At 67.8% G+C, this 114,117-nt stretch carries 101 protein-coding genes, 1 tRNA gene, 1 pseudogene and 2 riboswitches (2 of these 105 cut by a window edge); of the genes and pseudogenes, 77 read left to right on the top strand and 26 right to left on the bottom strand.

Annotated elements, in window-relative coordinates:
* From HTY53_RS08300 to HTY53_RS08280, 5 genes are all read left to right on the top strand, one after another.
* A protein-coding gene (locus tag HTY53_RS08300) for an alpha-2-macroglobulin family protein (RefSeq protein WP_174106106.1) crosses the window boundary here: on the top strand, window positions 1–2,395 show its end. The gene continues 3,773 nt to the left of window position 1, outside the view; the window shows 2,395 of its 6,168 coding nt (coding positions 3,774–6,168); its start codon lies beyond the left edge, outside the window; the stop codon is at window positions 2,393–2,395.
* Between the two features lie 29 nt (window positions 2,396–2,424).
* Entirely contained in the window at window positions 2,425–3,105 is a 681-nt protein-coding gene (locus HTY53_RS08295) for a lysoplasmalogenase (RefSeq protein ID WP_174106105.1), read from the top strand.
* Between the two features lie 110 nt (window positions 3,106–3,215).
* The gene (pbpC, locus tag HTY53_RS08290; protein WP_217435548.1) at window positions 3,216–5,489 is read left to right on the top strand and encodes a penicillin-binding protein 1C; all 2,274 of its coding nucleotides are present in this window, start codon (window positions 3,216–3,218) and stop codon (window positions 5,487–5,489) included.
* A 105-nt stretch (window positions 5,490–5,594) separates the two neighbouring features.
* Window positions 5,595–6,569, top strand: a complete 975-nt coding sequence (locus HTY53_RS08285) for a delta(1)-pyrroline-2-carboxylate reductase family protein (protein WP_174106104.1) — start codon at window positions 5,595–5,597, stop codon at window positions 6,567–6,569.
* A 215-nt stretch (window positions 6,570–6,784) separates the two neighbouring features.
* Complete coding sequence (locus HTY53_RS08280; protein WP_174106017.1) at window positions 6,785–7,513, top strand: OmpW/AlkL family protein; 729 nt, start codon at window positions 6,785–6,787, stop codon at window positions 7,511–7,513.
* A gap of 67 nt (window positions 7,514–7,580) precedes the next feature.
* On the opposite strand, the gene HTY53_RS08275 is transcribed toward HTY53_RS08280, so the two are convergent.
* Window positions 7,581–7,775 carry a heavy-metal-associated domain-containing protein gene (locus HTY53_RS08275; protein ID WP_174106016.1) on the bottom strand — a complete coding sequence of 65 codons (195 nt, stop codon included), beginning with the start codon at window positions 7,773–7,775 and terminating at the stop codon, window positions 7,581–7,583.
* Window positions 7,776–7,945: 170 nt separating this feature from the next.
* Here HTY53_RS08275 and HTY53_RS08270 point away from each other — a divergent pair, with 170 nt between their 5' ends.
* The 15 genes from HTY53_RS08270 to HTY53_RS08200 all read left to right on the top strand — a co-directional run bounded on the left by HTY53_RS08270 (window position 7,946) and on the right by HTY53_RS08200 (window position 26,093).
* Entirely contained in the window at window positions 7,946–10,510 is a 2,565-nt protein-coding gene (locus tag HTY53_RS08270; protein WP_302480472.1) for a heavy metal translocating P-type ATPase, read from the top strand.
* 20 nt (window positions 10,511–10,530) lie between these two features.
* Window positions 10,531–11,025: a Cu(I)-responsive transcriptional regulator gene (cueR, locus tag HTY53_RS08265; protein WP_174106014.1), complete on the top strand. Its 495-nt coding sequence runs from the start codon at window positions 10,531–10,533 to the stop codon at window positions 11,023–11,025.
* A 50-nt stretch (window positions 11,026–11,075) separates the two neighbouring features.
* Window positions 11,076–11,972 (top strand): alpha/beta hydrolase, encoded by an 897-nt coding sequence (locus HTY53_RS08260; RefSeq protein ID WP_174106013.1) that lies wholly within the window; start codon window positions 11,076–11,078, stop codon window positions 11,970–11,972.
* Window positions 11,973–12,116: 144 nt separating this feature from the next.
* Entirely contained in the window at window positions 12,117–13,736 is a 1,620-nt protein-coding gene (locus HTY53_RS08255; protein ID WP_174106012.1) for a GMC family oxidoreductase, read from the top strand.
* A gap of 400 nt (window positions 13,737–14,136) precedes the next feature.
* Entirely contained in the window at window positions 14,137–14,913 is a 777-nt protein-coding gene (locus HTY53_RS08250; protein ID WP_174106011.1) for an ABC transporter ATP-binding protein, read from the top strand.
* An 18-nt stretch (window positions 14,914–14,931) separates the two neighbouring features.
* Window positions 14,932–15,657: an ABC transporter ATP-binding protein gene (locus tag HTY53_RS08245; RefSeq protein WP_174106010.1), complete on the top strand. Its 726-nt coding sequence runs from the start codon at window positions 14,932–14,934 to the stop codon at window positions 15,655–15,657.
* Between the two features lie 84 nt (window positions 15,658–15,741).
* Window positions 15,742–16,950, top strand: coding sequence for an ABC transporter substrate-binding protein (locus HTY53_RS08240; RefSeq protein WP_174106009.1), 1,209 nt, complete (start codon window positions 15,742–15,744; stop codon window positions 16,948–16,950).
* A 156-nt stretch (window positions 16,951–17,106) separates the two neighbouring features.
* Window positions 17,107–17,991 (top strand): branched-chain amino acid ABC transporter permease, encoded by an 885-nt coding sequence (locus HTY53_RS08235; RefSeq protein WP_006577643.1) that lies wholly within the window; start codon window positions 17,107–17,109, stop codon window positions 17,989–17,991.
* Between the two features lie 149 nt (window positions 17,992–18,140).
* Window positions 18,141–19,058, top strand: a complete 918-nt coding sequence (locus HTY53_RS08230; protein WP_238510001.1) for a branched-chain amino acid ABC transporter permease — start codon at window positions 18,141–18,143, stop codon at window positions 19,056–19,058.
* Window positions 19,059–19,456: 398 nt separating this feature from the next.
* Window positions 19,457–19,900 (top strand): hypothetical protein, encoded by a 444-nt coding sequence (locus HTY53_RS08225; protein ID WP_174106008.1) that lies wholly within the window; start codon window positions 19,457–19,459, stop codon window positions 19,898–19,900.
* 91 nt (window positions 19,901–19,991) lie between these two features.
* Window positions 19,992–20,750, top strand: a complete 759-nt coding sequence (locus HTY53_RS08220) for a TSUP family transporter (RefSeq protein ID WP_174106007.1) — start codon at window positions 19,992–19,994, stop codon at window positions 20,748–20,750.
* A gap of 342 nt (window positions 20,751–21,092) precedes the next feature.
* Window positions 21,093–22,241 carry an ABC transporter substrate-binding protein gene (locus HTY53_RS08215; RefSeq protein ID WP_174106006.1) on the top strand — a complete coding sequence of 383 codons (1,149 nt, stop codon included), beginning with the start codon at window positions 21,093–21,095 and terminating at the stop codon, window positions 22,239–22,241.
* A 158-nt stretch (window positions 22,242–22,399) separates the two neighbouring features.
* On the top strand, window positions 22,400–23,452 hold the full coding sequence (locus HTY53_RS08210; RefSeq protein WP_174106005.1) for a branched-chain amino acid ABC transporter permease: 1,053 nt from the start codon (window positions 22,400–22,402) through the stop codon (window positions 23,450–23,452).
* Window positions 23,452–25,332: a branched-chain amino acid ABC transporter ATP-binding protein/permease gene (locus HTY53_RS08205; protein WP_254599869.1), complete on the top strand. Its 1,881-nt coding sequence runs from the start codon at window positions 23,452–23,454 to the stop codon at window positions 25,330–25,332. Before HTY53_RS08210 ends, HTY53_RS08205 begins: the two co-directional genes overlap by 1 nt.
* 17 nt (window positions 25,333–25,349) lie before the next feature.
* Complete coding sequence (locus HTY53_RS08200) at window positions 25,350–26,093, top strand: ABC transporter ATP-binding protein (protein ID WP_174106004.1); 744 nt, start codon at window positions 25,350–25,352, stop codon at window positions 26,091–26,093.
* A gap of 123 nt (window positions 26,094–26,216) precedes the next feature.
* Here the strand turns inward: HTY53_RS08200 and HTY53_RS08195 are convergent, their stop codons facing one another.
* On the bottom strand, window positions 26,217–27,161 hold the full coding sequence (locus tag HTY53_RS08195; RefSeq protein WP_174106003.1) for a LysR substrate-binding domain-containing protein: 945 nt from the start codon (window positions 27,159–27,161) through the stop codon (window positions 26,217–26,219).
* Between the two features lie 204 nt (window positions 27,162–27,365).
* On the opposite strand from HTY53_RS08195, the gene HTY53_RS08190 reads away from it, so the two are divergent.
* From HTY53_RS08190 to HTY53_RS08075, 24 genes are all read left to right on the top strand, one after another.
* Window positions 27,366–28,370: a tripartite tricarboxylate transporter substrate binding protein BugE gene (locus HTY53_RS08190; protein WP_174106002.1), complete on the top strand. Its 1,005-nt coding sequence runs from the start codon at window positions 27,366–27,368 to the stop codon at window positions 28,368–28,370.
* Window positions 28,370–29,224, top strand: a complete 855-nt coding sequence (locus HTY53_RS08185; RefSeq protein WP_174106001.1) for an N-formylglutamate amidohydrolase — start codon at window positions 28,370–28,372, stop codon at window positions 29,222–29,224. Before HTY53_RS08190 ends, HTY53_RS08185 begins: the two co-directional genes overlap by 1 nt.
* A gap of 293 nt (window positions 29,225–29,517) precedes the next feature.
* Window positions 29,518–31,461, top strand: a complete 1,944-nt coding sequence (gene mnmG, locus HTY53_RS08180) for a tRNA uridine-5-carboxymethylaminomethyl(34) synthesis enzyme MnmG (RefSeq protein ID WP_174106000.1) — start codon at window positions 29,518–29,520, stop codon at window positions 31,459–31,461.
* Window positions 31,462–32,214 (top strand): 16S rRNA (guanine(527)-N(7))-methyltransferase RsmG, encoded by a 753-nt coding sequence (gene rsmG / locus HTY53_RS08175; RefSeq protein ID WP_174105999.1) that lies wholly within the window; start codon window positions 31,462–31,464, stop codon window positions 32,212–32,214.
* Window positions 32,215–32,239: 25 nt separating this feature from the next.
* A complete protein-coding gene (locus tag HTY53_RS08170) occupies window positions 32,240–33,022 on the top strand; it encodes a ParA family protein (protein WP_174105998.1) in 783 nt (260 codons plus the stop codon).
* A 34-nt stretch (window positions 33,023–33,056) separates the two neighbouring features.
* Window positions 33,057–33,959: a ParB/RepB/Spo0J family partition protein gene (locus tag HTY53_RS08165; protein ID WP_174105997.1), complete on the top strand. Its 903-nt coding sequence runs from the start codon at window positions 33,057–33,059 to the stop codon at window positions 33,957–33,959.
* Window positions 33,960–34,250: 291 nt separating this feature from the next.
* On the top strand, window positions 34,251–34,808 hold the full coding sequence (locus HTY53_RS08160) for an ATP synthase subunit I (RefSeq protein WP_174105996.1): 558 nt from the start codon (window positions 34,251–34,253) through the stop codon (window positions 34,806–34,808).
* Window positions 34,809–35,071: 263 nt separating this feature from the next.
* Window positions 35,072–35,935 carry a F0F1 ATP synthase subunit A gene (atpB, locus tag HTY53_RS08155; RefSeq protein ID WP_174105995.1) on the top strand — a complete coding sequence of 288 codons (864 nt, stop codon included), beginning with the start codon at window positions 35,072–35,074 and terminating at the stop codon, window positions 35,933–35,935.
* A 64-nt stretch (window positions 35,936–35,999) separates the two neighbouring features.
* Complete coding sequence (atpE, locus tag HTY53_RS08150) at window positions 36,000–36,266, top strand: F0F1 ATP synthase subunit C (protein ID WP_006579745.1); 267 nt, start codon at window positions 36,000–36,002, stop codon at window positions 36,264–36,266.
* 98 nt (window positions 36,267–36,364) lie between these two features.
* Window positions 36,365–36,835: a F0F1 ATP synthase subunit B gene (locus tag HTY53_RS08145; protein WP_149317479.1), complete on the top strand. Its 471-nt coding sequence runs from the start codon at window positions 36,365–36,367 to the stop codon at window positions 36,833–36,835.
* A 2-nt stretch (window positions 36,836–36,837) separates the two neighbouring features.
* On the top strand, window positions 36,838–37,380 hold the full coding sequence (locus HTY53_RS08140; RefSeq protein ID WP_053822841.1) for a F0F1 ATP synthase subunit delta: 543 nt from the start codon (window positions 36,838–36,840) through the stop codon (window positions 37,378–37,380).
* 40 nt (window positions 37,381–37,420) lie between these two features.
* Window positions 37,421–38,962 carry a F0F1 ATP synthase subunit alpha gene (gene atpA / locus HTY53_RS08135; protein WP_174105994.1) on the top strand — a complete coding sequence of 514 codons (1,542 nt, stop codon included), beginning with the start codon at window positions 37,421–37,423 and terminating at the stop codon, window positions 38,960–38,962.
* Between the two features lie 82 nt (window positions 38,963–39,044).
* Window positions 39,045–39,920, top strand: a complete 876-nt coding sequence (atpG, locus tag HTY53_RS08130; RefSeq protein WP_174105993.1) for a F0F1 ATP synthase subunit gamma — start codon at window positions 39,045–39,047, stop codon at window positions 39,918–39,920.
* Between the two features lie 45 nt (window positions 39,921–39,965).
* Complete coding sequence (gene atpD, locus HTY53_RS08125) at window positions 39,966–41,369, top strand: F0F1 ATP synthase subunit beta (protein ID WP_174105992.1); 1,404 nt, start codon at window positions 39,966–39,968, stop codon at window positions 41,367–41,369.
* 87 nt (window positions 41,370–41,456) lie between these two features.
* On the top strand, window positions 41,457–41,873 hold the full coding sequence (locus HTY53_RS08120) for a F0F1 ATP synthase subunit epsilon (RefSeq protein WP_174105991.1): 417 nt from the start codon (window positions 41,457–41,459) through the stop codon (window positions 41,871–41,873).
* Between the two features lie 693 nt (window positions 41,874–42,566).
* Complete coding sequence (locus HTY53_RS08115) at window positions 42,567–42,992, top strand: CoA-binding protein (RefSeq protein ID WP_174105990.1); 426 nt, start codon at window positions 42,567–42,569, stop codon at window positions 42,990–42,992.
* A gap of 76 nt (window positions 42,993–43,068) precedes the next feature.
* A complete protein-coding gene (locus HTY53_RS08110) occupies window positions 43,069–44,031 on the top strand; it encodes an alpha/beta hydrolase (RefSeq protein WP_174105989.1) in 963 nt (320 codons plus the stop codon).
* 126 nt (window positions 44,032–44,157) lie between these two features.
* A complete protein-coding gene (gene hemE, locus HTY53_RS08105; RefSeq protein ID WP_174105988.1) occupies window positions 44,158–45,258 on the top strand; it encodes a uroporphyrinogen decarboxylase in 1,101 nt (366 codons plus the stop codon).
* A 617-nt stretch (window positions 45,259–45,875) separates the two neighbouring features.
* Window positions 45,876–48,221 carry a primosomal protein N' gene (locus tag HTY53_RS08100; RefSeq protein WP_254599868.1) on the top strand — a complete coding sequence of 782 codons (2,346 nt, stop codon included), beginning with the start codon at window positions 45,876–45,878 and terminating at the stop codon, window positions 48,219–48,221.
* 245 nt (window positions 48,222–48,466) lie between these two features.
* Entirely contained in the window at window positions 48,467–52,462 is a 3,996-nt protein-coding gene (gene putA, locus HTY53_RS08095) for a trifunctional transcriptional regulator/proline dehydrogenase/L-glutamate gamma-semialdehyde dehydrogenase (RefSeq protein ID WP_174105986.1), read from the top strand.
* 158 nt (window positions 52,463–52,620) lie between these two features.
* Window positions 52,621–53,772, top strand: coding sequence for a branched-chain amino acid ABC transporter substrate-binding protein (locus HTY53_RS08090; protein ID WP_174105985.1), 1,152 nt, complete (start codon window positions 52,621–52,623; stop codon window positions 53,770–53,772).
* 229 nt (window positions 53,773–54,001) lie between these two features.
* On the top strand, window positions 54,002–55,930 hold the full coding sequence (locus tag HTY53_RS08085; protein WP_174105984.1) for a tetratricopeptide repeat protein: 1,929 nt from the start codon (window positions 54,002–54,004) through the stop codon (window positions 55,928–55,930).
* 101 nt (window positions 55,931–56,031) lie between these two features.
* Window positions 56,032–57,255, top strand: a complete 1,224-nt coding sequence (locus HTY53_RS08080; RefSeq protein WP_174105983.1) for a cation:proton antiporter — start codon at window positions 56,032–56,034, stop codon at window positions 57,253–57,255.
* Window positions 57,255–58,370 carry a YbdK family carboxylate-amine ligase gene (locus tag HTY53_RS08075; RefSeq protein ID WP_174105982.1) on the top strand — a complete coding sequence of 372 codons (1,116 nt, stop codon included), beginning with the start codon at window positions 57,255–57,257 and terminating at the stop codon, window positions 58,368–58,370. Before HTY53_RS08080 ends, HTY53_RS08075 begins: the two co-directional genes overlap by 1 nt.
* A 53-nt stretch (window positions 58,371–58,423) precedes the next feature.
* Here the strand turns inward: HTY53_RS08075 and HTY53_RS08070 are convergent, their stop codons facing one another.
* From HTY53_RS08070 to gcvT, 7 genes are all read right to left on the bottom strand, one after another.
* Entirely contained in the window at window positions 58,424–59,164 is a 741-nt protein-coding gene (locus HTY53_RS08070; RefSeq protein ID WP_174105981.1) for an MBL fold metallo-hydrolase, read from the bottom strand.
* Window positions 59,165–59,197: 33 nt separating this feature from the next.
* A complete protein-coding gene (locus tag HTY53_RS08065; RefSeq protein ID WP_174105980.1) occupies window positions 59,198–60,154 on the bottom strand; it encodes an Rpn family recombination-promoting nuclease/putative transposase in 957 nt (318 codons plus the stop codon).
* Window positions 60,155–60,262: 108 nt separating this feature from the next.
* Window positions 60,263–61,639: an L-serine ammonia-lyase gene (locus HTY53_RS08060; RefSeq protein ID WP_174105979.1), complete on the bottom strand. Its 1,377-nt coding sequence runs from the start codon at window positions 61,637–61,639 to the stop codon at window positions 60,263–60,265.
* A gap of 95 nt (window positions 61,640–61,734) precedes the next feature.
* Complete coding sequence (locus tag HTY53_RS08055) at window positions 61,735–62,268, bottom strand: DUF421 domain-containing protein (protein WP_174105978.1); 534 nt, start codon at window positions 62,266–62,268, stop codon at window positions 61,735–61,737.
* A gap of 124 nt (window positions 62,269–62,392) precedes the next feature.
* The gene (gcvP, locus tag HTY53_RS08050; protein WP_174105977.1) at window positions 62,393–65,311 is read right to left on the bottom strand and encodes an aminomethyl-transferring glycine dehydrogenase; all 2,919 of its coding nucleotides are present in this window, start codon (window positions 65,309–65,311) and stop codon (window positions 62,393–62,395) included.
* An 89-nt stretch (window positions 65,312–65,400) separates the two neighbouring features.
* Window positions 65,401–65,781, bottom strand: a complete 381-nt coding sequence (gcvH, locus tag HTY53_RS08045) for a glycine cleavage system protein GcvH (RefSeq protein WP_006576219.1) — start codon at window positions 65,779–65,781, stop codon at window positions 65,401–65,403.
* A 119-nt stretch (window positions 65,782–65,900) separates the two neighbouring features.
* The gene (gcvT, locus tag HTY53_RS08040; RefSeq protein WP_174105976.1) at window positions 65,901–67,028 is read right to left on the bottom strand and encodes a glycine cleavage system aminomethyltransferase GcvT; all 1,128 of its coding nucleotides are present in this window, start codon (window positions 67,026–67,028) and stop codon (window positions 65,901–65,903) included.
* Window positions 67,029–67,126: 98 nt separating this feature from the next.
* Window positions 67,127–67,271, bottom strand: a riboswitch (glycine riboswitch).
* 21 nt (window positions 67,272–67,292) lie between these two features.
* Window positions 67,293–67,403: riboswitch (glycine riboswitch) on the bottom strand.
* A 237-nt stretch (window positions 67,404–67,640) separates the two neighbouring features.
* Here gcvT and HTY53_RS08035 point away from each other — a divergent pair.
* Window positions 67,641–69,725 (top strand): UvrD-helicase domain-containing protein, encoded by a 2,085-nt coding sequence (locus HTY53_RS08035; RefSeq protein ID WP_174105975.1) that lies wholly within the window; start codon window positions 67,641–67,643, stop codon window positions 69,723–69,725.
* 114 nt (window positions 69,726–69,839) lie between these two features.
* Window positions 69,840–71,411, top strand: coding sequence for an oxygen-independent coproporphyrinogen III oxidase (gene hemN, locus HTY53_RS08030; protein WP_174105974.1), 1,572 nt, complete (start codon window positions 69,840–69,842; stop codon window positions 71,409–71,411).
* Window positions 71,412–71,501: 90 nt separating this feature from the next.
* On the opposite strand, the gene HTY53_RS08025 is transcribed toward hemN, so the two are convergent.
* Window positions 71,502–72,425, bottom strand: coding sequence for a c-type cytochrome (locus HTY53_RS08025; protein ID WP_174105973.1), 924 nt, complete (start codon window positions 72,423–72,425; stop codon window positions 71,502–71,504).
* Window positions 72,426–72,789: 364 nt separating this feature from the next.
* Here HTY53_RS08025 and HTY53_RS08020 point away from each other — a divergent pair.
* Window positions 72,790–72,865, top strand: a tRNA-Arg gene (locus tag HTY53_RS08020).
* Between the two features lie 60 nt (window positions 72,866–72,925).
* On the opposite strand, the gene HTY53_RS08015 is transcribed toward HTY53_RS08020, so the two are convergent.
* Window positions 72,926–73,966, bottom strand: a complete 1,041-nt coding sequence (locus HTY53_RS08015) for an STAS-like domain-containing protein (RefSeq protein WP_174105972.1) — start codon at window positions 73,964–73,966, stop codon at window positions 72,926–72,928.
* Between the two features lie 239 nt (window positions 73,967–74,205).
* Here HTY53_RS08015 and HTY53_RS08010 point away from each other — a divergent pair, with 239 nt between their 5' ends.
* The 6 genes from HTY53_RS08010 (at window position 74,206) to HTY53_RS07985 (ending at window position 79,246) form a co-directional block, all read left to right on the top strand.
* Window positions 74,206–74,580, top strand: coding sequence for a VOC family protein (locus HTY53_RS08010; RefSeq protein ID WP_174105971.1), 375 nt, complete (start codon window positions 74,206–74,208; stop codon window positions 74,578–74,580).
* A gap of 45 nt (window positions 74,581–74,625) precedes the next feature.
* Window positions 74,626–75,315, top strand: a complete 690-nt coding sequence (locus HTY53_RS08005) for a helix-turn-helix transcriptional regulator (RefSeq protein ID WP_174105970.1) — start codon at window positions 74,626–74,628, stop codon at window positions 75,313–75,315.
* 207 nt (window positions 75,316–75,522) lie between these two features.
* Window positions 75,523–76,218, top strand: coding sequence for an MOSC domain-containing protein (locus tag HTY53_RS08000; RefSeq protein WP_368040944.1), 696 nt, complete (start codon window positions 75,523–75,525; stop codon window positions 76,216–76,218).
* 103 nt (window positions 76,219–76,321) lie between these two features.
* Window positions 76,322–76,720: an alternative ribosome rescue aminoacyl-tRNA hydrolase ArfB gene (gene arfB, locus HTY53_RS07995; protein WP_174105968.1), complete on the top strand. Its 399-nt coding sequence runs from the start codon at window positions 76,322–76,324 to the stop codon at window positions 76,718–76,720.
* A 202-nt stretch (window positions 76,721–76,922) separates the two neighbouring features.
* On the top strand, window positions 76,923–78,125 hold the full coding sequence (locus HTY53_RS07990) for an MFS transporter (RefSeq protein WP_174105967.1): 1,203 nt from the start codon (window positions 76,923–76,925) through the stop codon (window positions 78,123–78,125).
* Between the two features lie 56 nt (window positions 78,126–78,181).
* Complete coding sequence (locus HTY53_RS07985; protein WP_174105966.1) at window positions 78,182–79,246, top strand: GlxA family transcriptional regulator; 1,065 nt, start codon at window positions 78,182–78,184, stop codon at window positions 79,244–79,246.
* A gap of 34 nt (window positions 79,247–79,280) precedes the next feature.
* Here the strand turns inward: HTY53_RS07985 and htpX are convergent, their stop codons facing one another.
* A complete protein-coding gene (htpX, locus tag HTY53_RS07980; RefSeq protein ID WP_174105965.1) occupies window positions 79,281–80,159 on the bottom strand; it encodes a protease HtpX in 879 nt (292 codons plus the stop codon).
* 100 nt (window positions 80,160–80,259) lie between these two features.
* A complete protein-coding gene (locus HTY53_RS07975; RefSeq protein WP_368040943.1) occupies window positions 80,260–80,706 on the bottom strand; it encodes a hypothetical protein in 447 nt (148 codons plus the stop codon).
* A gap of 250 nt (window positions 80,707–80,956) precedes the next feature.
* Here HTY53_RS07975 and HTY53_RS07970 point away from each other — a divergent pair, with 250 nt between their 5' ends.
* From HTY53_RS07970 to HTY53_RS07960, 3 genes are all read left to right on the top strand, one after another.
* Complete coding sequence (locus tag HTY53_RS07970) at window positions 80,957–81,418, top strand: Cd(II)/Pb(II)-responsive transcriptional regulator (protein ID WP_174105964.1); 462 nt, start codon at window positions 80,957–80,959, stop codon at window positions 81,416–81,418.
* 589 nt (window positions 81,419–82,007) lie between these two features.
* A complete protein-coding gene (gene rnk / locus HTY53_RS07965) occupies window positions 82,008–82,427 on the top strand; it encodes a nucleoside diphosphate kinase regulator (RefSeq protein WP_174105963.1) in 420 nt (139 codons plus the stop codon).
* A gap of 228 nt (window positions 82,428–82,655) precedes the next feature.
* Entirely contained in the window at window positions 82,656–83,009 is a 354-nt protein-coding gene (locus tag HTY53_RS07960; protein WP_053822808.1) for a hypothetical protein, read from the top strand.
* A gap of 173 nt (window positions 83,010–83,182) precedes the next feature.
* On the opposite strand, the gene ypfJ is transcribed toward HTY53_RS07960, so the two are convergent.
* The 6 genes from ypfJ to gcl form a co-directional block, all read right to left on the bottom strand.
* The gene (gene ypfJ / locus HTY53_RS07955) at window positions 83,183–84,052 is read right to left on the bottom strand and encodes a KPN_02809 family neutral zinc metallopeptidase (protein WP_174105962.1); all 870 of its coding nucleotides are present in this window, start codon (window positions 84,050–84,052) and stop codon (window positions 83,183–83,185) included.
* A 132-nt stretch (window positions 84,053–84,184) separates the two neighbouring features.
* Entirely contained in the window at window positions 84,185–85,654 is a 1,470-nt protein-coding gene (gene pyk, locus HTY53_RS07950) for a pyruvate kinase (RefSeq protein WP_174105961.1), read from the bottom strand.
* Window positions 85,655–85,815: 161 nt separating this feature from the next.
* Window positions 85,816–87,126 carry a glycerate kinase type-2 family protein gene (locus HTY53_RS07945; RefSeq protein ID WP_174105960.1) on the bottom strand — a complete coding sequence of 437 codons (1,311 nt, stop codon included), beginning with the start codon at window positions 87,124–87,126 and terminating at the stop codon, window positions 85,816–85,818.
* A 153-nt stretch (window positions 87,127–87,279) separates the two neighbouring features.
* Window positions 87,280–88,194 (bottom strand): 2-hydroxy-3-oxopropionate reductase, encoded by a 915-nt coding sequence (gene glxR / locus HTY53_RS07940; protein ID WP_149317512.1) that lies wholly within the window; start codon window positions 88,192–88,194, stop codon window positions 87,280–87,282.
* 69 nt (window positions 88,195–88,263) lie between these two features.
* A complete protein-coding gene (gene hyi, locus HTY53_RS07935; protein WP_174105959.1) occupies window positions 88,264–89,046 on the bottom strand; it encodes a hydroxypyruvate isomerase in 783 nt (260 codons plus the stop codon).
* Window positions 89,047–89,140: 94 nt separating this feature from the next.
* Complete coding sequence (gene gcl / locus HTY53_RS07930; RefSeq protein ID WP_174105958.1) at window positions 89,141–90,931, bottom strand: glyoxylate carboligase; 1,791 nt, start codon at window positions 90,929–90,931, stop codon at window positions 89,141–89,143.
* Window positions 90,932–91,176: 245 nt separating this feature from the next.
* Between gcl and HTY53_RS07925 the strand changes: the two genes are divergently transcribed.
* Together HTY53_RS07925 and HTY53_RS07920 are read left to right on the top strand one after the other, a co-directional pair.
* Entirely contained in the window at window positions 91,177–92,097 is a 921-nt protein-coding gene (locus HTY53_RS07925) for a LysR family transcriptional regulator (RefSeq protein ID WP_174105957.1), read from the top strand.
* Window positions 92,098–92,131: 34 nt separating this feature from the next.
* The gene (locus HTY53_RS07920; protein ID WP_174105956.1) at window positions 92,132–92,497 is read left to right on the top strand and encodes a DUF2784 domain-containing protein; all 366 of its coding nucleotides are present in this window, start codon (window positions 92,132–92,134) and stop codon (window positions 92,495–92,497) included.
* Between the two features lie 24 nt (window positions 92,498–92,521).
* Here the strand turns inward: HTY53_RS07920 and HTY53_RS07915 are convergent, their stop codons facing one another.
* Both HTY53_RS07915 and HTY53_RS07910 read right to left on the bottom strand, forming a co-directional pair.
* Complete coding sequence (locus HTY53_RS07915; RefSeq protein ID WP_174105955.1) at window positions 92,522–93,211, bottom strand: GntR family transcriptional regulator; 690 nt, start codon at window positions 93,209–93,211, stop codon at window positions 92,522–92,524.
* A 42-nt stretch (window positions 93,212–93,253) separates the two neighbouring features.
* Window positions 93,254–94,708, bottom strand: a complete 1,455-nt coding sequence (locus HTY53_RS07910) for a C4-dicarboxylate transporter DctA (protein ID WP_174105954.1) — start codon at window positions 94,706–94,708, stop codon at window positions 93,254–93,256.
* A gap of 472 nt (window positions 94,709–95,180) precedes the next feature.
* Here HTY53_RS07910 and HTY53_RS07905 point away from each other — a divergent pair, with 472 nt between their 5' ends.
* Both HTY53_RS07905 and HTY53_RS07900 read left to right on the top strand, forming a co-directional pair.
* Window positions 95,181–96,446, top strand: coding sequence for an allantoate amidohydrolase (locus tag HTY53_RS07905; RefSeq protein WP_174105953.1), 1,266 nt, complete (start codon window positions 95,181–95,183; stop codon window positions 96,444–96,446).
* Window positions 96,447–96,513: 67 nt separating this feature from the next.
* The gene (locus tag HTY53_RS07900; protein WP_174105952.1) at window positions 96,514–97,782 is read left to right on the top strand and encodes a M20/M25/M40 family metallo-hydrolase; all 1,269 of its coding nucleotides are present in this window, start codon (window positions 96,514–96,516) and stop codon (window positions 97,780–97,782) included.
* Between the two features lie 82 nt (window positions 97,783–97,864).
* On the opposite strand, the gene HTY53_RS07895 is transcribed toward HTY53_RS07900, so the two are convergent.
* On the bottom strand, window positions 97,865–98,449 hold the full coding sequence (locus HTY53_RS07895; protein WP_174105951.1) for a GNAT family N-acetyltransferase: 585 nt from the start codon (window positions 98,447–98,449) through the stop codon (window positions 97,865–97,867).
* Window positions 98,450–98,563: 114 nt separating this feature from the next.
* On the opposite strand from HTY53_RS07895, the gene arsC reads away from it, so the two are divergent.
* Complete coding sequence (gene arsC / locus HTY53_RS07890) at window positions 98,564–98,923, top strand: arsenate reductase (glutaredoxin) (protein ID WP_149317522.1); 360 nt, start codon at window positions 98,564–98,566, stop codon at window positions 98,921–98,923.
* Window positions 98,924–99,082: 159 nt separating this feature from the next.
* On the opposite strand, the gene HTY53_RS07885 is transcribed toward arsC, so the two are convergent.
* From HTY53_RS07885 to HTY53_RS07875, 3 genes and pseudogenes are all read right to left on the bottom strand, one after another.
* Window positions 99,083–99,301, bottom strand: a complete 219-nt coding sequence (locus tag HTY53_RS07885; RefSeq protein ID WP_149317523.1) for a hypothetical protein — start codon at window positions 99,299–99,301, stop codon at window positions 99,083–99,085.
* Between the two features lie 180 nt (window positions 99,302–99,481).
* Window positions 99,482–100,158, bottom strand: a pseudogene (locus tag HTY53_RS07880) (exonuclease).
* A gap of 15 nt (window positions 100,159–100,173) precedes the next feature.
* Window positions 100,174–100,824: an MBL fold metallo-hydrolase gene (locus HTY53_RS07875; RefSeq protein WP_174105950.1), complete on the bottom strand. Its 651-nt coding sequence runs from the start codon at window positions 100,822–100,824 to the stop codon at window positions 100,174–100,176.
* A 371-nt stretch (window positions 100,825–101,195) separates the two neighbouring features.
* Between HTY53_RS07875 and HTY53_RS07870 the strand changes: the two genes are divergently transcribed.
* Window positions 101,196–101,966, top strand: a complete 771-nt coding sequence (locus HTY53_RS07870; RefSeq protein ID WP_174105949.1) for a septal ring lytic transglycosylase RlpA family protein — start codon at window positions 101,196–101,198, stop codon at window positions 101,964–101,966.
* Between the two features lie 199 nt (window positions 101,967–102,165).
* Here HTY53_RS07870 and rsmI read toward each other — a convergent pair whose 3' ends face one another.
* Entirely contained in the window at window positions 102,166–103,065 is a 900-nt protein-coding gene (gene rsmI, locus HTY53_RS07865; RefSeq protein ID WP_174105948.1) for a 16S rRNA (cytidine(1402)-2'-O)-methyltransferase, read from the bottom strand.
* 18 nt (window positions 103,066–103,083) lie between these two features.
* On the opposite strand from rsmI, the gene HTY53_RS07860 reads away from it, so the two are divergent.
* From HTY53_RS07860 to soxB, 15 genes are all read left to right on the top strand, one after another.
* Window positions 103,084–103,503 carry a YraN family protein gene (locus tag HTY53_RS07860; RefSeq protein ID WP_174105947.1) on the top strand — a complete coding sequence of 140 codons (420 nt, stop codon included), beginning with the start codon at window positions 103,084–103,086 and terminating at the stop codon, window positions 103,501–103,503.
* Window positions 103,504–103,627: 124 nt separating this feature from the next.
* Window positions 103,628–104,542 carry a BON domain-containing protein gene (locus tag HTY53_RS07855; RefSeq protein WP_174105946.1) on the top strand — a complete coding sequence of 305 codons (915 nt, stop codon included), beginning with the start codon at window positions 103,628–103,630 and terminating at the stop codon, window positions 104,540–104,542.
* A gap of 293 nt (window positions 104,543–104,835) precedes the next feature.
* Window positions 104,836–105,165 (top strand): c-type cytochrome, encoded by a 330-nt coding sequence (locus tag HTY53_RS07850; protein WP_174105945.1) that lies wholly within the window; start codon window positions 104,836–104,838, stop codon window positions 105,163–105,165.
* A gap of 28 nt (window positions 105,166–105,193) precedes the next feature.
* Window positions 105,194–106,483, top strand: a complete 1,290-nt coding sequence (locus HTY53_RS07845) for an NAD(P)/FAD-dependent oxidoreductase (protein WP_174105944.1) — start codon at window positions 105,194–105,196, stop codon at window positions 106,481–106,483.
* A gap of 229 nt (window positions 106,484–106,712) precedes the next feature.
* Entirely contained in the window at window positions 106,713–107,111 is a 399-nt protein-coding gene (locus HTY53_RS07840) for an ArsR/SmtB family transcription factor (RefSeq protein ID WP_254599860.1), read from the top strand.
* A gap of 123 nt (window positions 107,112–107,234) precedes the next feature.
* Complete coding sequence (gene soxC / locus HTY53_RS07835) at window positions 107,235–108,629, top strand: sulfite dehydrogenase (protein ID WP_174106100.1); 1,395 nt, start codon at window positions 107,235–107,237, stop codon at window positions 108,627–108,629.
* Window positions 108,613–109,737: a c-type cytochrome gene (locus tag HTY53_RS07830; RefSeq protein ID WP_174105942.1), complete on the top strand. Its 1,125-nt coding sequence runs from the start codon at window positions 108,613–108,615 to the stop codon at window positions 109,735–109,737. Before soxC ends, HTY53_RS07830 begins: the two co-directional genes overlap by 17 nt.
* Window positions 109,738–109,866: 129 nt before the next feature.
* Entirely contained in the window at window positions 109,867–110,196 is a 330-nt protein-coding gene (locus HTY53_RS07825) for a c-type cytochrome (RefSeq protein ID WP_174105941.1), read from the top strand.
* A gap of 196 nt (window positions 110,197–110,392) precedes the next feature.
* Window positions 110,393–110,848 (top strand): thiosulfate oxidation carrier protein SoxY, encoded by a 456-nt coding sequence (gene soxY, locus HTY53_RS07820; RefSeq protein WP_053823237.1) that lies wholly within the window; start codon window positions 110,393–110,395, stop codon window positions 110,846–110,848.
* Between the two features lie 55 nt (window positions 110,849–110,903).
* Entirely contained in the window at window positions 110,904–111,215 is a 312-nt protein-coding gene (soxZ, locus tag HTY53_RS07815; protein ID WP_006577471.1) for a thiosulfate oxidation carrier complex protein SoxZ, read from the top strand.
* A 105-nt stretch (window positions 111,216–111,320) separates the two neighbouring features.
* On the top strand, window positions 111,321–111,779 hold the full coding sequence (locus tag HTY53_RS07810) for a DsrE family protein (protein WP_053822785.1): 459 nt from the start codon (window positions 111,321–111,323) through the stop codon (window positions 111,777–111,779).
* A gap of 99 nt (window positions 111,780–111,878) precedes the next feature.
* Entirely contained in the window at window positions 111,879–112,712 is an 834-nt protein-coding gene (gene soxA, locus HTY53_RS07805; protein ID WP_174105940.1) for a sulfur oxidation c-type cytochrome SoxA, read from the top strand.
* Between the two features lie 18 nt (window positions 112,713–112,730).
* Window positions 112,731–113,438 (top strand): sulfur oxidation c-type cytochrome SoxX, encoded by a 708-nt coding sequence (gene soxX / locus HTY53_RS07800; protein ID WP_438820936.1) that lies wholly within the window; start codon window positions 112,731–112,733, stop codon window positions 113,436–113,438.
* A 76-nt stretch (window positions 113,439–113,514) separates the two neighbouring features.
* The gene (locus HTY53_RS07795) at window positions 113,515–114,012 is read left to right on the top strand and encodes a TlpA disulfide reductase family protein (RefSeq protein WP_174106098.1); all 498 of its coding nucleotides are present in this window, start codon (window positions 113,515–113,517) and stop codon (window positions 114,010–114,012) included.
* Window positions 114,013–114,082: 70 nt separating this feature from the next.
* Window positions 114,083–114,117, top strand: partial view of a thiosulfohydrolase SoxB gene (gene soxB / locus HTY53_RS07790; RefSeq protein ID WP_174105939.1) — the beginning only. The gene runs 1,687 nt beyond the window's last position; the window shows 35 of its 1,722 coding nt (coding positions 1–35); the start codon lies at window positions 114,083–114,085; its stop codon lies off the right edge, out of view.

The following is a 114,117-nucleotide window of genomic DNA, read 5'->3' as shown; positions in this document are numbered from 1 at the left end:
GGTCGAGACCGCGACCGCGCAGATGGAGATCGTCGGGCGGCGTCACTACGGGCGCAAGGCGGTGCCGGCCGGTGGCGGCGGCGGCAAGAATCCGACCCGCGAACTGTTCGACACGCTGCTGCTGTGGAATCCGCGCGTGCAGCTCGACGCGGCCGGCAAGGCCGCGCTGACGGTGCCGCTGAACGATTCGCTGACGCGCTTTCGCATCGTCGCCATCGCCGATCTTGGCGTGGCCCGCTTCGGCACCGGCAGCGCGACCGTGGCGGCGACGCAGGATCTGCAGCTGATCTCGGGTTTGCCGCCGCTGGTGCGCGAGGGCGACCGCTACCGCGCGATGTTTACGCTGCGCAATACCACCTCACGGGCGATGACGGTCGAGGTCATCGCGCGCAGTGTGCCGGCCGGCACGGGTGCCGGAGGTGGCGCTGCCGCTGGGGCTGCCACTGGCGCCGCCGCCAGTGCTGCCACCGGCGCCGCGTCTTCCAATCCGGCCGCCGACCCCGGTACCGCAGCGCTGCCCACGCAGACCGTATCGATTCCGCCGGGACACGCGCGCGAGATCGGCTGGGACGTGGTCGCGCCGTTGATTGCGCAGGCGAGCGGGCAGACCACGGCCACCGAGAGCGAGCTGCAGTGGGAGATCGCGGCGGCCGAAACGGGCAAGGGCGGCGGCACGGGTGGCACGGGAGGTACGGGTATCGACGACGGCCCCGCGTCGGACCGCATCCGCATCGTCCAGCGGCTGGCCGCGGCGGTACCGCTGACGGTGCAGCAGGGCACGCTGGCCCAGCTGGCCCCGTCGCTGTCGGTGCCGGTGCGGGCGCCCGCGACCGCACTGCGCGATCCCTCCGGCACGCCGCGCGGCGGTCTGCAGATCGGCTTGCAGTCGTCGCTGGCCGGCGGGCTGCCCGGCGTGCGCGACTGGTTCACGCGCTATCCGTATACCTGCCTGGAGCAGCGCGCGTCGAAGGCCGTGGGCCTGGGCGATGCCGCGCTCTGGCAGGCGCTGATGGCGCAGCTGCCGGCCTATCAGGACGACGACGGGCTGGTGGCCTATTTCCCGATGCAGGGCGAGGCGGCGCGCGACGGCGGCAGCGAGGTGCTGACCGCCTACCTGCTGGCGCTGACCGACGAGGCGAATCGTGCCGGGCTGCCGCTCCCGCTGCCGGCGCAGGCGCGCGAGCGGATGGAGCAGGCGCTGGCCGCCTTCGTCGAGGGCCGGCTGCAGCGTCGCCCGTGGGCGCCGACCGCGGACCTGGAGGTCCGCAAGCTGGCCGCGCTGGAGGCGCTGTCGCGCAGTGGCAAGGCGCAGGCCCGCATGCTGGGATCGATCCAGATCGCGCCGCAGCAGTGGCCCACCTCGGCGCTGCTCGACTGGACCGCGCTGCTGCAACGCCTGCCCGATGTGCCGCAGCGCGAGGCGCGGCTGGCCGAGGCGCAGCGGCTGCTGCGCGCGCGGCTCGATCTGCAGGGCACCCGGCTGGCGTTCTCGACCGAGCGCGACGACCACTGGTGGTGGCTGATGGCGGGCGGCGACATCAACGCCGCCCGGCTGCTGACGCTGGCGCTGGAACTGCCGGACTGGCGCGAGGACGCGCCGCGGCTGGCCAGCGGTCTGCTGGGCCGCCAGTCCGCCGGCGCCTGGAGCACCACCAATGCCAATGCCTGGGGCGTGCTGGCGGTGCGCCGCTTTGCGCAGGCCTTCGAGCGCGAGCCGGTCGCTGGCGCCACGCGCGTGACGCTGGGCGACGCCTCGCGCAGCTTCGAATGGCGCACGGCCGCGGCGGGCAAGGACGGCGTGGCGGCGGGCGCGCTGATGCTGCCGTGGCCCGTGCAGCCTCCACAGTCGCCTCAGCCGAGCCCGTCCGCCGCGCCCGCTACGCTGCAGCTGCAGCACGAAGGCGCCGGCCGGCCGTGGGCGACGGTACGCGCGCTGGCCGCGGTGCCGCTGGCCGAGCCGATCGCCGCCGGCTACCGCATCCGCCGCAGCGTCAGCGCGGTCGAGCAGGCCACGCCGGGACGCTGGACGCGCGGCGACATCTATCGCGTCAGGCTGGAGATCGACGCGCAGGCCGACATGACCTGGGTAGTGGTCAGCGACCCGGTGCCGGCGGGCGCCACGATCCTCGGCAGCGGCCTGGGCCGCGATTCGCAGATCGCCACCCGCGGCGAGCGCCGCACCGGCGCCTGGCCGGCCTTCAGCGAACGCACGCCGCAGGCCTATCGCGAGTACTACGCCCACCTGCCCAAGGGCACGGCGACCGTCGAGTACACGGTGCGGCTCAACAACGCGGGCGAGTTCGCGCTGCCGCCGACGCGGGTCGAGGCGATGTACGCGCCCGAGGTATTCGGCGCGGCGCCCAATGCGCGCCTGACCGTGGGGCCGCGTCCGTGAGCGATGTCCTCGAACGGCGCGGCTGGACGATGCCGCCGCGGGTACGCGAATGGTGGATGGCCGGCGCCGTCGCCGGCACCATCTACGGCACGCTGCTGGTCAGCGCCGCGCTGGAGCTGCCGCCCGGCACGCCGCTGGCGGGCAGCTTCGCCTGGCAGCCGGCGTGGAAGACCGCGATGGCGCTGCTGCTGGCGCGCGCGGCGTGGTTCCATCCGGTGCGGCGCGAGCGCCGCTGGCTGATCGCCGCGCTGCTGTTCTCGGCGATGGGCGATCTGCTGCTGGCGGTGCCGTGGCTGCCGTTCTCCTTTGTCGGCGGGCTCGGTTTCTTCCTGCTGGCGCATCTGGCCTATCTCGCGCTGCTGCTGCCGCTGCTCGGCGACGACCGGCCGCACCGGCTGCTCGCCTGCGGCGCGGTGATCGGCGCGGCCGGCACGCTGCTGGGACGCTTCTGGCCCAACCTGGGCGCACTGACGGTCGAGGTCTGCGCCTATGTCGTTGCGCTGACCGCGATGGCCTGCGCGGCGCTGCTGGCGCGGCTGCCGACCCCGCTGGCGGCGCTGGGCGCGCTGTGCTTCGTCGTGTCCGATGCGCTGATCGGCATCGCGCGCTTCCTGTCGCCGTTCGATCGCTTCGAACTGGGCATCTGGTGGACCTATGCCGCGGCGCAGGTGCTGCTGGTCGCCGGCATCGTCGCGGGGCGGCGGCCATGAGACAAGGGATGGGACCGCCCGGCTTGCTGCGCACGGCGAGGGCCGCGGCACTGCCGTGCGCGCTGCCGTGGGCACGGCTGTTCGCGTTGCTGTTCGCGCTGCTGGTTGCGATGCTCATCGCGATCCCGTCGGCGCCGGCGTCCGCCGAGGTGCTGCCCGGCTTCGAGCAGGTGCGCGAGCGCTACCGCAGTGCCGACGTGGTCGTGCGCGACCGTCACGGCGAGCCGGTCGCCACGGTGCGGACCGATTTCAGCGCGCGGCGCGGGGCATGGGTGTCGCTCGACGAGATCTCGCCCGCGGTGCGCACCGCTATCTTGCTGTCGGAGGACCGGCGCTTCTACCAGCACAGCGGCGTCGACTGGCAAGGCGTCGCCGGCGCGGCGTGGGCCAATCTGTGGAACACGCGCACGCGCGGCGCGTCGACGTTGACCATGCAGCTGGCGGCGCTGCTCGATGACGATCTGCGCCGCGGCGCGGGCGGGCGCAGCGCGGCGCAGAAGATGAGCCAGGCCTGGCGCGCGGCGCGGCTCGAACACGGCTGGAGCAAGAGCCAGATCCTCGAGGCCTATCTGAATCTGGTGCCGCTGCGCGGCGAACTGGTGGGGCTGTCGGCGCTGTCGCAGGCACTGTTCGGCAAGCTGCCGAGCGGGCTCGATGCGCGCGAGGCGGCGCTCGCCGTCGCGCTGGTGCGCGCCCCCAATGCCGCGCCGGCACGCGTGACGCAGCGCGCCTGCCAGATCCTGAGGGAGATGGCGCAGCCGCAAGGCTGCACCGGACTGGACGGCTTCACCGAACTGGCGCTGGCGCGCGCCGCCATGCCGCCCAGCGGCCCGGGCCGCGCGCAACTGGCGCCGCACCTTGGCCGCCTGCTGGTCGAGCGGACTGCGCAAGGCGCGGCAACGATGCCGGCAGCGATCGATTCGACCCTGGACGCCGGTGTGCAGCGCCTGGCGGCGGCCAGCCTGCAGCGACATCTGCGCGAACTGGCCGGACGGCATGTCGAGGATGGCGCAGTGGTGGTGCTCGACAACGCCAGCGGCGACGTGCTGGCCTATGTCGGCTCGTCCGGCGCGCTGTCGGGCGCGGCGCAGGTCGATCACGCGGCCGCGCTGCGCCAGGCCGGCTCGACGCTCAAGCCCTTCCTCTATGCGCAGGCGCTGGAAGAGCGGCGCCTGACCGCGGCCTCGCTGCTCGACGACCGCCCGGTCAATCTGCCGACCGGCGGCGGCCTCTACATCCCCCGCAACTACGACGGCCGCTATGGCGGCTGGGTCAGCATGCGCGCGGCGCTGGCCGGCTCGCTCAATGTGCCGGCGGTGCGCACGCTGGTGATGGTGACCCCGCACCGGTTTCATCGGCGGCTGGTGGCGCTTGGGCTGCCGCTGACCGAGGCCGGCGACTACTACGGCTACAGCCTGGCGCTGGGCAGCGCCGACGTGTCGCTGCTGACGCTGACCAATGCCTATCGGACGCTGGCCAACCAGGGCCGGCAGGCGCCGGTGAGGATGCGGCTGGCCGAGCCGGCGCCCCGGCCGGCGGCGGTGATGTCGGCCGCGGCCAGCCATGTGATCGGCGACGTGCTGTCGGACCGGCATGCGCGTGCCCGGACCTTCGGTCTCGACAGCCCGCTGACCACGCGGTTCTGGACCGCGGTCAAGACCGGCACCAGCAAGGACATGCGCGACAACTGGTGTATCGGCTGGTCGCAGCACTACACCGTGGGCGTCTGGGTCGGCAACGCCAGCGGCGCGGCGATGCGCGATGTGTCCGGCGTGTCCGGCGCGGCGCCGATCTGGCACGACGTGATGGCCTTCCTGCATCGCGACCGGGCCAGCCGGCAGCCGGCGCCGCCCGCGGGCGTCGAGCGCGTGGCGGTGCGGTTTGAGGGCGTACCCGAGCCTGCGCGGGACGAGGTGTTCCTGGCCGGCACCGCGGTGCCGGTCGTCGCCGTCGGCAGCCATCACGAGGGCATGGCGGCGGCCCGGACGGCGGTGTCCGGCCGCGGCGCGGCGATCGCCAGTCCGGCCGACGGCACCGTGTTCGCACTCGATCCCGACATTCCGCCGCAGGCGCAGCGCGTCTGGCTGCATGCCGAGGATGTCGCGGGCCGCACCGCCAGCGCGGTCGCCTGGCGGCTCGATGGCAAGCGGCTCGGCCACGGCGGCAAGCTGGCGTGGCAGCCCTGGCCGGGACGGCATCGTCTGGAACTGGTCGATGCAAAAGGCACGGTGCTCGATACGGTCCACATCGAGGTGAGGGGTGCGACCGTGCGCGAGACCGGCGCCCGCCCGGCGGTATCGCCGGGCAGGGCCGCGGCGGACCGGGGTAAGCTGACCCGGGACATCGGCACCCGGGACAGCGGGACCTGGGACAGCGGGACCTGAGACAGCGGGACCTGAGACAGCGATCGGGGATAATCGCCGCTGTCTTGCGCAAGCCGCCCATTCTCAGGAGCCCAAGCCGTGCCGACCGATTCGATTGCCTCGCCGATGCTGCTCGATGCCGCCCAGACCGCGGCGCGCTTGCCGTATCCCGAACTGGCCGTTGCCATTGCCGACATGCTGGGCGAACTGCGTGCCGGCACCGCGATGGCGCCGCCGCGGCTGGCGCTGCCGGTCGGCGACGTGACCGCCGCCGCGCCCGGCGGCGAAGGGACGCTGCTGGTCATGCCGGCGCGCAATGCCGACCTGGTGATGACCAAGAACATCACGGTCCATCCCGGCAACCCGGCGCGCGGCCTGCCCAATATCCTCGGCGAAGTGGTGGTGGCCGACGCGCATACCGGCGTGCGGCTGGCGCTGCTCGACGGTCCGACGGTGACCGGGCGCCGCACCGCGGCGGTGTCGCTGCTGGCGGCACAGCGTTTTGCCGCGCGGCCCGACGGCGAGCTGCTGATCGTCGGCGCCGGCGTGCAGGCCGTCACCCACCTCGAGGCCTTCGCCGCAGGGCTGCCGCTGCGGCGCGTCTGGCTGCATTCGCGCACGGCGGACAAGGCCCATGCGCTGGCCGCGCATGCAAAGACGCTGGGCCTGGAGGCCGAGGTGCTCGAATCCGCGCCAGACATCGAAGCGGTGCTTGCGCGCGTGTCGATGGTCGTCACGGTGACGTCGAGCCGCACGCCGGTGCTGCCGGACCTCGACGCCCGCTGCTGGCGCGACGACCACTTCATCGCCGCGGTCGGTGCGTTCCGCCCGGACATGTGCGAACTGCCGCCGGCGCTGTGCCGCGGCGCCGCGAAGGCGGGGCGGCTGCTGGCCGATACGCTGTTCGGCATCGAGGACGAGGCCGGCGACCTGCTGCAGGCCGGCATCGACTGGGCCATGGTGCAGCCGTTCGAGACCGCGATCCTCGCCGCCGATGCGATTCGCGCGCGCACCGGCAGTCCGCTGGTGTTCAAGAGCGTCGGTTATGCGCTGTGGGATCTGGCCGCCTGCGCGCTGGCAGTGCGAAACGCCGACGCATGACGCCGCCGACGGCATCGGGCCACGACCCGGTGTCACATTCCTGAGACACTTCTGCCGCCTCTCTTCCCGTTGTGGTGGACCTTCGGATACCGCGGATTGCGGTAAACCCTCAATTTAGTGGCGCTCCTCTACAAAATGTCTCTAGATTGAAACGATCACGGCATCGGCAGCGGGATAATGCTGCCCTTGCAGTTGAAAACCACGAAGGAGAGAGGATGTCGCACAAGAAAAAAATCCTGGTGGCTGTCGCGGCCATGGCGGTGGGCGGGGTCGCCCAGGCACAATCGGCCGGCAGCACCGTCGTCAGCGCGGGCTGGTTCCGCGTGATGCCCAACAGCTCGGCCGATCCGCTGACCATCGACAGCGTCGGCGGCCGCCCGGTCGGCATGCAGCGGCCCAACACCGGCGCCGACATCAAGGCCGCCAATACGCTGGGCCTGTCGATCGACCACTTCGTCACCGACCACATCTCGGCCGAGTTCGTCGTCGGTATCCCCCCGGAGCACGATGTCGAGGGTGACAAGGGCTACGGCCGGTACGGCAAGCTTGGCACGGTGCGCCAGTGGAGCCCGGCGGTGCTGGTCAAGTACCACTTCCTCGAGCCGGCCTCGCGCTTGCGCCCCTATGTGGGCCTGGGCGTCAACTACACCTGGTTTACCGACGAGACCATCACCAACCAGCAGTTCGTGCGCCAGGAGTTCGGCCCGAACGCCACCATGACGGCCAGCGCCAAGTCGTCGTGGAATCCGGTCTTCAACATCGGCGCCAACTACAAGATCAACGAGCGCTGGCATGTCGGCCTGTCGGTGTCCTACCTGCCGCTCGATACGCGCGCGACCTTCGTCACGCGCAATTCCGCGCAGGGCGGCGCCACCGTGGTGTCGCACACCAAGATCAAGATCGATCCGATCGTGACCTTCCTGAACGTCGGCTACCGCTTCTGAGCGTCGCCGGCCGTCGCCGGCCGGCCGCGTCCGCTACTCCCCGGAGCGCGGACGCGGTTCCTTCCCGTCAGCCCTTGACCGGATAGCCGGCCGATTCGATGGCCTGCCGCACTTCCTGTGCATCGGCGTCCGATTCGACGCTGACTGCCTGCGCCGCGATATCGGCCGAGACGCGCGCGTCGGGATCGATCTGCTGCACCGCACGCGTGATCGCGCCGACGCAGTGGCCGCAGGACATGCCTTCCACTTGAAACTGCATCATCGTTGAACTCCTGGAATGGTTGGTGAACGCCGCCATTGTGAACCTTCCCATCATGTCAAGCGCAAGCGCCGCAGCTGGCGGCCGAAAATTGGCGCACCGGCCTTGACCTTCCTAGCATGGTAAGGTCCAACATCCAGTGACAGGCTATGTCAATGAGGATGTCAACCGCCATGTCCACTTCTTCACTTCCGCTGTCTCCGGCCCAGGCCGGTGCGAACGCCGCGCCCGAGTGGCGCCTGCCGATCGAAGGGATGACCTGCGCCTCCTGCGTGCGCCGGGTCGAGAACGCACTGGCCAAGGTGCCGGGCGTGCGTTCGGTGGCCGTCAACCTGGCCACCGAGGAGGCCACCGTGCAGGCCGACAGCGCCGCCGTGCTGCCGGCGGCGGCCGACGCCGTCGTCGCCGCGGGCTATGCGGTGCCGCGCACCGAGCTCGAGTTGACGGTGCGCGAGATGACCTGCGCCTCCTGCGTCGGCCGCGTCGAACGCGCGCTGCGCGCCGTGCCCGGTGTGGTCGACGCCCAGGTCAATCTGGCCACCGAGCGTGCCCATGTGACGCTGGTCGGGGCGAGCGCGGCCGATATGCTGCCGGCGCTGACCGAGGCCGTCTCCCGTGCCGGCTATGCCGCCGAACCGGTGGGCGATACCGCGACCGCGACCGAAGCCGCGTCCGCGCGCACCGACTTCTGGTCCGGCCCGTGGTCCGTGGCGATTCCGGCGGCGCTGTCGCTGCCGCTGGTCGCGCCGATGGTGCTGGGCTGGTTCGGCATCGCGTGGAATGTGCCCGCGCTGTGGCAATGGCTGCTGGCGACGCCGGTGCAGTTCGTGTTCGGCTGGCGCTTCTATCGCGCCGGCTGGAAGGCGCTGCGTGCCGGCGCCGGCAATATGGATCTGCTGGTCGCGCTCGGCACCTCGGCCGCCTACGGGCTGTCGCTGTGGCTGATCTGGCGCGGCGCCGGCGGCCATGGCGACGCGCATGCCCATCTGTATTTCGAGAGCGCGGCGGTAGTGATCACGCTGGTGCGGCTTGGCAAATGGCTCGAGGTCCGCGCCAAGCGGCAGACCGCCGACGCGATCCGCGCGCTGGCCGCGCTGCGGCCCGATAGCGCGCGGGTGCGCCGCAACGGGGTCGAAACCACGGTGCCGCTGGCACAGGTACGCGTCGGCGACGAGGTCGTGGTGCTGCCGGGGGAACGCATTCCGGTCGACGGCATCGTGATCGACGGCGACAGCCATGCCGACGAATCGATGCTGACCGGCGAGAGCCTGCCGGTGCCCAAGCAGGTCGACGACCGCGTGACCGGCGGCGCCATCAATGGCGAAGGCCGGCTGGTGCTGCGCACCGCCGCGGTCGGCGCGGAGACGGTGCTGGCCCGCATCATCCGCATGGTCGAACACGCGCAGGCGGCCAAGGCGCCGATCCAGCGGCTGGTCGACCGCGTCAGCGCGGTGTTCGTGCCGGTGGTGCTGGCGATCGCGCTGGTCACGTTGCTCGGCTGGGGACTGGCGCTGGGCGACTGGCAGTCGGCGCTGCTCAATGCGGTGGCGGTGCTGGTGATCGCGTGCCCGTGCGCGCTGGGCCTGGCCACGCCGACCGCGATCATCGCCGGCACCGGTGCGGGCGCGCGTGCCGGCATCCTGGTCAAGGACGCCGAGGCGCTGGAGACCGCGCACCGCGTCAATGTGGTCGCGTTCGACAAGACCGGCACGCTGACCGTGGGACAGCCGGAGGTGGTGGCGCTGGTGTCGGCAGACGGAATGGCCGACGGTGACGATCGGGGCAATCCGGGCGATCGAGCCTCGTCTGCGCTGCTGTCGCGCCTGGCCGCGCTGCAGGCCGGCAGCGAACATCCGCTGGCCCGTGCGGTGCTGCATGCCGCCGAGCAGCGCGCGCTGGCGGTGTCCGTGGCGAGCGAGCTGCGCGCGCTGCCGGGCCGCGGCATCAGCGGACGCATCGACGGCGTCGCCTGGGCGCTGGGCAGCGAGCGCCTGCGCAAGGAACTGGGCGCCGAACTCGACGAGCGTTCCGAACTGGCGCGCCAGGCCGATGCGCTGCGCCAGGCCGGCCGCACCGTGTCGTGGCTGATCGAGATCGACGCGCGCCGCGTGGCCGGTCTGGTCGCGTTCGGCGATGCGATCAAGCCGGGCGCGCGTGAAGCGGTGGCGCGCCTGCATGCGGCCGGTGTGCGCACCGTGATGCTGTCCGGCGACAGCCACGGCGCGGCGGCGCAGGTTGCCGACGCGCTCGGCATCGACGACGTGCAGGCCGAGGTGCTGCCCGAAGACAAGGCGGCCCGCGTGGCGGCGCTCAAGCGCGGCGGCGCGGTGGTGGCCATGGTCGGTGACGGCGTCAACGATGCGCCGGCGCTGGCTGCGGCCGACGTCGGCATCGCGATGTCCACCGGCACCGACGTGGCGATGCACGCGGCCGGCATCACGCTGATGCGCGGCGATCCCGGCCTGGTCGCCGATGCGCTGACGATGTCGCACCGGACCGTGCGCAAGATCCGGCAGAACCTGTTCTGGGCCTTCGTCTACAACGTGATCGGCATCCCGCTGGCGGCGGCCGGACTGCTCAGCCCGGTGGTGGCCGGCGCGGCGATGGCGTTCTCGAGCGTCAGCGTGGTCGGCAACGCGCTGCTGCTGCGGCGCTGGCGGCCCGAAGCCGGCGCGCAGTCAGTCGGCACGCAGGCAGTGGGCATGCAGGCCGCAGACAAGCCCGCAGTGCAGCGCTGAAACATGGAGGAAGCAAGGCGATGAATATCGGCGAAGCGGCGGCTGCCTCGGGCGTGTCCGCCAAGATGATCCGGCACTACGAATCGATCGGGCTGCTGCCCGAACCGCCGCGCAGCGAAGGCGGCTACCGCCGCTACGACGAGCGCGCGCTGCATACCTTGCGCTTCGTGCGGCGCGCCCGTAATCTCGGGTTCTCGCTGGACGAGATCCGCAACCTGCTGCTGTTGTGGCAGGACCGCGGGCGCGCCAGCGCCGACGTCAAGGCGCTGACGCTGCGCCATGTCGCCGAACTGGAAACGCGCATCGCGGAACTGGCGGCGATGCGCGACACGCTGCGCGCGCTGGCCGAGGCGTGCAGCGGCGACGAGCGGCCGGATTGCCCGATCCTCGCCGACTTTGCCGAGCCGCGACGCGCACCGCCGGCCAGCGCCGCGCCCGACCGCAATGCGCCGGACGGCAATGCGCCCGACGGCAATGCGCCCGACGGCAATGCGCATCACGCCTGCCACTCTTGAACGCTGACCGACGTGCGGCCGCGCCGCGCGCCGACGAGGAGAGCGATCGCATGGATGCATCCCAGAGCGCTGCCATCGCGCCGACCGAAAGCCGGCAGCGCATGCGCGACGGCACCGAGCTGCTGCTGCGCACCTGGCTGCCCGACCCGCAGCTGTGGCCGGAACCGACGGGCACGCTGCTGCTGGTACACGGGCTGGCCGAGCACTGCGGGCGCTATGCCCACGTGGCGCAGCGCCTGTGCGCGCTGGGGCTGCGCGTGGTCGCCTACGACCAGCGCGGCCACGGTGCCAGCGGCGGCGCGCGCATGGTGGCCGAGCGGCCCGACGTCTTCCTCGACGATCTGGTCGAACTCTACGACCGCGTGGTGCAGCGCTGGCCGGAACTGCCGATCGTGCTGGGCCACAGCATGGGCGGGCTGGTGGCGGCGCGGCTGGCGACCTCGCGGGTGCGGCCGGTGCGCGCGCTGGTGCTGTCCTCGCCCGCGCTGGCACTGCGTCTGAGCGGCGCGATGCTGACGATGCATCGGATGCTGCTGACGCTGGCGCCGAACCTGCGTGTCCCCAGTCCGATCCGTCCGGCCGATCTCAGTCACGACTACGCCGAAGTGTCGCGCTATCGTGCCGATCCGCTGGTGCAGCGCACGCTGACCGCGGGCATCCTGCAGAGCATGATGCTCGGCATCGAACGCGCGCAGGCCGATGCGCCGCTGCTCGAAGCGCCGACGCTGCTGCTGGTCGCGGGTGCGGACCGCGTGGTCGATCCGGCGGGCAGCCGGCGCTTCTGCGACAATGCGCCGGCCGACCTGCGCGAATGCATCTGGTTCGAGCACGCCTACCACGAGATCTTCAACGAGCAGGCGGCGCTGCGGGCCCAGGTGCTGGACGCGCTGAGCGACTGGCTGCGCCGCCATCTGCAGCCGGTGACGGACACCGACACGGACCGCTGAAGCACGACGGCACGCAGGCCGATTCGGTTGCACCCGTTCTAGCCGATTGCCGATATCGACGCCGAGCTTGACGCCTGACCCTCGTCGGCCGTCCCCCGCGGCGGATGGCCGCACCCCGATCGACTACCCAACCAGAAAAAAAGCATGGAGACCTACGACTACATCATCGTCGGCGGCGGCACCGCGGGCTGCGTGCTGGCCAATCGGCTGACGCAGGACGCCGACGTCAGCGTGCTGCTGCTCGAGGCCGGCGGCAAGGACGACTACCACTGGATCCATATTCCGGTGGGCTATCTGTACTGCATCGGCAATCCGCGCACCGACTGGATGTACCGCACCGTCGCCGAGCCGGGCCTGAACGGGCGCTCGCTGATCTATCCGCGCGGACGCGTGCTGGGCGGCTGCTCGTCGATCAACGGCATGATCTACATGCGCGGCCAGCGCGAGGACTACGACGAGTGGGCGCGCATCACCGGCGACGACGGCTGGCGGTGGGACAACGTGCTGCCGCTGTTCAAGCGCAGCGAGGACCATCATCGCGGTGCCAACGACTATCACGGCGCCGGCGGCGAATGGCGCGTCGAGCCGCAGCGGCTCAAGTGGGACATCCTCGAGCGCTTCATCGACGCGGCCGAGCAGACCGGCATTCCGCGCACCGACGACTTCAACCGCGGCGACAACTTCGGCGTCGGCTACTTCGAGGTCAACCAGCGCCGCGGCATTCGCTGGAATACGTCGAAGGCCTTCCTGCGGCGCGCGTCCGAACGGCCGAACCTGACCATCGTCACCGGCGCGCAGGTCAGCGAGCTGACCTTCGATGGGCGCCGCTGCAGCGGGCTGCATTACGTCGGCGGCGGCCAGACCCATACGGTGGCGGCGCGGCGCGAGGTGATCCTCGCCGCGGGCGCGGTCAACACGCCGCAACTGCTCGAGCTGTCGGGCATCGGCCAGCCTGAACGGCTGCAGGCGCTCGGCATCCCGGTGCGGCAGGCGCTGCCCGGCGTGGGGGAAAACCTGCAGGACCATCTGCAGCTGAGGATGATCGTCAAGGTCGAGGGCGTGCGCACGCTCAATACGCGGGTCGGCAACTGGTGGGGCAAGCTCGGCATCGGGCTGCAGTACGCGTGGAACCAGAGCGGGCCGATGAGCATGGCGCCGTCGCAGCTCGGCGCGTTCGCGCGTTCGGATCCGAGCCAGGCCCGGCCCAACGTCGAATACCACGTGCAGCCGCTGTCGCTGGACAAGTTCGGCGAGCCGCTGCATCGCTTCAACGCCTTTACCGCCAGCGTCTGCAATCTGCGCCCGACCTCGCGCGGCAGCGTCCATATCGACAGCCCGGACTTCCGCCAGGCGCCGGTGATTGCGCCGAACTACCTGTCGACCGACGAGGACCGCAAGGTCGCGGCGGATTCGCTTCGTCTGACCCGCCGCATCGTTGCCGCGCCCGCGCTGGCACCGTATCGGCCGCAGGAATGGCTGCCGGGTCCGCATGTCGAGGACGACGAATCGCTGGCGCGCGCGGCCGGCGATATCGGCACCACGATCTTCCATCCGGTGGGCACCTGCCGCATGGGCAAGGCCGACGATCCGCAGGCGGTGGTCGACCAGCGCCTGCGCGTGATCGGCGTGCAGGGCCTGCGCGTGGTCGATGCCTCGGTGATGCCGCTGATCACCTCCGGCAATACCAACTCGCCGACCATCATGATCGCCGAGCGCGCCAGCGACATGATCCGCGAGGACTGGCGCAGCGGCGCGCGCGGCTGAACTTCCCGACGCAGCCAACGAGCCGGCGCCGCCCCCGTGCGGCGCCGCACGGCCGCAGCGCGAGCTGCCTTGCGACCGCCCGCGCGCTGCCTGACAAACATGACAGCTGGTTCATGTTTCAGGCTCAGTGCAAACCCGGATGTTTTGCGACGCAACAGGTGCCCACAATAGACGCCGGACAGTCGTGATGTCGCGCTCACATCCGTACTTGCATGCGCGCCGACATCCGGCCACGCCGCCGCTGCCACCCAGCGCGCTGCCACACTACCAATAAGACATTGCAGACAAGGCGATCCCCATTTGAGCGTGCCATCGCGCATGCCGGCAGGGATCGCGGGTCGAATCCGGGCACGACGGGCCAGAAGCCATGCGTCGCGCCGAACGAGGACGGGCAGGAGACATGAACCAGCAGGAAACCATCCTGGAGACGCGCAACCTCACCAAGGAGTTCAAGGGGTTTACCGCGGTCAGCGACGTCAATCTGCGGGTCAGGCGCGGATCCATCCATGCGCTGATCGGCCCGAACGGAGCGGGCAAGACCACCTGCTTCAATCTGCTGACGAAATTCCTGGTGCCGACCACCGGCACCATTCTGTTCAACGGCATCGACATCACCGGCGAGAAGCCCGCGCAGATTGCGCGCCGCGGCGTGATTCGCTCGTTCCAGATTTCGGCGGTGTTTCCGCACCTGACCGTGCGCGAGAACGTGCGCATCGGGCTGCAGCGCAAGCTCGGCACGCACTTCCACTTCTGGCGCAGCGAACGCACGCTGTCGGTGCTCGACGACGAGGCGATGGCGCTGCTCGAGCAGGTGGGCCTGACCGAGTTCGCCGACACCGTGACGGTCAACCTGCCGTACGGCCGCAAGCGCGCGCTGGAGATCGCCACCACGCTGGCGATGGAGCCCGAACTGATGCTGCTCGACGAGCCGACCCAGGGCATGGGACACGAGGACGTGGACCGCGTCACGCAACTGATCAAGAAGGTATCGGCCGGCCGCACCATCCTGATGGTCGAACACAACATGAACGTGGTGTCGTCGATCGCGGACACCATCACCGTGCTGCAGCGGGGCGCGATCCTGGCCGAAGGGCCGTACGAGCAGGTCTCGAAGGACCCGCGCGTGATGGAAGCCTATATGGGCACGGCCGAGGCCGAGCTGCAGGGCGCGCACTGAGCATAGCGGAGCGACGACATGACGACAGAGAACACGCCCGCCCTCGAGATCCGCGGCCTGCAGGCCTGGTACGGCGAATCGCACATCCTGCACGGGGTCGATCTGACCGTGAACCGCGGCGAGGTGGTCACGCTGCTGGGCCGCAACGGCGCCGGCCGCACCACCACACTGCGCGCGATCATGGGGCTGACCGGCACGCGCAAGGGCTCGATCAAGATCGACGGCCACGAGACCATCCATCTGCCGACGCACAAGATCGCGCACTACGGCATCGGCTACTGCCCGGAAGAACGCGGCATCTTCGCCAGCCTGTCGTGCGAGGAGAACCTGCTGCTGCCGCCGCAGCTGAAGGGCAACGGCGCCAAGCAGGGCATGAGCGAGGCCGAGATCTACGAGATGTTCCCGAATCTGGCCGAACGCCGGCAGAGCCAGGGCACGCGGCTGTCGGGCGGCGAGCAGCAGATGCTGGCGGTCGGCCGCATCCTGCGCACCGGCGCCAATCTGCTGCTGCTCGACGAGATTTCGGAGGGACTGGCACCGGTCATCGTACAGGCACTGGCACGCATGATCCGGATGCTGAAGCAGAAGGGGTACACGGTGGTGATGGTGGAGCAGAACTTCCGCTTCGCCGCGCCGCTCGCGGACCGCTTCTATGTGATGGAGCACGGCACCATCGTCGAGCGCTTCGGCGCCGGCGAGCTGGAACAGAAGATGCCGGTTCTGCATGAACTGCTTGGGGTCTGATCCTTCGGGGTCGCAGGCATGGTCGCCGGCAAGGCGACAGGAATGGGGCGGCATGCAAGTCCGCCGAAACACAGGAGACAAGCAATGAAGATCAAACGGCTCGCAGCCGCGATGGCGGCCTTGGTGACGGGCATGGCGGCCGGTGCGGCCTCCGCGCAGGTATCGGGTGACTCGGTCAAGATCGGCTTCATCACCGACATGTCCAGCTTGTACGCGGACATCGACGGCAAGTCGGGCGTCGAGGCGGTCAAGATGGCGATCGAGGACGCCGGCGGCAAGGTGCTCGGCAAGCCGATCGAACTGCTGTCGGCCGACCACCAGAACAAGGCCGACATCGCCGCGTCGAAGGCGCGCGAATGGATGGACCAGCAGGGCCTGGACATGCTGCTGGGCGGCACCAATTCCGGTACCGCGCTGGCGATGAACAAGGTCGCGCAGGAAAAGAAGAAGGTCTACATCAACATCGGCGCAGGCACGGCCCGCCTGACCAACGAAGAGTGCTCGCCGTACACGGTGCACTACGCCTACGACACGGTCGCGCTGGCCAAGGGCACCGGCAGCGCGGTGGTCAAGCAGGGCGGCAAGTCGTGGTTCTTCCTGACCGCCGACTACGCGTTCGGCCACTCGCTGGAGAACGATACCTCGGCGGTGGTCAAGGCCAACGGCGGCACGGTGGTCGGCTCGGTGCGCCATCCGCTGTCGGCGTCGGACTTCTCGTCGTTCCTGCTGCAGGCGCAGGCGTCGAAGGCGCAGATCCTGGGCCTGGCCAATGCCGGTGGCGACACCATCAACTCGATCAAGGCGGCCAAGGAATTCGGCATCACGAAGAACATGAAGATCGCCGGCCTGCTGATGTTCATCAACGACGTGCACAGCCTCGGACTGAAGAACACCGAAGGGCTGCTGATGACCGACAGCTGGTACTGGGACATGAACGACGAGACCCGCAAGTTCGCCAACCGCTTCTTCGCCAAGAACAAGAAGATGCCGAGCAGCCTGCAGGCGGCCGACTACTCGGCGGTGCGCACCTACCTGAAGGCAGTCGAGGCGGCCAAGACCGACGATGCGGACAAGGTGATGGCCGAGCTGAAGAAGATGAAGATCGACGACTTCTACACCAAGGGCTATATCCGCGGCGACGGTCGTGCCATTCATGACATGTACCTGATGCAGGTCAAGAGCCCGGCCGAGTCGAAGAAGCCGTGGGACTACCTGAAGGTCGTGGCCACGATCCCGGGCGACCAGGCCTTCACGACGCCCGCCGAGTCGAAGTGCGCGCTGCTGAAGAAGTAAGCGATGGCGGCCGCGCGGTGCGCGTTGCGCGCATCGCTGCGGCCCGATGAACGACCGGCGCCGCGGGCGCGTTCGCTGCTGCCGGCCCATGCCTCCTTCGATGGATGGCGGGCCGGTGCGGAACGGGCCTGCGGCGCCGCATAGCTGACGCCTGCGATGGACATCTTCGGTATTCCCTTGCCCGCCATGTTGTCCCAGCTGTTGCTCGGGCTGGTCAACGGGGCCTTCTATGCGATGTTGAGTCTTGGCCTGGCGGTGATCTTCGGCCTGCTCAACGTCATCAATTTCGCGCACGGCGCGCTGTTCATGCTCGGCGCGGTACTGGCCTGGATGGGCATGGAGTACGCCGGGCTCAACTACTGGGTGATGCTGCTGCTCGCCCCGGTGGTGGTCGGCGTGCTCGGCGTGGTCATCGAGAAGACCATGCTGCGCTGGATCTACAAGCTCGACCATATCTACGGCCTGCTGCTGACGCTGGGCATCACGCTGGTGATCGAGGGCGTGTTCCGCTCGATCTACGGCGTGTCGGGCCTGCCGTATTCGACGCCGGAGCTGCTGTCGGGCGCGACCGATCTGGGCTTCATGATCCTGCCCAACTACCGCGCCTGGGTGGTGGTCGCTTCGCTGGCGGTGTGCCTGGCGACCTGGTACATGATCGAGAAGACCAAGCTGGGCGCCTATCTGCGCGCCGGCACCGAGAACCCGAAGCTGGTCGAGGCCTTCGGCGTCAACGTGCCGCTGATGGTCACGCTGACCTACGGCTTCGGTGTCGCGCTGGCCGCCTTCGCCGGCGTGCTGGCCGCGCCGGTGATTCAGATTTCGCCGCTGATGGGGCAGAACCTGATCATCGTGGTGTTCGCGGTGGTGGTGATCGGCGGCATGGGCTCGATCCTGGGCTCGATCGTCACCGGTCTCGGACTCGGCGTGATCGAGGGCCTGACCAAGGTGTTCTATCCGGAAGCGTCGTCGACCGTGGTGTTCCTGATCATGGTGATCGTATTGCTGCTGCGGCCGGCCGGGCTGTTCGGGAGGGAGAAGTGATGGACGGACAAAGCGCATCGCGCGCACAGGGACCTCAGGGGACGCAGGCTTCCGCACCGGCAGATGCAGGCACCGCGCGACGCGGCGTGCCGCGCACCGTGCCGCTGGTGTTCTACGGGCTGCTGCTGCTCGCGCTGATCGCCGCGCCGATGGCCGGCGCCTATCCGGTCTTCGTGCTGAAAGTGCTGTGCTTCGCGCTGTTCGCCTGCGCGTTCAATCTGCTGATCGGCTATACCGGCCTGCTGTCGTTCGGCCACGCGGCCTTCTTCGGCGGCGCAGGCTACGTCGCCGGGCATGCGATGAAGGTATGGGGCGTGACGCCGGAGGTCGGACTGGTGCTCGGCACGCTGGCCGGGGCGGCGATCGGCTATGTGGTCGGCGCGCTGGCGATCCGGCGGCAGGGCATCTATTTCTCGATGATCACGCTGGCGCTGGCGCAGATGCTGTTCTTCTTCTGCCTGCAGGCGCCGTTCACCGGCGGCGAGGACGGCCTGCAGGGCATTCCGCGCGGCAAGCTGTTCGGCGTGCTGTCGCTGTCGGACGACCTGACGCTGTACTACGTCGCGCTGGCGATCATCGTGCTGGCCTTCGCGGTGATCGTCCGCACGGTGCATTCGCCGTTCGGACAGATCCTGAAGGCGATCAAGGAGAACGAGCCGCGCGCGATCTCGCTGGGCTACGACACCGACCGCTTCAAGCTGATGGCTTTCGTGCTGTCGGCCGCGCTGTCGGGGCTGGCCGGCGCGATCAAGGCGCTGGTGCTGGGCTTCGAGACGCTGACCGACGTGCACTGGTCGATGTCCGGCACGGTGATCCTGATGACGCTGGTCGGCGGCCTCGGTACGCTGTCCGGTCCGATCGTCGGCGCCTTCGTGATCGTCGCGCTGGAGAACAAGCTGGGCGATATCGGCAGCTTCCTGGCCTCCGCCACCGGCGTCGAGTGGTTCAATTCGCTGGGCGAATCGGTAACGATGGTGACCGGCGTGATCTTCGTGATCTGCGTGCTGCTGTTCCGCCGCGGCATCATGGGCGAGCTGCAGGCGCTGTTCGGCCGCGGCCGGCATTAGCGGATTGACGCGGCCTCCCGTGCGTCCCGGCGGCCGCGGCGATCCTCGCCGTGGAGTGGCCGCCGGGATACATGCCCGTTTTTAGGGCTAGGGTTTTTTCTAGCTTGTTGGATACGCACCGCTTCGTTACATTGCAGTCACGGTTTTCGCAGGTTAAATGGAGGCGGAAGCGAGGAGACGACAGGCGCGCACCCACGATGAGCATTCCGTGAGGAAGCAGCGTTAAATAAGGAAAGGGCGTTGACGGGTGATCCTCGGCAACGCCCTTTTTAATTTGTGCCGTTCTCCGTGAGACAATGCGCGCCTTGCCCGCGACCGCCATGCCGTCTCCCTCCGACCCCACCCTCCCAGCTGTCCCAGCTTCTGCCGGCAGCTCCGCGCCAACTCCCAACTATCTGATGCGACAGGCTTTTCCGGTCGACCAGCCGATGCTGGCGGACTGGCTGCAGGCGTGCGCGCCGGCGCCGCTGCTGCTGCAGCGCGGCCGCGCCGCGATGCTCGAACGGCTGCTGCAGCGTCCCGAACTCGGACTGTGCCTGCTGGCGCAGCAACAGGGCACGCTGGTCGGCTGCGCCCCGGTCCAGCTGATGGCGCGCCTCGATCTGGGCGGGCTGGCCGCGATGGTCGGCGAAGCCTGGTGCTTGCCCGGAACGCACGAAAGTGGTGCAATCCTCGCTTCTTGCCGCGACTGGCTCGCCGATTGGTGCCGGGCGCATGGCGTGCGCCATCTGCTGTGGGCGCCGGGGCTGCCTGGCGCCGGCGAGCCGGACAGCGGCCTGAGCCGGCTGCCGTGCGGGCTGTGGCATCGCGACCTGGCCCCGGCCGTCAAGCAGCTCGCCTGATTCCCAGGAGTCCTCGCCCCGTCCTGTCCGCCACCGGCCCGGTTGGCCGTGCCGGCAGCGGCTTCCCGTGCCCGTTTTCCCGGATGTTCGAATGGAGTTCGCTTTCCTCTTTGCCGCCGCCTTGCTGGCCGGTCTGATCGACGCGGTCGCCGGCGGCGGCGGCCTGATCCAGATTCCCGCCATCTTCAGCGCGTACCCGAACCATGCGCCTGCGACGCTGATCGGTACCACCAAGGTCGCCTCGATGGCCGGCACCTTCAACGCCGCGGTGCGCTACGCGCGCAGCGTGCGGATCTACTGGGGTGCCACCGGGCCCGCCGTGGCGGCGGCCTTCCTCTGCTCGATGGCCGGTGCCTACACGCTGACGCTGGTCCCGGCCGAGCCCCTGCGCAAGCTGCTGCCCTTCGTGCTGGCGATCCTGCTGATCTATACGCTGGCCAGGAAGGATCTCGGTGCCGAACATGCGCCGACGCTGTCGGGCGCGCGCGAGCGCTGGGTCGCGCTGCTGGGCGGCGCGGCGATCGGCTTCTACGACGGGATCTTCGGACCGGGCACCGGCAGCTTCCTGATGATCATGTTCGTGCGGCTGTTCGGCTACGACTTCCTGCACGCGGCCGCGTCGACCAAGCTGGTCAATCTGGCCACCAATGTCGCCGCGCTGATGCTGCTCGGTTTCAAGGGCCATGTCTGGTGGGAACTGGGCCTGGTGATGGCGGTGGGCAACGTCATCGGCAGCCAGCTTGGCAGTCGGCTTGCGCTGAAGCACGGCAGCGGTTTCGTGCGCAAGGTCTTCCTGCTGGTGGTGACCGCGCTGATCCTGAAAACGGCCTGGGACGCCTTCGTCGGCTGACCGCTGCGCACGCGCGGCGCGTCTCGGAAAGGCGCGCCGCTGCTGGCGATGCGGGTTAATCCTGCCTTGGCGGCAAGGGGCGCTGTGTTAGACTCGGTGCGAATTCCCGACCGCTCGGTCGGCGAATGAAATCCGGCGTCGGCCCACCTCGTCGCAATCGCATTGCTACCGCGGAGGAGCGGCCGCGACCTTTCAACAAGGAAGGCACGCGCGGACGGGATCGGGCACGACGGGGGAGAGCCGCGCAGGCAGCGCGGCACGATCCGTCGGAACAACAAGCCAGGCGCGGATCGGTGGCAAGCCGGTTCGATGCATGCCGGTTTGAGAGAAGAAGGAGACACGATGAATTTCAAGCGCGCCAGCATGCTGGCCATCGCCGCCGCCTGTCTGTGCGCCGGCGCTGCCCAGGCCCAGATCAAGGTCGGGGTCACGGTATCGGCGACGGGTCCCGCCGCTTCGCTGGGCATCCCCGAGAAGAACACCTTCACGCTGCTGCCCAAGGAGATCGCCGGCAAGAAGGTCGAATACATCGTGCTCGACGATGCCTCGGACAGCACCACCGCCGTCAAGAACACCCGCAAGCTGATCAGCGAGGACAAGGTCGACGCCGTGGTCGGCTCGACCGTGACGCCGAACTCGCTGGCGATGGTCGACGTGGTCGCCGAGAGCGGCACGCCGATGATCACGATGGCGGCGTCGGCGCGCATCATCGAACCGATGGACGCCAAGCGCGCCTGGGTCTTCAAGACCCCGCAGAACGACTCGCACATGGCGACCGCGATCTCCGAGCACATGAGCAACAACAACGTGAAGACGGTGGCGTTCATCGGCTTCGCGGATGCCTACGGCGAAAGCTGGTCGCAGGAGTTCGCCAAGGTCGCGGACATCCGCAAGATCAAGGTGGTGGCCAACGAGCGCTTCGCCCGCACCGACACCTCGGTCACCGGCCAGATCCTGAAGATCATGGCGGCCAACGCCGATGCGGTGCTGATCGCCGGCTCGGGCACGCCGGCCGCGCTGCCGGCCAAGGCGCTGAAGGAGCGCGGCTACAAGGGCAAGATCTACCAGACGCACGGCGTCGCCAACCCCGACTTCCTGCGCGTCTGCGGCAAGGATTGCGAAGGCACGCTGCTGCCGGCCGGTCCGCTGCTGGTCGCCGAGCAGTTGCCCGACAGCAATCCGGTCAAGAAGCCGGCACTGACCTACAAGACCGCCTACGAGAAGGCCTTCGGCGGCCAGGTCTCGACCTTCGGCGGTCACGCCTGGGACGCCGGCCTGCTGCTCGAGCGCGCGATTCCCGTCGCGCTGAAGAAGGCGCAGCCGGGCACGCCGGAATTCCGCAAGGCGCTGCGCGATGCGCTGGAGCAGACGAAGGAGCTGCCGGTCTCGCACGGCATCATGACGATGAGCCCGACCGACCATCTGGGCCTGGACCAGCGCTCGCGCGTGATGGTGCAGATCGTCGACGGCAAGTGGAAGCTGCAGAAGTAGGCACGCTGCGCAGACTCGCCGCGCGGCAGGGCGCATGGACGCACCATGCGCCTTTTTTGTTTTAAGGCCCGGCGCTAGGGTTCGCGCGGATTTCCTCGTAGCGTAAGACCTTTACTATTTCGTAATTCGCTGCATCGCGGCAACTCCTCGAGGAGATCATGGACCTCTCGATTGCGGCCATCCTGGCTCAGGACGGCATCACCTCCGGCGCGATCTACGCGCTGTTGGCGCTGGCCCTGGTGCTGGTGTTTTCGGTGACCCGCGTCATCTTCATCCCGCAAGGGGAGTTCGTCGCCTACGGCGCGCTGACGCTGGCGGTGATGCAGGCCGGCCATGCACCGCAGACCTCGTGGCTGCTGGTGGCGATGGGCGTGCTGACCTTCGTCTACGAGGGCGCCACCGTGCTGCGCAGCGCCGAACTGCGCCGCAGCGCCGGCCGCCGGCTGGCGGTGCTGGCCGGCAAGTACCTGGTCTTTCCGTTCGCGGTGCACTGGCTGACGCAGGCCTACGGCGCGCAGCCGCTGCCGATGCTGGCGCAGATCGCGCTGACGCTGCTGATCGTGGTGCCGATGGGCCCGATGCTGTATCGCATCGCCTACCAGCCGCTGGCCGAGGCGAGCACGCTGGTGCTGCTGATCGTCTCGGTCGGCGTGCACTTCGCGCTGGTCGGCCTGGGGCTGGTGATGTTCGGCGCCGAAGGTTCGCGCACCACCGCATTCTCCGACGCGCGCTTCGACGTCGGCGCGCTGTCGGTATCGGGCCAGAGCCTGTGGGTGATCGGCGTCTCCGCGCTGCTGATCGCCGCGCTGTACTTCTATTTCGACCGCACGCTGACCGGCAAGGCGCTGCGCGCGACCGCGGTCAACCGGCTGGGCGCGCGCCTGGTCGGCATCGGCACCACGCAGGCGGGCCGGCTGTCGTTCACGCTGGCCGCCGCGATGGGCGCGCTGTGCGGCATCCTGATCGCCCCGCTGACCACCGTCTATTACGAGTCCGGCTTCCTGATCGGCCTGAAGGGCTTCGTCGGCGCGATCGTCGGCGGGCTGGTCAGCTATCCGGTGGCGGCCGCCGGCGCGCTGCTGGTGGGCCTGCTCGAATCCTATTCGTCCTTCTGGGCCAGTGCGTTCAAGGAGGTCATCGTGTTCACGCTGATCATTCCGGTGCTGCTGTGGCGCTCGCTGACCAGCAAACATGTGGAAGACGAGGAATGATGCAACGGCAAGCCACACGCACAACAGGGACGCAGCAGGCGTCCGACACGGCGGCGGCAACGCAGCCCATCCCGGCGGCGGCTCCGGCCTCCGGCAGCGCCAACCTGCGCAACCGGCTGCTGCTGATCGCGTTCGCGGCGATCCTGGCGCTGCTGCCGGTGCTGCCGACGCCGGAGTTCTGGATCACGCTCGGCAACTACATCGGCCTGTACAGCATCGTCGCGATCGGCCTGGTGCTGCTGACCGGCGTCGGCGGCATGACCTCGTTCGGGCAGGCGGCCTTCGTCGGGCTCGGCGCCTACAGCACCGCCTACCTGACCACGCAATACGGGCTGTCGCCGTGGTTCGGCCTGCTGGTCGGCCTGGTGATCACGATGGCGTCGGCCTATGTGATCGGGCTGATCACGATGCGAATGTCCGGGCATTACCTGCCGCTGGCAACGATCGCATGGGGACTGTCGCTGTTCTTCCTGTTCGGCAATCTGGAATTCCTCGGCAAATACGACGGTCTGAACGGCATCCCGGTGCTGTCGCTGCTGGGCTTCGAGCTGCAGTCCGGCCGCTCGATGTTCTATCTGATCTGGGTGGTGGTGCTGCTCGCGGTGCTGGCGATGCAGAACCTGCTCGATTCGCGTCCCGGCCGCGCCATTCGTGCGCTCAAGGGCGGCGGCGTGATGGCCGAGGCGATGGGCGTCAATACCGCGTGGATGAAGGTGGTGGTGTTCGTCGTCGCCGCGGTGCTGGCCTGCATCTCGGGCTTTCTGTACGCGCATCTGCAGCGCGCGGTGAACCCGACGCCGTTCGGCCTGAACTACGGCATCGAATATCTGTTCATGGCGGTGGTCGGCGGCGTCGGTCACGTCTGGGGCGCAGTGCTCGGCGCCGGCATCCTGACCATCCTGAAGGACATGCTGCAGGGCGTGCTCCCCAAGCTGCTCGGCGCCAACGGCAACTTCGAGATCATCGTGTTCGGCGTGCTGCTGGTATTGCTGCTGCAGTACGCGCGCGACGGACTGTGGCCCTTCCTGCGCAAGGCGTGGCCCAGCGGGCCGCCGGTACGTGCGCCGGAGCAGGCCGCCGCGCTGCCGGTGCGGCAGAAACCGCAGACCGGCGAGTTGATCCTCGACGTGCGCGCCGCGCGCAAGGAGTTCGGCGGGCTGGTGGCGGTCAATGACGTCAGCTTCCAGGTGCGCGCCGGCGAGATCGTCGGCCTGATCGGGCCCAACGGCGCGGGCAAGTCGACCACCTTCAACCTGGTCACCGGCGTGCTGCCGGTGACCCGCGGCGAGGTCCTCTATCGCGGCGAGGCGATCACCAATCTGCCGTCGCGCGAGATCGTCAAGCGCGGCATCGGCCGCACCTTCCAGCACGTGCATCTGCTGCCGACCATGACGGTGCTGGAGAACGTCGCGATCGGCGCGCATCTGCGCGGCGACTACCGGCCCCAGGGCGGCGTATCGGCGGCGATCCTGCGGATGAACCGCGGCGAGGAGGCCAAGCTGTTGTTCGAGGCCAGGCGCCAGCTCGAGCGCGTGGGCCTGGCCGACTGCATGTACATGGAAGCGGGCAGCCTGGCACTCGGCCAGCAACGCATTCTCGAGATCGCTCGCGCGTTGTGCTGCGATCCCGCGCTGCTGCTGCTGGATGAGCCGGCCGCGGGCCTGCGATACAAGGAAAAGCAGGCGCTGGCCGAACTGCTGCGCAAGCTCAAGGGCGAGGGCATGAGCGTGCTGCTGGTCGAACACGACATGGACTTCGTGATGAATCTGACCGACCGGCTGGTGGTGATGGAATTCGGCACGCGCATCGCCGAGGGCGTGCCGGAGGACGTGCAGAAGAACCCCGCGGTGCTCGAGGCCTATCTGGGCGGCGTGGAATAAGAATCGGGGAGCGATCGGTGAGCGTGATTCTGGAAGTGAAGGACCTGCATGTCCGCTATGGCAAGGTCGAGGCGGTGCACGGCGCCAGCCTGTCGGTCGAGGCGGGCAAGATCGTCACGGTGATCGGCCCCAATGGCGCCGGCAAGTCCACCATGCTGAACGCGATCATGGGGGCGCTGCCGCCGACCGGCTCGTCCACGGGCACGGTCTCCTATCTGGGCCACGACATGGCGGGCATTCCGGTCGAGGGCCGGGTCGCGCGCGGCATGTGCCTGGTGCCGGAAAAGCGCGAGCTGTTCGGCTCGATGAGCGTCGAGGACAATCTGCGTCTCGGCGCCTTCCGCCGCAAGCGCGCCGGCGAGAAGAACTTCCTGGACCAGATGGACGTGGTCTACCAGCTGTTCCCGCGGCTGCGCGAGCGCGCGCGCCAGGACGCCGGCACGCTGTCCGGCGGCGAGCGCCAGATGCTGGCGGTCGGCCGCGCGCTGATGGCCAAGCCCGAGCTGCTGATGCTGGACGAGCCCAGCCTTGGCCTCGCGCCGCTGATCGTCAAGGAGATCTTTCACATCATCAACGACCTGCGCCGCACGGGCGTGGCGACGCTGCTGATCGAGCAGAACGCGCGCGCGGCGTTGCAGGTGGCCGACTACGGCTATGTGATCGAGACGGGAGAGATTGCGATGGCCGGGCCTGCCGACGAGTTGGCCGCCGATCCGCGTGTCATCGAGACCTATCTAGGGTTGGCGAAGAAGGCGGCCTGATCGGCGCCTCCATTTGTGCGATGAATAACGGCGCGCTTCGGCGCGCCGTTGTCATTCAAGGGCGCGATGCGTCGGTGAATTAAATTATCGCTATTGATGGTTGGCCGTTGATATTTGAATGCGTCATTTATCCGGTGAATCGTTGTGCCGGATTCGCACGACGTCGGGATCCTGTGCCGCCGTTTCCAGCAGCCATTCGCGGAAGCGGTTCAGGGCAGGGTGGTCGCGCCGCTCCCGGGGTGCGCACAAAAAATAGCCGCGCGTCAGCCGGATCGGCAGGTCGAACGGCGCCACCACCCGGCCGGCTGCGATCTCGTCACGCACCAGGCAGCGCTGCAGTACCGCGATGCCGATATCCGCCTTGACCGCCTGCACCAGGATCGAGACCTGGTCGAATCCTGTGGTCAGCGTGGGCGCAGCGTTGGGTACGCCAGCCGCATGGAACCAGTGCTGCCAGTTCGCGGGCGCGCCGGTGTGAAAGAGCAGCGGCTCCTGCAGCAGGTCGGCCGGCGTCAGCCAGCGGCCGGCCTCGTGACGCAGCCGCGCGCGCTCCGGGTGGCACACCGGCACCATCTCGCTGCCGATCACATAGTCGACCTGCAGATTGGGCCAGCTGTTGGCGGTGCCGGCCAGCAGCGCCGCGTCCGGCGCCGGGCCCGAGAAATCCTCGTCGCGCCGGTAGGGCACGAAGTCGAGACGGATGTCGGGATGGCGCCGGTGGAAGTCCGGCAACCGTGGCACCAGCCAGACGCTGGCGAGTGTGGGCAGGGCGGACAGCGTCAGATGATGCTGGCGGTCGCCGGCAAGCAGCGCCGCGCTGGCCGATTCGATCGCCGCCAGCGGCTCGGCCACCGCCTGCAGGAAGTTGCGGCCTGCTGCGGTCAGCACCAGCCGATGCGCGTTGCGCTGGACCAGCGGCTGGCCGAAATGCGCCTCCAGCCGGGCGATCGCCCGACTGATCGCCCCTTGTGTGACGCACAGCTCCTCGGCTGCGCGTGTGAAGCTGCCCAACCGTGCCGCGGTAGCAAAGGCGTGCAATTCGGACATCGACGGGGATCGCAGGCGCATGCTGACCTTCACCCCTCGGGCGCTTGGGCGCTGTGACCTTCTGCACGCACCGAGGATGAGCTTTGGTAATGGAAGCGTGCAATATAGTCGTTTGTGCACGCTCGGTAAACTGCCCGACACTTGACGCGTCGCGAGGCCGTCTGTGGGCCTCAGCCGGCACCTCTGCCAAAACAAACACAAGGCAATTCCAAGGAGAAAATCGCCATGAATCGAGCCGATACCACGCGTCGTCGCTTTGTGCTGTCCTCCGTGACCGCCGCCATCGGCGCTGCCGTGCTGCTGCCCGCCACGGCAAGCGCCGCGCCGTCCAACTATCCCAGCCGCCCGATCCGTCTGATCGTGCCGTTCGCTGCCGGCGGCTCCACCGATCTGTCGGCGCGCCTGGTTGCGGAATACGCCGGCCGCGAGCTGGGTCAGTCCATCGTCGTGGAGAACAAGGGTGGGGCGGGCGGCTCGCTGGGCATGGGGGAAGTGGCCCGTTCAGCGCCGGACGGCTACACCATCGGCATGGCGACGGTCAGCACGCATGGCTCGAACCCGGCCGTCTATCCGAAGCTCAGCTATGACCCGATCAAGGATTTCGTGCCGGTGACCAACGTTGTTGCGATCCCCAGCGTGTTCGCAGTGCATCCCAGCGTGCCGGCAAAGAACATGAAGGAATTCATCGCGCTGGCCAAGGCGAATCCGGGCAAGTACAGCTTTGCCTCGCCGGGCGCCGGCTCGCTCGGCCATGTGAATATCGAGAACTTCATGATGCTGTCCGGTATCGATCTGCTGCATGTGCCGTACAAGGGCGCCGGTCTGGCACTGAACGACGCGGTAGCGGGGCAGGTCAACGCGATCACCGACAACCTGTCGTCGACGCTGCCGCACGTCAAGGGCGGCCGACTGCGTGCGTTGGCCGTGCTGGGCGCCAGCCGCTCGGCGCAACTGCCCGACGTGCCGACCTATGCCGAACTGGGCTTCAAGGACATGGGCGAGGGCGGCTGGTTCGGCATCGTCGCGCCCGCCGGCACGCCGGCGCCGGTGGTCGCCAAGCTGAACGCCGCCATCCACAAGGCCATGCAGAACCCGGACTTCAAGCGCAAGGTCGAGGAATCCGGCGGCACGCTGGTGCCGACCACGCCGGAGCAGTTCAAGGCGCAGATCGAGCAGGCGATGGCCCGCTATGCGCGCGTGGCCAAGACCGCGAAGATCGAGCTGAACTGATGGCGGCGGCGTTCGAACCGATCGTCCGCCGGCTGCCCGAGGGCGAAGCGCTGCCGCTGGTCTGCGATTCGCCCCACAGCGGCACACGCTATCCCGATGACTTCGGCGCAGCAGCGCCGCTGGCGCGGCTGCGCGAAGGCGAGGACACCCACGTGGACGCGCTGTGGGAGGCGGTGCCGGCGGTCGGCGGCACCCTGATCGCGGCAAACTTTCCGCGCGTCTATATCGATCCGAACCGGATGCCGGACGACCTCGACCCGGCACTGCTGGACGCGCCGTGGCCGGAGCCGCTCGCGCCAGGCGAGAAGACCCGGCTGGGTTTTGGCCTGGTGTGGCGCAATATCGATGCCGCGACCCCGATCTATGACCGCAAGCTCAGCGTGGCCGAGGTGCGCAACCGGATCGAGCACTACTACCGTCCGTACCATGCGGCGCTGGCAGAAGCGGTGGACGCGACCTATCGCCGCTTCGGCGCGGTCTGGCATCTGAATCTGCACTCGATGCCGAACAATGCCTACGAGCGCCTGAAGAAGGTCAGTCCACACCCGCTGGCCGACTTTGTGCTGGGCGACCGCGACGGCACAACCTGCGATCCCGAGTTCGTCGGGCTGATCGAGTTGGGTCTGCGGGACATGGGCTACACGGTGGCGCGCAACGATCCGTACAAGGGTGTGCAGCTGATCGCCCAGATCGGCCGGCCGGCGGAGCGCCGGCACAGCCTGCAGATCGAGATCCGTCGCCCGCTGTATATGGATGAGCGGACCCGCGAGCGCAATGCCAACTTCGGCACGGTGCAGCGGGATATGGGGCTGCTGCTGGAGCGGGTGGCGGACTACTTGCGGCAGCAGCGGTGATTCCTTGGGGCCCTGAGTAACGGGGCCGGGGAGTCTCATCATATGGAAAGGCTGGGCCAGTGGCCCGGCCTTTTTTGTTTCACGTGGAACACACGGGGCGGCGGTTCGGTTCGAATGTTTCACGTGGAACAAGTCAGGAGCGGGTATCGTCCGCCCTGTTCCACGTGAAACATGCCCTGACGAAGCACAATGTTTCACGTGGAACAGGAGTGTGTCCGGAATGCCCCAATGAATGCCGGTATAATTCGGCATCCCGTTTTTTCCCTCTCCAGCCTCCCGGAGGAGGTGCCCCCATGCTTTACCCGAAAGAATTCGATGTCATTGTCGTCGGCGGTGGCCATGCCGGCACCGAAGCCGCCTTGGCCGCGGCCCGCATGGGCTGCCAGACGCTGCTGCTGACCCATAGCATCGAGACGCTCGGGCAGATGAGCTGCAATCCGTCCATCGGCGGCATCGGCAAGGGGCATCTGGTCAAGGAAGTCGACGCGCTCGGCGGCGCCATGGCCGCTGCCACCGACGAGGCCGGCATTCAATTCCGTATCCTGAACTCCAGCAAGGGTCCTGCTGTGCGTGCCACCCGCGCCCAGGCAGACCGCGTGCTGTACCGCAAGGCGATCCGCACGCGGCTCGAGAACCAGCCCAACCTGATGCTGTTCCAGCAGGCCGTCGACGATCTGATGGTCGAGGGCGACCGCGTGGTCGGCGCCGTGACGCAGGTCGGCATCCGCTTCCGCGCGCGCGCGGTGGTACTGACCGCCGGGACTTTTCTGGACGGCAAGATCCACGTCGGACTGGACAACTACACCGGGGGCCGCGCCGGCGACCCGGCGGCGGTCACCCTGTCGGCCCGGCTCAAGGAGCTGAAGCTGCCGCAGGGGCGCCTGAAGACCGGCACGCCGCCACGCATCGACGGCCGCACCATCGATTTCTCGGCGATGGAAGAGCAGCCCGGCGATCTCGATCCGGTGCCGGTGTTCTCGTTCCTGGGTCGTCCCGAGCAGCATCCGCAACAGCTGCCGTGCTGGATTACCCACACCAACGCCCGTACCCACGACATCATCCGCGGCGGGCTGGACCGCTCGCCGATGTACACCGGCGTGATTGAAGGGGTAGGGCCGCGCTACTGCCCCAGCATCGAGGACAAGATCCATCGCTTTGCCAGCAAGGAGAGCCACCAGATCTTCCTGGAGCCGGAAGGGCTGACGACCAACGAGTTCTATCCCAATGGCATCTCGACCAGCCTGCCGTTCGACGTGCAGCTGGAGCTGGTGCACTCGATCCGCGGGCTCGAGAACGCCCATATCCTGCGCCCGGGCTATGCGATCGAGTACGACTACTTCGATCCGCGCGTACTGAAGGCGTCGCTGGAGAGCAAGGCCATCGGCGGTCTGTTCTTTGCCGGCCAGATCAACGGCACGACGGGCTACGAAGAGGCCGCTGCGCAGGGTCTGCTGGCGGGCATCAACGCCGGCCGCTACGCGCAGGAGCGTGAGGCGTGGGCGCCGCGCCGCGATCAGGCTTACCTGGGCGTGCTGGTGGACGACCTGATCACGCGCGGCGTGACCGAGCCGTACCGGATGTTCACCAGCCGCGCCGAATTCCGCCTGAGCCTGCGAGAGGACAATGCCGACATGCGGCTGACCGAGATCGGTCGTGAGCTGGGCGTGGTAGACGACGCACGTTGGGATGCCTTCAACCGCAAGCGCGACGCCGTTTCACGTGAAACAGAGCGACTGAAGAGCACCTGGGTCAATCCGGCCAGCCTGCCCGCCGAGGACGCAGTGCCGCTGCTGGGCAAGGCGATCGAGCGCGAGTACAGCCTGGCGGACCTGCTGCGTCGCCCGGGCGTCAGCTACGACGCGCTGATGACGCTGCAGGGCGGCCGCCACGCCGCTGCCGCGCCGCTGAGCGACGATCCGCTGCAGGCCGAGCAAATCCGTGAGCAAATCGAGATCGGTATCAAATATCACGGCTATATCGCCCGCCAGGCCGCCGAGGTCGACAAGCTGGAGGCCAACGAATCGACCCGTCTGCCGGACGATTTCGACTACACCGAAGTGCGCGGTCTCGGCTTCGAGGTCAGCCAGAAGCTGAACCAGCACCGTCCGCAGACGCTGGGTCAGGCCTCGCGTATCTCGGGCGTCACGCCGGCCGCCATCTCGCTGCTGCTGGTTCACCTGAAGAAGAAGGGCATGGGCCGCGGCAAGACGGCCGGCTCGGGTCGTGAGGCGGCCTGAGTGAGCGGTCCGCACGTATCCCAGGCGCGGCGCCACGGCGCGCTCGACGAGGCCGTGCAGCGCCGCCGCCTCGAGGCGGGACTGGCCGCGATCGGCCTGCCGCTCGACGACGGCCGCATCGAGACGCTTCTCGCCTATCTGGCGCTGCTGCGCAAATGGAACGCCACCTATAACCTGACCGCGATCCGTCACCCCGACGAGATGCTGACGCATCATCTGCTGGACTCGCTGGCCGCCGTGCCGGCGCTGGCGGAAGCGGCCATGCGGCCTGAGGTCGTGCCGGCCGCGCGGGGCAGGGTACTCGATGTCGGGTCCGGCGGCGGCATGCCCGGGCTTCCGCTGGCGATCGCCTGCCCCGACGTGTCGGTACTGATGGTCGACATCGTGCAGAAGAAGACCGCCTTCCTGACCCAGTGCCGCGCGCAACTGCGGCTGGGCAATGCGGCGGCGCACTGGGGGCCGGTGGAGAAGCTCGACGATGCCGACGGCTTCGCCGTGATCACATCGCGGGCCTTCGCCGAGCTGACCGACTTCGTCACGCTGGCCGGCCACCTGCTGGCGCCGGGCGGCCGCATGATCGCAATGAAAGGGGTCTATCCGCACGCCGAACTGGAGCGGATGGAGCAGGCCGGACTGATGTCGGCCTGGCAGGTCGAAGCGGTACCGCAGCTGGCGGTGCCCGAACTGGATGCGCAGCGCCACCTGGTGGTGCTGTCGCGCCGTGGCGAGCGCGGCAATGCGCGCGCCGACTGAATACAAGCGAGGAGCTGCAGAACCCATGGCAAAGGTATTCGTGATCGCAAACCAGAAGGGCGGGGTGGGCAAGACCACCACCACGGTGAACCTCGCCGCTGGCCTTGCCGCGCAAGGGCAGCGTGTGCTGCTGGTCGATCTCGATCCGCAAGGCAATGCGTCGATGGGTTCGGGCATCGACAAGCAGGGGCTGCAGCACAGTGTCTATCAGGTGCTGGTCGGCTTCGCCACGATCCCGCAGGCGCGCCAGCGCTCGGAGTCGGGCAAGTACGACGTGCTGCCGGCCAACCGCGAACTGGCCGGTGCCGAGGTCGAACTGGTCGAGCTCGAGCACCGCGAGCGCCGGCTGCGCCAGGCGCTGGCGGAGGTCGAGGGCGAGTACGATTTCGTGCTGATCGACTGCCCGCCGTCGCTGTCGCTGCTGACGCTGAACGGCCTGTGCGCCGCGCATGGCGTGATCGTGCCGATGCAGTGCGAATACTTCGCGCTGGAAGGGCTGTCCGATCTGGTCAATACGATCAAGCAGGTGCACGCCAACCTGAACAAGGACCTCAAGGTCATCGGCTTGCTGCGTGTGATGTTCGATCCACGCGTGACGCTGCAGCAACAGGTATCGGCCCAGCTCGAGGCGCATTTCGGCGACAAGGTATTCAAGACGATGATCCCGCGCAATGTGCGGCTGGCGGAGGCGCCGTCGTACGGCATGCCGGGCGTGGTCTTCGACCCGGCGTCGAAGGGCGCCAAGGCCTATCTCGATTTCGGCGCCGAGATGATCGCGCGCGTCAAGCAACTGGGCCAGATCGCCTGAGGCGGCGTACGGCAGCAAGCAAGGAGCCACCACCATGAGTACCGCGAAGAAGAAGGGCCTGGGCCGTGGGCTGGAAGCCCTGCTGGGCGGCCCGGCGGAGATCGTCGAGGCGGCGCGTCAGGACGGCGCGCCCACCGTGCTGCGCGTCGACCAGCTGCAGCCGGGCAAGTACCAGCCGCGCACGCGGATGGACGAAGGCGCGCTGCAGGAGTTGGCGGCCAGCATTCGCGCGCAGGGCCTGATGCAGCCGATCCTGGTGCGGCGCGTGGCCGAGCCGGACCGCTACGAGATCATCGCCGGCGAGCGCCGTTTCCGCGCCTCCAGGCTGGCGGGACTGGACAAGGTGCCGGTGCTGATCAAGGACGTGGCCGACGAGGCCGCGGCGGCGATGGCGCTGATCGAGAACATCCAGCGCGAGGACCTGAACCCGCTGGAAGAGGCGCAGGGCATCATGCGCCTGATCCGCGAATTCAAATTCACCCACGAGCAGGCCGCCGAGTCGGTCGGCCGCTCGCGCAGCGCGGTGTCGAATCTGCTGCGTCTGCTCAATCTGGCCCAGCCGGTGCAAACGATGCTGATGGCGGGCGATCTCGACATGGGGCATGCACGCGCGCTGCTGGCGGTCGACGGCGCCCATCAAATCACGCTGGCCAACCAGATCGTCAACAAGCGGCTGTCGGTGCGCGAGACCGAGAAGCTGGTGGCCTCGACACTGAAGCCCTTCGATCTGAAATCGCTGAAGCAGAAGACCGGTCCCGGCGCGCGCGATGTGGCCCGGCTGGAGGAGGAGCTGTCCGACGCGCTCGGCATGCCGGTGCAGATCAAGCTCGGCGCGCGCGGCAAGGGTCAGCTGACCATCCAGTTTTCCAGCAACGATGCGCTCGACGGCGTGCTGGCCCGGTTGCGCGATCCAGCCGCGGGGCGGCAGGTCGCATGATCGCGGCTGGGCGATGATCGCCCATTCGAAATGCGCAAATGGCGCCGGGTTCTTCCCCAGGCGCCATTTTTTTGCTACGCAATCCGATTACGTGTCAGGTCATTGCCGCGCAATATCAGCGCAAGCATGATCGAAGCGAGATAGCAAGAGTTGTGGTGTTTTGCCTTGCAAGGCAACTGTAAGCAGATTGACTCGTTATCCGCATTCCCCGTAAAATCGTGCGGTTTGAATACTGGCCCAGGACGAAAAGTTCCGGGTCAGAACTGCAAGCAGGCAGACCGACAAGTTGTAGTGGCGACAGACCCAAAGCCGCCTCGCGCGGGATCGAATACCGACCGTACCGAGCGGACATCCGAGCGTCAGGGCGACCAGCGTCGCCGCGACGACTGGGACCGGGACGACTGGCGCGACGACGCGTTTGACGACGAACAGGCCGCGCCGATCGAGCCGCTGACGCACGACGATGCGGTGTCGCTGTTCGGCGAACGCGCGCTGCGGCCCTCGCGGATGACGCCGGGCAAGGTGGTGCTGGCGCAAGTCGCGGTCACGCTGTTGTCGGCGATCGGCTGGGCGCTGTTCGGGCCCGAGGCGGGACCGTACGGGTGGTCGGCGCTGTTCGGCGGCGCGGTGTGCTGCGTGCCGAGCGCGTTCTTCGCCTTCCGGCTTTGGCTGGCGCGGGATCGCGCATCGATCGGCGGGCTGGTGGTCGGCGAGGCGATCAAGGTGATGGCCACCGTCGCGCTGTTCGTGCTGGTGGTGGTGCTGTACCGCGAGTTGCGTTGGGTGCCGATGCTGGTCACGTTCCTGCTTGCGTTGAAGACGTACTGGGTGGCGCTGGCGATTCGATAGATTCTCGATTCGTCGAATTGCGGAACGCCATGCCCCGAACCGGTGCCGCGTTGTTCTGATTCAGGGCAATTGAGGGCCGGTTTCGAGAAAACAAGATTGGGATGCCGCGCCGATTTCGAATCGGGTGCGGCGCCGGGAAGTTACGAAGCGTCTTGCATTGCGGTGACCGGCCGACGAGCCGAAGGCGGTGCAAGAAGCATACCGAGCGTTCGCGATGGCGAATGCCGGTCAACCAGGTTTCGCAATATACGGTTCGATTCGACATGGCAACTGCTCAAGGCGCTGAAAACGCGCTCACCCCATCCGGCTATATCGCCGAACATTTGCAGAACCTGAATTCGATCGGCGGCAAGCAGGCCTCCGTGGTCGACTTCAGCGTGATCAATTACGACACCGTGATCTGGTCGGTCCTATGCGGCGCGATCGCCGTGCTGTTCCTGTACCTGGCCGCGCGTCGCGTCACCGCCGGCGTGCCGGGCCGCTTCCAGGCCTTCGTCGAGATGATCGTCGAGATGGTCGACGACCAGGCCAAGGGCATCATCCACGGCGACCGTTCGTGGATCGCGCCGCTGGCGCTGATGGTGTTCTGCTGGATCACCATGATGAACGCGATCGACTTGATCCCGGTTGACTGGGTTCACGGCCTGAACCACCTGCTGGGCGTGTTCGGCTTCCACCTGCCGCACCACAAGGCCGTGGCCACCGCCGATCTGAACGGCACGCTGGGCATGTCGTTCGCCGTGCTGATCCTGATGATCTACTACAGCTTCAAGATCAAGGGCGCGGGCGGCTTCGTGCACGAACTGCTGTCGGCCCCGTTCGGCGGCAAGTGGTACCTGGCCCCGTTCAACCTGGTGCTGAACATCATCGAATTCCTGGCCAAGGCTGTGTCGCTCGGCATGCGACTGTTCGGCAATATGTACGCCGGCGAGCTCGTGTTCCTGCTGATCGCCCTGCTGGGCTCGATGTGGACCTTCGGCGCCGACCTGTCGGCCCTGGGCTTCGTCGGCCACGTGATTGCCGGCGCGGTTTGGGCGATCTTCCACATCCTGATCGTGCTGCTGCAGGCCTTCATCTTCATGATGCTGACGCTGGTGTATCTCGGCCAGGCACACGACAAGCACTGATTTCCGGTTTTTTGGTTTTTGGTTTTTTTGGTTCTAAGTCTCTTCTCAAATTAAAGGAGTCGTCATGCAAGAATTTCTCGCCAACATCCAGGGTCTGACCGCCATCGGTATCGGCATCATCATCGGCCTGGGCGCGATCGGTGCCTGCCTGGGTATCGCTCTGATGGGTGGCAAGTACATCGAAGCCTGCGCGCGTCAGCCTGAACTGATGAACCCGCTGCAGACCAAGATGTTCCTGCTGGCTGGCCTGATCGACGCGGCATTCCTGATCGGTGTGGGCGTGGCCATGCTGTTCGCGTTCGCCAACCCGCTGCTGGCCGTCATTCAGTAAATCTTTTCGGTCTGCATGATGCTGACGGGCGGCGCAGGCCACTAGCCTGGCCGCCTTTGCGCATTTATCTGTAGTTTGATTACCGAAAGGAACACACCATGAATCTGAACGCAACGTTTTTTGCGCAGATGGTCGTGTTCTTCATCCTGTGGTGGGTTGTCGCCAAATTCATTTGGCCGCCGCTGGTGAAGGCGCTCGACGAACGCGCAAAGAAAATCGCCGACGGTCTCGCGGCTGCCGAAAAGGGCAAGGCCGAACTCGAGCTGGCCAACAAGCGCGTGGACGTGGCCCTGGCCGAAGCCCGCGCCGAAGGTGCGCAACGCGTCGCCGACGCCGAGAAGCGCGCCCAGATGGTCGCCGAAGAGATCAAGCGCAACGCCCAGGCCGAAGCCGCACGCATCATCGCGCAAGCGAAGGCCGATGCCGAACAGCAGGTCACCAAGGCGCGCGAGCAGCTGCGCGACCAGGTCGCCGTGCTGGCCGTCAAGGGTGCAGAGCAGATCCTCAAGCGTGAAGTGAATGCGCAGGTCCACGCCGACCTGCTCAACCAACTGAAGGCCGAGCTCTAATCATGGCAGAAACCGCAACCATTGCCCGTCCCTACGCCGAGGCGCTGTTCCGCGTCGCCAGCGAGGCCAACGCCGGCAATCTGGGTGCATGGTCCGAGCTGGTTTCGGAAATGGGGCAGGTCGCGGCCACCCCGGAGATCAAGGCGCTGGCCGACGATCCGAACGTTCCCGGCGACAAGCTGGCCGAACTGTTCCTGTCGGTGCTGAAGTCTCCGGTCAACGACGAGGCGCGCCGCTTCGTGCAGTTGCTGGTGGACAACGACCGCCTGACCGTGCTGCCGGAGATTGCCGAGCAGTTCCATGCGCTGAAGAACGCCCAAGAAGGTTCGGCCGACGTCGAAATCACCAGCGCGTTTCCGCTCGACGGCGCGCCGCTGACCGATCTGGTTGCCTCGCTCGAACGCAAGTTCGGGCGCAAGCTGGTGCCGACCGTGACGGTCGACCCCTCGCTGATCGGCGGCGTTCGCGTCAAGGTGGGCGACGAAGTGCTGGATACCTCGGTGCGCGCGCGCCTGGCCGCCATGCAAGCCGCGCTGACCGCCTGATGGCGGGCAGCCGACGGATTGAAGAATTAGGAGCATTGTGATGCAACTGAACCCCTCAGAAATCAGCGAGCTGATCAAGTCCCGCATCTCGGGCCTTGGCGCCGAAGCTGAAGTGCGCAATACCGGCACGGTGATTTCCGTGACCGATGGCATCTGCCGCGTGCACGGCCTGTCCGGCGTGATGCAGGGCGAGATGCTGGAATTCCCCGGCAACACCTTCGGCCTGGCGCTGAACCTCGAGCGCGACTCCGTCGGCGCCGTGGTGCTCGGCGACTACGAACACATCTCGGAAGGCGACCAGGTCAAGTGCACCGGCCGCATTCTGGAAGTGCCGGTCGGCAAGGAACTGCTCGGCCGCGTGGTCAACACGCTGGGCCAGCCGATCGACGGCAAGGGTCCGATCAACGCCAAGCTGACCGACGTGATCGAGAAGGTCGCCCCGGGCGTGATCGCGCGCCAGTCGGTGAGCCAGCCGGTGCAGACCGGCCTGAAGTCGATCGACGCGATGGTGCCGATCGGCCGCGGCCAGCGCGAGCTGATCATCGGCGACCGCCAGACCGGCAAGACCGCCGTCGCCGTCGACGCGATCATCAACCAGAAGGGCAAGGGCGTCTTCTGCGTCTACGTGGCAATCGGCCAGAAGGCTTCGACGATCGCCAACGTGGTGCGCAAGCTGGAAGAGACCGGCGCGATGGAATACACCGTCGTGGTGGCCGCCGCCGCTTCGGACTCGGCCGCCATGCAGTACCTGGCTGCCTACGCCGGCTGCACGATGGGCGAGTACTTCCGCGACCGCGGCGAAGACGCGCTGATCGTCTATGACGACCTGACCAAGCAGGCCTGGGCCTATCGCCAGGTGTCGCTGCTGCTGCGCCGCCCGCCGGGCCGCGAAGCCTACCCGGGCGACGTGTTCTACCTGCACTCGCGTCTGCTCGAGCGCGCCGCGCGCGTCAACGCCGACTACGTCGAGAAGTTCACCAATGGCGAAGTCAAGGGCAAGACCGGTTCGCTGACCGCGCTGCCCGTGATCGAAACGCAGGCCGGCGACGTGTCCGCGTTCGTGCCGACCAACGTGATCTCGATTACCGACGGCCAGATCTTCCTGGAAACCGACCTGTTCAACGCCGGTATCCGTCCCGCGATCAACGCCGGTATCTCGGTGTCGCGCGTCGGTGGTGCTGCCCAGACCAAGATCATCAAGAAGCTGTCCGGCGGTATCCGTACCGACCTGGCCCAGTACCGTGAACTGGCTGCGTTCGCGCAGTTCGCCTCGGACCTGGACGACGCCACCCGCAAGCAGCTCGAGCGCGGCCGCCGCGTGATGGAACTGCTCAAGCAGCCGCAGTACCAGCCGCTGCAGGTGTGGCAGCTGGCCGCGTCGCTGTACGCTGCGAACAATGGCTTCCTCGACAACGTGGAAGTGAAGGACATCCTGCCGTTCGAAAAGGGCCTGCACGACCACCTGAAGACCAAGTACGCCGATCTCGTCAACCGTATCGAAGACACCAAGGATCTGTCGAAGGACGACGAAGCTGCCCTGCGTGCCGCGATCGAGGATTTCAAGAAGTCCGCCGCGTTCTAACCGCGTGATTCCACGGACCGCGCAACCGGCGTCCCCCTGAAAGGGCGGCAGCCGGGGGCGCGGCACGACTGGAGAGGAAGATATGGCCGGAACGAAAGAGATTCGAACCAAGATCAAGAGCGTGCAGAACACGCGCAAGATCACCAAGGCGATGGAAATGGTCGCCGCATCCAAGATGCGCAAGGCGCAGGAGCGGATGCGGGCTGCCCGCCCGTACGCCGAGAAGGTGCGCAACATTGCCGCGCACCTGGCCACGGCCAACCCGGAGTTCAAGCATCCGTTCCTGCAGGCGCGCGACGTCAAGCGCGCCGGCTTGATCGTGGTGACGACCGACAAGGGGCTGTGCGGCGGCCTGAACACCAACGTGCTGCGCGCCGTCACCAACGAACTGCGCGACTGGCAGAACCGCGGTGTGCAGGTGCAAAGCACCGCGATCGGCACCAAGGGCATGCAGTTCCTGGGCCGCGTTGGCGCCAAGGTGGTCTCGCACGTGGTGCATCTGGGCGATACGCCGCATCTGGAAAAGCTGATCGGCGCGATCAAGGTCCAGCTCGACGCCTTCACCAATGGTGAGGTGGACGCCGTGTACCTGGCGTACACGAAGTTCGTCAACACCATGAAGCAGGAGCCGATGGTCGAGCAGCTGCTGCCGCTGTCCGCCGAGCGGATGGCGCAGACCGAAGAGGAAAAGCGCGCTTACTCGTGGGATTACATCTACGAGCCCGACGCCCAGACGGTGGTGGAAGACCTGCTGGTCCGCTACGTCGAAGCGCTGGTGTACCAAGCCGTGGCCGAGAACATGGCGTCCGAGCAGTCGGCGCGCATGGTGGCCATGAAGGCGGCGTCCGACAACGCCAAGAACGTGATTGCAGAACTGCAGCTGGACTACAACAAGACCCGCCAGGCAGCGATCACCAAGGAATTGTCGGAAATCGTCAGCGGTGCGGCAGCCGTGTAACTGACGAGACTGGGCGTCAAGAATTCAAGCTATCGGAGATACGAAATGAGTATCGGAAATATTGTGCAGTGTATTGGCGCCGTGGTGGACATCGAGTTCCCCCGCGACGCGCTGCCGAAGGTGTACGACGCGCTGGTGCTGGAAGAAAGCAACGAAGCGTCGTTCGCCGAGAAGGGCCTGACCTTCGAAGTGCAGCAGCAGCTCGGTGACGGCGTGGTCCGTACCATCGCGCTGGGCTCGTCCGACGGCCTGCGCCGCGGCATGGCCGTGAAGAACACCGGCGCGCCGATTTCGGTGCCGGTCGGTCACGGTACGCTGGGCCGCATCATGGACGTGCTGGGTCGTCCCATCGACGAAGCCGGCCCGGTCGCCGCGGACGAACTGCGCGCGATTCACCAGAAGGCGCCGAAGTTCGACGAGCTGTCGCCTTCGGTGGACCTGCTCGAAACCGGCATCAAGGTGATCGACCTGGTCTGCCCGTTCGCCAAGGGCGGTAAGGTCGGCCTGTTCGGCGGCGCCGGCGTCGGCAAGACCGTCAACATGATGGAGCTGATCAACAACATCGCCAAGCAGCACAGCGGCTTGTCGGTGTTCGCCGGCGTGGGCGAGCGTACCCGTGAAGGGAACGACTTCTACCACGAAATGAAGGACTCGAACGTGCTCGACAAGGTGGCCATGGTGTTCGGCCAGATGAACGAGCCGCCGGGCAACCGTCTGCGCGTGGCGCTGACCGGTCTGACCATGGCCGAGCGCTTCCGCGACGAAGGCCGCGACATCCTGTTCTTCGTCGACAACATCTACCGCTACACGCTGGCCGGTACCGAAGTGTCGGCACTGCTGGGCCGTATGCCTTCCGCCGTGGGCTATCAGCCGACGCTGGCTGAAGAAATGGGCAAGCTGCAGGAGCGCATCACGTCGACCAAGACCGGCTCGATCACGTCGATCCAGGCCGTGTACGTGCCTGCCGATGACTTGACCGACCCGTCGCCCGCCACGACCTTCCTGCACCTGGACTCGACCGTCGTGCTGTCGCGTGACATCGCCGCGCTGGGTATCTACCCCGCCGTCGACCCGCTCGACTCGACCTCGCGTCAGCTGGACCCGCAGATCGTCGGTACCGAGCACTACGAAGTGGCCCGCCGCGTCCAGCAGACGCTGCAGCGCTACAAGGAACTGCGCGACATCATCGCGATTCTGGGCATGGACGAACTGTCGCCGGAAGACAAGCTGGCGGTGGCCCGTGCGCGGAAGATCCAGCGTTTCCTGTCGCAGCCCTTCCACGTCGCGGAAGTGTTCACGGGTTCGCCGGGCAAGTACGTGCCGCTGAAGGAAACCATCCGCGGCTTCAAGATGCTGGTGGACGGCGAGTGCGATCACCTGCCCGAGCAGGCGTTCTACATGGTCGGCTCGATCGACGAAGCCTTCGAGAAGGCCAAGAAGCTCCAGTAAGCCTCGCCACGCGACGGCGCGCCGGCACGGTCACCGTGCGTGGGCGCGCCGCCGTTCCAAGCGAAGCGACTGGACAAAGGAATTCACATGGCAACCATTCTTGTAGACGTCGTCAGCGCGGAAGCCTCGATCTTCTCCGGCCAGGCGAAGTTCGTGGCGCTGCCGGGCGAGTCGGGTGAGCTGGGCATCCTGCCCGGGCACACCCCGCTGATCACGCGCATCCATCCGGGTGCAGTGCGGATCGAGAAGGAAGACGGCAGCGAAGAGTTCGTGTTCGTCGCCGGCGGCATTCTGGAAGTCCAGCCCAAGCACGTCACCGTGCTGGCCGACACCGCGATCCGTGGCACCGACCTCGACGAGGCCAAGGCGCAGGAAGCGAAGCGCGCCGCCGAGGAGATGCTGCAGAACCAGAGCAGCGAGTTCGATCTGGCGCGTGCGCAGAGCGAGCTGGCGGTCGCCGCTGCCCAGTTGGCGGCCATCGCGCGTCTGCGCCGGAAGAAGTAAGCAGGGCCGGTCCAGGCGTTGCTTTTTCGTCAGCGCGAAGGAAAAAGGCAGCCGCGAGGCTGCCTTTTTTCGTGGTGGGGCGCTATGCTTTCGTTTGAAGTCAGACAAACACTGACAAAAAACTAAAAACACAAAAAAAAGCGCGCGGGCCGGGGAGGCGCCGCGCGGACGGGAAAATCCCTTCGAGGGGTCAATTCGAAGGAACGGGTTCGGTCGGGCGACGTGTAGCGCGTCCAGTTGCGTGGACAGCCTGTCCTGCAGGCTTCGCTACCGTTCGCCACAGCACCGGCATCCGAACTGGCGCTGTTTTCAACAACTATTCGCGCCGTTTATCGGGACACCGGTAATACATTCAGCTGCTGGGCTTTCTTCAAGGCGCCTGCGGCTCTCTGGCTTGCGGCGCCGTCACAAAGTTCACAATGTGTCAAAGCATTGTGGGGGAAACTTCCCCTGATGGCAGTAACAAAGTGTATCGGTTTGCAAGTACTTGAAAGCGAAAAGACGGCAAATTGGCCGCAATAGCCACAAAAATAGGCACACTCTGTTAGGTTCCGCACGCTGGCATCGTTCTGGTGCATGACTATTTCCGTTTTGTCACTGCTGGCCGCGCCAAGCCGGCGGGGTTGACGCAGCGCGCGTGCACCGGCAGTGTTCCATCGCAACGGGCGTCCCGCCCGCCGCCGAGGAGCACTGATGGACACCATGCAGGCCGATATCGAAGGCATGTTGAAGTTGCGCACGGTCGCCGTGGTCGGGCTGTCCGACAAGCCCGAGCGCGCCAGCCACCAGGTGGCCGCCTTCCTGCAGCGGCACGGTCATCGGATCGTGCCCGTCAACCCGAATCATGCCGGCGAGTCGATTCTTGGCGAGCGTTGCCACGCCTCGCTGCACGACGCGGCCCAGGCCCTCGCGGCGGAGGGCGCGCGTATCGACTGGGTCGACATCTTCCGCAAGGCTCCCGATGTGCCGCCGGTGGTCGACGACGCGATCGCAATTGGCGCACGCGGCGTCTGGCTGCAGCTGGGCATCGTCAACGACGACGCTTTGGCACGCGCGAAAAGCGCAGGGCTGATGGCCGTGCAGGACCGCTGCAGCAAGATCGAGTCGATGCGCGGGTGAGCGGCGCGCCGCGTATCATTCCACCCCTTCGCCTTCCATCCGCGTTCCACCTCCGACGTTTTCGATCCCCGGCGCCATGGCCATCGACCCAGACCTGCTTGCCTACTATCGCGGACTCGCCGAGCGCTATGCCGGCGCTCCCGCGCCCGTCGACGCGCCCGACCGGCGCGCGCGCTTTCGCGAGGTTGCGGCGCTGTCGCGCCGCCCCGACCCCGATGGCGTCACCGTATCCGAACTGCCGATCGCGCTGCCGGGCAGAATACTGAACTCACGCCTGTTCCGCCCAAGCGCGGTGACAAGGCCCCGTCTGCTGGTCTATTTCCACGGCGGCGGCTGGGTCGTCGGCTCGCACGAGACCCACCACGGCGTCGCTGCGGCTCTGGCGCTCGATACCGGCTGCGCGGTGGTCAGTGTCGACTACCGACTGGCGCCGGAACACCCGTATCCGGCACCCTGCGACGATGCGCTCGATGCCGTGCGATGGCTGGCGGAGCGGCGCCACGAGCTCGGAGTCGACCCAGGCTTTCTCGCCGTCGCCGGGGACAGCGCTGGGGGCCACCTTGCGGCGCAGGCGGCGGCGCTTGCCAATGCCGACAGGCCGGGCCTGGTGCGCGCACAGTTCCTGATCTATCCCGTTACCGCGCCGCGGTTCGCCAGCGAGAGCTATCGCGCCTTTGCCGCCGGCCCCGGCCTGACCCGGGACGAAATGGCGTGGTACTGGGCGCAGTTCATCGGCGAAGCGCAGCTGGCCGACGGCACCGCGCTCGCCGATCCCCGCGTGCACCTGATGGCGTCGATTCCCGGCCGGGCTGCAGCAGTTCCGCCGGCAACGGTGGTGCTGGTCGCGGCCCACGACGTGCTGCGCGACGATGGCCTGGCCTACGCCGATCATCTGGTCCGTGAAGGCGCCGCCGTGATCACCATCGAAGCGAGCGGCATGACCCACGGCTTCGCCCGCCTGCAGGGCGACTCGCCGCGGGCGCGCGAATGGATGCGGCGCGGCGCCCAGGCCTTTGCGCAACTGCTGGACGAGGAATGAGGCCGGCCGGCAGAGCGCGCGGCATCACTGGATCGGTATCCACGCAATAGACGCGGCGATACCTGCGGGAATACTGGCGGTGGCGGTGTGGCGATCCCGTAGAATGGCGGGCTGACGAGGACCACCATGACCGCACTGCAGAACGACATCTTCCTGCGCGCGCTGCGCCGCCAGCCGACCGAATACACGCCGCTGTGGTTGATGCGCCAGGCCGGGCGCTATCTGCCCGAATACAACGCCTCGCGCGCACGGGCCGGCAGCTTTCTGGGCCTGGCCAAGAATCCCGCGTTTGCCACCGAAGTCACGCTGCAGCCGCTCGACCGTTTTCCGCTCGACGCCGCGATCCTGTTCTCGGACATCCTGACCGTACCCGACGCGATGGGCCTCGGCCTGTCGTTCGCCCAGGGCGAAGGCCCGCGCTTCGCGCGGCCGCTGCGCACCGAGGCCGATGTCGCCAGGCTGGCGGTGCCGGACATGGGCGAACTGCAGTACGTGTTCGATGCGGTTGCGTGGATTCGCCGGGCGCTGGTGCAGAACGGCCGGCAACGCGTGCCGCTGATCGGCTTTTCCGGCAGCCCGTGGACGCTGGCCTGCTATATGGTCGAAGGCGGCGGCTCCGACGACTTCCGGCTGGTCAAGGGCATGATGTACGCCCGCCCGGACCTGATGCATCGGATCCTGGAGATCAATGCGCGGGCCGTGTCCGCCTATCTGAACGCGCAGATCGAAGCCGGCGCCCAGGCCGTGATGCTGTTCGATACCTGGGGCGGCACGCTGGCCGACGGCATGTATCAGCGCTTTTCGCTCGACTACATGCGCCAGGTGATCGCCGGTCTGCGGCGCGAGCACCAGGGCGAGAGCGTACCGGTGATCGTCTTTACCAAAGGCGGCGGCCTGTGGCTGGAGCAACTCGCCGACAGCGGCGCCGACGCCATCGGCCTGGACTGGACCGTCAATCTGGCCGCGGCACGCCGGCGTACCGGCGGCCGGGTGGCCTTGCAAGGCAATCTGGACCCGACCGTGCTGTTCGCGGACGAGGCCGGCATTCGCGAACAGGCGCGCCGCGTGCTCGACGATTACGCATCCGGCGGCGGCTGCGATGGCCATGTCTTCAACCTCGGACATGGCATCTCGCAATTCACGCCGCCCGAAAGCGTGGCGGTGCTGGTCGACGAAGTGCACCGGCATAGCCGGGCGCTGCGGCAGCGCGACGGCGCCCAGGCGTAACTCCGGACGCGCGGATGCCGTCTGTGTGCTGCCGAATCGTGCGCATGGCGGGCGCCATCATGGCGCTTCGGCGATGAATCGGTGCCTGTCAAGGCTTGACTTATGCACACAAATGGGCTTTCCGCAGTGCACGAGCGGGTTATCACTTAACACAATCGGGGGATATTGCTAAGTCATTGATTTTTAATGGCTTGACAGCGGCCCTCCGAGCGTGGTCATGGTCCCGAAAGCCTTGTTTCGCGCGCCTTTACGGCAAGTTGGCCCAAGTTTTCAACAAAGTTATCCACAGGTGATGTGGAGAGATGGGAAAACTGGTCATCTATCATCGACTTAGCCCCACATTTGAAGTTTTACTTTAAGTTGATGTTGCACCGCACCCAATCGTTGGCACGCGGCTTCCGCGCCCCTGCCATGTCCGTCCGATGCACCAGCGTTGGCGACCGATTGTCGTGCGTGGTGCACTTCGTGGTGTCGACCGAAGTCCTGATCCGTCGCCCCTTCCGCTGATGGTGTCCTCCCCGTCCCGTCCCTTGGCAAGCTCGCCCCCGCAGCACGAAGCCGGCGGTAGCGCCGAACCGGCCAACGACCGCCTCGCGGGCGGCCCGGCTGCGTCGCCCTTGGTACAGGTTGCGCTGGACACGCCCGCGGACGACCGCTTCGATTACCTGAACGCCGACCTGGACGGCGGTCCCGTGCGTCCGGGCGAGGTCGTCGCGGTGCCATTCGGCCGGCGCGAGATGGTCGGCGTGGCGCTGGCGGGCACCGATCGCAGCGAGGTGCCGGCCGACAAGCTGCGCCCGGTTTCGCAGCGGCTGGGCTGGCTGCCACCGCTCACTTCCCACTGGCTGGCGCTGGCGGCCTTCGCCGCCGCCTACTACCACCGGCGTCTCGGCGAGGTGATCCTGCCCGCCTTGCCGCCGGGCCTGCGCGACCCGCAGGGCTGGCCGCGGCTGGCGGCGCGGGTGCGTACCGGACGCTTCCGCCTGCGCGGCGGCTGCGCCGATGCGCTGCTGGCCGCGGTACCGCCGCGGGCCCGCTCGGTTACTGCGCTGGCCAACGCGCTGGTCGATGCCGGCGCACATGGACAGTGGCTGACCCTGCAAGAGGCGCGCGCGCTATGTACCGCCGCGCCGGCCAGGCTGGCGCAATGGACGGAGGCGGGGTGGGTCGAAGGCGAGACGGTGGACCGGCCGCTGCTGACCGCCACGGCGCCGGAGCCATCCGGCGATCCAGCCGATCCGGTCCAGACCGAGGCCCAGACCGAGGCCCAGACCGAGGCACAGACCGAGGCATCGCCCGAGGCTCCGCCCACCGCCCCATCCTCGCTCCCCGCCCTGCACCCCGAACAGCGCGAGGCGGTCGATGCCATCGCCGCCGCCAGCGGCTTCGCGCCGTTCCTGCTGCACGGCGTGACCGGCAGCGGCAAGACCGAGGTCTATCTGCACGCGATCGCGGCCGCGCTGGCCCGCGACCCGGCCGCGCAGGTGCTGATGCTGGTCCCCGAAATCAATCTGACGCCGCAGCTGCAGGCGCGCATCGCCGCGCGCTTTCCGGCGGCGCCTCTGGCCGTCCTGCATAGCGGCATGGCCGATCAGGAGCGCACGCTGCACTGGCTGGCTGCGCACCGCGGCGAAGCGCGCATCGTGCTTGGCACGCGGATGGCGGTGATGGCGTCGCTGCCGACGCTGGCGCTGATCGTGGTCGACGAGGAGCACGACACCTCGTACAAGCAGCAGGAGGGGCTGCGCTACTCGGCGCGCGATCTGGCAGTCTGGCGCGCCAAGCAGCTCGGCGTTCCGGTGGTGCTGGGCTCGGCCACACCCTCAATGGAGTCCTGGTGGCGCGCCGAGCAGGGCGCCTACCGCAAGCTGGTGCTGCGCGAGCGCGCGCAGGCGGACGCGGTGCTGCCCACCGTGCGGCTGATCGATCTGAACCACGAGCGGCAGCGCCAGCGGCCGCTCTACGAGGGCCTGTCGGCCCCGCTGCTGCAGGCGATCGAGACACGCCTGGCGCGTGGCGAGCAGAGCCTGCTGTTCCTGAACCGGCGCGGCTATGCGCCGGTGATCGCTTGCGACAGCTGCGGCTGGCTGTCCGGCTGCCCGCGCTGTTCCGCGTACCTGGTGCTGCATCGCCCCGAGCGTTGCCTGCGCTGCCATCACTGCGGGCTCGAGGCCCGTGTCCCGCACCACTGCCCGGACTGCGGCAACGTCGATATCGCGCCGCTGGGCCGCGGCACGCAGCGGATCGAGGAGGCGCTGGCCGCGCGCTTCCCGCAGGCGCGGATCGCACGAATCGACGCAGATTCGACCCGCCGCAAGGGCAGCGCACAGGCGATGTTCGACGAGGTCCACGCCGGCCAGGTCGACATCCTGGTCGGCACCCAGATGATCGCCAAGGGCCACGACTTCCAGCGCGTCACGCTGGTCGGCATCGTTCATCCCGACGCGGCGATGTTCAGCCACGATTTCCGCGCGGCCGAGCATCTGTTTGCGTCGCTGATGCAGGTGTCGGGCCGCGCCGGCCGCGCCGGTCTGGCCGGGGAGGTGCTGATCCAGACCCGATATCCCGATGCGCCCGCACTGCAGGCGCTGGCACGCCACGACTACGACGGCTTCGCCGCCACGCAGTTGCGGGAACGGCGGCAGGCCGGGCTGCCGCCGTTCGTCCACCAGGTGCTGGTGACGGCCGAGCATGGACAGCTGCAGCGCGCGCTGGACTTCCTGCATGCCGCCCGCGAGCGCGCCGACGCCGTGGCGCTGGCCGCCGAGGTGCAACTGCACGACCCCGTGCCGATGTCGATGGTGCGCGTGGCGAATCGCGAGCGCGCGCAGATGCTGATCGAGAGCGCCTCGCGCATGGTGCTGCAACGCTTTGTCGGAGAGTGGACGCAAACTTTCGGCGAGGTGGGGGCGACCGTCAAAGGGGTACGCTGGCAGCTGGAGATCGACCCGCTGCGGATCTGACAGGGGACATCGAGCGCTCGAAACCGGGATCGCGCAGCGCATGGTGCAACCCGAGCGTGCCCGCCCAATCCTGGTGCGGTTGCACTAGTGGGTTATACCAAGTTGCACCTCGACTTTCTTCGGGAGTATGATCGCGCCAATTTGCGTCACATCGCGCGACTTCCGCACCGCCGTTCGGGCCCGCCTGGCCCCCATCCAGGCCAGCCCTCCCGGGCGGCAAGCGCGTTCCTCGGAGATCTCCTCGCATGGCCACCACCACCCTCGGCGTCAAGCTCGACGACGCCGCCCGCGACCGCCTGAAGCGCGTTGCCCAGTCGATCGACCGCACGCCGCACTGGCTGATCAAGCAGGCGATCTTCTCTTACCTGGAGCAGATCGAACGCGGGCAGGCCCCGCATCAGGCCAACGGCAGTGGCCAGCCCGAGACCGATGGCGCCGACACGCTCGACGCGGTCGCCGGCGAGGGCGCGCCGCAGCCCTTCCTCGAATTCGCCCAGAGCATCCAGCCGCAGTCGGTGCTGCGTGCGGCCATCACCTCGGCCTATCGGCGGCCCGAGACCGAATGCGTACCGATGCTGCTGGAACAGGCCCGGCTGCCCCAGCAGCAGGCCGACGCCGCACTGGCGATGGCGAAGAAGCTGGCCCTGAACCTGCGCCAGCAGAAGGTCGGCAGCGGCCGCGAAGGGCTGGTGCAGGGCCTGATCCAGGAGTTCTCGCTGTCGTCGCAGGAAGGCGTGGCGCTGATGTGCCTGGCCGAGGCGCTGCTGCGCATTCCGGACAAGGCCACGCGCGACGCGCTGATCCGCGACAAGATCAGCGGCGCCAACTGGCAGTCGCACCTGGGCCAGAGCCCGTCGCTTTTCGTCAACGCGGCCACCTGGGGCCTGCTGGTCACCGGCAAGCTGGTGTCGACCCATAACGAGGCGGGCCTGACCCGCGCGCTGACCCGCATCATCGGCAAGGGCGGCGAGCCGCTGATACGCAAGGGCGTGGACATGGCGATGCGGCTGATGGGCGAGCAGTTCGTCACCGGCGAGACCATCTCCGAAGCGCTGGCGAACGCGCGCAAGTACGAGGCCCAGGGCTTCCGCTATTCGTACGACATGCTGGGCGAGGCCGCGATGACCGAGGCGGACGCGCAGCGCTATCTGGCCTCCTACGAGCAGGCGATCCACGCGATCGGCCAGGCCTCGCGCGGCCGCGGCATCTACGAAGGCCCGGGCATCTCGATCAAGCTGTCGGCGCTGCATCCGCGCTACAGCCGGGCGCAGCACGAACGCGTGCTGGGCGAGCTGTACGGCCGGCTCAAGTCGCTGACGCTGCTGGCCCGCCAGTACGACATCGGCATCAATATCGATGCCGAGGAAGCGGACCGGCTGGAGATCTCGCTGGATCTGCTGGAACGGCTGTGTTTCGAGCCCGAACTGGCCGGCTGGAACGGCATCGGCTTCGTCGTGCAGGGCTACCAGAAGCGCTGCCCGTTCGTGATCGACTATCTGATTGATCTGGCCCGCCGCAGCCGTCACCGCCTGATGATCCGGCTGGTCAAGGGCGCCTACTGGGACAGCGAGATCAAGCGCGCGCAGGTCGACGGTCTGGAGGGCTATCCGGTCTACACGCGCAAGGTCTACACCGATGTGTCGTACCTGGCCTGCGCGCGCAAGCTGCTGTCGGTGCCGGACGCTATCTATCCGCAGTTCGCCACGCACAACGCGCATACGCTCGCCGCGATCTACCAGATAGCCGGCCATAGCTATTACCCGGGCCAGTACGAGTTCCAGTGCCTGCACGGCATGGGCGAGCCGCTGTATGACCAGGTGGTCGGCCCGGTCGCCGAGGGCAAGCTGAACCGGCCGTGCCGGATCTACGCGCCGGTCGGCACGCACGAGACGCTGCTGGCCTATCTGGTACGGCGCCTGCTGGAGAACGGCGCCAACACCTCGTTCGTCAACCGCATCGCCGACGACACCATCTCGCTGGACGAACTGGTGGCCGACCCGGTGGCGCAGGTCGAACGGATGCACAAGGAAGAGGGCGCCCTGGGCCTGCCGCATCCGCGCATTCCGATGCCGCGCGGGCTGTACGGCAAGGCGCGCGCCAATTCGGCGGGGCTGGATCTTTCCAACGAGCATCGCCTGGCCTCGCTGTCGTCGGCGTTGCTGCATGGCGCCACCGAACGGCTGAGCGCCGAGCCGATGCTGGGCGTCAGTGGCGTCGATGGCGTCGGTGGCGGCGAAACCGCGCCGGTGCTCAATCCTTCGGACCATCGCGATGTGGTCGGCCAGGTCACCGAGGCCAGCGCCGCCGATGTCGAGGCCGCGCTGCAGGCGGCGGTCAATGCCGCGCCGATCTGGCAGGCGACCCCGCCCGAGGTCCGCGCCGCCGCGCTCGAGCGCGCCGCCGACCTGATGGAAGCGCAGATGCAGGCGCTGATGGGCGTGATCATGCGCGAGGCCGGCAAGACCTTCTCCAACGCCATCGCCGAGGTGCGCGAGGCGGTCGACTTCCTGCGCTATTACGCGGTGCAGGTGCGGGAGCATTTCTCCAACGACACGCATCGTCCGCTCGGTCCGGTGGTCTGCATCAGCCCGTGGAACTTCCCGCTCGCGATCTTCACCGGGCAGGTGGCCGCGGCGCTGGCCGCCGGCAACACGGTGCTGGCCAAGCCCGCGGAGCAGACCCCGCTGATCGCGGCGCAGGCCGTGCGGCTGCTGCGCGAGGCCGGCGTGCCGGCCGGTGCGGTGCAGCTGCTGCCGGGCCGCGGCGAGACCGTCGGCGCGGCGCTGGTCGGCGATGCCCGCGTCAAGGGCGTGATGTTCACCGGCTCGACCGAGGTCGCGCGTCTGCTGCAGCGTAATCTCGCCGGCCGCCTCGATGTCGCGGGCCGTCCGGTGCCGCTGATCGCCGAGACCGGCGGCCAGAATGCGATGATCGTCGATTCGTCGGCGCTGGCCGAACAGGTGGTGGCCGATGTCGTGACGTCGGCATTCGATTCGGCCGGCCAGCGCTGCTCGGCGCTGCGCGTGCTGTGCCTGCAGGAGGATGTGGCCGACCGCGTGCTGGAGATGCTCAAGGGGGCGATGGCCGAGCTGACCATGGCCAATCCGGATCGGCTGTCGACCGACGTCGGTCCGGTGATCGACGAGGAGGCGCGCGCCGGCATCGTCAAGCATATCGAGGCGATGCGCGCCAAGGGCCGCCGCGTACATCAGACCGATGCCAACGCGGCGCAATCGGCGGCGTGCCGCCATGGCACCTTCGTGCCGCCGACGTTGATCGAACTGAACCACATCGGCGAGTTGCAGCGCGAGGTGTTCGGCCCGGTGCTGCACGTGGTGCGCTACCAGCGCTCGCGCCTGGACGCGCTGCTGGACCAGATCAATGCCACCGGCTACGGCCTGACCATGGGCGTGCACACCCGCATCGACGAAACGATCGAGCACATCGTGTCGCGCGCCCATGTCGGCAATCTCTACGTCAACCGCAACATCGTCGGCGCGGTGGTCGGCGTGCAGCCGTTCGGCGGCGAGGGCCTGTCGGGCACCGGTCCGAAGGCCGGCGGTCCGCTCTATCTGCACCGGCTGCTGTCGACCTGCCCGCAGGACGCGTTCGTCGCCGTGGCCCGTGCGGCCGCGGCAGCCGACGCGCCGGCCGCGGAGCCGCGCGCGGTCCTGCGGCCCGAGGCCCAGGCCGCCTTCGACGCCTATCGCCAGTGGGCGGCGACGGCTGCCGCCATGCCGGAGCTGGCGCAGCAATGCGAACGCTTTGCCGCGGCCTCGACCTCCGGCATGACGGTGACGCTGCCGGGACCGACCGGCGAGCGCAATACCTATACCCTGCTGCCGCGCGACACCGTGCTGTGCCTGGCGCCGAACGAGGCCGATCTGGCCACGCAACTGGCGGCCGTGCTGGCGGTCGGCGCCGGCGTGTTGTGGCCGGACGTCGAACCCGCGCGCACGCTGTATGCGCGCCTGCCGAAGGCAGTACAATCGCGCGTCCGCCTGGTTGCCGACTGGACCGCGGCCGACGTGGCCTTCGATGCGGTGCTGCATCACGGCGATTCGGATCAGCTGCGCGCGGTGTGCGAGCAGGTCGCCCAGCGCCCGGGCCCGATCGTCGGCGTGCAGGGGCTGGGCCACGGCGACACCGGCATCGCGCTGGAGCGCCTGTTGATGGAGCGCTCGCTGTCGGTCAATACCGCGGCGGCGGGCGGCAATGCCAGCCTGATGACGATCGGCTGACCGCTTCGGCGGTTGCATGCTCCGGTGGTCGTTTGACGGGCGCAGGTGCGGCGGCGATCCCGCCCTCGCTGCGCCACCAAGAAGGCGTGGCCCGCGCGGCGGGCCGAACGCTTCCAAGAGTGCAGTGAACTGGCCTACAGGCTACCCAAGGAGAAAGGATGAACTCGACTTTCCACAAGACGGCGCTGACCGTCGCACTGACGATCGCCGGCCTGACCGCGGCGTCCGCCGCCTACGCGCAGGCGCAGGAGATCAAGCTCGGCTTTGCCGCGCCGATGACCGGCGGGCAGGCTCAGTACGGCAAGGACATGCAGAACGGCGTGGTGCTGGCGATCGAGCAGATGAACGCCACCAAGCCGAAGATCGGCGGCAAGGAAGTCAAGTTCGTGCTGCTGTCCGAAGACGACCAGGCCGATCCGAAGACCGGCTCGGTGGTGGCGCAGAAGCTGGTCGACAACGGCATCCAGGGCATGCTGGGCCATTTCAACTCCGGCACCAGCATCCCGGCGTCGATGGTCTACAACCGCGCCGGCATCGCGCAGATCGCCATGGCGACCGCGCCCGAGTACACCCGTCAGGGCTTCAAGACCACCTTCCGCATGATGACCTCCGACACCCAGCAGGGTTCGGTGCTCGGCAACTACGTGGTCAAGAAGCTCGGCGCGAAGAACATTGCCATCGTCGATGACCGTACCGCCTACGGCCAGGGCCTGGCCGACGAGTTCGAGAAGGCCGCCAAGGCCGCCGGCGGCAAGATCGTGCGCCGCGAGTACACCAACGACAAGGCGGTGGACTTCAAGGCCGTGCTGACCAACATCAAGCGCAGCAATCCGGACGTCATCTTCTTCGGCGGTGCGGAGACGCAGTCCGCGCCGATGGCCAAGCAGATCAAGGAACTGGGCCTGAAGGCGCCGCTGGTGTCGGGCGAGATGTCCAAGACCGACAACTTCCTGAAGCTGGCCGGTCCGGCAGCCGAGGGCACGGTGGTGTCGCTGGCCGGCCTGCCGCTGGAGCAGATGCCGGGCGGCGCCAAGTATGCGCAGGACTACGAAAAGCGTTTCAAGGGCAAGGTCCAGACCTACTCGCCGTACGCCTACGACGGCGCCACCGCGCTAATGACGGCGATGGTCAAGGCGGGCTCGGCCGACCCGGCGCGCTACCTGCCGGTGCTGGCGGCGACCAACATGCCGGGCGTCACCACCAAGACGCTGGCCTACGACGCGCGCGGCGATCTGAAGGACGGCGGCATCACCGTCTACAAGGTCGTCGGCGGCAAGTGGACCGTGCTGGAAACGCTGGGCGGCAAGTAAGCCGGGAGTCCCGCTTCCACGCATCGCGGCACGCCGTTCCCGCACAAGCGGGGACGGCGAATGTTGTCGGCAGACTCACGCCACCTTCGCGGTGGCGTTTTCTTTGGGCGCTGCCCTCGCCCGGAACCGCATCCACGGCCTTGCCTCGCGCGTGGCGCATAATCGCGGTCTTGCCCTTTTCTGGCTATCCCAGTTGTCCCTCTTTGCCCATCACCCTGAAGGAGTACCCGTGTCCGCGCAGCCAGTCAGCTACGACCACGCCATCGAGCTAGCCACGCAGGAGCGCTACGACGAAGCGCTGGCGGTGATCGACGCGTTGGCGCGACAGCGGCCCGAGGTCGTCGATTACGAGGCGCTGCGTGCCCGGCTGCTGTTCGACAAGGGCGAGCCCGAGCAGGCGCTGGCCGCGCTCGACGCGGCGCTGGCCCGCCTGGCCGAGCTGCCGCTGCACCCGGCGCACCGCTGGGCCTCGCGCGGCGTGCTGGCGCATCGCTACGGCATGCTGCTGATGAACCAGCAGCGTTTCGCCGAGGCGCTGCCGTGGCTGGAAGAAGCGGCGCGGCGCAACGGGCTGGCGACCGGCGAGTGGAGCGCGCAGCTGCATGCGGGGCTCGCGCATTACCGGCTCGGCCGGTTCGCCGAGGCCGGCCGCTATTGGTACGACCTGCTGTATCGCGCGCCGGACCTGGGCGCGCACGACATCCTGAGCCTGGCCGCCGCCCATGTGCAGGGGGCCGAGGCCGAAGGCCAGCGCGCCGAACCGATGCTGCGGCTGTGCCTGGCCCGCATCGGCCTGGACAATGCCGACCTGCTGGAGATGAGCGAGGAGCAGGGCGACGCGCTGGCCGCGCAGCAGGCGCAGATGGTGCTGGCCGAGAATCCGGACCATCCGCACGCGCGGCGCATCCTCGCGCCGCTGCGTCTGCGCGCCGGGGATCTGGCCGGTGCGCGCGAGGATCTGGCGGTCTACCAGCGCCAGGTGCCCGACCCCAGGGCGCAGGTACGCGAGCTCGAGTGGCGCCATCAGGGCGGCGAGGCCGAACCCTGGCGCGATTTCGTGCTGACCGAGGCCGCCACCGACGCGCATGGCTATTACCTGGCCGGACTGGCGCTGGCGGAGTTCATCGAGCGCGTGCCCGCCTCGGCGGACGCGCTGCGGCCGCAGCTGCTGCGCGCCTGGCAAACGGGCGTCGCCCGCTTCGAACAGTATTTCGCGACCGGCGAGGGCGGCTACGACGATGCCGATCCGCATATCTATTCGCTGCTGTGCGACCGCCTGGCGCGCCGCCTGGACCTCGACGATCCAGCCCAGCGCGACGAACGCATCGCGCTGCACGAGAAGGGCATCGCGGTCAGCGACTTCATCGAGCATTGGCTCGATCTGCTGGCCTGCCATGATGCCGCCGGACGCCATCAACGCGTGGTCGAGATCGCCGGCGAGGTGTTGAACCGTTATCTGCTGGACCGCCATGCGGGCCACGTGACGTGGGTGTTCAGCCGGCTGATCCATGCCTGGAAGGCGATCGGCGGCACCGAGGCGATCGCCGCGGCGCGGGCCGCGATCGCGCATATGGAGGCGCGGCTCGATGCGTTGCCGGTCGAGGAGCGCAGCGAGGCGGCGTTGTCGATGGCGCATGCGCGCACGCATTTCGCCACGCTGCTGGCAAACGCCGCCGGATCGATGGAAGCGCGCGAGCGCGCGTTGGCACTGGACGAGATCGAAGCCCTGCAGGCGCGTGCGGTGGTGGTCGAGGACGCCTGGGTCTATGACGCCTTCGGCCGCATCTGGCGAGGGCTGGCCGACAATGAGCGCGCCTTGCCTCTGTTCGAGCGCGCCATCGCGCTGACCGAAGGCGATGCCGAGGACCAGGCCGCGGCGCGGGTGCAGCGCGGACTGATCCGGCTCGACGCGCAGCAGTACGCCGAGGCGCTGACCGACTTCCACGCCGCCTTCGCGGTGCGCGACGACTGGGAGGCCGATGTCCATCTGCATGCGGCGCAGGCCGCGCTGGGTCTGGCCAGGCGGGAAGAGGCGCGCGATCTGTTCCTGCAGGCGCGCGCCCGTGGTGCCGCCCAAGGCCGTACGCGCGCGCTGTACGCGAAGGTCGAAAACGCACTGAAGGCGAGCCGGCCGGCCTGGAAACTGTGGGGCGTGTAATCGGGAAAGACGCGATCCGATAGAACGTCCGCAGAAACCGCAGCAAAACTCGTGCCTTGTCGGACAAACCCGGACATGGGTTCAAAGGCCCTTCCGTTAGGATGTCACCCATGAATGGATTGAGCCAACTTTTTCCGACCTGGCCGCTCGCACCCAGCGGGCTGTTCTGGGTCGGCCTTGCGCTGGTAGGCGCGGGCCTTGCCGGCGAAGTCTGCCGGATGTATTTGAGATTGCCGCGTATCGTCGGCTATGCCGCCACCGGTCTGCTGGCCGGCACGCTAGGCCGGCCCATCGTCGACCAGACGATGATCGCGCAGACCCGCATCCTGATCGATATGGCGTTGGCGCTGGCCCTGTTCGAACTCGGGCATCGCCTCTCGCTGGTCTGGCTGCGGGCCAATCGCTGGCTGCTGTTTACCAGTGCCTCCGAGAGTCTGCTGACCTGGGGCCTGGTCACCGCGGCGCTCCAATGGATCGGCATGAGCCCGACCGTGGCCATCCTGGCCGGCGGCATCGCGGTCAGCACGTCGCCATCGATCGTGCTGCAGTTGAAGAACGAGCTGCGCGCAGAGGGGCAGGTCACCGAACGGCTGATGGCGATGACCGCGCTCAACAGCATGTATGCCGCGGTGATCGTGCAGCTGGCCACCGGCTGGCTGCACTCGGAATACGGCAATCTGGGCGCGGCGCTGCTGCATCCGCTGTACCTGCTGGTCGGCTCCTGCCTCGTCGCATGGCTGGTCGGCAAGTTGAGCCAGGCGGTCTATGCGCGGATGCCGGCCGACGATCAATACAGCTTTCTGGTGCTGGTCGGCATCGTGCTGTTCACGCTGGCGCTGACGCGGCTGCTGAAGCTGTCGATGCCGCTGACGCTGCTGCTCGCCGGGGTCGTATTCAAGCATCAGGACAATCAGCCGCGTGTGTGGCCGGCGCATTTCGGCAGCGCCGGTACGCTGCTGATCATCGTGATGGTGGTGTCGCTGGGGCTGCCGCTGACCGTGCGCGACTGGTCGATCGCCGGCGTCGCCGCGATCGTGCTGGTGCTGCTGCGGCATCTGGCCAAGCTCGGTGGCGTGGTGTCGCTCGGTTCGTTTTCGGGGCTCAGTGTCAGGCAGTGCGTGGCACTTGGCGTGGCGCTCGGGCCGATGTCGGGTCTGGCGTACCTGCTGATGAGCGATGTGGCGCGGCTCTATCCCGAGACAGGGGAAATGCTCAATGCGATCGTGCTGTGCGCGCTGGCGATCGAGCAGATCGCGGCGCCGGTGCTGGCCGCGTGGGCACTTCGCTATGCCGGCGAGGTCAGAGGCAATGGAGGAGGGCGCTGATGTCACTCGAACCGTTCAAGCAATCCGAGGCGCTGACCTTCGGCGTCGAGCTGGAAATGCAGCTGGTCAATCGCCATGACTACGATCTGGCGCCTTTTGCTCCCGATCTGCTGCGGCTGCTGAAGGGCGCGCAGCACGCCGGCGATATCAAGCCGGAGATCAGCCCGTCGATGATCGAGATCAGCACCGGCATCTGCCACGACTATGCGCAGGCGCTGTCCGAGCTGACCACGATGCGCGACCTGATGGTGGAGGCCTCCCGCTCGCTGAACCTCGGCATCTGCGGCGGCGGCACGCACCCGTTCCAGCAGTGGGCCGACCGCACGATCTCCGACTCGCCGCGCTACCAGTACATCTCCGAGCTGTACGGCTACCTGGCCAAGCAGTTCACCGTGTTCGGCCAGCACGTGCATATCGGCTGCCCCACCCCCGACGATTCGCTGTTCCTGCTGCATGCGATCGGCCGCTACGTGCCGCACTTCATCGCGCTGGCCGCGTCGTCGCCATATGTACAGGGCGTCGATACCGGCTTTGCCTCGGCGCGACTGAATTCGGTGGCCGCCTTCCCGATGAGCGGCCGCGCGCCCTTCATGCTGACCTGGGACGCTTTCACCGCGTACTTCGAGAAGATGCGCAAGACGGGCGTGATCGAGAGCATGAAGGACTTCTATTGGGATATCCGTCCCAAGCCCGAATTCGGCACCATCGAAGTCCGCGTCATGGACACGCCGCTGACGGTCGCGCGCGCCTGCGATATCGCCGCCTATATCCAGGCGCTGGCGCGCTATCTGCTGCTCTCGCGCCCGTTCGTGCCGCAAGAGGACGACTACCTGGTCTATACCTTCAACCGCTTTCAGGCATGCCGCTTTGGACTTGACGGCGAGTACGTGCATCCAAACGAATTGACGCGGATGCCGATCGCCGACCATATCCTGTCGATCTGCGACGTGCTGGTGCCGCATGCGGAAGCGTTGGGCTCGCTGGAGGCGCTGGCCAACATTCGCATGCTGGCCGCGAGCCGCAGGGGCGACGCCGAATGGGCGCGCCAGGTCGATGCCGATACGCGCAGCTTGCGCGAGGCGGTGCGGCAGAGCTGCGATCGCTGGGCAGGCTGAGAAGGTCTTCGCGCCGCGCCGCTGCGAACACAGCGTTGGCAGGCGCGCGGCGATCAGACTCCGTGCGGGATGTTGTCGCCTTCGCCGAGGCCGAGCCGCTGGTTGGCCGGCACCGCAACCGCCAGCAGCTTCGGCGGCGGCAGGTTCAGTCCCTTCATCATGTCGATGAATTCTTCGCGCGTGCGGCCGCACAGCCGGCTGTTGGTGGCGCGTTCATGTCCGATGGTCGAATGGGTCCGGCCCTTGTAGTCATGGGCCGGATAGACCAGCGTGTCGTCGGGCAGCGCAAACAGCTTGCGGGTCAGGCTGTCGTATAGCGTGCCGGCGTCGCCCGATTGAAAGTCGGTGCGTCCGCAGCCGTCGATCAGCAACGCATCGCCGGTAAAGACGCGACGCACCACCCCGCCGTCCGCCTGCGGCTCTTCCCACAGATAACTCATGCTGCCGGCGGTATGCCCGGGCGTATGGATGGCGCGCAGCGCCTGGGCGCCGAACGCAATGGTGTCACCGTCGATCAACTGCTTCTGCGCCGGCCGGATATCGCAACCCGACGGCGCCGCGGTATGCGCACCGGTACGTTGCGCGAGATGGCCGGCCGAGGTGATGTGGTCGGCGTGCGCATGCGTCTCGATGACCCAGGCGAGGCGCACCCCGGTCTGCTGCACCAGCGCCAGATCGCGCTCGAGCTGGCGGTCGACCGGATCGATCAGCACGGCATCACGCGTTGCTGCGTCGATCAGCAGATAGGAGTAGGTGCTGGACTCGGGGTCGAAGAGTTGATGGAAGGTTTGCATCTGCGGGAATACGAACGGTGAGCCGCCTGGCGCTCAGTCTTCAAATACGTCGGCGAGGTGTTGGGCGCTCAGCAGCCGCTCTCCCCAGGCCCGCAGCTGTTCGGGCGAGGCCTGGTTCAGCCGCGTTTCTACCTCGGTGGGCAGAGGGCCGAAGCGTTTGGTAAGCAGGTTTTGGAAGAACAAGGCTTGACCCTGCTGCAGCCCTTCCTGCCGGCCTTCCATCAAACCTTCCCGTTTGTAGTTGGCCTTCCACTGCGCAATATTTGTCGACAGCGACATTTCCGCCTCCATCAGGTTGTGTACATCCGTGAAATTCAAACCGGCATGGCGATGCCGTGAGCCTACATCCTTCAGCCAACGTACGAAAGTGTTCGACAGGACAGGGCTATCAGCGACGCGTTGTCTGAGCCAGCGGACCGTATCGAGCAGTGTTGTCTCGCTCGTCGCGTTTTCGAAGCGGAACACGGCTGCGACCAGATTGTCGAGCTTGGCGAGTGCTTCGTCCGAGTATCGGCTTGCGTCTACCAGCAGATACTCGCAGCGGGGCTGGTAGCGAGAGAGTCGGCCTGGAAGTCGCGGCGACAAGTCGGCGATGTCGGTCGTGGCCGTCCACTTGCCGTCGCCGTTGTAGATCACGATCGGCAGTACCGGGGGCAGGCGGCCACCGTCGAGCATATTCTGACCACGGATCAGCTCGAGATCGAGGCACGTGATGTAATTCGTCATGCGAATCGCCATATGGCGATCGACCGTGCTTTGAAACTCGATCAGCAGATAGAGATAGACCCACTCACCCCGGGCCTGGATGCGCCATACCATGTCGCTTGCATGTTGGCGAAAGCTGTCGGTGACGTAGGAGCCGGCGCTCCGTTCGAGGGTGTCGAAGTCCAGGCTCTGAACCCAGTCGCCCGGTACGAAATCGCGCAACAGATCGCGAACAACTTCCGGCGTGGAGAACAGCGTCTTGTAGCAGGCATCGTGGCTCGGCATGGCTTGGGCATCGCAGTTGCGGTGCCGAGAGAATGCCGCGCGGAGGGGGCGCGGCGATTCCACAAAAGTGCGTGCTACTTTAGTGTTCGAACCTCACCACGCCGAATCTCAGCATTCGACGATATTGACCGCCAGCCCGCCGCGCGCCGTTTCCTTGTATTTGGTCTTCATGTCGGCGCCGGTCTCGCGCATGGTCTTGATGACCGAGTCGAGCGAGACATAGTGATTGCCGTCGCCGCGCAGCGCCATGCGCGCCGCGTTGACCGCCTTGACCGAAGCCATCGCATTGCGCTCGATGCAGGGAATCTGCACCAGCCCGCCGACTGGATCGCAGGTCAGGCCGAGGTTGTGTTCCATGCCGATCTCGGCAGCATTCTCGACCTGCTCCGGCGTGCCGCCCAGCACCGCCGCCAGCGCGCCGGCCGCCATCGAGCAGGCCACGCCGACCTCGCCCTGGCATCCGACTTCGGCGCCCGAGATCGACGCGTTCAGCTTGTACAGCAGCCCGATCGCGCCCGCCGTCAGCAGGAAGTCGATCACGCCGCGTTCGTTGGCCCCGGGCACGAAACGATCGTAGTAGTGCAGCACGGCCGGAATGATGCCCGCCGCGCCGTTGGTGGGGGCAGTGACCACGCGTCCGCCCGCGGCATTCTCTTCGTTGACCGCCATCGCGTAGAGGTTGACCCAATCCATCACCGACAGCGGATCGGACAGCGTCCGTTCGGCGCGCTCGGTCAGATTGCGGTACAGCTCGGGCGCGCGCCGTTTGACCTTGAACGGGCCCGGCAGCTCGCCATCGGTGCGGCAGCCACGCGCGACGCAGGCCTGCATCACCTGCCAGATCTGCAGCAGACCCGCCCGCACATCCGCTTCGCTGCGCCAGGTGCATTCGTTCTCCAGCATCAGCTGGGCGATCGACTTGCCGCTGCTGCTCGCCATGTCGAGCAGCGCGCGGCCGCTGCGGAACGGATGCGGCAGCTGCCGGTCGGCTTCGAGGACCTGCGTATTGGCCGCGCCCGCGGTCACGACGAAGCCGCCGCCGACCGACAGATAGCGCCCTTCGCGCAGCGGCGACCCGGCGGCATCGAAGGCATGGAACTTCATGCCGTTCGGGTGTTCGGCCAGCGCTTCGCGCCGATAGAAGGCGATATGTTCCTTCTCGACGAAGGGGATCGGATGCTTGCCGAGCAGGTTCAGCGTGCGCGAGGCGCGCAGCTCGGCCAGTTTGGCGTCGATCGTGTCCGGATCGATGGTGTCGGGCGCCTCGCCGAGCAGGCCGAGAATCACACCCTTGTCGGTGCCGTGCCCCTTGCCGGTCGCGCCGAGCGAGCCGTACAGCTCGACGCGCACGCTCGCCACCTGCGGCAGCAGGCCGTCGCGCTCGAGTCCATGCGCGAACATGCCGGCCGCGCGCATCGGTCCTACCGTATGCGAGCTGGACGGCCCGATGCCGACCTTGAACAGGTCAAATACGCTGACAGCCACGTTGGTCTCCTATCGTTTGCTGGCCGCGGGCCGGCTCCCGCCGCAGCGCGCCTTCCGGCTGGCGCGGTACGGGTTTGACCGGAGCTAGACCGAAGCTAGACCGGCCGATCGTCCTCGGGCCGCTCCCATAGGGAAACGCCGGGCCCGGGCGGTTCCTCCGGCAACTCCTTGCGCTTGAGCACGCTGATCGCGCCGTCGTTTTCGAGGATGGCGATATAGACGTCGTCCAGGCTCGCGCAGCCCTCGCGCCGCAATACCTTCATCAGGTCGTCGCTGGTCAGGCGCGCGCCGTGCATGACCTGGTCGATCACCTTGCCATGGCGGATCAGCAGTTGCGGATGGCCCTCGACCGCATACTCGAACTTGCGGCTGCGCCAACTGAGCCAGCTGACCAGCATGTTGATGCCGATCAGCGTGGCGGCGAGGATCAGGCCTGCGGATACCGACTTGTCATCGCCCACCATCGCGTTCTGCACGCCTTCGGACAGGATCAGCAGCAGGATCAGGTCGAACGGCGTCATCTGGCCGATCTGCCGTTTGCCGCCCAGCCGCATCATCACCAGCAGGGCGAAATAGACGATCAGACCGCGTACGATGAATTCCCACCACGGGGCGCTCATTTCCCACATCGACAGTCTCCTTGGCGATGATGGCCCCCGGCGCAAACGCCGGGGAGCCAGAGGCCTGGACGCCGGACCGCGTCCGGGCGGCGATGGAGTCGCCGTGCCTGATGCTGCAGGAAGCGTGCCCGCTTTACTCCTCGTACGCGCTCATCGGCACGCAGGAGCAGAACAGGTTGCGATCGCCGTAGACGTTGTCGGCACGGCCGACCGGCGGCCAGTACTTCTGCGTCCGCAGCGAGGCGACCGGATAGGCGGCTTCCTCACGGGTGTACTTGTGGTTCCACTCGTTGGCAGTAATGACCGCGGCGGTGTGGGGCGCGTTCTTCAGCGGATTGTCTTCGCGGTCGAAGCTGCCGTCCTCGACGCGCGCAATTTCCTTGCGGATCGCGATCATCGCGTCGATGAAGCGGTCGAGCTCGTGCAGCGCCTCGCTCTCGGTCGGCTCGATCATCAGCGTGCCCGGCACCGGGAAGCTCATGGTCGGCGCGTGAAAGCCATAGTCCATCAGACGCTTGGCGACATCCTCGTTGCTGATGCCGGTCGCCTTCTGGATCGGACGCAGGTCCAGGATGCACTCGTGCGCGATATGGCCGTTGCCGCCGGTGTACAGCACCGGGTAATAGTCGGACAGCCGCTTGGCGACGTAGTTGGCCGCGAGAATCGCGTTCTCGGTCGCCGCGGTCAGGCCGCGCGCGCCCATCATCGCGATATACATCCACGAGATCGGCAGGATGCTGGCCGAGCCGTAGGGCGCGGCCGAGATCGCGCCGATGCCGTTGTCGGCGCGGCGATAGCCGCTGCTGGCGTGGTTCGGCAGGAACGGCGCCAGATGCGCGCCGACCGCGACCGGACCGACGCCCGGGCCGCCGCCGCCGTGCGGAATGCAGAAGGTCTTGTGCAGGTTCAGGTGCGACACGTCGCCGCCGAACTGCCCCGGCGCCGCGGTGCCGACCATCGCGTTCATGTTCGCGCCGTCGACGTAGACCTGACCGCCATGGCTGTGGACGATCTCGCAGATGCGCTGCACGCCTTCCTCGAACACGCCGTGCGTGGACGGGTAGGTGATCATGATCGCGGCCAGGTTCTTGCTGTGCTGCGCGGCCTTCTTCTCCAGATCGGCCAGATCGACGTTGCCGTCCTCGTCGCAGGCCACCACCACCACCTGCATGCCGGCCATCTGCGCCGAGGCCGGGTTGGTGCCGTGCGCCGACGACGGGATCAGGCAGATGTTGCGATGGCTCTCGCCGCGGCTCGCATGGTAGGCGTGGATGATCTGCAGGCCCGCGTATTCGCCCTGCGAGCCGGCGTTCGGCTGCAGGCTGACGGCGGCGTAGCCGGTGGCCGCGGACAGCATCGCTTCGAGCTGGCCGATCATCTCGCGGTAGCCGACGGTCTGGTCGTCCGGCGCAAACGGATGGATGCTCGAGAACTCCGGCCAGGTGACCGGAATCATCTCGCTGGTCGCGTTGAGCTTCATCGTGCAGGAGCCCAGCGGGATCATGGTGCGATCGAGCGCGAGGTCCTTGTCGGCCAGCATGCGCAGATAGCGCAGCATCTCGTGCTCGGCATGGTGGGTGTTGAACACCGGATGCGTCAGGTAGGCGCTCTGTCGCGACAGTTCAGCGGGATAGCCGTTATCGGCCGCGGCTTCGATCGCATCGAAGGCGGGCACCGGCTTGTCCTGCGCGAAGATCTCCCACAGTGCGACCACATCGTCGCGGGTGGTGGTCTCGTCCAGCGAGATGCCGACGTGCGCGGCACCCGCGCGGCGCAGATTGATGCGGCGCGCGGCGGCCGCGGCGTGGATCGCCTCGGTGGCGGCGCCGGTCTCGATCGTCAGCGTGTCGAAGAAGCTTGCGTTGGTACGCGCGTAGCCCAGCGCCTGCAGGCCGCCGGCCAGCGTCGCGGTCAGGCGATGCACGCGTTGGGCGATCCGCTTCAGGCCCTGCGGCCCGTGATAGACCGCGTACATCGACGCCATGACCGCCAGCAGCACCTGCGCAGTACAGATATTCGAGGTCGCCTTCTCGCGGCGGATATGCTGTTCGCGGGTCTGCAGCGCGAGCCGGTAGGCCGGGTTGCCCTGGGCGTCGACGGTGACGCCGACCAGGCGGCCGGGCATCGAGCGCTTGTAGGCGTCCTTGACGGCCATATAGCCGGCGTGCGGGCCGCCGAAGCCGAGCGGCACGCCGAAGCGCTGCGAGTTACCGACGGCCACGTCGGCGCCCCATTCGCCCGGCGCGCTCAACAGCGTCAGCGCCAGCAGATCCGCCGCGGCGACCACCAGGCCGCCGGCCGCGTGGACCGCATCGGCGATCGCGCGGTAATCCGCCACGTCGCCGTTGACGCCCGGGTATTGCAGCAGCACGCCGAACGCATGCGCCTGCGCCGCGTCGGCAGCGGGACCGACCTTGACCTCGATGCCAAGCGGCAGCGCGCGCGTGCGCACCACTTCGATGGTCTGCGGCAGCACGTCGTCGGCCACGTAGAACGTATTGGACGCGTGCTTGTTCACGCGCTGCAGCAGCGTCATCGCCTCGGCGGCGGCAGTGCCTTCGTCGAGCATCGACGCGTTGGCGATATCGAGGCCGGTCAGGTCGGTGACCATCTGCTGGAAGTTCAGCATCGCTTCCAGGCGGCCCTGCGAGATCTCGGGCTGGTACGGCGTGTAGGCGGTGTACCAGGCCGGGTTCTCGAAGATATTGCGCAGGATCACGCCGGGCGTCAGCGTGTTGTAGTAGCCCTGGCCGATGAAGCTCTTGAAGACCTTGTTCTTGCCGGCGATGCCGCGCAGCTTGGCCAGCGCGGCTTCCTCGCTCAGCGGCTCGGTGAATTCGCCCAGCGGCATGCCGTCGCGGCGGCGGATCGCGGCCGGGATGATGGCATCCATCAGCGCGGCGCGGCTGTCGTAGCCGAGCACCTTCAGCATGTGCTGCTGTTCGGCGGCGTCGGGACCGATATGGCGATGGGAGAAGGCGTCGCGAGCTTCGAGTTCGGCCAGCGAAGGGCGAGCGGATTGAGCGGCGTTCATGGGCAGGGGAGCGTTCATGGCAAGTGACTCGGAGAGGCGGGCCGGGACATGGTGGTCAGCCATGGCGCCCGGCGCCGCGGGCAGTGGCGCTGCGCTTATGCGCCCATTCAGGCGCCGACGCTGGCCTTGTAGGCGTCGGCCGTCATCAGACCGTTGACGTCGTCGCCGTTGGCCGGCTTGATCTTGAACAGCCAGGCATCGAAGGCGTTGGCGTTGACGCTCTCGGGCGCGTCCTTGACGGCGTCGTTGACGGCGACCACTTCGCCGGCCACCGGCGCGTAGATGTCCGACGCGGCCTTGACCGATTCGACCACGGCCAGCGCGTCGCCGGCGCCGACCGTCTTGCCGACCTCGGGCAGTTCGAGGAAGACGATGTCGCCGAGCGCATCCTGCGCGTGATCGGTGATGCCGATCGTCAGCGTGCCGTCAGTTTCGACGCGCACCCATTCGTGCGACTCGGTGTACTTCAGGTCAGCGGGGAAATTCATCGAGATTCTCCAATTTCAGATTCTTGTGTCGCGCCGCCGCGGTGCCGTAGGGGGCCGAAAGTGGCCGCGGGGCGCAGGGTGACCGGTGGACGATGTCCGAAGCGAGCCGTCAGCTTCTGTCAGCTCACGAGTGCCTTGCCATTGCGCACAAACGGCAGTTTAACCACAGTCGCAGTCAGTTTGCGGTCGCGAATCAGCACCTGGACTTCGCTGCCGAGCGCCACATCCTTGGGCAGGCGCGCGAAGGCAATCGATTGGGACAGCGTCGGGCTGAAGGTGCCCGAGGTGATCTCGCCCTCGCCGGCAGCGGTCAGCACGGTCTGATGGGCGCGCAGCACGCCGCCCTTGTCACGCAGGATCAGCCCGGCGAACTGCTGGCGCTGGCCGTTGGCCACCAACGCGGCCTTGCCGACGAAATCGCGCTCGCTCTGCAGATCGACGGTCCAGGCCAGGCCTGCGTCGAGCGGCGAGGTATGGATGTCCATGTCCTGGCCGTACAGGTTCATGCCGGCTTCGAGCCGCAGCGTGTCGCGTGCCCCGAGGCCGGCCGGGCGCACGCCGGCGGCATGCAGCTTTTCCCATACCGCGGCGACGTTCTCCGCCGGCACCACCAGCTCGAAGCCGTCCTCGCCGGTGTAGCCGGTGCGGGCCACCATGATTTCGCCAATCGCGGCGTCCTCGACCACCATCGCGTTGAAGGGCTTGAGCGCTTCGCTCGGCTGGGTCGACGGGAAGGCGCTCCAGACCTTGGCGCGCGCGTTCGGCCCCTGCACGGCGACGATGGCCAGCGGCGCGGCGCCATCGGCGGCGTTATCGGTACGGCGCGGCGTGATGGTGACGTTGGCGCCGGTGTCGGCATTGCGCTGGCGGATCCAGTCGATATCGCCGGTCGCGGTGCTGGCGTTGACCACCAGGCGGAAGCGGTCCTCGGCGAAGAAATAGACGATCAGGTCGTCGATCACGCCGCCGTTGGGGTCGAGCATGCAGGAGTACAGCGCCTTGCCGGGGGTCTGCAGCTTGTCGACGTTGTTGGCGAGCAGTTCGCGCAGGAAGGCGCGGGTATTGGGTCCGGCGAGATCGACGACGCACATGTGCGAGACGTCGAACATGCCCGCATCGCTGCGCACCGCGTGGTGTTCCTCGATCTGCGAGCCGTAGTTGACCGGCATGTCCCATCCGCCGAAATCGACCATGCGGGCGCCGAGGGCGCGGTGGATGGCGTTGAGGGGCGTGGCCTGGAGCGTCATGGATTCCTCGGAGCGTGGCATCGTTCGGTCCGGCGCGCGCGGCGCGCCAAACAAAAAAGGGTCATCCGTCGCGCGCTCGATAAGAACCGTCGCGACGGATGACCCCCTCTGTCCTCGATACCTGAGAGATTACGGCGGGCCTTGCTGTCCTTGCGACAGGCTGACCACGCTGTGCGCCCCTTCGGTGGACACGCTCATCATTCAATTGATGAATGGCGGGTGTCGCTCTCCAGAGTTCGGCATACATCGTGTGCATGCTGCATGCCGATCCGCCCGGTCCATGGTGCCTGAGAGTTTTCGGGTGATTCCCCTTCGGCGGCGCGAGTGAAAAGCACGTTGCACTAAGCAGGTCGCGCGCTCTCCCGGACGGATGGCGCGACTCTAACCGCAGGCTTGGCGGCTGTCAACGCGAGAGCGGCGCCGCCGAGGAGACCGTCCAGGGGCGACGGCGAGCGCCGGCCGCCGTGTTAACATCGCCCGCTTCGACCCGTTCGGCCCTTCCGCGGCGCTTCTACAGTTCGGCGGTTGGCCCGCACGGATCGCACCCTCGGCCCGCATCCCTCGCGATGCCGGCGCCGCCTCCCGCTGTACCCGATTTCCGATCCCCGACCGATGACCCACGGACTGAACGCCGCCCAATCCGAAGCCGTCCGCTATCTGGACGGCCCCTGCCTGGTGCTCGCCGGCGCGGGCTCGGGCAAGACCAGGGTGATCACGCAGAAGATCGCGCATCTGATCGAGGACAAGGGCTTCGAGCCCCGCCACATTGCCGCGGTGACCTTCACCAACAAGGCCGCCAAGGAGATGCAGGAGCGCATCGCCAAGCTGATGGAGGGCAAGACCCGCGACGGCAAGCGCATCCCGCTGCGCCAGCTGACGGTCTGTACCTTCCACTCGCTCGGCGTGCAGATCCTGCGCGCCGAGGCCGAGCACCTGGGCCTGAAGCCGCAGTTCTCGATCATGGACGCCGACGACTGCTTCGGCCTGATCCAGGAACAGCTGGCGACCACCGACAAGAAGCTGATCCGCAGCGTGCAAAGCACGATCTCGCTGTGGAAGAACGGCATGGTCGACCCAGAGACCGCGATCGCCGAGGCCACCGATGCCGACCAGCACCAGGCGGCGCTGATCTACCGCAACTATGTCGCCACGCTGGCCGCCTACCAGGCGGTCGACTTCGACGACTTGATTCGCCTGCCCGCCGAGCTGTTCGCGCGCGACGAAGCCGTGCGGCTCAAGTGGCAGAACCGGCTGCGCTACTTCCTGGTCGACGAATACCAGGACACCAACGCCTGCCAGTACCAGCTGCTGAAGCTGCTGGCCGGTGGCTCGCATCTGCGCGCGCCGGCCTTCACCGCGGTCGGCGACGATGACCAGGCGATCTACGGCTGGCGCGGCGCCACGCTGGACAATCTGCGCCTGCTGCAGACCGACTTCCCGAACCTGAAGGTCATCAAGCTGGAGCAGAACTACCGCTCCACGGTGCGCATCCTGCAGGCGGCCAACGCGGTGATCGCCAACAACCCCAAGCTGTTCGACAAGACGCTGTGGAGCGAGCACGGCATGGGCGATCCGATCAGCGTGACGCCGATGAACGACGAGGAGCATGAGGCGGAGTCGGTGGTGTTCAGGCTGTCGGCGCACAAGTTCGAGCGGCGCGCGCAATTCCGCGACTATGCGATCCTCTATCGCGGCAACCACCAGGCGCGGCTGTTCGAACAGATCCTGCGCCGCGAGCGCATTCCCTACGTGCTGTCGGGCGGTCAGAGCTTCTTCGACAAGGCCGAGATCAAGGACATCTGCGCCTATCTGCGGCTGATCGCCAATCCCGACGACGATCCCGCCTTCATCCGCGCGGTCACCACGCCGCGTCGCGGGGTCGGCAATACCACGCTGGAGGTGCTGGGCACCTTCGCCGGCCAGGCCAAGGTCTCGCTGTTCGAGGCCGCGATGATGGGCGGCATCGAAGGCAAGCTGCAGCCGCGCCAGCTCGAGCCGCTGCGCACCTTCTGCGAGGCGATGGTGCGGCTGGCGGACCGCGCCGCGCGCGACCCGGCCACCGAGGTGCTCGACGACCTGATGGAAGGCATCCACTACGAAGCCTATCTGTACGACACCTTCGATGAGCGCCAGGCCCAGGCCAAATGGACCAATACGCTCGAGTTCCTCGACTGGCTCAAGCGCAAGGGCACCAAGCCGGAGGCGGCGGACGGCGAGGCGACCGGCTTCGACACCGCCGACGGCTTCGGCGACGAAGGCAAGAACCTGCTCGAGCTGACGCAGACCGTCGCGCTGATGAGCATGCTCGAAGGCCGCGAGGAAGATCCCGACGCGGTGCGGCTGTCAACGCTGCACGCGTCCAAGGGCCTCGAATATCCGCACGTGTTCCTGGTCGGCGTGGAGGAAGGCATCCTGCCGCATTGCCGCGAGGACGAGGACCTGAGCGACGAGAAGATCGAGGAGGAGCGGCGCCTGATGTATGTCGGCATCACGCGCGCGCAGCGCAGCCTGCATATCAGCTGGTGCAAGAAGCGCAAGCGCGCGCGCGACACTTACTCGTGCCAGCCGTCGCGCTTTATTGCCGAGATGAAGCTGGAGGAGGCCCCGGCGCCGAAGGACGAGACGCCGGCGATGAGTCCGAAGGACAGGTTGGCAGGACTGAAGGCGTTGCTGGGGACCAAGGCCGCGACCGGCTGACGCGCAGCGGCCGGTGCGCCGGGCGAACGCCGAATCGCCGGCCCTTGATGTCGGTCAAGTCCGGCGCGCACCTGTCTGGCTAGCATCGAAGCGGATTCCTCAGAAGGCCGCCCGATGGTAACGACCGTCCCCCATTTCGCTCGCGAAGCCGCTGCCGAAGTCGCTCGCGGAACCGCTCCCCCAGCCTCTGCGCATTCCGTCATCCGCCGCGGCGACCTCGCCGATTTCCGCGCGCTGGCCGAGCGCATCGACGTCAACGGACCGCGCTACACCTCGTACCCGACCGCCGACCGCTTCCATGCGGGCTTCGGCGAAGACGCGTACCTGTCCGCGCTGGACGACTGCCGCGCAGCGGGCGCCGGCGCGCCGTTGTCGCTCTACCTGCATATCCCGTTCTGCGAGAACATCTGCTACTACTGCGGCTGCAACAAGATCATCACGCGCGACCATGGCCGCAGCGCGCGCTACGTCCGTTACCTGGCGCGCGAGATGGCGCTGGTGGCGGCCCGGCTGGGCGAGCGCCGGCCGGTCGTGCAGTCGCACTGGGGCGGCGGTACGCCGACCTTCCTCGATCCCGCCGAAATGCGGCAGGTCATGGCCGCGCTGCACCGGCACTTCGACCTGCGGGCGGACGGCGAGCATTCGATCGAGATCGATCCGCGCCGCGTCGACGACGAACGGATGGCGCTGCTGGCCGAGCTCGGCTTCAACCGCGTCAGCCTCGGCGTGCAGGACTTCGATCCCGAGGTCCAGGCCGCGATTCACCGCGTGCAGCCGGTGGAAGACACGCGCCGCGTGGTCGCCGCTTCTCGGCGGCTCGGCTTCCTGTCGATCAGCATGGACCTGATCTACGGCCTGCCGCACCAAACCGCCGCCCGCTTCGGCGCCACGATCGAGCGGGTGCTGGAGATGCGGCCCGACCGCCTGTCGCTGTACAGCTATGCGCATCTGCCGCATGTCTTCAAGCCGCAGCGTCGGATCGACGAGGCCGCGATGCCGTCGGCCGGTGAAAAGCTGGACATCCTGGTCTCGGCGATCGAGCGGCTGACCGCCGCAGGCTATGTCTATATCGGCATGGACCACTTCGCGCTGCCGGGCGACGCGCTGGCGCGTGCCCAACGTGACGGACGGCTGCAGCGCAACTTCCAGGGCTATGCCACGCATGCCGGCCACGACCAGCTCGGTTTCGGTATCTCGGCGATCGGCGCGGTGGCCGGCCGCTATGTACAGAACGCCCGCACGCTGGACGACTACTACGGCGCGCTCGATGCGGGCAAGCTGCCCGTGCTGCGCGGCCACGTCTGCGATGGCGACGACCGGCTGCGCAAGGAAATCATCGGCGCGCTGATGTGCCATGGCGAACTGGATACGGCCGAAGTCGCGCGGCGGCACGACATCGACTTCGACGCCGAATTCGCCGCCGAGGGCGCCGAACTGGCGTCGCTGGCAGCGCAGGGGCTGGTACGGCTGTCCGATGGGCGGATCGAGGTGACGCCGTTGGGACGGCTGCTGGTGCGGCGCGTGGCCATGGTGTTCGACCGCTATCTTCATGGCGAGCGGGCGGCCGCCGTCCAGCCGGTTGCGGATCCCGTTCCCGATCAGGCGGCGACGCACCCGCTGCTGCGGATGCCGCCGACATCCCGCTCCGGGGCGGCGCCGACGGCCCGGTACTCGCGCGTGGTCTAGCGCGGCCAGACGCCCGACGTAAAAAAGCCAGCGGCATGCCGCTGGCTTTTTTGTCCTGCCGAGGCGAGCGCCGCGCTGGCGCCCCCGGTCTTACTTCGACGCGTTGACCATGTAATCGGCCGCGGCGATCACGTCGGCGTCGGGACCGGCGTAGCCACCCTTCGGCGGCATCACGCCCTTGCCCTTCAGCGCGAAGTTGTGGACGGCGTCCATGCCTTCCTTGATACGCGGCGCCCAGGCGGCCTTGTCGCCGACCTTCGGCGCACCGGCGACGCCGGCGGCGTGGCAGGCGGCGCAGACCTGGTCGTAGACGCGCTTGCCGACCTCGGCCGATGCGGCGGCAGGCGCTGCAGCCGTGGTTTGCGCCGGCGCGGCGGCTGCCGGAGCCGGCGCGGCCGGTGCTGCCGGGGCAGCGGCGGCGGGAGCGGCAGCAGCCGGGGCGGTCGCCGCAGCGTCAGCCGCCGGCGCCGCAGGTTCCGAAGCCGCAGCGGTGGTCGCCGCCGCCGGTGCCGGCGCGGCCGGCTCCTGCAGCTTGCCGCCGGCCGAGTTGACCAGATGCACCATCGCACGGTCCAGTTCGTAATCGGAGAAGTCGTCCGGCGAGGTGCCGGCGCGCGGGGGCATCGCGCCCTTGCCGGCGATCACCGACTTCAGCAGGCCGTCGTGGCCCTGGCCGAGGCGGGCGCTCCAGTCGCCCGCGGCGCCAAACTTCGGCGCACCGGCCGCGCCGGTGGCGTGGCAGGCCGCGCAGACGGCGGTATAGACCTGTTCGCCGGTCTTGAAGACGCGCGGCGCATTGGGATCGCGCAGTTCGAGCGAGGCCACCGGCTTGATGCGGTCAACCACCGCCTCCGCCGTATCGGTGGAGCCGGCGCCTTCCGGGCCGCCGTAGCCGACGAAGCTGACCAGCAGGATGATCACGGTGATCGGCACCACGAAGGCGGCAATCACCACAGCGATCAGCTGCTTCGGGGTCTTGATGGGAGACTCGTGTTCGTTATGGACGTCGCTCATGCTGAACTCTCGATTTTGCAGGAAACCCGTGACCGCTCCGCTTGGCGGCCTTTCGTTGGTCCGTGTCTTGGGCCTGACTGCCGCCCCCTCCGCGCATCCGAGTCTGCCGAGCCTGACAGCCACACCCCATGCCGCCTGGCGCGCCGTCCGTGTGGACGAGACGCAGCCCCGCTTTTGCGCAAATAACGGGCGATTATAGCCGTAAAGCCCCTCCCGATGGCGCGAAAAGCGCCTCGGACGAAACCCGTAGGCCCCGGGAAATCATGCATCGGCATGGACGCGCTACGGCAAACACGGTATCCTATGCGACTTTCCGACAGCGGCGCTCGCCGCTGTCGACCGCGCGGCTCCCGCCGCCTCTCGTGCGCCCGTAGCTCAATGGATAGAGTACTGCCCTCCGAAGGCAGGGGTTGCTGGTTCGATCCCAGCCGGGCGCGCCAAATTTCCCATCGCTTGCACTGGCGTGCCGCCGCCCTGCGTGACCATGGCGAATCGGCCTGTCAGCCTTGGCTATCATCGTGTGCCCGCGCACGGCGAATCATGTTCTGGATCTGATCGTTTGTGCTCCTCGTAAGGAGTTCAACATCAGGATGATTCCGCTGGAAGACGCGGAAAATCTCGTCGGCAAACGCCTGGCCGATCGTTTCCACGCCGTCGAAATCGAGAATCACCGTCTTGAACCGCTCTATTCGGGCAAGAAGTCGCTGAGCCTGCGAGCGCGACAGCAGACTCTCGGCGCCCATCTTCGCGAGGCGAACCGGCACAATGGTCTTGCTGAAGGTGTACTCGTCCGGCTCCGCGAACTGGTCAAATACTTCTCGCAGGGCGCGCGGGCACGCATTGCCGTGTCGCATATATACGGTGGTACCCTGCGTTTTCGCGTCTTCATATCCATGCTCCAACAGCAGGTCAGGTCCGTCGTGGACATGATCGAAAACCAGTCCGCCGGAGAAAATGCCGTAGGAATCGAAAGCGCGCGAAGAAAAGAAAATTCCTTCGCCGGAATGGTTGCCTGGATCCGTCGTCAACTTCCCTTTTGCCAATTCCAGAATGGCTTGACGCTCATCCGGCAGTTTGCATAGGCGAGTAATACGGCGGAAGATTCCTTCCCCATCGTCCGTGATCAAGCAACTGCCATAGGCTGCGTTCACAAACAACTGCACGCGCAGGGTTGTCCCTTGAGAATGGTCAATGGCGTTGTTGATCATTTCAGTGATCCCATACTCCCAAATACCCAACGACTCCGACGTGACGTAATCGACAAGATACGGCTTTGCATACTGGGCCCAGATGACGTGTTCCTCCAGGCCCGCGAGCGGGAAGGTCTCGTCCAGATGCGCCAACGTGCTCAGGGTGTATGTCTTTGGACGTTGTCCGCTGCCGGGATGCAGATAGCCACGGTGGACGAGACGAGAGAGCATGGCCGCCGCCGCCTGACGGGAAATGCCGCGTTCCTGTTGAAGTGGGCCGACAAGCGCCATTTCAGAGCGCTCGGCAAACTGAGCGCTCAGGAACCGTACGATGTCAATGTCAAGCTGCATACGAGCGGATGACAAGATGGGTGGATGAATATGACAACATGATACTCGGCTATGTTGACATAGCCCATCAGGAAACAAGCGCAAATTTGCAAAAACCGAGCGCGGTGACGATGAGTCCACACAGGCAGTGCCGCTCCCGCGGTTCCCGTCGTCGGCCCATCTGCCATGCTCCTGACACCACGCTGTCAGCAGCCCCCTCGCAAACTGCGGTCTCCTTCAACGACCACCGAGGTGGCATCATGCAAAACGTTCTGATCAACTGGCTGGAGATTCCTGTCGTCGATATGGGCCGGGCCGTGCAGTTCTACGAGCGGGTCTTCGAGACGCAGCTGCGCCGCGAGACGATGAGCGAGATCGATATGGCAATCTTTCCGCATTCGCATTCGGGTGGCGCGCTGGTGGCTGGCGAGGGCTTCAAGCCGAGTACCGAGGGCAGCCTGCCTTATCTGCATACGCCCGCGCTCAATGACTTGCTGGCGCGTGTGGCCGGAGCGGGGGGCAAGACGGTGTTCGGACCGATGGAGCTGCCGGACGAGATCGGCCGGATCGCCCACATCATCGACAGCGAAGGCAACAAGATCGGCCTGCACGAGCCGGTGCCTGCCAACCGCTGATCCTGCCCAGACCGGCCTGACTGACTTACCTCCTCACTCACGCCAATGAGCCGCCGCGCCGACCGCCTGTTCCAGATCGTCCAGGTCCTGCGCGGCCGCCGCCTGACCACGGCGGCGCTGCTGGCGCAGCGGCTCGGCGTGTCCGAGCGTACGGTCTATCGCGACATTCAGGCGCTGTCGGTCTCCGGCGTGCCGATCGAGGGCGAGGCGGGGATCGGTTATCGGCTGCGGGCGGACTTCGACGTGCCGCCCTTGATGTTTTCCGGCATCGAGGTCGAGGCGCTGGTCGCTGGCCTGCGGATGCTGAAGGCCTGGGGCGGCGGCGCGCTTGCCGCCGCGGCCGATCCGGCGCTGGAGAAGCTGGTGGCGGCGCTGCCGCCGACGCGCCGGCTGTCGGCGCAGCAGAGCCGGGTGTTCGCGCCGGCCTACATGCATGACAGCAAGGTCCGCGAGGCCTTCGATGTCGTCCACGGCGCCATGGGGGAGCAGCGGCTGCTGCGGCTCGATTACTGCGACGCGCAGCAGCGGCTCACGGAACGCGTGGTGCAGCCGCTGGGCCTGTTCTTCTGGGGCAATGTCTGGCTGCTCGCCGCCTGGTGCACCGCGCGCGAGGACTATCGCAGCTTTCGCCTGGATCGCTGCCGAGCGATCCGCATGCTCGACGACCGTTTCCACGAGACGCCCGACCGTTCGCTGAACGGCTTCCTGAAGGCGGTCAAGGCCACCGGTTACTGAGGGGCACGCTAAGCCTCGACAGCGTTTTCGACGAGACGCGCGACCGTTCGCTGAGCCGCTTCCTGAAGACGGTCGAGGCACCGGTTACTTGGGAGCGCGCCGCGCCCCGACAGTGTTCCTGTGTTCGGCGCTACACTTGCCGGCTCGATGCATACCGGTGCCCCCACCGGCGTCGACCCCTATCCATCCCGTCCAGGAGAATCCCCCGTGAGCCCGTCCCAGGTCACGATCCGCGCGGTATTGACCGGCACCGCCAAGCCTTATGGCGGACCCAGCAAGCCCGGCAAACAGAGCGCGATCGACAAGCAGCCGATCGAGGGGCCGATCTTCGTCGACACGCTGGGCCTGCAAGGCGACGAGCAGGGCGACCGCCGCATCCACGGCGGGCCGGAAAAGGCGGTCCATTGTTATCCGTGGCAGCACTACGCGAACTGGCGGCAGGACATCGGCCCCTTGCCGGTGCTGGAGCGCGCCGGCGCGTTCGGGGAGAACCTGAGCTGGGCGGGCGGGGACGAGCATGACGTCTGCCTGGGCGACGTCTGGCGGATCGGCTCGGCGACCTTGCAGCTGTCGCAGCCGCGCCAGCCCTGCTGGAAGCTGAACGTGCGATTCGGGCGCGACGACATGTCGGCGCTGGTGCAGCAGAGCCTGCGCATCGGCTGGTATTTCCGCGTGCTCGTGCCGGGCAAGCTGCAGGGCGGCGACGTGCCGGAGCTGGTCGAGCGACCCCATGCCGATTGGTCGGTGGCGCGGCTTGCCGGCCTGGTGCGCGACCGCGAGACCGATCCCGAACTGCTCGATGCGGTGCTGGCGTTGCCGCTGGTTGACTCGTGGCGTCGGTTGTTCGAGCGGCGCCGTCAAAGCGGTGCGGTCGAGGACTGGGCCGCGAGACTACGGGGATAGCGCGCGCGTCGCGCGAGTCTCCAACGCCGCCCGGGCCGGAACTTTGCCCAACGTGCGCCGGACTGACCTTGAAGCACGCCGTCACGCCCCCAGTTGCCCGACCATGCCCGTCGCCATCCCGCACCACGAGTACCAGATCACCGCGATCCGCGCCCAGGGGGCGGGCGGGCAGAACATCAACAAGGTGTCCAACGCGGTGCATCTGCGCTTCGATGTCCGCGCCTCGTCGCTGGCCGACGACCACAAGCAGCGCCTGCTGCAGTTGCACGATCACCGCATCACCCGCGACGGCGTGATCGTGATCAAGGCGCAGCAGCATCGCAGTCTCGAACTCAATCGCGACGAAGCGGTGCGGCGCCTGCATGAGCTGGTCGATAGTGTGGCGGTGCCGCCGCCGGTGCGCCGGCCGACGCGGCCGACGTTGGCGTCGAAGCTGCGGCGGCTGGAAGGCAAGACGCAGCGCAGCCAGATCAAGGCCTTGCGCGGCCGGATCGCCGAGTAGGGCATCCGGGCCGGCTTCCTGCTCACGAATCAACCCCTGACGATTTACCTGCGGTCGGCCGACGGTCGGAATCTCGTCCGGACGCCCCGTCGGCCGTCTCTGCTTGGCAGAAATCCACGGATCGTTGTCCGAAGGCCAGGCAACGGGACTTTTAAGCTCGGTGGCATCCCTGCGAACGACAGGAAATCCGAGGAAAGTCCCGATGAAGCCGATGTCCCCGATGTCTCATGCCCGCGTGCTGGCGGTCTGCCAGGCGCTGTTCACGTCCGCGCTGTCGGTCGATCTGACGCTGACCGGGCTGGTCGGCTACACGCTGGCGCCCGACAAGGCGCTGGCCACGGTGCCGTTCGCGCTGATCACGGTGGCATCGGCGGTGACCGCGATCGCCGCGGCCTTTCTGATCGAGCGGCTCGGACGGCGGCTGGCGTTCTGCCTGGGCGGGATCGCCTGCACCGCGGGCGGGCTGATCTCGGTCTGGGCCATCGCCCATCACGATTTCCTGGCCTTCTGCGCCGGCACCGCGCTGGTCGGCGTGTTCCAGGCGTTCGCGCGCTTCTATCGGCTGGCCGCCGCCGATGCCGCGCCGGCCGCCGACAAGCCGCGCGCGATCTCGGCGGTGCTGACGGGCGGCGTGGTGGCCGCGGTCTGCGGACCGGCCATCGCCGCCTGGTCGACCGACCTGATGAGCCCGCTGCCGTTCGCCGGTTCCTATGCCGTGGTGGCCGCCTTCGGCGTGGCGACGGTGCTGCTGCTCGCGTTTGCCTATCGCGAGCCGCCTCCGCCGCCGGCTGGCAGCAACCCGGACTCGCAATTGCCGGCGCGGCCGCTCGGCGAGATCGTGCGTCAGCCGGTGTTCCTGGCGGCCTTCGCCAACAACGGCATCGGCAACGCCGTGATGATGTTCGTGATGACCGCCACGCCGATCGCCGCGGTCGCCTGCAACCACACCATCGCGCAAGGCGCGCAGATCATCGAATGGCATCTGGTGGGCATGTATGCGCCGTCGTTCGTGTCGGGCTGGCTGCTGCAGCGCTTCGGCAATCCGGCGATGCTGATGGCCGGGATCGGACTGTCGGCGCTCTCCAGCGTGATCGCGCTGGCCTCGACGTCGCTGCCGGCGTTCTATGCCGCCTTGCTGTGCCTTGGCGTCGGCTGGAATTTCATGTTCGTCGGTGGCACCACGTTGCTGACCAGCAGCTATCGCGATGCCGAGCGCGCGCGGACGCAGGCGGTGGCGGAGTTCTCGACCGCGGTGCTGACCGCCGTCGCGACGCTGGCGGCCGGGCAGATCCTGCACCACTACGGCTGGGATGCGGTGAACCTGGCAGCCTTGCCGGCGCTGGCCGTGGCGCTGGTGATCACGCTGGGCTGGCAACGGCGCAGCCGGGCGCTCGCGCCGGTATGATCGGCCGCATCCCGGCCTTCACGCTCGCCCTGATCAGGACCTTGCCCGATACCCCCATGCCCGCCCATCTGCATTCCGTCCCCGACACGCCGCGCGTGGTGCTGATCGTCGCACCGGACCCGGCGCAGGAGCTCGACGTCACCGGTCCGACCGCGGTGTTCGGCCAGGCCAACCGCCTGTCGGGCCGGCCCGGTCCGGCGTATCACATCCGCGTCGCCAGCGTCAGCGACGATGCGGTGATCCGCACCGAGAGCGGCATCCGGCTGCTGGCCGATGCGCCGTTCCATCGCATCGCCGAGACGCTTCCCGGACCGGTAGACACGCTGTTGCTGGCGGGCGGCGCCGGCCATGCGGCTGCCGCGGACAACGCCGCGCTGATCAACTGGCTGCGGGAGATGGCGCCGAAGGTGCGCCGGCTCGGCGCGGTCTGCACCGGCGCCTTCGTGCTGGCGCGCACCGGGCTGCTCGATACGCAGCGTGCCACCACGCACTGGCGCCATGCCGAGAAGCTGGCGCGGCGGCATCCGCGCGTGATGGTCGATGCCGATCCGATCTGGATCCAGGCCGGGCGCCTGTACACCTCGGCAGGCGTCACCGCCGGCATGGACCTGTCGCTGTCGCTGGTCGAGGACGACCTGGGCCACGCCACCTCGCTGGCGGTGGCGCGGGAACTGGTGCTGTTCCTGCGCCGGCCGGGCAGCCAGGCGCAGTTCTCCAGCGCGCTGCAGGCGCAGGCAGCGCAAAGTCCGGAGCTGAGGGAGTTGCAGGGATGGATCGCCGACCATCTCGACGCGGACCTGTCGGTCGGCGCACTGGCGGAGCGGGTGGCGATGAGCCCGCGCAATTTTGCGCGGGTATTCGCACGGCAGGTAGGGCAGACGCCGGCGCGCTATGTCGAGACGCAGCGGGTCGAGGCGGCGCGGCGAATGCTGGAACAGAGCGATCGCCGGCTGGAGACGGTGGCGCGCATGGCGGGATTCGGCAGCGCCGACGGCATGCGGCAGGCCTTTCTGCGGCACCTGCGCACCACGCCGGAACGCTATCGCGCCGCGTTCCGCGCGCAGTCGACGCCAACGCAGACGCAGGCGGCACCGCGGGAACCGGTAAACGCGGCCGCCTGACGCGGCGGCCGCGGCCGGTTCCCGATCTTCGGGATCAGCGGGTGCCTTGCAGCGCCGCGATACGGGCCTCGATCGGCGGGTGGCTGGCGAACAGCGCCATCCACGACTTGCCGCCCGAGATGCCCATCGCCTGCATGTTCTGCGGCAGGCCGTCGCTTTCCAGACCGCCCAGGCGCCGCAGCGCGGACACCATCGGCGTGGGCGTGCCCATCAGCCGGGCTGCGCCGGCATCGGCGCGGAACTCGCGGTAGCGCGAGAACGCGGCGACGATCAGGCTGGCCAGGATGCCGAACACGATTTCGCAGACGATCACGGTGACGATGTAGCCGATGCCCGGGCCGCTCGACTCCTCGTCGTTACGGCGCAGCATCGAGTCGACGAAGTAGCCGACCACGCGGGCGAGGAAGATCACGAAGGTGTTCACCACGCCCTGGATCAGCGTCAGCGTCACCATGTCGCCATTGGCCACGTGGGCGACCTCGTGCGCCAGCACGGCCTCGGCCTCCTCGCGCGACATGCTCTGCAGCAGGCCGGTCGAGACCGCCACCAGCGAGCTGTTCTTGGTCGCGCCGGTGGCGAAGGCGTTGGGTTCGCCCTCGTAGATGGCGACTTCGGGCATCGGCAGGCCGGCGCGCTGCGCCAGCTTCTCGACGGTCTGCATCAGCCACAGTTCGGTGCTGGTGCTGGGGTGAGTGATCACCTGGGCGCCGGTGGACCATTTGGCGATGGTCTTGGACATCAGCAGCGAAATGAAGGCACCGCCGAAGCCCATCAGCGCGGCGAAGGCGAGCAGCGTGCCAAGGTTCAGGCCGTTGGCGGTCAGGAAGCGATTCACCCCGAGCAGGCTCGCGGTGATGCTCAGCACGATCATGACGGCGAGGTTGGTCGCCAGGAAAAGCAGGACGCGTTTCATCTTGGTTCAGTCAGCAGGGAAAAGGCGCGGACAGGGCCGCATGGCGAAGGCCCGTGATGCCACGGGGCTTCGGGTTCGGAATCGGCGCGGATGGCCGGAATCAGCCGCGCGGCGGGCGCGGCAGCAGGGGCAGGTCGGGTTCGGGCAGCCGCAGCGCGGCGTAGGCAGGCGGGCCGATGCGGCCGCCGGCGTCCGTCATTGCGGGCGCGGAGGGAAGCAGCAGCTGTTCGGCCAGGTCAGCCCCCGACGGTGCGGCTTCGCCGGCTTCGGCGAACGGGGAGGGCGTGGGCGCGCCGCAGTCCGGTGACGCATCGCCGATCGCGCTCGGGGAGGCGGCGGTGGCGCTGGCCACTGCGGAGTCGATGCTGTCGATGACCTCGATGGCGTCGATGATCGCCACGGATCCGATCCCCTGCGCGGCCGAGTTGCCCGCGGGCAGGCCGGCACCTGCCCAGCCATGCAGCGGCAGCAGGGCAAGCAGCAGCGGCAGCAGCGACAGCCGGAGCAGCCGCTGCAGCGATCGCACGAAGGTGGCGGAGCGCAGCACGAGGTTCGAGTGGGGTATCGAAAAGTAATCCGGGGCGGCCGCAAGCCACGGGGCCGACCCCGGTTGCGGCGATTCTACCCGAGATACGAACGCGCCATTCGTGGCGCCAGAGCGCTTGCCATACGTTGCCGACGCCAAGGCGCCGAACCTGAGGCTTGCCGGCACCTGAGACACCGCGTCGCAGGTAATCCGCTTTCCGCTGCACTACACTGCCCCTTGAAAACCCTGTAAACGCTACAAGGTAAGCGTCATGAGAATCGGAGAACTGGCCCGCCGGTCGGGCTGCGATGCGGAGACGATCCGCTACTACGAGCGCGAAGGGCTGCTCGACGCGCCACAGCGCGAGGACAACGGCTATCGCCGCTACGGCGATGCCCATCTGGTGCAGCTGAACTTCGTCCGCCATTGCCGCTCGCTCGGCATGAGTCTGTCCGACGTGCGCCGCTTGCGCGATTTTGCCCGCGACCCTAGCGCCGCCTGCGACGGCATCAATGCGCTGCTGGACCGGCAGATCGAGCAGATCCACGCGCAGCGCCTGGCGCTGGAGGCGCTGGAGACCCAGTTGCGGGCGCTGCGGCATACCTGCCAGGAAGGTCACCGGGGCCACCCAGGCCACCGCGCCAGCGAGTGCGGCATCCTGCAGAACCTGCAGCAGGCGGCCGGCGGCGGGCCGTGCGAGTGCCACCGCACCGAAGCCGGGCAGCCGCACTGAACTTCGGCGGCCCGACGCCACGCCGCTTCGCCGGTGCTGTGCTAGCATCCCGCTAACCGGTCACGCGATTCGTCGCGTCCGCTTTTTTTTTGAGCCGCCGGTTTTAGTTTCCCGATTACAACGTTCGGGACCCGCGCCCGCCAGGGCCGCGTCCCCAAACCGAACCCATCGCCGATGTTCGCTCGACGCTTCGTCTCGTTCGCCCAGGCCCGCCGCCTTGCCCGGCTGGCCGGCGTGCGCGTGGCGCAGCAGATTGCGAACGCGGCCCGGATGCGCGCTCCGTTGATGCGCGCACCGCGCATGGCGGCCGGCCTGGCCGCCGTCCCTTCCCGCCGGATCACGCGCCGAATCTCCGCCCCGCTTGATCCCGCCCGGTTCCCAGCCTAGCCGCACAGCAGTCGCGCCGGGCCAGCCGAACCGGGCCCGAGCCTCCTTTTCCGGATCGTTTTTCTGCCAGGCGTTCCGCTCTACCGAGCCGCGCGCCGCGCGCCCACCGGCACCATCGCCACGCGGACGCCGATCCGGCCGAATTCACCAGACAAGCAAGACAAGCGCGCCCCGCGGCGCGCAAGCCAATACAGGAGCCGCCATGAATGCATCCGCTTCGCTGCAGCCCACGCTGTACCTGACCGAACTCGACGTGACCCGCCTGGAGCGCATCGCCAGCCGGGCGCCCGCCAACGGCATCGCCGAGATGCTGGACGACCTGCTGGCGCGCGCGGCGATCGTGCCGCCCGACGCGATCCCGCAGGACGTGGTGACGATGAACTCGACGGTGCGCTGCGCGCTGGAGGGCGATCCGGCGCCACGCGAGTGGACGCTGGTGTACCCCGACAACGCCGATTTCGAGGCAGGCCGGATCTCGGTGTTCTCGCCGGTCGGCCAGGCGCTGCTGGGCGCCCGTGCCGGGGAGTCGGTCAGCTACCGGCTGCCGGACGGCCGGGAGCAGCGCGTCACGGTGCTCGAGCTGTCCTATCAGCCCGAGGCCAACGGGCAGTTCACGCTGTAGTTCGGGCGGTAAAGGGCCGGCGGCCCGGCTGCGGCGCCTCGCCCCCGGGGCGCCGCTTGTTCCGCCACGATGACGTTTCACGGCGCGCAACGCACCATTCGTCGCAGCCCCATTTGTGGCCGCAAGGCCAGGGACTAACCTTCAACCCGTGCTCACATGGCGACATAGATCGCTCAGGGGCAGCAGGTAGCTGACACACAAGACAAAGCTCAGTTGAAGGAGTCCCAAATGATCACCAGCCGTATCATCGGCGGCGCGCTGGCCGCCATCGTGGCCGCGACCTCGGCGGTCGCCGTGGCAGCGCCCGCCACCTCCAGCAAGGTCGGCAAGTTCGACGTCTATGCCGATGCGCTGCGCGCCGGCAAGTTCAACACCTTCACCGACGGCGCCCGCCAGGGCAAGTTCGATACCTTCAGCGAAGGGGCCCGCCAGGGCAAGTTCGATCCCTACAGCGAAGGCACGCGCCAGGGGCAGTTCGACAGCTTCAGCGAAGGCGCTCGTGCGCCCAGCGGCGAGATTGCCGCCAGCTCGCTCGACAACGCCCGCAGCGGTGACGGTTCGCTGTACGGCTATCGCGTCTGACGCCGCGCCGGCGCCGCGTTCGCGGTGGCCACATCTGGCCACCGCCACGCCAGCGCGCCGGCCACACCGGTTTATCTCCCACCTGCCCGGTTGACCTCCCTTCCTCCTTCTCTCTCTCTCCGGGTGGGTGTTTTTTATTCCGCAGTACCGTGGCTCGCCGAACCCGGCGCGCGCTACAGCTGGCGCGCCGCGAAGGCGTCGCAGCGGCCGATATCGGCAGATTCGAGTCCGCGCCGCAGCCAGCGGACGCGCTGCTCGCTGGTCCCGTGCGTGAAGGCTTCCGGCACGACATAGCCTTGCGATTGCCGCTGCAGGCGGTCGTCGCCGATCGCGGCGGCGGCCTGCAGCCCTTCTTCGATGTCACCGGGTTCGAGCAGCTGCTGATTGGCGCGTTGCGCCGCCGCGGCCCAGACGCCGGCCAGGCAATCGGCCTGCAGTTCCATCCGCACCGACAGCTGGTTGGCCTGCGCCTCGCCCATGCGGCGACGCGCGCTGTCGACCTTGTCCGCCACGCCGAGCAGGTTCTGCACGTGGTGGCCGACCTCGTGCGCGATCACATAGGCCTGGGCGAAATCGCCGGCAGCGCCGAAGCGCTTGCGCAGTTCGTCGTAGAACGCCAGATCGATATAGACCTTCTGGTCGGCCGGACAATAGAAGGGGCCCATCGCGGACTGGCCCATGCCGCATGCCGTCTGCGTGGCACCGGTGAACAGCACCAGCGTGGGCGGCTCGTAGCGCCGGTTCAGCTCGGTTTCGAATAGCCGCGACCAGGTACGCTCGGTACTGCCAAGCACCTTGCGGACGAACACGGACATCGGATCGCTGGCGGGAGGGCCCTGGTTGGCCTGCTGCTGGGGCGCTTCGGACTGCTGCAGCACCGAGGCGCCCTGCATGATCACGGTGGGATCGATGCCGAAGAAATACGAGGCGGCGAGCGCCACCAGGATGGTGCCGATGCCGATCGTCTTGGGACCGGCACCGAAGCCTCTGCCGCCTCGCCGGTCTTCCACGTGTTGGCTTTCGGCTTCGTCGTCAAGGCGCATGGTGGCTCCGCTGGTTCAGGGTGCGCGGCCACGGAAAACGGGCGAAGGAAGACCCGGCCGCGAAGTGCCGCCAAGTATAGCAATGGCGGCACCGCGCGGGTGCCGGAGAGGTCGCCGCGGGCGGCGCCGGTTTTATGCGGGCACGGCGCTGGCAGCCTCGATCGCGACGGTGGCCGGCACCTTGCTGCCGCCGACCTCGGCGACCCGCAGCAGATTGGTGGTGCCGCCCTGACCGAACGGCATGCCGGCTGCGATCGTGATCTGGTCGCCGGGCTCCGCATAGCCTTCGGCCAGCGCCGCGCGGGTCGCGGCATCGACCATCTCGTCGACGCTCTGCACGTCCGGGCTGACGGTCGAATGCACCCCCCAGGCCAGCGCCAGCCGCCGCGCGATCTCGACATGCGGCGTGATGCTGACGATCGGCGCGCACGGCCGCTCGCGCGCGGCGCGCAATGCCGTGGCGCCCGACGACGTATAGGTCACTGTCGCCGCTGCGCCGATGATCTGCGTGACCTCGCGCAGCGCGGCGCAGATCGCGTCCTGGCGAGTGGACAGCGGCGCCTCGTGCTGGGCGTCGAGCAGATTGCGATAGAGCGGGTCGCGTTCGACCTCGGTGATGATGCGGTTCATCATCGCAACCGCGGGCACCGGATGACGGCCGTTGGCCGATTCGGCCGACAGCATCACCGCGTCGGCGCCGTCGTAGATCGCGCTGGCGACGTCGGATGCCTCGGCGCGCGTGGGCACTGGCGAGTCGATCATCGATTCGAGCATCTGCGTGGCGATCACGATGGGTTTGCCGAGCTGGCGGCACACACGCAGGATGCGTTTCTGCACGCCGGGCACGCGCTCGGGCGGCAGTTCCACGCCGAGGTCGCCGCGCGCGACCATCACCGCGTCCGACACCCGGACGATCTCGTCGAGCTGCTGCAGCGCGGCCGGCTTCTCGATCTTCGACAGCACCCCGGCGCGCGTGCCGATGATCTCGCGCGCCTCGACGATGTCCGAGGGACGCTGCACGAACGACAGCGCGATCCAGTCGGCGCCGAGCGACAGCGCGAATTCCAGGTCGCGGCGATCCTTGTCGGTCAGCGCGGGAATCGGAATCACCGCGTCCGGCACGTTGACGCCCTTGCGATCCGACAGCGTGCCGTGATTGATCACGCGCGTGGCGATGCTGCCCGCGGACACCGATTCGATCCGCAGCTGCACCTTGCCGTCGTCGATCAGCAGCGACTGGCCCGGCGCGGCGACGCGAAAGAGTTCGGGATGGGGCAGATGCACGCGCGTTGCATCGCCCGGGGTCGGATCGCTGTCGAGCACGAAGGGATCGCCGGCCTTGACCGCGACCTTGCCGACCGCGAAGGTGCCGATGCGCAGCTTCGGTCCTTGCAGATCGGCCAGCACCGCGATCGGGCGGCCGGTCTCGGCCTCGACCTGGCGCACGGCCTGATAGCGCTGGCGATGGTCCTCGTGCGTGCCGTGGCTGAAGTTCAGCCGGAACACGTCGGCGCCGGCCTCGAACAGTTGCCGGATCACCGCGATATCGGTGCTAGCCGGTCCGAGCGTGGCAACGATCTTGGCTTTGCGCTGGCGTCTCATGGTGTCTCCTGGTGCGGTATTGGCAGTGTTGCGGTGTTGCAGGGTGATGCGGCACGCTGGCGTGCCGGGGGCAATTCGATGTCGTTGCGGTGGTGATTGGCCAGGCCGTGGCTGCTGTCGTTGCCGGCCTCGGCAGGCGTCGCGACGTCGCAGCGCCATTGTCAGAGAATCAGCATCGCGCGGAAGTCGTTGACGTTGGTGCGCGTCGGCCCTGTCACGATCAGATCGTCCAGTGCGGCAAAGAAGCCGTAGCCGTCGTTGTCGGCCAGGCACGCGCGCGCCGACACGCCGCGCGCGGCGGCGCGGGCCAGCGTGTCGGGCGACAGCAGCGCGCCGGCGTTGTCTTCGGATCCGTCGATGCCGTCCGTGTCGGCGGCGATCGCATGCACGCCGGGCAGGCCGTCGAGCGCGACGGCGAGCGACAGCAGGAATTCCGCGTTGCGTCCGCCGCGTCCGTTGCCGCGCACCGTCACGGTGGTCTCGCCGCCCGACAGCAGCACGCACGGCTTGCGCCACGGCTGGCCGCGCTGCGCCACCTGGCGTGCCAGCGCCGCGTGCACCAGCGCGACCTCGCGGGCTTCGCCCTCGATGCAGTCCGAAAGAATATGGGCCTCGATGCCGAGCGCACGGGCACGTGCTGCCGCCGCTTCGAGCGACTGCTGCGCGGTGGCCAGCGTCACGCTGCGATGGCCTTCGAAGCGCGGATCGCCGGGCTTGGGCGTTTCGCCGGCGCCACTCTCCAGATGCGCGCGCACGGCCGCCGGGACCTCGATGCCGTACTTGTCGATCACCGCCAGCGCATCGGCGCAGGTGGTGGCGTCCGGCAACGTGGGCCCGCTGGCGATCAGCGTCGGATCGTCGCCCGGAATGTCGGAGATCAGCAGCGTCTCGACGCGCGCCGGCGCGCATTGCAGCGCAAGCCTGCCGCCCTTGAGCGCGGACAGATGCTTGCGCACGCAGTTCATCTCGCCGATATTGGCGCCGCTGCGCAGCAGCGCCTTGTTGACGGCCTGCTTGTCGGCCAGCGTCAGGCCGGGTGCGGGCGCGGCCATCAGGGCCGAGCCGCCGCCCGAGATCAGGCACAGCACCAGGTCGTCGGCGCTCAGTCCGTTGACCATCTCGACCATGCGCTGTGCGGCCTGCTGCCCCGCCGCGTCGGGCACGGGATGCGCGGCCTCGACGACCTCGATGCGCGAGCATGGCGCGCCATGGCCATAGCGCGTGACCACCAGCCCCGACAGTTCGCCCTGCCAGCTGGCCTCGACCGCCTGCGCCATCGACGCGGCGGCCTTGCCCGCGCCGATTACCACGGTGCGGCCCTTCGGCGGCGACGGCAGTTGCGGCGGCAGGCATTGGCCCGGACTGACCGCGGCGACCGCGGTGTCGAACAGCTCGCGCAGCAGCGCGCGCGGATCGGCAAGGCTGTCGGGACGCTGCGGCGTCAGCAGGGCGGCGGGGGAATCGGAATACATGGCGGGTGCGGGATAAACAGAGGCGATTCGACACGTCGCTCCCGCAAAGGCAGGAATCCAGCGGCTTGCAGAGTCACTGGGTCCCCGCCTTCGCGGGGACGACGCATTGCTTGGACAAGGCGAGGGCGCCGTTAAAGGGCCCTCGCTGGCCGCTTACTTGGCGATCGTATGGTTCGACATCAGCTCGATCGCGCGGCACAGCGCCGAGTGATCCTGCTTGCCGAAGCCGTTGGCTGCGCAGGTGTTGAACAGCTCCTGCGCGGTCGCGGTGTTGGGCAGCGCCACGCCCAGCGCCTTGGCGCCCTGCAGCGCCAGGTTCAGGTCCTTCTGGTGCAGCTCGATGCGGAAGCCCGGATCGAAGGTGCGCTTGACCATGCGTTCGCCGTGCACTTCCAGAATGCGCGACGACGCGAAGCCGCCCATCAGCGCCTGGCGCACCTTGGCAGGATCGGCGCCGGCCTTCGAGGCAAACAGCAGCGCCTCGGCGACCGCCTGGATATTCAGCGCGACGATGATCTGGTTGGCGACCTTGGTGGTCTGGCCATCGCCGTTGCCGCCGACCAGCGTGATGTTCTTGCCCATCAGCTCGAACAGCGGCTTGACCTCCTCGAAGGCCTCGGCCGGGCCGCCGACCATGATGGTCAGCGTGGCGGCCTTCGCTCCCACTTCGCCGCCCGATACCGGCGCGTCGAGATAGGCTGCGCCCAGCTTGTTGATGCGCGCCGCGAAGTCCTTGGTGGCGATCGGCGAAATCGAGCTCATGTCGACCACGATCTTGCTGTGCGAGGCTTCCTTGCCGGCCGCCTTCAGCGCGGCGGCCACGCCCTTCTCGCTGAACAGCACGCTTTCGACGTGCGGGGTGTCGGGCACCATGATGATCACGATGTCGGCGCGCTTGGCGACCTCTTCGGCGCTGGTGCAGACCGTGACGCCGGCGTCGACCAGGGCCTGCGGCGCGGGATTGACGTCATGGACGAACAGCGTGTGGCCGGCCGCGCGCAGGTGGCCGGCCATCGGCGCGCCCATGATGCCCAAGCCGATGAAGCCGACGTTGCGTTGGTTTGCCATGGTGAGTCTCCTTGGAATGGTGATGAATGAAAGCTGTTCTGTTTCTGTATTCGTTGCGATCCGGCGGGATCACTGCACGCCGAACTGCGCGCGCCAGCCCAGGCCGGCCTCGGTGCTCGTGCGCGGCTTGTATTCGCAGCCGACCCAGCCCGTGTAGCCGATCTGGTCGAGCCAGGAGAACAGGAAGCCGTAGTTCAGCTCGCCGGTGCCGGGCTCGTTGCGGCCCGGATTGTCGGCCAGTTGCACATGCCGGATGCGCGGCAGGTTGGCCTTCAGCGTGGCGGCGATTTCGCCTTCCATCCGCTGCATGTGATAGATGTCGTACTGCACGTAAAGGTTGGGCTCGCCGACCTGGTCGATCAGATCGAGCGCCTGCTGCGTGCGCGACAGGAAGAAGCCGGGGATGTCGAAGGTATTGATCGGCTCGATCAGCAGGTCGATCTTTTCGGCAGCCAGCTTGCGGGCGGCAAAGCGCAGATTCTCGACCAGCGTTTCCTGGGCCTGCTCGCGCCTGACGTTCTGCGGCAGGATGCCTGCCAGGCAGTTCAGCTGCTGCACGCCGAGCACCTTGGCGTACTGGATCGCGTCGCCGACGCCGTCCTGAAATTCGCCGACGCGATCCGGATGGCAGGCGATGCCGCGCTCGCCCGCTTCCCACTTGCCGGCCGGCAGGTTGTGCAGCACCAGGTCGAGCTGGAAGCGGTTGAGCCGATCGGCGATCTGATCGGCGTGGAAGGCATAGGGGAACAGGAACTCGACGCCGCGAAAGCCCGCGCGCGCGGCGGCTTCGAAGCGGTCGAGGAAACCGACCTCGTTGAACAGCATGGTCAGGTTGGCAGCCAGTTTCGGCATGGTTGTCTCCAACAGTCTGGGTAGTGATGTCGTTACGGTCCGAGGGCGGCGGACGGCACGCCGATCGATCGGCGCACGTCCGCCTGCGCGCGCGTCAGGCCGTTTCCGCTTCTTCTTTCAGGATCGCCGTGTCGGCTTCCTCGTCGACGCGATCCTCGATCGGCTCGAACTCGTTGATGTTGTCGATCTCGGTGCCCATCGCGATATTGGTTACGCGTTCCAGGATCACCTCGACCACCACCGGCACCGAGAACTCGGCCATCAGGTCGCGCGCCTCGGCGAAGGCCGGCGCGATGTCCTCGGGCTTGAACACGCGGATCGCCTTGCAGCCCAGGCCTTCGACCACCTTGACGTGGTCGACGCCATAGCCGTTCAGTTCCGGCGCGTTGACGTTGTCGAAGGCCAGCTGCACGCAGTAGTCCATCTCGAAATTGCGCTGCGCCTGGCGGATCAGACCGAGATAGGAGTTGTTCACCAGCACGTGGATGTACGGCACCTTGAACTGCGCCGCCACCGCCAGCTCCTCGATCATGAACTGGAAGTCGTAGTCGCCGGAGATCGCCACCACGTCCGATTCGGGCGACGCAACCTTGACGCCGATCGCCGCCGGAATGGTCCAGCCCAGCGGGCCGGCCTGGCCGCAGTTGATCCAGTGGCGCGGCTGGTTGACCGACAGGAACTGCGCCGCGGCGATCTGCGACAGGCCGATCGTGCTGACGTAGCGCACGTCGCGCGGGAAGTACTGGTTCATCTCGCGATAGACACGCTGCGGCTTGACCGGAACGTTGTCGAAATCGCTCTTGCGGTGCATGGTGCGGCGGCGCTGCTGCACCTCGGCGACCCAGGCCTTGCGGCACGGCAGCCGGCCGGCCTGCTTCATCTCGCGGGCGACCTCGACGAACTGCTCCAGCGCCAGCTTCGCATCGGAGACGATGCCCAGGTCCGGGCCGAACACGCGGCCGATCTGCGTCGGCTCGATATCGACGTGCACGAACTTGCGGCCCTTGGTGTAGACATCGACGCTGCCGGTGTGGCGGTTGGCCCAGCGGTTGCCGATGCCCATCACGAAGTCCGACGCCAGCAGGTTCGCGTTGCCGTAGCGGTGCGAGGTCTGCAGCCCGACCATGCCGGCCTGCAGCGGATGGTCGTCGGCCAGTACGCCCCAGCCCATCAGCGTCGGCACCACGGGCACGTTGACCAGTTCGGCGAACTCGACCAGCAGTTCGGCCGCATCGGCATTGATCACCCCGCCGCCGCAGACGATCAGCGGCTTGGCCGAGGCGTTCAGCATCGCGATCGCCTTCTCGATCTGCGCGCGCGACGCCGCGGGCTTGTACGGCTGCAGCGGCTGGTACGTTTCCGGATCGAACTCGATTTCCGCGACCTGCACGTCGAACGGCAAATCGATCAGCACCGGACCGGGACGGCCCGAACGCATCAGGTGGAAGGCCTGCTGGAACACCTGCGGCACCAGTGCGGGCTCGCGCACGGTGACCGCCCACTTGGTCACGGGCTTGGCGATCGATTCGATGTCGACGGCCTGGAAATCTTCCTTGTACAGACGCGCACGCGGCGCCTGGCCGGTGATGCAGAGGATGGGAATCGAGTCGGCCCAGGCCGAATACAGGCCGGTGATCATGTCGGTGCCGGCCGGACCCGAGGTGCCGATGCAGACGCCGATATTGCCGGCCTCGGCGCGGGTGTAGCCCTCGGCCATGTGCGAGGCACCCTCGACGTGGCGCGCCAGATAGTGGTCGATCGAGCCCGTCTTGCGCATCGCCGAATAGAACGGGTTGATGGCGGCGCCCGGTACGCCGAACGCCACGGTGATGCCTTCCTTTTCCAGCACGGCCACTGCCGCGTCCACTGCTCTCATCTTCGGCATGTCTGTCTCCAATGGTGATGAATTCCGTTGGAGTCGATCCTATTACCGCCTTGGCGCTGCGATAAAGGGAAGAGAGATCAGTTGATTCCATACCTGAGGTTTGGAATGATGTCGTCTGGCGCGTGCGCCGGCGCACCGTCCGCGTTCACCGGCGTCATGCGTTCCGGCGCATTGCCGGCATAGCGCGCGGCGGATGCCGCGGCACGGCGGCGCGGCGCACAATCGTGCGCGGGAGGAGACTAAGGTTGGACAAACTCAAACAGATCGAGGCCTTCATCTCGGTGGTGGAGCAGGGCAGCATGGCGGCCGCCGCGCTGACTCAGGGCGTCACGCCGGTGATGATCGGCCGGCGCATCAACGCGCTGGAGGCGCGCATCGGCGTCAAATTGCTGCACCGCTCCACGCGGCGCATCGCCGTGACCGAGCAGGGCGCCGCCTTCATGGAGCAGTGCAAGAAGGCGCTGGCCGACCTGGACCGCGCCGAGATGCTGATCGCCGAGGGCCGCCACAAGGCGACCGGCCATCTGATCGTTTCGGCACCCGCGGCGTTCGGCCGCAAGCATGTGGCGCCGCACGCGCCGGCATTTCTCGCCAACAATCCCGAGGTGCAGATCTCGTTCAACCTGACCGACCGCGTGGTCGATCTGGTACGGGAGGGCTACGATGTCGGCATCCGCATCGGCGGCGCGATCGACCCAAATTTCGTCGCGATCAAGCTGGCGACCAACAAGCGCGTGGTGTGCGGCACGCCGGCCTACTTTGCGCGGCACGGTGTGCCGCGCACGCTCGACGACCTGGCGCAGCACAACTGCCTGGCCTTCAATCTGCAGGGCGGGCAGCAGCGCGGCTGGTACTTCCGCCAGAACGGCAAGGCCGTCAGCGTGCGCGTGACCGGCAATCTCGACTGCAACGACGGCGAGCTGCTGCACCGCTGGACCTGCGAGGGGCTGGGGCTGGGCTGGCGCTCGACGTGGGAAATCCTGCCGCAGCTGGAGAGCGGGGAACTGATCACGGTGCTGGATGAATACGCCTTGCCCGACTACGACATCCTGGCGGTGTATCCGCAACAGCGTCCGGTGCCGGCGAAGATCCGCTTCTTCATCGAACACCTGAAGACCGAGTACAACCGCCCGGGCTACTGGACCGCGCGTTCCGGTTGCCCGTAAGGACCCGAAGCGCTTGCTGTGTAGAGGAGGGCCGATGGCCGCCTGGCTCGCCGACGCCGTGGTGCTGCTGCACCTGCTGTTCGTCGCCTTCGTGGTCGCGGGCGGCGTGCTGCTGTGGCGCTGGCCCCGCATCGCATGGCTGCATCTGCCGGCCGCGCTGTGGGGCGCCACTGTCGAATGGACCGGCTGGATCTGCCCACTGACCCCGCTGGAGAACCGGCTGCGGCACGCCGCCGGCGAACAGGGCTATGCCGGCGGCTTCGTCGAGCAGTATCTGCTGCCGCTGCTGTACCCGCAGGCGCTGACGCGGGAGACGCAGCTGTGGTTGGGAGCGGTGGTGGTGGCGATCAATGTCGCGGTGTACGGGCTGTGGTGGTGGTCGCGGCGGCGCAAGCGCTGACGCGGCGCGCCGCGGACGATGGAGTCAGGCAAGCAGCGCCGCCACCAGATCCTTGCCGGCCGGCGCCGGCACCTCGTCGAAGTGCAGCGCGCCTTCGACATGACTCAGGTGGCCGACCATCAGCTCGACCGCGCGCTCGGCGTCGCCGGCGCGGGCCGCTTCGATGAACTCGCGATGTTCGTCCGAGGAGCAGGCCGCGTCCCGGCGCGACTGGTACAGCATCGTGATTACCGCGCTGCGCATCGACAGCTCGTGCAGCATCTCGATCAGCACCTTGTTGCCGACCACCTCGGCCAGCAGGATATGGAAGTCGCTGAGCAGGCGGGTACGCGTTTGCGCGTCGTTGCCGGCCAGAGCCTTCCTTTCGGCGGCCAGATGCTTGTCGATCCGCTTGTAGTCGGCGGCGGTGGCGCGCGCGACGAATTCGCGCGCCAGCGCGGCCTCCAGAATGCGCCGCACGGCAAAGACCTCGCGCGCCTCCTCGGCGCTGGGCTTGGCGACGAAGGCGCCCTTGTCGGGCACGATCTGGATCACCTTGTCCTTGGACAGCATCAGCAGCGCCGCGCGCACCTTGGTACGGCTGACCCGGTAGACCGCCGCCAGAGCCTCCTCGCGCAGCTTGGTGCCGGGCGGCAGGCGGTGCGAGACGATCGCCGCGACGATGTCGTCGGCGATCGCCTCGGCGGTCATGGCAGGGTCGATATGCTCGGGCATGGGGCGCAGCGCGGGCGGCGCGCTTGGGGGAAATGCCGAATTCTATCGTCCCGTGGCTTTACCCGGCACCGGCGCATACCCGGGGGCCGTGGCTTGGCCACCCTCCAGGCCGTCCAGGCCATCAAGCACCGGCGCGCTCAGGCCCTCGTCCAGTTCGGCGGTCGGGATCTCGCCGTTCAGCACGGCATGCGCGCGTTCGCGATCGATGTCTTTTTCCCAGGCCGCAACCACCACGGTGGCGACGCAGTTGCCGATCAGGTTGCCGAGCGCACGGGCGATGCCGATGAACCAGTCGACCGACAGCACCAGCACCAGGCCGATCGCCGGGATCGCCGGATGCGCCGACAGCGTCGCGGCCAGGATCACGATGGCGGAACCCGGAATGCCGTGGGCGCCCTTGGAGGTCACCAGCGCCACCGCCAGGATGCCGAGCAGGTCGGCCATCGACAGCGCGGTATTGGTGGCCTGCGCGATGAACACCGCGGCCAGCGTCAGGTAGATCGAGAAGGCGTCGAGGTTGAACGAGTAACCGGTCGGAATCACCAGGCCCACCACCGACTTGCGAATGCCCATGAATTCCAGCTTGCGCATGATCTGCGGCAGCACGCTGTCGGACGAGGCGGTGCCCAGCACCACCAGCAGTTCGGCGCGCAGGTACTTGATCAGCTTGAACACCGAGAAGCCCGACAGCCGCATCACGGTGCCCAGCACCACGGCCACGAACACGACGACGGCGCCGTAGAACAGCACCACCAGGAAGCCCAGCTGCTTGAGCGAACCGATGCCGTACTTGCCAACGGTGAAGGCCACCGCGCCCAGCACGCCCAGCGGCGCCAGCTTGATGATGAAGCTCATCATCTTGAACAGCGCCTGCGAGAAGGTGTCGATCAGCCGGACCAGCGGCCGGCCCGGCTCGCCGATCAGCGACAGCGCGCAGCCGAACAGCACCGAAACCAGCAGCACCTGCAGCACGTCGCCCGACGAGAAGGCGCCGATCATGGTCGACGGAATCAGCTTGAGCAGGAAGTCGACGGTGCCGCCGCTGGCCACCTTGGCCGCGTTGTCGACATAGGCGCTCATCGCCGAGGCGTCCAGCGAGGCCGGGTTGACGTTCATGCCGGCGCCCGGCTCGAACACATACGCGAGCACAATGCCAAGCGCCAGCGCGATGGTGGTGACGATCTCGAAATAGATCACCGCCTTGACGCCGACGCGGCCGACCTTTTTCAGCTCGCCAGCGCCACAGATGCCGGCGACGACCACGCAGAACACGATCGGCGCGATCAACATCTTGATCAGCTTGATGAAGGCGTCGCCGAGTGGCTTCAATTTGGCGGCGAACTCGGGAAAGGCGAGGCCAAGCACGGTGCCCAGCACCAGCGCGATCAGCACCTGGCCGAACAGCGAGCGCGTGAAGCGATGGAGCGGATGGCGGGGGACGGGATTGGGCGTGGGCGCGTGCGGCCGGCTGGCGCCGGGCAGGGCGGGTTGCTGCATGACTTGTCTCCAGACGGGCGGGTCCGTATCGGTGTGACGGCTCGCCCTGTTCGATTCAGGACTGCCACCGTGCCGCTTGTGGGCAACGGTGTCTCGGGTCCGGCACACCTCCCCGGTGCGGGGGTGTGGGCTCGCGTGGAAGGCCCCCCTGTTGGGGCGGAATTCACGCCGACGGCTGTCTGGACCGGATTGTCCGCAGCGCTTTGTCGGAACCTGGACCCGAATATAGTGCATATCTTTTTTGTATGCAATTTTTGAATTCACTGTGCTAACATGGCCTGCATCGATGCACCCGTGCGCGCCCAAGCGCCGGGGAAACAGCGCAGCACACAAGCACAACAGCCACCGCGCCAGACGGCCAGCCCAACAGGCTCGCCAGGCCGCAAGCGAGCGCGCTACAGTCATCGCATCCCCGTCCGGGGGCCCGGGTGCCGGCGTACAGCCGGCACGATCCGTTCAGCAGGAGACACGCATGGCAGCATCCACAACGCCCTCCACGGTGTCCGGCACCGAAGTTGGCGCGCGCATCATGGCCTGGGCCGACGCCCTCGCCGTCCATACCGAGCAGCCGGGCATGCTGACTCGCACCTATCTGACCGACGCGCACCACGGCGCCGCCGCCCAGCTCGCGGCCTGGATGGAAGCGGCCGGCATGACGGTGCGCCGCGACGCCGCCGGCAACGTGATCGGCCGCTATGAAGGCACCGAGCCGGGCGCGCCGGCCCTGCTGACCGGATCGCATTTCGATACGGTGCGCGATGCCGGCCGCTACGACGGCAATCTGGGCGTGATCCTGCCGATCGCCTGCGTCGCCGAATGGCACCGTCAGGGCAAACGCTTTCCGTTCGCGATCGAGGTGGTGGGCTTTGCGGAGGAAGAGGGTGTGCGCTTCAAGGCGACGCTGCTGGGCAGCCGCGCGATCGCCGGCACCTTCGACCAGAACGTGCTCGACAACGTCGACGACAGCGGCAAGACCATGCGCGAGGTGATGCGCGCCGCCGGCTTCGATCCTTCGGGGCTGCCGGCCGCGGCGCACGCGCGCGACAGGGTGCTGGCCTTCGTCGAAGTGCACATCGAACAGGGGCCGGTGCTGCTGAACGAGAACCTGCCGGTCGGCGTGGTGACCGCGATTTCCGGCGCGACCCGCTTTATCGTCGAGCTCGACGGCCTGGCCGGCCATGCCGGCACGGTGCCCATGGACATGCGCCGGGACGCCGCGATGGCCGCCGCCGAGATCGGCCTGTTCATCGAACGCCGCTGCAGCGGCACGCCGGGCCTCGTCGGCACCGTCGGTCAGTTCAACGTACCGAACGGCGCGGCCAATGTGGTACCCGGCCGCGCGGTGTTCTCGATCGACATCCGCGCCGGTGAGGATGCGGTGCGGCAGGCCGCCGTCGCCGACGTGCTGGCCGAGATCGAACGTGTCTGCGCCCGTCGCCAGGTCCGCCCGCAAGTACGCAAGACGCACGAGGCGGCCAGCGTGCCGTGCGCCCCGTGGCTGCAGCAGCAATGGGCCGCGGCGATCGAACGCCAGGGTGTGCCCGTGCGTCTGCTGCCGTCCGGCGCCGGCCACGACGCGATGGCGATCGCCGCGATCGCCGACGTGGCGATGCTGTTCGTGCGCTGCGGCAACGGCGGCATCAGCCACCATCCGACCGAGACCATGACGGTCGAGGACGCCGCGCTCGCCGCGCGGGTGTTCTCCGACTTCGTCGAACACTTCAGCGCCCGTCCTTGATGTCGGTCGCCTTCATTCCGAACCAACTCCAGCGCCCAGCGCGCCCTCAGCCAACCAGCGAAGAGCCATGACCGCACGAGACCATATGAACCCCACGCAAACCACGCTGACCAGCTTCATCGACGCCCATCGTCCGCAGCAGGAGGCCTTCCTTGCCGAGCTGGTCAAGGTCCCCTCGGACAACCCCCCGGGCGACTGCGACGCCCATGGCGCGCGTGCGCGGCAACTGCTGGAAGGCCTGGGCTTTCAGGTCGAGGCGCACAAGGTGCCCGACGAGCTGGTCAAGGCGGCCGGCATGATCAGCGCCACCAACCTGATCGTGCGCAAGACCTTCGGCAACGGCGGTCCGACCATCGCGATGAACGCGCACGGCGACGTGGTGCCGCCGGGGCTGGGCTGGACCAAGGACCCGTACGGCGGCGAGATCGCCGACAGCCAGCACGGTCCGGTGATGTACGGCCGCGGCGTGGCGGTGTCGAAGTCGGATTTCGCCACCTACACCTACGCGGTGCTGGCGCTGATGGAAGCCGAAAAGCAGGGCGCCAGGCTCAACGGCACGGTCGAGCTGCAGTTCACCTACGACGAGGAAACCGGCGGCGACATCGGTCCGAAGTTCCTGCTGGACCAGGGTCTGACCAAGCCGGATTACGCGATCTCGGCCGGCTTCTCGTACGGCATCACGTCCGCGCATAACGGCTGCCTGCACGTCGAAGTCACCGTCAAGGGCAAGCAGGGCCATGCCGCGATGCCGCATACCGGCGTCGACGCGATCGAAGCCGCGACGCACATCCTGCAGGCGGTCTACGGTCTGCGCGCCGAGCTGGCCACGCGCAAGTCCAAGGTGCCGGGCATCGACACCGCGACGCTGAACGTCGGCCTGATCAAGGGCGGCATCAACACCAACGTGGTGCCCGACCTGGTGACCTTCCGCATCGACCGCCGCATGATCCCGGAAGAGATCGGCTTCGACGCGGAAGGCGAGATCCGCGCGGTCGTAGAGAAGGCCGCCAAGGAGCGCCCCGGCATCGAGGTCAAGGTCGAGCGCATCATCCTGGCCGAGCCGCTGTCTGAACTGCCGGGCGTGGAGAAGCTGATCGGCGCGCTCAAGAGCCGCGCCGAGGAAGTGTTCGGCGTCGACATCCCGGTGCACGGCGTGCCGCTGTACACCGACGCCCGCCACTACACCAGCCGCGGCATCCCGACCGTGCTGTACGGCGCCGGCCCCCGCACGCTGATGGAAGCCCGCGGCCACAACTCGGACGAAAACCTGCGGCTGAACGACCTGAACCGTGCCACCAAGGTGGTGGCGCTGGCGTTGTCGGATTTGATGTCGTGATTTGACCCTGGGCCGACGCCGCCCTGTGGATAGACGAACGGCCCGCTGATGCGGGCCGTTTGCATTGGACCGCAGCCGCGGCTCAACTTGCCGCGGCCTCCCCTGGCAACGCCGTCGCGCCCGCTCCCAACGCCCTCTGCATCAGCGCCGTATCGATCCACTGGCCATGCTTGAAGCCGACCGCCTCCAGGCGGCCGGCCATGCGAAAGCCCATGCGTTCGTGCAGCGCGATCGAGCCGTTGCCTTCGCCGCCGGCGGGGCAGGCGATCACGGCGACCATCTGGCGCCAGGGGCCGTGTTCGCAGCGGGCGAGCAGCGCGGCCAGCAGTACCGCGCCGATGCCGCGGCCGCGATGGGCCTCGTCCAGGTAGATCGAATCCTCGATGGTGTGGCGGTAAGCGCTGCGCGTGCGATAGGACGACGCGTAGGCGTAGCCCGCCACCACCGGGCGGCCGTCGATCTGCAGCTCGGCCACCAGATAGGGCAGGCCCTTTGCCAGTACCGCGGCGCGGCGCTCGCGCATTTCATCGAGCGTGGGCGGTACTTCCTCGAACGACGCGCGGCCGTGCAGCACGTGGTGCGTGTAGATCGCGTGGATCGCGGGGAGGTCGTCGTCGGTGGCATCGCGCACGGTGGGCGCGGCAAGGGTGGCCTGGTTCGTGGTCATGGCGTCTGGAGTGGTACCGAAGAGGAGGCGCGCGGCGCACCGGGTCGCCGGCACTGCTTGTATAGTCCGTCGTGTTCGAAGATGACAACGTTTGCGTTTCGAGGTGACGAACCCATGATCAAGATTTACCACAATCCGCGCTGCTCCAAGTCGCGCGACACGCTGGCGCTGGTACAGCAGGCTGCCGAACGCCTGGGCGAACCGGTCGAGGTGGTCGAGTACCTGAAGACGCCACCGACGCTGGCCACGCTCAAGCAGCTGCATGCGCTGCTCGACGTGCCGGTGCGGCAGATGGTGCGCGACAACGAGGCGATCTACGCCGAGCTCGACCTGGCCGATCCGGGTCTGAGCGACGCCGAGGTGCTGCAGGCCGTGGCCGATCATCCGATCCTGCTGCAGCGGCCCATCGTGGTGCGCGGCCAGCGCGCGGCGATCGGCCGGCCGCCCGAGAACGTGGCCGCGCTGCTGTCCTGAGTCGCGGATCGGACCGGGCTCGAGATCGAGGTCGTCCACCAGATCGAACCGATCCCCAGATCCAACTGAACGCCGGCTCGAACCGATCCCCCAAATAGAAACCGGCCTCCGTATGGAGGCCGGCCCGGTGCTGGAGGCGCGGTAGCTTCAGGCGGGTCGTTATTTGACACCCAGCCAGTGCATGGCCTCCTGACCGAAAGCGATGGCCGCCAGCACGATCAGCAGCAGTACCAGCGCCACGGTGCTGACGTAGACCGTGGCCTTGGCGATGTCGGCTTCATCGTCGGCGGGATGGGAGTGGGCGACACTGTGCGCGTGCGGTGGCCGGTGCAGCCGTTCGGCCAGATGCCGCCAGTGAAGATCGGGATGGAAACGCATGATCGACACCTCCTCGACAGGAACGCGCGTCAGGCGGTCTTGACCATAGCGGTGGACCGCCATGCATGGCGAGGCCGCCGCAGTTGCGCACGGCGCGGCGTCGGAACGGCCATGCACGCTTTTACTATAGGCGATGGCGACATGGTCACCGCCCAGCGTGGCGCGGACGCGACCTAGGGGTCAACCCTGCTGTGCCAGATCGTCGGGCGGTGCGGACGTATCGGCGGGCTCCGCCGAAGCAGGACCGGGCGGGGCGATGGCCGCGAGGGCCGCTTCGCGCTCGCGCAGGGCGGCCAGCATATTGCAGAACATCGCGCCCTGTTCGAGCGCGTCGTCCAGCGCGACATGGGTATGCGGCAGCGGGTCCTTCCATGCGTCCGGCATCGCAGCCTTGACGGTGCGGCGGTAGCGCAGGCCGGTCAGCGAGAAACCGAGCGTCTTGATGTCGAGCGCAGCCCAGCCGAACGGCGAGCGGCCGGCGAAGCGCATCATGTACCAGAACATCCAGGTGAAATCGAAGCCGGCCGGGAACGCTACGAACACGGGTTTTCCCGGCAGGCTTTCGACCCATTCGACATAGCGCACCATCGCCTGCTCGGGCGGCTGCAGATCGCGCCGGCAGGCGGCCCAGGCCTCGGGCTCCGTCTCCCACCATTTCATCTGCACCGGATGGCCGACTGCGCCGGGCAGCGTTTCCAGGTTGGCCGAGAAGGTGCCGAGCACGGTCTTGTCGGCCAGCATCGCCACCGAGGCGAACGACAGCATCGAGTGCGGGCCCGGGATCGGGCCATCGGCTTCGACATCGGTGCTGACGTAGATCTCGGGACGGGTATCGGGAGAGCCTGTTGTTTCGCCATGGTCGATGCACGCGGTTAGCCGACGTCGATCAGATGGTCGGCGACGAAGGGGTTGTCGCGCCGTTCGTCGCCGAAGGTCGAGACTGGTCCGTGCCCGGGCACGAACGTCACGTCCTCGCCGAGCGGCCACAGGTTGGTACGGATCGAGCGGATCAAATCGGCGTGGTTGCCGCGCGGGAAATCGGTGCGGCCGATCGAGCCGGCGAACAGCACGTCGCCGACGATGGCAAGCCGGTGCGGGCGCGAGAAGAACACCACGTGGCCGGGCGTATGGCCGGGGCAATGGTAGACCTCGAGCGTTTCGTCGCCGAACTGCACCGTATCACCCTGATCCAGCCAGCGATCGGGCACGAACGCCTCCGCGTGGCCGAAGCCGAAGCGCTGGGTTTGCTCCGGCAGCTGGTCGATCCAGAACTGCTCGTCGCGATGCGGCCCCTCGATCGGCACGCCGAATTCGCGCGAGAGCGCGGCGGCGCCGGCGCAGTGGTCCAGATGGCCGTGTGTCAGCAGGATCTTCTCCAGTGTCACGCCTTGCTCCTTCAGCGCGCTCCGGATCCGATCGAGATCGCCGCCGGGATCGCAGACAGCGGCGCGCCCGGTGCGCTCGTCGATCAGCAGGGAGCAATTTTGTTGGAAGGGCGTGACGGGAATCAGCAGGACTTTCATCGTGACGGGTGTGGGGCGGTCGCGCGGCAGGGCACGTCGGGTGAGATCGGGTCGGCGTTTTTCGCCTGTGTCGTCGCATTGTAGCGTCGGCCTATCGTTGACATGGCAGACCTCCGCCAGTGCCTGTCATGTGACTTTCGATGCTTTTCCGTTGTTACGGTGCCAATCGCAAAGAAGTCACCGAGAATCGCCGCAATCCGTTGTCAGTTCGGGGATTGCGAGCAATTGCACGCCGTAGCCAGACATTTCGTAACAAAATCACTGTAAATCGCGCGGACGACCGATGTTAGACTCGCGCGATGCTTTGGCCGACCCACCTCCTTACTCATGCTCGCCGCGCGCTCCGCTACGGCTTTCACGCCGCCTGTGCGTTGACGCTGGCCGCCTGTGCGGTGTCGCCGAACGACGATCCAGACGGCGCTGCCGCCGACCAGAATGCGGCGCCGACGGCTGCGACGCCCGCGGCAAAACAGGCGCAGGCACGCAAGTCGAAAACCCCGAACAACGACCATCGCGGCGACGCCCGCAACGAGCCGCAAGCCAACGCAGCCACCGAAACGCCGGCCCCGACCAACTCGTGGCGCCTGTTCGGGTGGGGCGACAACGAGAGCGACGACACCGAATCGGCCTCGCGCGGCACGCCGCGCGCGTCCTCGCTGGAAGGCCTGCGCGCGGATATCGGCACCTTCGAGCAGCGCGGCACGGCGTCGTGGTACGGCAAGCAGTTCCACGGCCGCAAGACCGCCAACGGCGAGCGCTTCGATATGGGCGCGATGACGGCGGCCCACCCGTCGCTGCCGCTGGACAGCTGGGTCCTCGTGCGCAATCTGCGCAACGACAAGGTGGCGGTGCTGCGCATCAACGATCGCGGCCCGTATCACGGCAACCGCGTGCTTGACGTCTCATATCGCGCCGCAAAGCGGCTGGGCTTCGTCGACCGCGGACATACGCAGGTCGAAATCCGCCGGCTGTCGCGCACGGAACTGGCGGCGCTGGGCCCGCTGCGCGAGCCCGGCATGGACGATGGCGCCACCGACGGCGGCGGCGACGGTGTCGACGACGATGACGCGGCCAAGACGGTCAAGCCGAAGCGCGTGGTGCTGAAGACCCGCAAGACGGCCAGCAAGGGTCATGCTCGCTGAGGCCGGCTTCTCCTTCCTGGCGTCCTTCCTTGTGCATCGGCGCGGCTGCGGCCTCCGCGCCTTCTACGTGACCCGCTTCGCGCGCCCCTTCGCCTCCCGCTGCGTCGCCCTTCGTTCCACCGCGCATCCACACCGGAGCGCCTGAGCGGCGCCGACCACGATGCCGGCGCGCACGGCTCCGCCTCGCATCTTTCCGGTCTTATTCCTGCTCGCGGCGCGCCAGCGCCATCGCATAGAGCGCCGCGGTATCGGCCCCGGTGATGGCCGCGGCCAGCTTGGCGGCGCGCTTGGCCGGCAACTCCTTCAGCAGCAGACCCAGTACCCGCTGCGCGTCTGCGTCCAGCGCCGCCTCGCCCTTGGCCGATGCGCCTGCACCTTCGATCACCAGCACGAACTCGCCCTTGGCGCGCGCCGGATCGGCTGCCAGCCAGGCCGGCGCATCGGCGACCGCCATGGTTTCGGCCTGTTCGAACAGCTTGGTCAATTCGCGGCCGATCAGCAGCCGGCGCGTCGGCGGCAGTTGCTGCGCCAGCGCGGCCAGCGTGTCGGCGATGCGGTGCGGCGCTTCGTAGATGACCCAGGCGTGGTCGAGCGTCGCCAGCGCGGCGATCGCCTCGCTGCGCGCCTTGGCCTTGCTCGGCAGGAAGCCGGCGAAGGTGAAGCGGCCGGCGCCGGTATCGAGCATGTCGCCGGCCACCGACAGCGCAGTCACCGCCGCGCTCGGGCCCGGCAGCGGCACCACGCGATGGCCGGCGGCGCGCACCGCTTCGACCAGCCGCGCACCCGGGTCGGAGATGCCCGGCGTGCCCGCGTCGGACACATAGGCGATCCGCTCGCCGGCGGCAAGGCGCTCGACCACGCGCACGCCGGCCTCGCGTTCGTTGTGCTCGTGGACTGCCAGCAGCGGTCGCTGCAAGCCGAGGCGCGACAGCAACTGGCCGGTATTGCGGGTGTCCTCGCAGGCGATCGCATCGGCCAGGCCGAGCACATGCAGCGCCCGCAGCGTCAGATCGGCGAGGTTGCCGATCGGCGTGGCGACGACGTACAGCGTCCCGGTGGGATAGGACTGGCCGGTTGCCAGCGAGATCCAGTCAGTCATGCTTGAGAACTTCCGTTGATGCGCACATTCAAAACCTCGACGCGAGATTCGGCGAAGGACCCGGCGAAGAACCCGACGAAAGACTCGGCGAAAGTGCGCGGCGAGCGCGCCGAGGCGCGGGCGCTGGCCTATCTGCAGGGCCAGGGTTTGGCGCTGGTGGTGCGCAATTATCGCTGCAAAGGCGGCGAGCTGGACCTCGTGATGCGCGCGCCGGACGGCACGCTGGTCTTCGTCGAGGTGCGTTCCCGCAGCAGCGACGCGTTCGGCGGCGCGCTGGCCAGCATCACGATGACCAAGCGCCAGCGCATTCTGCAGGCCGCCAACCACTATCTGGCGACGCTGGACCACGCGCCGCGCTGCCGGCTCGATGTGGTGGCGATCGGACCGCGACGGCTGGAATGGCTGCGCGATGCATTCGGGGCAGGCGAGACCGAATGACAGCGCAGTCCGTCCGTCATAATGCGCGTTGCGGCGCACGGCCCACCGGGATTGCCCGCGCCCGGCGCAGGCCGCCCTGCCGACTGCCGAACCTCTTTCGCATTACCGCTACAGCAAGGAACGCATGAAGACTTCGCTTTTTTCGCGCGACGCGCACGCTGAACCGACGCCGGTGCGCGCCCTCGCCAAGGCCCGCCGTGCCGGACGGCTCGCCGCCGTCGCCCGCGCCGCCGCCACCGCCACGCTGATGCTGACCGCCGCCACCCAATTGAGCGGCTGCTTCCCGGTGATCGCCGGCGCCATGGGGGCCGGCGTGATGAGCGCCACCGACCGCCGCCCGACGTCGATCCAGGCGGTCGACCGCGGCCTGCAGCTCGAGATCGAAAACACGCTGGCCACGCGCTACAGCGGCGCGGCGCGCGTCAACGTCACGGTCTTCAACAAGAAGGTGCTGCTGACCGGCGAGGTCAAGGACGCCAATCTGCGCCAGCAGATCGAACAGTATGTGCGCGGGTTGCCGAACGCGCGCGAGGTCGTCAACGAGCTGGAGGTGGTGTCGTCGCCGTCGTTCGCCGCGCAGAGCCAGGACGCCTTCGTGACGAGCAAGGTCAAGACGATGCTGATGACCGCCGAAGGCGTGCCGTCGAATTCCACCAAGGTCACCACCGAACGCGGCGTGGTCTACCTGATGGGCCTGGTGACCCGTCCCGAGGGCGATCGCGCCACCGAGACGGCGCGCAATGTCGGCGGCGTCAGCAAGGTGGTGAAGGTGTTCGACTATATCGACGAGGCCGAGCGCGCCCGCCTGGACGCGGCCGCATCGTCGCAGAACGCGGCCCCGGGCGAACCGGTCGGCGGCACGCCGGCGCCGGTGCAGGGCGCGCCGGGCAGCTCCGTGCCGACCACCTCGACCCCCGCGCCCGTCGGCGCCGACCTGTCATCGCCGACGACGGCGCCGACCACGGCGCCGACGACAGCACCGACCACAGCGCCGGTCCCCGGTCCGGTCGGCCTGCCTCCGGGCCGCAATCTGCCCTGATCGTCTCCCACCTCTGCAGCGCGCCGGCGAGCCAGCCCGGCGCGCCTTCGCCGCTCTCTCCACCGTCCGGCTGCTCCCGCCACGCCCCCGGCTGACCTACGCTGATGTTGCGGCCGGCCATTCGCGTTTGCCGTCCGACCATCTGCGAAAACCGCAGTACGCCCGCACGGGCCGATGTGATAGGGTTGCCCTGCCTTGCGCGTCACACGCGCGCCCCGGCCGGTCGCCCGGTCCGGTCCACTTCAATGGCCGACCGAAGCGCCGATGTGCCGATCCCAGCGAGGAGCGAGACCATGAAGAACAACAATCCCCTGCGAGCCGTACCGGCGAGCCTGGCCGCGCTGGCGATGCTCGCCATTGCGCCGGCCAGCGCCGCCGAACCCACCATCGAACAGGCGCGCGATTGGGCGGCTGCCTGCGCCAGCTGCCACGGGCCATCCGGCCGGGCGCCGGCCGGCAGCCCGGTGCCCGGACTGGCGGGCCGTCCGCAGTCCTATCTGATCGAACAGATGCAGGCGTTCAAGACCGGCAAGCGCGAGGCCACGGTGATGCACCAGATCGCCAAGGGCTATACCGACGAGCAGATCGCCGCGATGGCCAAGTGGTTCGCCGCGGTCAAATAACGCGCTCAATCCAGCGAGGGAGGCTGACATGCAACGACGCGAATTTCTGAGCGCGGCCGCAGCGACCGCCGGTTCTGCAGTCCTCGGCACGCTGCTCGCCGGCTGCGCCAGCGGCGGCACGGCGCGCGCCGGTGGGGCGAAGGTGGTGGTGGTCGGCGGCGGCTACGGCGGCGCGACCGCCGCCCGCTATCTGCGCGAATGGAGCGACAACACGATCGACGTGACGCTGGTCGAAGCGAACCCGACCTTCATCTCCTGTCCCCTGTCGAACCTGGTGCTCGGCGGCAGCAAGCGGATCGAGGATCTGACGATCTCCTACGATGCGCTGAGCCGCCGCCATGGAGTCAAGGTGGTGCGCGACACCGTCACCGCGATCGACCCGTCGAAACGCCAGGTACGCCTGGCCAGCGGCGGCACACTGGCGTACGACCGGCTGGTGCTGTCGCCGGGCGTCGATTTCATGCCCGACGACGTGCCCGGACTGAAGCGGCCCGGCGGCGACCAGATCCTGCACGCGTGGAAGGCCGGCCCGCAGACGGTGGCGCTGCGCCGCCAGCTCGAAGCGATGCGTGACGGCGGTACCTATGCGCTGACCGTGCCGCTGGCGCCCTATCGCTGCCCGCCCGGGCCCTACGAACGCGCCTGCCAGATTGCCCACTATTTCAGCCAGGCCAAGCCGCGCAGCAAGGTGCTGATCCTGGACGCCAATCCCGACGTGACCTCGAAGGCGGCGCTGTTCAAGCAGGTGTGGGCCAGCAAGTACAAGGGCATCGTCGAATACCGGCCGCAATACCGCACCGTCGATATCGACCCCGCCACCCGTACGCTGAAGTTCGAGGTCCAGGACGACGAGCGGGTCGACGTCGCCAACGTGGTGCCGGCCCAGCGCGCCGGCGCGATCGCCGTCAACACCGGACTGGCGACCGCCAATGGCCGCTGGTGCGAGGTCGACTTCCTGAGCTTCGAATCGAAGGCCGTGCCGAACATCCACGTGCTGGGCGATGCGATCCAGATCGCGCCGCTGATGCCCAAGTCCGGCCACATGGCGAACCAGCACGGCAAGATCGCGGCGGCCGCGATCGTCGCGCTGCTGTCGGGGCGGCAGCCCAACCCGGAGCCGCTGTACAACAACACCTGCTACAGCTTCACCTCCGATCGCGAGGTCATCCACGTCGCCAGCGTGCACCGCTACGACCCGCAGAAGAAGACCATGGTGACGGTGCCCGACTCCGGCGGCGTGTCGACGGCGCCCAATACGCTGGAAGGGACCTACGCCTTCGCCTGGGCCAACGCGATCTGGGCGGACGCGCTGGGGTGAGCGCCGGAGCAGGGGTAAGCGGCGAGCAAGCGCTGGGGTAAGCGCTGCGCCAAGCGAGCACTCGGCATGATGCGGGACGGCGCGCGCGCCATGAACGCCGCTGTTGCGCCGGGCGGGGAAACGGGGAGAAACGGGAGAAACGGGGTCGATCGGCTCGATCGGGACGATCGGGACGATCGGGGGTAAACGATATATGCGTGCTCACGCATATACGCATATAGTGATTTGCATGAACGAACTGGACCGCGTCTTCGAACAGGTGTCGCACTACTTCGCGCTGCTCGCCGAGCCGACGCGGCTGAAGATCCTGCACGCGCTGTGCGACGGCGAGAAGCCGGTCGGCGCCGTGGTCGAGACGGTCGGTTCATCGCAGGCCAATGTGTCGCGGCATCTGAATGCGATGTTCCGCTCCGGCGTACTGGCGCGGCGCAAGGAAGCGAACCTGGTGTACTACGCGATCGCCGACCAGAGCGTGGTGGAGCTGTGCCGGACGGTGTGCGTGCAGGTGGCCGCGCGGATCGAGGATGACGCGCAGCAGGTCGCGATGGTGGACCGCTTCATGCCCGCCGAGCCGAAGCGGCGCACGGCCACGCGGCGCAAGCCGGGCGCAGCGGCAGCGGCGCGCTGAGCGCGGCGAACCGCGAGCAGGACGAAGCGCGCGCATCGGTCGCCACCGGCGCGCGACCCAATACGAACAGGCATGCCGACCGCGCCCGCACCGGAGCGCGGCGAGCGGCCGGAGGAGACCGACGTGCCGGACCGTAGCCGCCCGGGTCGCATCGTGCCCGCGCCGGAACACTTCGTCAGCGCCGAGCTGCAGCAGGACATCGGTCGCCATGGCATCGACAGCCGCCGGCGCGATCTGCTGCGCGGCAGCTTTCTGGCGGCGGCCGGCGCCACGGCCGCGGCGGTGGGCCTGGGCAAGCCAGCGCGCGCCGCGTCTGCCAATGCCGCTGCCTCTACGGCAACCCATACCGCTGCCGAGGGCGATCCCGCCATCCTGACGCCGCAACCCTGGGCCACCTCGCTCGGCCAACCGGTCGCCGCGCGCCCCTACGGCCAGCCCTCCAGCCACGAAACGGCCATGATGCGGCGCGAATCGCCGGGTTTGACGCGCGTCTCCGCAGCCTCGGTCAGCTTCGCCCCGCTGCAGGGCCTGTTCGGCATCATCACGCCGAACGGCCTGCACTTCGAGCGGCATCACCAGGGCTGGCACGACATCGACCCGACCCGCCATCGGCTGATGATCAACGGCCTGGTCAAGGCGCCGCGCGTCTATACGATGGACGAGCTGATGCGTCTGCCGTCGGTCTCGCGCATGCACTTCATCGAGTGCGGCGCCAACACCGGCATGGAGTGGGGCAATGTCGCGGTGCCGACGGTGCAATACACGCACGGCATGCTGTCCTGCTGCGAGTTCACCGGCGTGCCGCTGCGCGTGCTGCTCGACGATGCCGGTGCCGACCAGCGCCGTGGCCGTTATCTGCTGGCGGAAGGCGGCGACGGTTCGGCGATGACGCGCACGATCCCGATGGAACTGGCCGACGAGATCATCGTCGCCTGGGGCATGAACGGCGAGATGCTGCGGCCCGAGAACGGCTACCCGCTGCGGCTGGTGGTGCCGGGCGTGCAGGGCGTGTCGTGGGTCAAATGGCTGCGCCGGCTCGAGCTGGGCGACCGGCCCTGGAATACCAAGGACGAGACGCTGCACTACGTCGACATGATGCCGGACGGCATGCTGCGGCAGTACACCTCGATCCAGGAATGCAAGTCCGTGATCACGACGCCGTCGGGCGGCCAGCGGCTGACCGGCAAGGGCTTCTACAACGTCAGCGGGCTGGCGTGGTCGGGCCGCGGCAAGGTCCGCCGCGTCGATGTCTCGGTCGATGGCGGGCGCAACTGGCGCACCGCGCGGCTGGAGACGCCGGTGCTGTCCAAATGCCTGACCCGCTTCAATGTCGACTGGGTCTGGGACGGTTCGCCGGCGATCCTGCAAAGCCGGGCGATCGACGAGACGGGCTACGTGCAGCCGGCCATCGCGCAGCTGCGCGCGGTGCGCGGCACGCGTTCGATCTATCACAACAACGCGATCCAGAGCTGGCTGGTCGCGGCCAGCGGCGAGGTGTCCAATGTCCAGGTGCGATAGCGTCCGGGCGGGCTGGCGCCATCGCGCGGTGCTCGGCTGCCTGCTGATCGGTCTTGTCGGCGCCGCGAGTCTGGCGACGGCGACGCGTGCCGCGCAGGCCGAGGCGAGTGCGGTCCCCAAGGACGCCAGAGCCGCCCGAGCCCAACTGGGACGCACCGCCACGGCCGCAGAACTGAAAGCCTGGGACATCGACGTGCGGCCCGACTTCCAGGGCCTGCCGCCGGGTCGGGGCACGGTGGCACAAGGACAGAAGGTCTGGGACGCGCGTTGCGCCTCCTGTCACGGCGACTTCGGCGAATCCAACGCGGTCTTCACGCCGATCGCGGGCGGCACCACCGCGGCCGATATCGCCAGCGGGCGCGTCGCGGCGATGACCGGCACCCAGCCCTACCGCACCTCGCTGATGAAGCTGAGCACCGTCAGCACACTGTGGGACTACATCCGTCGCGCGATGCCCTGGGATGCGCCCAAGAGCCTGACCGTCGACGAGGTCTACGCCGTCACCGCGTACATCCTGAACCTGGGCGATATCGTGCCGGCCGACTTCACGTTGTCCGACGCCAATATCGGCGAGGTCCAGCGCAAGCTGCCCAACCGCAACGGCATGACGACGGAGCACGGCCTGTGGCCGGGCCGCGGCAAGCCGGACACGCGCAACACCGCCTGCATGGCCAACTGCGCCGACAAGGTCGAAGTCACCTCATTGATCCCGGACTACGCACGTGGCGCGCACGGCGACCTGGCGGCACAGCAGCGCGGTTTCGGCCCGGTGCGGGGCATTGCGACCGGCTCGCCGGAGGACGCTCCCAGGCCCGACGGCAAGGGGCAGGGCAAGGCAGAGGCGACGACCGCCGTCCAGCCCGTCGGCGCGAAGCTGACCGGACAGTACCAATGCCTGGCCTGCCATGCGCAGGACCGCAAGCTGGTCGGGCCGTCGTTTCACGAGATCGCCCAGCGCTATCAGGGCAAGGACGCGCACGGTGCGCTGGTGCAGAAAATCCGTAGCGGCGGGCAGGGCGCCTGGGGGCCGGTGCCGATGCCGCCGCAACCGCAGGTTCCAGAATCGGATATTCAAGCCATGGTGAAGTGGATACTTGAGGCAAAATAGCGTATTGGGCCGCCCTGGCGCCCCCGCTCGAAGGGGTCGGGACGGGCCAATATGCCGCCGTGCCGGACAGCTTCGCTGTCGCGCGGCCGTGCCGTCCCCACGGCTCATTCCAGTTTGGAGAGGAGAACAATGAAGCAGTTCGTGATCGCAGCCATGATGCTGGCCGGTGCGGCCTCCGCCCACGCCGCCGTCGACGCGGCCAAGGCCCAGGAGATCGCCACCAAGAACGCCTGCATGGGCTGCCACCAGGTGGACAAGAAGCTGGTCGGGCCGTCCTACAAGGAAGTCGCCGCCAAGTACAAGGGCGACAAGGGCGCGATGGCCAAGCTGACCGACAAGGTCAAGAAGGGCGGCGCGGGCGTCTGGGGCCCGGTGCCGATGCCGGCCAACCCGAATATCAGCGATGCCGATGTGAAGACGGTGCTGGAGTGGGTGCTGGCAGGTTCGCCGGCCAAGTAATTGCCTGGTGACGGGGCCGACGGTGCGACGGCAGGCGCCATCGCGCAGTCCTGGTCGGCCCCGGCGAGCGCCACAGCAGCAACGACGTAACCAACAACGGCAATAACGGGCGGCGATGCACCGCCCGCGCCATGCCGGCCGGCGTGGCGACCAAACGAATACCGCGGGGCGGGTAGAAGCAGGAGTGCAGGACACCATGAACATCACAAGACGAGAGATGCTGCGGGTCAGCGCCGTCGTGTCGCTGATGGCCGCCGCTGGCCTGATCGGCGAAGCGCAGGCGGCCGAATGGAACAAGGCGGCCTTCGAGGGCAAGAGCGTCAACGACGTGATCAAGGCCCTGGGCGGCGGCGCGCCCGAGAAGAGCGGGGCGATCGCCTTCAATGCGCCCGATATCGCAGAGAACGGCGCCGTGGTGCCGGTCGCGGTGACCAGCAATCTGCCCGACACCGAGCAGATCGCGATCCTGGTCGAAAAGAACCCCAATACGTTGGCCGCGGATTTCGTGATCCCGGCCGGCACCGAGCCGTTCGTCTCCACGCGCGTGAAGATGGGCCAGACCTCCGTGGTGCATGCGGCCGTCAAGGCCGGCGGCAAGTGGTATGTCGCCTCCAAGGAGATCAAGGTGACGCTGGGCGGCTGCGGCGGCTGACACGTCGTTCGCAGGTCCCGCTTTCCCAGACTGCCCATCGCAACAGGAGAACGTCATGGCAGACCCGATGCGCGTACGCGCCACCGAGAACGGCGGCGTGGTCGACGTCAAGATTCTGATGAAACACGATATGGAAACCGGCCAGCGCAAGGACGCGTCCGGCAAGACCATCCCGGCCTGGCACATCCAGACCGTCAGCGCCCAGTGCAAGGGCAAGGAGGTCTTCCACGCCAACTTCGGCCCGGCGGTGTCCAAGGACCCGTTCCTGAACTTCAAGTTCAAGGGCGGCGCCAAGGGCGACAAGGTCACGGTGACCTGGGTCGACAATCGCGGCGACAAGCGGACCGACGAGGCCACCATTTCGTGATGCCGGCGCGGACGGCACGTTGCCGGCCGCTCTGGTAAGGTGCCCCTTCGGTAGCCGGGTCGACGGCCGCGCACGAGGCGCGGCGGACACGGCGGAAGGAAGATCATGCGTCGAGCATTCTTTGCAAAGGCCGCCGCCGCGCTGGCGGCCGTCGGACTCGGGAGCAGGGCTGCGGCCCAGACCGCGGCCGCTCCCCGCAGCGGGGGCGGGCGCCACCGGGTGGTGTACCAGCTGTCGGAAGGCAACGACCAGGCGGTGCGCGCGATCGGCAATCTGCGTAATCACCTGGCCGGCGCGCCGAACACGAAGATCGTCGTGGTCGCGCTCGGCTATGGGGTGGATTTCCTGGTAGAGGGTGCGCGCGATGCGCGCGGCAACACCTTCGATGCCGCGGTCGGCGCGCTGGCCGGCATGGGCGTCGAGTTCCGCGTCTGCCGCAACACGCTGACGGCGCGTCAGATTCCCGAGAACAAGCTGCTGCTTGAAACGAAGATCGTGCAGGCCGGCGTGGTCGAGATCGCGCGGCTGCAGCAGGACGAAGGCTACGCCTATATCAAGCCGTAGTGCGATGTGCGGCGCAATGTGCCGGCGCAATGCGCGGCGAGATTCGCGCCTAGAAAAACAGCGGCCCGCCTGGTCGGCGAGACCGAGAGGAGAAACCCCATGAGACCGAACCGACGCCGCCTTGGCTGGTCCGCGCTGGCCGCCGCCGGCGCCGTCGCGCTGACGGGCGCGATGGCCGTACAGGCGCAGGGCGAGAGCAATACGACCGACGAAATCGCCAAGTACCGGCAGATGCTGGCCGAGGGCAATCCCGCCGAGCTGTGGGAAGCCGCCGGCGAGGAGCTGTGGAAGAAGCCCGCCGGGCCGAAGAACGTATCGCTCGAGCGCTGCGACCTGGGCAAGGGCCCCGGCGTGACCAAGGGCGCCTACGCCGAGCTGCCGCGCTATTTCGCCGATGCCGGCAAGGTGATGGACCTGGAGCAGCGCCTGGTGTGGTGCCGCACCACGCTGCAGGGGCTGACCGAGCAGCAGGCCAAGGCCACGCCGTTCTCGTCCTCTGGCAAGCGCTCCGATATCGAACGTCTGGTGGCCTTCGTCACCGGCGAGTCGCGCGGCGTCAAGATGAACGTCAAGCTGGACCATCCGGAAGAAAAGCAGGTCTACGCGCTCGGCCAGAAGATGTTCTATTACCGCGGCGGCGCCTACGACTTCGCCTGCGCGACCTGCCATGCGGTCGACGGCCAGCGCATCCGGCTGCAGGATCTGCCCAATCTGCTGACCGACAAGGGTGCCCAGGCGGCCTACACCACCTGGCCGGCCTACCGCGTCTCGCAGGGCGAGGTCCGCACCATGCAGCACCGGCTCTATGACTGCCTGCGCCAGCAGCGCTTCCCCGAGCCAGCCTACGGCTCCGATGTGATCACCGCGCTCACGATGTTCCTGGCGCGCAATGCCAACGGCGGTACCTACGACGGCCCCGGCCTGAAGCGCTGAACCAGGGGAGAGCACAGAATGATCCAGACAGAACAATCGCGCCTGCATTGCGGGCGTATTGGCGCCGCCGTGGCCATATGCGGCGCGCTGGCGATGCTGGCCGCGCCGGCGATGGCGCAGGACAACGCGGCATCGAAGGGCAAGGGCACGTCGAAGGCAGCGGCCAATATCCCGCCCGTTTCCGACGGCGACATGAAACGCCTGATCGCCAACTCGTTCACCTCGAAGGGCCCCGCCACGCTGCAGGGCGTGCTCGAGCGCGACGAGATGCAGCAGCTGTGCAGCGACTATCCGGACCGCAGCAAGGTGCCGGCTGCGGTGGCGAAGAAGATCGAGGCCGCCGAGCAGCAGAAGATCCGCTATCCGTCCGACAACCGCTGGCTCGGCGACTGGAAGGAGGGCGAGAAGGTGGCGCAGCTCGGCCGCGGCATGCAGTTCTCCGACCCGCCCGGCGGCGTCAACGGCGGCAACTGCTACGCCTGCCACCAGATGACGAAGGCCGAGATCTCGTTCGGCAATATCGGCCCATCGCTGTATCAGTACGGCAAGCTGCGCGGCAACTCCGAGGCGGTGCTCAAGTACACCTGGGGCAAGATCTGGGACTCGAACGCCTTCGCCGCGTGCTCCAACATGCCGCGCTTCGGCCATAAGGGCATCCTGACCGAGCAGCAGATCCGCGACGTGATGGCGCTGCTGCTGGATCCGGCCTCGCCGGTCAACCAGTAAGGGGCTCGCGATGCGGGCCGCGGCGTGGATGATGGCGGTGATGACGATCGGTCGGTGGCAGCCGCTACAGGGCGCGATGCACGCCGCTGCGTCGGCCATCGTGTCGACCATCGTGTCGGCCATTGCGCTGACGTTAGCCACGCCGGCCATCGCGCTCGAAGTCGGTGACACCGTCCGGCTGCCAGCAGTCCAGCTGCTCGACGGCCGCACCGTGCCGCCCGAGCACTGGGCCGGCAAGCCGCTGGTGGTGCAGATCTGGGCTTCGTGGTGTCCGTTCTGCGCGCTGCAGAACCCGAGGCTGCAGAAGCTCTACGACAGCACGCGCGGCACGCCGCTGCAGGTGCTGACGATCAGCATCGACAAGGATCAGAAGGATGCCGTCGGCTATCTGCGCCAGCGTGGCTATACCTTCCCTGCGGCGATGGACACGCCGGCGCTGCGCGCCGCGATCGGTCCGCGCAAGGGGCTGCCCGAGCTGTACGTGATCGACGCGAAGGGCAAGGTCGTACAGAAGGAAGTCGGCGAGATGCTGGAGGAGGAAGTCGCCGCGCTGGCGAAGTACGCCAGGCCTTAGCGCGGCGGCAAAGCGGCGCGTCGCCGGTGCTGCACCGGACGGCGCGGCCGCCATCGAGAGGAAGACGACAATGAACCGACGCGAGTTCCTGCAGGTGCTGGCCAT

The sequence above is a fragment of the Cupriavidus gilardii genome (genome assembly GCF_013314895.1).
Classification (GTDB): Bacteria; Pseudomonadota; Gammaproteobacteria; order Burkholderiales; family Burkholderiaceae; genus Cupriavidus; species Cupriavidus gilardii_C.
Note: the sequence above shows the minus strand (reverse complement) of the source record. Positions and strands in the feature narration are given on the sequence as shown.

What these genes read in the sequence shown, in the direction of transcription:
- HTY53_RS08295 (WP_174106105.1), top strand. Translation starts at nt 2,425, where the DNA reads ATGCCGCCGCGGGTACGCGAATGGTGGATGGCCGGCGCCGTCGCCGGC.
- pbpC (WP_217435548.1), top strand. Translation starts at nt 3,216, where the DNA reads ATGCTCATCGCGATCCCGTCGGCGCCGGCGTCCGCCGAGGTGCTGCCC.
- HTY53_RS08285 (WP_174106104.1), top strand. Translation starts at nt 5,595, where the DNA reads ATGCTGCTCGATGCCGCCCAGACCGCGGCGCGCTTGCCGTATCCCGAA.
- HTY53_RS08280 (WP_174106017.1), top strand. Translation starts at nt 6,785, where the DNA reads ATGTCGCACAAGAAAAAAATCCTGGTGGCTGTCGCGGCCATGGCGGTG.
- HTY53_RS08275 (WP_174106016.1), bottom strand. Translation starts at nt 7,775, where the DNA reads ATGATGCAGTTTCAAGTGGAAGGCATGTCCTGCGGCCACTGCGTCGGC.
- HTY53_RS08270 (WP_302480472.1), top strand. Translation starts at nt 7,946, where the DNA reads ATGTCCACTTCTTCACTTCCGCTGTCTCCGGCCCAGGCCGGTGCGAAC.
- cueR (WP_174106014.1), top strand. Translation starts at nt 10,531, where the DNA reads ATGAATATCGGCGAAGCGGCGGCTGCCTCGGGCGTGTCCGCCAAGATG.
- HTY53_RS08260 (WP_174106013.1), top strand. Translation starts at nt 11,076, where the DNA reads ATGGATGCATCCCAGAGCGCTGCCATCGCGCCGACCGAAAGCCGGCAG.
- HTY53_RS08255 (WP_174106012.1), top strand. Translation starts at nt 12,117, where the DNA reads ATGGAGACCTACGACTACATCATCGTCGGCGGCGGCACCGCGGGCTGC.
- HTY53_RS08250 (WP_174106011.1), top strand. Translation starts at nt 14,137, where the DNA reads ATGAACCAGCAGGAAACCATCCTGGAGACGCGCAACCTCACCAAGGAG.
- HTY53_RS08245 (WP_174106010.1), top strand. Translation starts at nt 14,932, where the DNA reads ATGACGACAGAGAACACGCCCGCCCTCGAGATCCGCGGCCTGCAGGCC.
- HTY53_RS08240 (WP_174106009.1), top strand. Translation starts at nt 15,742, where the DNA reads ATGAAGATCAAACGGCTCGCAGCCGCGATGGCGGCCTTGGTGACGGGC.
- HTY53_RS08235 (WP_006577643.1), top strand. Translation starts at nt 17,107, where the DNA reads ATGGACATCTTCGGTATTCCCTTGCCCGCCATGTTGTCCCAGCTGTTG.
- HTY53_RS08230 (WP_238510001.1), top strand. Translation starts at nt 18,141, where the DNA reads ATGGCCGGCGCCTATCCGGTCTTCGTGCTGAAAGTGCTGTGCTTCGCG.
- HTY53_RS08225 (WP_174106008.1), top strand. Translation starts at nt 19,457, where the DNA reads ATGCGACAGGCTTTTCCGGTCGACCAGCCGATGCTGGCGGACTGGCTG.
- HTY53_RS08220 (WP_174106007.1), top strand. Translation starts at nt 19,992, where the DNA reads ATGGAGTTCGCTTTCCTCTTTGCCGCCGCCTTGCTGGCCGGTCTGATC.
- HTY53_RS08215 (WP_174106006.1), top strand. Translation starts at nt 21,093, where the DNA reads ATGAATTTCAAGCGCGCCAGCATGCTGGCCATCGCCGCCGCCTGTCTG.
- HTY53_RS08210 (WP_174106005.1), top strand. Translation starts at nt 22,400, where the DNA reads ATGGACCTCTCGATTGCGGCCATCCTGGCTCAGGACGGCATCACCTCC.
- HTY53_RS08205 (WP_254599869.1), top strand. Translation starts at nt 23,452, where the DNA reads ATGCAACGGCAAGCCACACGCACAACAGGGACGCAGCAGGCGTCCGAC.
- HTY53_RS08195 (WP_174106003.1), bottom strand. Translation starts at nt 27,161, where the DNA reads ATGCGCCTGCGATCCCCGTCGATGTCCGAATTGCACGCCTTTGCTACC.
- HTY53_RS08190 (WP_174106002.1), top strand. Translation starts at nt 27,366, where the DNA reads ATGAATCGAGCCGATACCACGCGTCGTCGCTTTGTGCTGTCCTCCGTG.
- HTY53_RS08185 (WP_174106001.1), top strand. Translation starts at nt 28,370, where the DNA reads ATGGCGGCGGCGTTCGAACCGATCGTCCGCCGGCTGCCCGAGGGCGAA.
- mnmG (WP_174106000.1), top strand. Translation starts at nt 29,518, where the DNA reads ATGCTTTACCCGAAAGAATTCGATGTCATTGTCGTCGGCGGTGGCCAT.
- HTY53_RS08170 (WP_174105998.1), top strand. Translation starts at nt 32,240, where the DNA reads ATGGCAAAGGTATTCGTGATCGCAAACCAGAAGGGCGGGGTGGGCAAG.
- HTY53_RS08165 (WP_174105997.1), top strand. Translation starts at nt 33,057, where the DNA reads ATGAGTACCGCGAAGAAGAAGGGCCTGGGCCGTGGGCTGGAAGCCCTG.
- atpB (WP_174105995.1), top strand. Translation starts at nt 35,072, where the DNA reads ATGGCAACTGCTCAAGGCGCTGAAAACGCGCTCACCCCATCCGGCTAT.
- atpE (WP_006579745.1), top strand. Translation starts at nt 36,000, where the DNA reads ATGCAAGAATTTCTCGCCAACATCCAGGGTCTGACCGCCATCGGTATC.
- HTY53_RS08145 (WP_149317479.1), top strand. Translation starts at nt 36,365, where the DNA reads ATGAATCTGAACGCAACGTTTTTTGCGCAGATGGTCGTGTTCTTCATC.
- HTY53_RS08140 (WP_053822841.1), top strand. Translation starts at nt 36,838, where the DNA reads ATGGCAGAAACCGCAACCATTGCCCGTCCCTACGCCGAGGCGCTGTTC.
- atpA (WP_174105994.1), top strand. Translation starts at nt 37,421, where the DNA reads ATGCAACTGAACCCCTCAGAAATCAGCGAGCTGATCAAGTCCCGCATC.
- atpG (WP_174105993.1), top strand. Translation starts at nt 39,045, where the DNA reads ATGGCCGGAACGAAAGAGATTCGAACCAAGATCAAGAGCGTGCAGAAC.
- atpD (WP_174105992.1), top strand. Translation starts at nt 39,966, where the DNA reads ATGAGTATCGGAAATATTGTGCAGTGTATTGGCGCCGTGGTGGACATC.
- HTY53_RS08120 (WP_174105991.1), top strand. Translation starts at nt 41,457, where the DNA reads ATGGCAACCATTCTTGTAGACGTCGTCAGCGCGGAAGCCTCGATCTTC.
- HTY53_RS08115 (WP_174105990.1), top strand. Translation starts at nt 42,567, where the DNA reads ATGGACACCATGCAGGCCGATATCGAAGGCATGTTGAAGTTGCGCACG.
- HTY53_RS08110 (WP_174105989.1), top strand. Translation starts at nt 43,069, where the DNA reads ATGGCCATCGACCCAGACCTGCTTGCCTACTATCGCGGACTCGCCGAG.
- hemE (WP_174105988.1), top strand. Translation starts at nt 44,158, where the DNA reads ATGACCGCACTGCAGAACGACATCTTCCTGCGCGCGCTGCGCCGCCAG.
- putA (WP_174105986.1), top strand. Translation starts at nt 48,467, where the DNA reads ATGGCCACCACCACCCTCGGCGTCAAGCTCGACGACGCCGCCCGCGAC.
- HTY53_RS08090 (WP_174105985.1), top strand. Translation starts at nt 52,621, where the DNA reads ATGAACTCGACTTTCCACAAGACGGCGCTGACCGTCGCACTGACGATC.
- HTY53_RS08080 (WP_174105983.1), top strand. Translation starts at nt 56,032, where the DNA reads ATGTCACCCATGAATGGATTGAGCCAACTTTTTCCGACCTGGCCGCTC.
- HTY53_RS08075 (WP_174105982.1), top strand. Translation starts at nt 57,255, where the DNA reads ATGTCACTCGAACCGTTCAAGCAATCCGAGGCGCTGACCTTCGGCGTC.
- HTY53_RS08070 (WP_174105981.1), bottom strand. Translation starts at nt 59,164, where the DNA reads ATGCAAACCTTCCATCAACTCTTCGACCCCGAGTCCAGCACCTACTCC.
- HTY53_RS08065 (WP_174105980.1), bottom strand. Translation starts at nt 60,154, where the DNA reads ATGCCGAGCCACGATGCCTGCTACAAGACGCTGTTCTCCACGCCGGAA.
- HTY53_RS08055 (WP_174105978.1), bottom strand. Translation starts at nt 62,268, where the DNA reads ATGTGGGAAATGAGCGCCCCGTGGTGGGAATTCATCGTACGCGGTCTG.
- gcvP (WP_174105977.1), bottom strand. Translation starts at nt 65,311, where the DNA reads ATGAACGCTCCCCTGCCCATGAACGCCGCTCAATCCGCTCGCCCTTCG.
- gcvH (WP_006576219.1), bottom strand. Translation starts at nt 65,781, where the DNA reads ATGAATTTCCCCGCTGACCTGAAGTACACCGAGTCGCACGAATGGGTG.
- gcvT (WP_174105976.1), bottom strand. Translation starts at nt 67,028, where the DNA reads ATGACGCTCCAGGCCACGCCCCTCAACGCCATCCACCGCGCCCTCGGC.
- HTY53_RS08035 (WP_174105975.1), top strand. Translation starts at nt 67,641, where the DNA reads ATGACCCACGGACTGAACGCCGCCCAATCCGAAGCCGTCCGCTATCTG.
- hemN (WP_174105974.1), top strand. Translation starts at nt 69,840, where the DNA reads ATGGTAACGACCGTCCCCCATTTCGCTCGCGAAGCCGCTGCCGAAGTC.
- HTY53_RS08025 (WP_174105973.1), bottom strand. Translation starts at nt 72,425, where the DNA reads ATGAGCGACGTCCATAACGAACACGAGTCTCCCATCAAGACCCCGAAG.
- HTY53_RS08015 (WP_174105972.1), bottom strand. Translation starts at nt 73,966, where the DNA reads ATGCAGCTTGACATTGACATCGTACGGTTCCTGAGCGCTCAGTTTGCC.
- HTY53_RS08010 (WP_174105971.1), top strand. Translation starts at nt 74,206, where the DNA reads ATGCAAAACGTTCTGATCAACTGGCTGGAGATTCCTGTCGTCGATATG.
- HTY53_RS08005 (WP_174105970.1), top strand. Translation starts at nt 74,626, where the DNA reads ATGAGCCGCCGCGCCGACCGCCTGTTCCAGATCGTCCAGGTCCTGCGC.
- arfB (WP_174105968.1), top strand. Translation starts at nt 76,322, where the DNA reads ATGCCCGTCGCCATCCCGCACCACGAGTACCAGATCACCGCGATCCGC.
- HTY53_RS07990 (WP_174105967.1), top strand. Translation starts at nt 76,923, where the DNA reads ATGAAGCCGATGTCCCCGATGTCTCATGCCCGCGTGCTGGCGGTCTGC.
- HTY53_RS07985 (WP_174105966.1), top strand. Translation starts at nt 78,182, where the DNA reads ATGCCCGCCCATCTGCATTCCGTCCCCGACACGCCGCGCGTGGTGCTG.
- htpX (WP_174105965.1), bottom strand. Translation starts at nt 80,159, where the DNA reads ATGAAACGCGTCCTGCTTTTCCTGGCGACCAACCTCGCCGTCATGATC.
- HTY53_RS07970 (WP_174105964.1), top strand. Translation starts at nt 80,957, where the DNA reads ATGAGAATCGGAGAACTGGCCCGCCGGTCGGGCTGCGATGCGGAGACG.
- rnk (WP_174105963.1), top strand. Translation starts at nt 82,008, where the DNA reads ATGAATGCATCCGCTTCGCTGCAGCCCACGCTGTACCTGACCGAACTC.
- HTY53_RS07960 (WP_053822808.1), top strand. Translation starts at nt 82,656, where the DNA reads ATGATCACCAGCCGTATCATCGGCGGCGCGCTGGCCGCCATCGTGGCC.
- ypfJ (WP_174105962.1), bottom strand. Translation starts at nt 84,052, where the DNA reads ATGCGCCTTGACGACGAAGCCGAAAGCCAACACGTGGAAGACCGGCGA.
- pyk (WP_174105961.1), bottom strand. Translation starts at nt 85,654, where the DNA reads ATGAGACGCCAGCGCAAAGCCAAGATCGTTGCCACGCTCGGACCGGCT.
- HTY53_RS07945 (WP_174105960.1), bottom strand. Translation starts at nt 87,126, where the DNA reads ATGTATTCCGATTCCCCCGCCGCCCTGCTGACGCCGCAGCGTCCCGAC.
- glxR (WP_149317512.1), bottom strand. Translation starts at nt 88,194, where the DNA reads ATGGCAAACCAACGCAACGTCGGCTTCATCGGCTTGGGCATCATGGGC.
- hyi (WP_174105959.1), bottom strand. Translation starts at nt 89,046, where the DNA reads ATGCCGAAACTGGCTGCCAACCTGACCATGCTGTTCAACGAGGTCGGT.
- gcl (WP_174105958.1), bottom strand. Translation starts at nt 90,931, where the DNA reads ATGCCGAAGATGAGAGCAGTGGACGCGGCAGTGGCCGTGCTGGAAAAG.
- HTY53_RS07920 (WP_174105956.1), top strand. Translation starts at nt 92,132, where the DNA reads ATGGCCGCCTGGCTCGCCGACGCCGTGGTGCTGCTGCACCTGCTGTTC.
- HTY53_RS07915 (WP_174105955.1), bottom strand. Translation starts at nt 93,211, where the DNA reads ATGCCCGAGCATATCGACCCTGCCATGACCGCCGAGGCGATCGCCGAC.
- HTY53_RS07910 (WP_174105954.1), bottom strand. Translation starts at nt 94,708, where the DNA reads ATGCAGCAACCCGCCCTGCCCGGCGCCAGCCGGCCGCACGCGCCCACG.
- HTY53_RS07905 (WP_174105953.1), top strand. Translation starts at nt 95,181, where the DNA reads ATGGCAGCATCCACAACGCCCTCCACGGTGTCCGGCACCGAAGTTGGC.
- HTY53_RS07900 (WP_174105952.1), top strand. Translation starts at nt 96,514, where the DNA reads ATGACCGCACGAGACCATATGAACCCCACGCAAACCACGCTGACCAGC.
- HTY53_RS07895 (WP_174105951.1), bottom strand. Translation starts at nt 98,449, where the DNA reads ATGACCACGAACCAGGCCACCCTTGCCGCGCCCACCGTGCGCGATGCC.
- arsC (WP_149317522.1), top strand. Translation starts at nt 98,564, where the DNA reads ATGATCAAGATTTACCACAATCCGCGCTGCTCCAAGTCGCGCGACACG.
- HTY53_RS07885 (WP_149317523.1), bottom strand. Translation starts at nt 99,301, where the DNA reads ATGCGTTTCCATCCCGATCTTCACTGGCGGCATCTGGCCGAACGGCTG.
- HTY53_RS07875 (WP_174105950.1), bottom strand. Translation starts at nt 100,824, where the DNA reads ATGAAAGTCCTGCTGATTCCCGTCACGCCCTTCCAACAAAATTGCTCC.
- rsmI (WP_174105948.1), bottom strand. Translation starts at nt 103,065, where the DNA reads ATGACTGACTGGATCTCGCTGGCAACCGGCCAGTCCTATCCCACCGGG.
- HTY53_RS07860 (WP_174105947.1), top strand. Translation starts at nt 103,084, where the DNA reads ATGCGCACATTCAAAACCTCGACGCGAGATTCGGCGAAGGACCCGGCG.
- HTY53_RS07855 (WP_174105946.1), top strand. Translation starts at nt 103,628, where the DNA reads ATGAAGACTTCGCTTTTTTCGCGCGACGCGCACGCTGAACCGACGCCG.
- HTY53_RS07850 (WP_174105945.1), top strand. Translation starts at nt 104,836, where the DNA reads ATGAAGAACAACAATCCCCTGCGAGCCGTACCGGCGAGCCTGGCCGCG.
- HTY53_RS07845 (WP_174105944.1), top strand. Translation starts at nt 105,194, where the DNA reads ATGCAACGACGCGAATTTCTGAGCGCGGCCGCAGCGACCGCCGGTTCT.
- HTY53_RS07840 (WP_254599860.1), top strand. Translation starts at nt 106,713, where the DNA reads ATGAACGAACTGGACCGCGTCTTCGAACAGGTGTCGCACTACTTCGCG.
- HTY53_RS07830 (WP_174105942.1), top strand. Translation starts at nt 108,613, where the DNA reads ATGTCCAGGTGCGATAGCGTCCGGGCGGGCTGGCGCCATCGCGCGGTG.
- HTY53_RS07825 (WP_174105941.1), top strand. Translation starts at nt 109,867, where the DNA reads ATGAAGCAGTTCGTGATCGCAGCCATGATGCTGGCCGGTGCGGCCTCC.
- soxY (WP_053823237.1), top strand. Translation starts at nt 110,393, where the DNA reads ATGAACATCACAAGACGAGAGATGCTGCGGGTCAGCGCCGTCGTGTCG.
- soxZ (WP_006577471.1), top strand. Translation starts at nt 110,904, where the DNA reads ATGGCAGACCCGATGCGCGTACGCGCCACCGAGAACGGCGGCGTGGTC.
- HTY53_RS07810 (WP_053822785.1), top strand. Translation starts at nt 111,321, where the DNA reads ATGCGTCGAGCATTCTTTGCAAAGGCCGCCGCCGCGCTGGCGGCCGTC.
- soxA (WP_174105940.1), top strand. Translation starts at nt 111,879, where the DNA reads ATGAGACCGAACCGACGCCGCCTTGGCTGGTCCGCGCTGGCCGCCGCC.
- soxX (WP_438820936.1), top strand. Translation starts at nt 112,731, where the DNA reads ATGATCCAGACAGAACAATCGCGCCTGCATTGCGGGCGTATTGGCGCC.
- HTY53_RS07795 (WP_174106098.1), top strand. Translation starts at nt 113,515, where the DNA reads ATGCACGCCGCTGCGTCGGCCATCGTGTCGACCATCGTGTCGGCCATT.